Source organism: Streptomyces sp. NPDC030814 (genome assembly GCF_055572155.1).
This window is the reverse complement of the sequence record NZ_JBVIDX010000013.1, coordinates 56,624-137,524: the sequence shown is the minus strand read 5'-3', so window position 1 is coordinate 137,524 and position 80,901 is coordinate 56,624. Positions and strand designations below refer to the sequence as shown.

The window sequence follows — 80,901 nt, the reverse complement described above, 5'->3', positions numbered from 1 at the left end:
ACCCGGAGTACCCGGAGTACCCGGAGTACCCGGAGTACCCGGAGTACCCGGAGTACCCGGAGTACCCGGAGTACCCGGAGTACCCGGAGTACCCGGAGTACCCGGAGCAGACCATGCCCGACGGGCGGCCGCCAGGGGCCTGGACCAAGGCGCAGTTCCACGAGCGGGGGCCGCCCGGCCGCCCACCGACCCGCCCGCCGCCGCGTCACCACGCGACCGCCGCCCACCCGTCCCAGCCCGCCGCCGCCGGGTCACCACGCGACCGCCGCCCAGACCACCTTGCCGGTGTCCGTCCACCGCACGCCCCACCGGGTGGTGAGCCTGTGCACGACCTGCAGCCCACGACCGCCGTCGCCGAGGAGATCGTCGCGGTCCAGCCGCGGCCTGCCGTTGCCGGTGTCGCCCACCTCGCACAGCAGCCCCTGCCCGGTCCTGATCAGCCGTACCGTGATGGGCCCGCTCGCGAAGCGGACCGCGTTGGCGACCAGTTCGCTGACCACCAGCAGCGCGCTGTCCCGGGTGTCCTCCGTGGTGTGCCACCGCCGCAGCCTTTCGGAGACCAGCGCGCGGGCCCGGACGGCCGCGTCGTCGCGGGCGGGCAGACGCCAGGTCGCGGTGTCCCCCTTGCGATAACCGATCATGCGCGCGAGCAGCAGGGTCACGTCGTCGCGCCGTCGCCCGGGCGCCAGCGCGGAGACCACGCGCCGCGCGGCCTGCTGCAGGGCGTCCCAGGGATGCACCGTGGACACGGCGTCCGCGAGCCGGCCGATGCCCTCGTCGATCGACAGGGCCGGATCCTCCACCAGACCGTCGGTGTAGAGGGCGAGCAGGGAGCCCGGTGGCACGTCGAGCACGTGCACGTCGAACGGCTCCCGCAGTGCGAACTCGGCGCCCAGCCCGGGGTGGGGGCGGACCGTGACGGGGCCGGCGGGTCCGTCCCGGGGCACCAGGACCGGGGGGAGGTGCCCCGCACTGGACAGCGCCACGTGGTGGCTGACCGGGTCGTACACGGCGATGCAGCAGGTGGACCCGAGAGCGCTGTAACCGGCCGCCAGCCCGGACTCCGTGTCGTCCAGCAGCGTCACGGTCTCGTCCAGGTGCTCCAGCACCTCGTCGGGCCCGAGCCCCGCGGACAGCAGCGCGCGGGCCTCCATGCTCAGCTGTCCCATGGTCGCGGCGGCCCCCAGGCCGTGCCCGACGACATCACCGACCACCAGTGCGGTACGGCCGTCCGGCAGCGGAAAGCTGTTCACCCAGTCACCGCCGACGCCCGCGCTGTCGGGGGTGGCGGGCCGGTAGACGCTGGCGGTCTCGATGGTTCCGCCGCTGTCCCGGGGCAGCAGCCGACGCTGCAACGCCAGTACCTGCGTGTGCTCGCGCTGGTGCTGACGGGCCAGGTCGACGTGATGAGAGGTCCTGGCCACCAGTTCCTGCAGATCGAGCAGCTCGCTGTCGGCGAAGGGCCGGTCCGCCCGCCGCCAGACCTCCGCCACGCCCAGGACGACGGGCGGCGTGCCGTCCAGGACCAGCGGTATGAACGCGACACCCACCGTCCGGTCCCCGGGCACCAGGGCACGGACCAGCCTCGGACTGTCGAACGCCCGCTCGACAGCCTGCCGGTCGGGCATCACGATGGCCTGCGCGGGGTCGTCACGCCGTATCGCCTGCGACAGCAGGCGGCTCGCATCGCCGGGCAGATCGTCACCCGGTGTCAGGTAGCCGTCGGGCCACGCCCGGTCCGGTACCAGGGCCGCCCGCCGCAGCCGTATGCGTCCCTGGGGCTGCTCGGTGACCGTCTCGCCCGACCACACCGCGAAGTCGAGGTCGATGGCGGCCACGTCCCCCCAGGCCAGCAGCGACTCCGCCAGTGACTGCGCGGTCTCGCCGATGTCCAACGAGGTGCCGATCGCGGTCTCGGCGGCGTACAGGTGCAGCCTCCGGGCCATGGCGATCAGGGTGACGGTCAGGCCCTCCTGAGGCGCCGCGGCGGCCAGGATGCTCATCGAGACCACCAGCTCCGACCCGTCGCCGCGCCGCAGGCGCTGCACCCGGGCGACGTGCGGCTCACCGGTCTCGATGACCTGCCGCAAGCGCCGGACGACCGTCGGTACGTCCCCCGGAGGCAGGAGATCGACGAAGGGGCTCCCAAGCACGGCGTCAACGCCCGCGAAGACGGGGGCGTCCAGATTGCAGCGGGTGATCCTCAGCTCCCGGTCCAGGTTGACGGCGCCGAGAATCTGCTCCTGAGGGCCGGGTACCGGCTCGTCGTGTCCGCCGGGGCGGGCGGCGCGGTCGTCCTGCGAGTCGGCAGGACCGGGTGCCGTCGCCGCGCCCCGCGGGATGTACCGCCCCAGGGCGCTGCTGACCATGTCGAACGGCGACGAAGACGAGGGGGAGGATGTGGAGTTCATGCGGCTCTCTCAGCGCGCTCGCCCACCCCGGCACCACGCCGGGCGGACGGAGACCCGTGCGACGGGGTCTCGTCATTTCCTGACCACGACCGCACATTCATTCAATAACACCCAAGGCTGCTTCGCCTACATCAGCAGACCCCTCCGTGAACGTGAACGCCCGCAATGACGGGAGCGCCTCGTCGGTGACGGCAGCGCCGCGCGCCGGGACACGGTCCGGACCGGGAGGACCGGCCCCGGGGGTCGCGGAGCCCTCGCGCAGGAAAACCGTTTGGCGGGCCGGAGCCGCCCTGCTAGCTTTGCGGAGGCCGTGCGAGAGAACGAGGAGGTGGTACCCGTGAACGTATCGACGTGGGTGCTCTCCTCCGGGGTCACGGTCGGGCGATAGGGCGTCCGGGAGCGCCGTTGACGGCACTCCTGAAAGGCACGACCATGGCCCTTTCCTTCACTTCCGAACAGCGCCTCGACGACGGCGTCCTCGAACGTGAATTCACCCTCGGTGAGATTCCCGGCATCCTGTGGACGCCTGCGTCCGCGCCGGCGCCGGCACCACTGATTCTGCTCGGCCACCCGCCGCTCGGACTGCGCAAGATGTACCCGCGACTGGTGGCGCGGGCCCGGGGCGCCGCGGCGGACGGCTTCGCCTCGGCCACCATCGAACTCCCGGGGAGCGGTGACCGGCCCCGTTGGGCCGCCGCCGAGCAGGCCCGCGCCGACCTGCGCCGGACCATGGAAGCCGGCGAGCCGGTCAGCGACGAGATCATCGACGCCCTCGTCCTCCCGCTCGTCGACAGGGCGGTCCCGGAATGGCAGACCGCCCTTGACGCCCTCCTGTCGCTGCCCGAGATCGGCGGCCCGGTCGGATACTCGGGGGGAGTGATCTCCATCGGCGTTCGCCTCGCGGTGGTCGAGCCACGCATCGTGGCCGCCGGCCTGTTCGCCGGGAGTCTCGTGCCGCGCGCCATGTTCGAGGAGGCGCGCCGGGTCACCATTCCGCTGCACGTCCTGCTGCAGTGGGACGACGAGGGCAACGACCGGCAGGCGGCCCTGGACCTGTTCGACGCCTTCGGCTCCAAGGAGAAGTCCCTGCACGCCAATATGGGCGGGCACACCGGCGTCCCGCAGTTCGCGGGGGACGCGGCGGCCCAGTTCTTCGCCCGGCACCTGAAGTGAGGCCGGGTGAAGAACTGGGCCGCCAGGCCATGAGCTGTTCGTGTCCAGGAGGGCGGCCGAGACGGCACCGGGCCGTCTGCGCATCTCAGGACGGCGTCTCAGGCAGTGCTTGTCCGCGCAGGGGTGGGTGAGACGGGTGCGTCGTCGCGGGTTGGGCGGTGGAGGTTGCGGTGGGCCCGCGGCGCCTTCGAAGCTGTGGGTGTCGCACCGGCCGGGGGCCGATCTGAGGGCCCCGGCAGCAGCCTGGTGACGACTCCCGCCCTGTGCCCGCGTACCGGGCATCCGTGTGTCCGTGCGCCGGGCGCACTACGCACGGCGCACTACGCACGGTACTCGGCGTCCTGCGGCGCTCGCCGCCCCGCGACCCCCGCGGCGGGGACATCCGGCCTGCTCCTGCCCGCTCGGGCGGTCAGGCCGTCATGTCCTCGGATCGGACGCGAAGGACGCGAACGGGTGGCGAGACGACGGCGGGTCGCGTTCGGCGGGAGAGCCGGCGCGGGCCGGGAGCGACCCCGTACGGACCACGAGAAGAAGGAAGACACGACATGAGCAGGAACACCCACGCACGCCGCCGTCCGGGACGCCGCGCGGCCTTCGCCGCCGGTCTCGTCCTGGCCCTTGGGCTCGGAGCGTCGACGCAGACGGCACAGGCGGCCGTCCCCGCCGAGGCATCCGTGAAGGCGTCCGCCGCGCCACGGTCGGTCACTGGCTTCAACGGTGACCTGGTGACCCGGGTCGCCGACTTCTACGGCGCGTACGTCGACGCGAAGGACGACACCGGGGGCCCGGACACCGTGCTGGTCAAGGCGCTGCGCGCGCACTACCTGACGTCGGCCTTCGCCGGGCGGCTGGCGGCCTGGGAGAAGAAGAACAAGGTGGACGGTCTCCTGCGGGCCCGGGACGTCCCGGTGGAGTGGACGGTGAGCGAGGGCGGTACCGGCCTCGAGGTCGTCGTCGCCCTGACCTTCGGCGGCGGGGAGTCGCCGACGGTGAGGACCAACCTCGTCGTGGAAATGGAGCCGGTGTCCGGCGACGTCACCGACATCCGCACCACGAGCGTCGCAGCCCCCGCGAAGGCCCCCGCGAAGACATCCGCGACGGAGTCCCGCGCGGTGCGGTCGGTCAGTGGCAGGACCGGTGACTCGGTGACCCGGGTCGCCGACTTCTACGGCGCGTACGTCGACGCGAAGGACGACACCGGGGGCCCGGACACCGTGCTGGTCAAGGCGCTGCGCGCGCACTACCTGACGCCGGCCTTCGCCGGGCGGCTGGCGGCCTGGGAGAAGAAGAACAAGGTGGACGGTGTGCTGCGGGCCCGGAACGTCCCGGTGGACTGGACGGTGAGCGAGGGTCGGAACAGCCGTCAGATCGCCGTCACGCACGCATTCGGCGGCGGGGAGTCGCCGACGTTGAGGACCAACCTCGTCGTGGAACTGGAGCCGGTGTTCGGCGACGTCACCGACATCCGCACCACGAGCGTCCGCTGACGACGCAGCCGCTCCGCGCGAGGTGCGCGGCCCCTCCCCGGCCCCGCCCGGATCCCGTCGACGGGGGGGGCCGGGCAGGGCCCCGCTCGCGCCGGCGCGGGATCCGGGCGGGCTGCGGGGCCTGTCGCCTCGTCAGCCGCCGGTGGCCGCCATGTTCGCGGCGGGGATCGGAACCCAGCGGCCGGGGCGGTGATAGACGCGGTCGTACCGGTAGCCCGGGAGCCCTTTGGTACTGGTGCTGCGGAAGGGGCGGCCGTGATCGTCGATGCGGACCTTGCCGGTGCGGCCTTGTGAGGACCAGACGAGATCGAGGTACCAGTCGCAGGTGCAGGACTCGTTGAGCGCCGAGACCACCAGGACTTCCGGCTCCCGCAGGGACACCTGGTAGGGGAAGTCGATCGCCGGGATCGGTGTGCCCGCCGCGTTGTCGCCAGGCACCGAACGGGCCAGGGGCTGGGGCGCGTCGAGGTTCACGGAGAAGAAGCGGGGGATGACGCCGGCGCCGCAGCCTGGGCTCAAGGAGTAGACGACGCCCCGGCCGGCGCGGGGGGTGGCGCGGTTGACCACGCGCACGTACAGGGCGTCCAGCACGACGGCGGCCGAGCCACGCCCCTGGACGGTGATCCGCACATCGGCGGTGCCCCCGTGCACCGCCCGCTGGGAGGCGACCCACGCCGGGACGTCCTCCGGGTGCGGCGGCGGCGGGACCTGCCGTGGCGGCTTGGCGACGACGTAGTCCTCGCCGCAGCCGTTGAGACCGAGTGTGTGGGAGTTGGCGGTCCAGGCGAGAGGGGCCACCGGTGGGGCCGTGCCGGCGCTTGCCCGCTTCGCCTTGGGGCCGCCGTTGTGGGTGGCCGATGCGGAGGGGGGTCCGGCGGCGGATGCGGTGAGGCCGAGGAGCGCGGCGACGAGCGAGGCGGCCACTGCCATCGACCACACCGGTCCTCGTCGGGGGCGCCCGCCCTGCAGCCGCGGCGAGCGCGGTGACGCTGACTCGGGCCGCTGGCCGGCCGATGAGACTGGGCCGGACGCCTCCACGGCCGGCCCTCGACCGCTCGCCGAGACGGCCGGTGCGGCATCGCTTGCGGGGACGGTCGACGTCACTGCGCCGGCGGCGGTCCGGGGCGCCGGCGCCTGCCGGGTACCGGATGGGCGTGGCCGTTGCCGGGCGGCGTCGGCCATGATCCACCGGCGGTGCAGCTCCGTGCGTTCCTCGGGGGAGGCGCCGCAGAGCGCGGCGAACCGCTCGATTCCAGCGAAGTCCTGCGGGACCGCTTCTCCGGAGCAGTATCGGTGCAGGGTGGAGGCGTGCACGTCCAGTCGGCGGGCCAGTGCCGCGTAGCTGCGGTCGGTGCGCTCCTTCAGCCGTCTCAGCAGTAGCGCGAACTCCGCCACGTCATCGTGGATTGCACCCATGTGGTCAGTACCCGTACCCGTATCCGTCTGCCGGCCCGTGCAGGCCTGTCCGATGGGGCACGGCATCCCCGACGCTCCCCAAGTCAGCACGCCGGTAAGCCCGGGACGGTTCCAGGCTTGCGAAGGCCGGTCCCGTCGACGACCAGCCGGCGGGGGCATTGCTGTCGCCGTCGATCAGCCGGACGGAGAACCGGTTGTCGCCCTTGGCGGAACCTTCCTTCGTGGAGGCGAAGGGGTACTCGTCGCACTGAAGGAAGGTTCCCGGACAGTCGCCCCCTACCTTCCCGCATTCCGCGATCGAGCGGTTGCGGTTCTTCCTCTGCTTCTCCTTGCCGACCAACAGGTGCAGGGGCTCCCTCGCTCCCGGAACGCTCTTGCCGACCCCGGAGGGGAAGGTGCGCTCGGGCGGTTCACAGCGTCGTAGATGTGCAGGGCGCTTTCGTTCACCGCCGGGTCCTTCTGGCTCATCACGAGTTCCACACGGGCTTTGGTGAAGACGGTGCCCTTGGGCGGTCGAAGGAACGCGCTGCTGGTTGCCCTGGTCGAACAAGGCGCCCTCGCGGTCACCTTGGGGTCCGCATCGCTGTCGGATGCGTTGATGCTGTGGCGGAAGTGCCGGCCGAGCCCCCGACGGCAGCCGGCGCGTCGACTACGCAGCCGGCATCGAGAACATGTGGGTCAATCCCATACCCGCCGAAGGTGCCAAGAAGTGGTTGTCCGGGGACGTGTAGGAGAGGGTCCATTGGCGCCGGGTGTCCCACACGCCGAGCAATTCGTCACGGGCCTCGGTCTGCGGCCGGTGGGCGAAGCCGAGGACGGCGGCGTCTCGTCAGGCCTTCGACTCGTACGGAGCGATGGACCGAACTGCCCATTTCCACGGAGATGTTGCTCCTGGGCGGCGAAGCCGTCCGGGGCCTCCCCGATGACTTGTGGACGTTCCTGTCAGGTCGCTGTCGCCGACGTGTGAACTCTCAACAACAGCAGGCCTCCTGTGCAAAGCTGGCGATCATCCGGGTGGATGGCCCGGACCGCGGCGGTCGAAGGTGTTCGACCCGGCCGCCCATGCCCACGCTCCTTCCGCACAGGGATCACGCATGCCCCCCACCCCCCACCCTGCCCCGATACCGTGCGCGAGGCACACCGCCCGTATCGCCACCGCCGCCGGTCTCGTCGCTGCGCTCGCCGCGTCCGGCCCCACATCCGCGGCCTTTGCCGCGGACGGCCCCACCGTCACCGCGGCCGACCCCGGCGTCAAGTCCGCCCACAGCAAGCTCGGTTCGGACGACGCAGAACTCCTCGCGCAGGCCAAGGCTGATCGCGAGAAGAACGTCACGATGATGATCGCCACGGCGCCGGGACAGACCGAGCAGGTCGCCCGGGAGCCCGACGCGGTCAAGGGCGGCTCCGTGGGTCGTACGTACGTGGCGCGGTAGGGGCGGGTATCCGGTACTCCGGCCACCTCGGACACCCGCCCGGATACCGCGCCGGAGACCCCGTGCACACCGACCGGGACCCGGCAGTTGGCCTGCTTGCCCAACACACCGCGGGCTCCGGACAGCCGTACACGACATGACCGACCGCCGGACCCCGATTGGCGGCGACGTCGACCGACATCCTGCCGTTCTTGGGGAACGACACGTCATCGACCGCCCGGGCGTCCGGGCCGAGCCGCGGCACCGGCCGCTCGGCGACCCGCCGGCGCACCGGCACCGGATCCCCACGCAGGACGGCACTCCCAACGCCGTACACCTCCGCGCATCGATCCACAGTCACGCGCATCAGCTCGAACACATGGAAACGCACACAGGAGACCTGAGTGAGATACCGGAAGACCCTGCCCTGGCTTGCTGCCGTGGCCTGTTTCGCGACCGCCTGCAGCAGCACGTCCGACACGGACCCGGCCGCCCCGTCGACGGCGTCCGCCGCTGCCCGCTCCTCGTCAGCCTCCGAGGAGAAGAACAAGGAGCTCGTTCTGCGCCTGTACTCGGAGGCGTTCAACAAGAACAAGACCGACGTCGTGAAGGAGCTCGTCGGCACCGACTACGTGCAGCACGACAAGTCGGTGCCCGGCGGAGCCGACGGGCAGATCAAGCAGTTCAAGGACGTCAAGGCGAAGATTCCCGGTGCGGTGGCGACCGTCAAGCACGTGGCCGCCGACGGTGACCTGGTGGCCGTGCACTGGCACGCGTCGGCCACCCCGAAGAACGAGGCGACCGGCCAGGCCAAGGCCGACCTGTACCGGGTCGCCAACGGCAAGCTGGTCGAGCACTGGGGCATCACGCAGACCGTGCCGGCGAAGACGGCCAGCGGGAACTCCTTGTTCAGCGACGTGTACCGGTATCCGAACGGGGAACCGACCCTGTCCGAGGAACAGGAGGAGAAGAACCGGAAGTTCGCCGTCGACGCGTACCGCAAGCTCTCCGACGGTGACGCGACCGTGATCGACAAGAGCTGGGACCCCCGGTACTACCAGCACAACCCGATCGTCCGGAACGGAACGGCTCCGCTGAAGCAGTTCTTCCAGCAGAACGCGCAGGGCGCCCCCTCGCCCACCAACACCGGGGGCGGCGGGACCCGGTTCGGCAACACCCTCGCCGACGGGGACCTGGTGTGGGTCTTCAGCTCCGACTACGTGGTCGCGGACCTCTTCCGAGTCGTCGACGGAAAGATCATCGAGCACTGGGACGTCGCCGCCGACGGGCAGTAGCCCGGCCGGAGGAACCGACCGCCGGACCCCGTCGGGGTCCGGCAGCACCATCGGTTGTGCCGTCGGCTCGACGACCGGCCGGACCTCGCGGTACACGATGACAGCGTTCACGTACTCCAGCGAGCGGCAAATGTACGCTTGTCGTCTCCATGCCTGAACCCAGCAGCCGCCAGCCGTCTGGACCGCTACGCGCCGGGAGCCCGGTACTGGATTTGCCCGGCTTTGCGCAGGGCATCCATGGTTTCGTCGACGGTCAGGAGAACGGTCGTCTCGAACGAGCTGAGCGCGCCGCCTCCGCTGATCGCCAGGGCGACTGCGGCCATGGAGACGTTGTCGGGGGCCTCCCACAGGTTGTAGCCGTCGCGGGTGCCGAACGCATACCAGAAGCCGTGGAGCTTGCCGCCAACGGACTCGATGTACGACTGAGCGGCCTTTGCGCGGTCCTCGGGGTGGCCGATGAGTCTCGCCCAGGTCTCCGGCGTGTAGCTGAACCTCGATAGATAAAGCGGCATCATGTCTCCCTTTCGTCCCAGCAAGGGATGCCCCCGCAGGGTGGGATACGTCTCTGATGCCGCCCGCGTATCCCCCGAACGGCCGGGATGATGACCGGCATGGCCACTGCGGGAGCGACCCAACCGCCCCAGGGCTACAGCATCGAAGCCCTCCTGGCCCGGGCACCCTCTGGACCGTTGGTCGGCTCACCGGTGTTTCCCCTTGATTCCCCTCACGATCTGGCACGGGCCGATCGGCTCTGGTGGTTCACGAGGTCGTACCCCCATCAGTGCGGCCGAGCACCCTTGCGTGCGGTGATGGACGATCAGCCAGGCGCCACAACCCGTAGAGGAGGCCACCGCTGATCGAAGTCCTACTGTCACGACCAGCAGTACTGACGCACCGATCCTGTCCCTGAGGCATTCCGCTCGTCGAGGAGGAGAGGCATACGGGCAACACGCTGGCCTCGACTGCCGGGGCCAGTACGCGGGAGCTGACGACGCGGATGGGACACAGCAGCTCCCGGGCCGCGCTGACTACCAGCACATGACCAGCGACCGGGACCGGACCATCGCGGACCGGCTCGGGGCCGTGCTCCGGGGGGCGGGGGAGGGCCCTCCGGTTAGGAGATGTGGCGTCCGCGTGGCATCAGCCGGTCTCGGGTGTAGGTAATGGCCTTGCTGTGATGGCGGAAGCTGGTGATGCTGGGTCGATGCCAGGGCAGCGCAAAAGAAGACGTCGGCAGCAGGAAGAGGCGCAGCGGGCTGCTGCTCGTTACGCGTCCGACGCGGGCTGCTGGGAGGTCCTTTTCGAAACCCAGGATGAGTCGGAATGGCACGCTCACCTGCGCCGTCTCCGAGCGTCGGACACGCAGATCGACTGGACGGCGATGCGGGTGGACAGGCTCTGTGGGCGCCTGGCGCAAACGACCACCTTCCGGCTGAGCCTCTTCGTGCCGAAGGCCATGCCCGATCCGGGCCGCGGCTCCTCCACGTAGTGGCACGCGTGTGGCACGGCCTCGAACACGACGAAGGGCCGGCCTGGGAGGAAACCCTCCTGAGCCGGCCCTTTTGCTGTGCGCCCGGCAGGATTCGAACCTGCGACACCCGCTTTGGGAGTTCGATCACCAGGGCCTCACAGCACTCGGAATCGCGGGATGGGAGGCTGTCGTCGGCTGCTCGGGGCTGCTGTTGTCCACCGTCGTTGATGCTCCCTGGAGGGGTGCCAGTGGATATGTTGGAGCTGATGGAGTGGCTGGCGGAGCGGGGAGTCACGACCGTGTTCAAGGCCGACGGTGACCGCCTGACCGAGCATAGGAAGGCGTGGATGGTCATCGTCAGTGGGGGGCCGCTTGGTGACGACTCGTTCTTCCGCGCGGACCTGGGTACGGCCGACGCGTGCCTTGACTCGTTGCTCGCTCACCTGGAGAGCAAGGGCTTGTCGCCGTTCGCATGACCGCGTCTCCTAGTGGTCGACGCGGCCACTCGATGCGAACTACGGGCGGGGAGGTCGCTGAGGTCTTCTGGGCTGACCAGGAACTCTGTGAGGGCTATTCACAGTCGCCGCCGGTCGCGGCGGTTGCTGTACTCCGCTGCTGTACGGCCCCGGCCCACACGGTGCCTCGACCAGAGAGTTGCATGCTCGCCTGGGCGAGCCACAGGGCATTGAGAACGATCAAGGATGTGGCCAACTCTTGCACCTGGGGGACGACGCCCCACAGGATGCAGACGATCACCGTGATCACGATGACTGACTGTGGGCGAGTTGACAGATGCTGGGTCACCCGAGGGAGACTCAAGTCGGACCTCCAAGGTTCCATGCCCACCTCTGCCGCTCTCGTTTGGTAGCCAGCGCGGCCGTGGTGGGCTTTCTTCATGACAGGAACCATGATGGCCGGCAGCGAAGCTGGACGCTGCGAGCGTGAAAACCCGCAATGTTGCGCTTTACGCCGACGTCCATGTCCGCGCCGAAGGACACTCAGCCCCACCCTGATGCATCTTCGAGGGCTCTGAACTGCGCGTTCTTCTTACGAGTCCTGCTTATACAGCCACTGACTGACACGTGGGGGAGCACTAGCCCCCGAAGAAGCGGCGCATGTCGGACATGACGCTTTCATTCTTTGCGAATGCTTTCCAAAGTGACGTAGACCTCCTACGCCATAAATGGCATTGAAGGTCGTTGGTTGCCGCATCCGCCGCCTGTTCAAGATCGTGAAACCTTGCGTGAAACCTACGAGGGGGATCGCGTCGCGGTCCGGGTCGTTGCCTCCTGGATGAGGCGCCGGAGTTCACTGGGGGTGGGCCACGGCGCGGCGCGGTGGATCATCCGGTGGCAGTTGGCACAGATCAGCGCGAGATCGCTGAGCCTGGTCCGGCCCTCGCCGGCTTCGTGCAAAGGCACGACGTGATGGCACTCGATGTATCCGGCGCCCCGTGGGCCGTACGTCGTCTCGAAGTCGAAGCCGCATGCCTCACAGGAGAGGCCGCGGCCCTGACGCAGCACGGCATCGATCTTCCTTTTGCGCAATCCCTTGTCCCGCTCGCGGCTCTTGTGGCGGCGTATCAGCAACCTGCCCTCGGGTGCGCTGTAGTCGTCTTCCTCCTCGGTCTCCGGCGGGAGGGTCTGGAATTCACCTGTGGTGAGGCCGTCCCTGATGTGCTGGGCTACCTTCGCCATGTCGGTCGGCCGGGCAAGGAAGTCGTTTAGGACTTCGATGTCGAGCGCGTTGCCGTTCGTGGGCTTCCCGCGGTAGTCCGGGTGGCGGGACGTGATGTCGACTGTCTTGCGAGCCACGCCGTTGGGGTTCCTGAAACGCTCGGTACGTACTTCTTCCGGGTGGATCGGCATGGTCCTCAGCAGCACAGACAGCTCGATCACGCGTGGGTCGTTGTACTCCAGTCGCTTCCAGCCGTTGGCCATGGCCAGGTCGCAGGCAAGGATGATCTCGTCGCGCGTCCAGTCGGGATCTCGCGACGAACGGATCACGAAGCCGAGTCGGGCGAGCCACCTGGCGGCGTGCGACCTTCCGCCGCTCAACTCATCCGACTCCAGCGCTCGGCCTTGATCGAACTTGTGGGCCACTCCGGCAATGGCCTTCGAGTCGTACGTCCGGTCCTCGTGTATCAGGAGGTATCCCGTCGCCGGCTTGTAGCCGTACTCGTCCAGGAACCGCTCACGGCCCCAATCGTCGTACTCGGCTATGGCCTTGAGGACACCGTCTCGGCTGATCGCACCTTTGCGCATGTCGGAAGGGTAGGCGTCACCACTGACAGTCCGTTAGACGTCCGTTCTCCTCAACCACCCCTCTCCCCAGCTCCCATCCCGTCTGCCGTCGACCCACACACCGTGGAGCGGGCGTGGTTCAGGGCGTCAAGGTGGAGCGCGCCACTGTACGAACGACCTTGACGCCCTGGGCCGCGGCTGCTCGGCTCTGCCTGGGTCGACGGCAGACGGGATGGGAGCCCCCGCACCAGCCACTCACGGCCGGCACCCGCGCACCGGTCCCCCCGCCATCTCGGAGCCTGAGCGCCCCCGCCGGAGGCTTGCTCGTAGCGTGGCTGTTCTGCACGGTGATCAACCCATGGCCCTCGGCCCTATCCACCTGTGGGCGCGCGTCGGCGTCGGCGGCGCCGAGCGGGCCGAAGGCAGGAGCGCGGGCGCGGCCAGAGCCGGGAAGCGCGCCCGGCGGAGCGGAGCGCAGCCGGGGCTTGATGAGGTAGAGAAACCTGTAACAGGTCGGGACCGTCGGTCGCAGGTGGGGTGGTCTTCGGCTGGGTCAGTTGGCGGCCATGGCGTCTCTGGATGTGCGGCGCCTCGTGCATGGGCAAGGCATCCGTGATGCGGACCGCGTTGGGCTCTCCCGTCACCGGAACGTCTGCTGGTGCCAAGCAGCTAGACAGCAGGCTGGTCCGTGGGGACGAGTCGGCTCGTGAACCCTTCGGCGCATAGGCGCTCGTACGCCTCGAGCACGTCATCCGGTACCGGCTGACTGATCATGAACCCTCGCTCGGGATAGATCAGCAACCGCTGAAGCGCACCCACAAGCATGTCGATGACCAGGCGGGCATCCCCGATGGAATCAACGTATTCCTCAAGCGTCATCGGAGTGGAGGCACTGACGAACTCCACCTCAGGCCACTCCTTGCAGGCCGTGGCGTATGCGCGCCTCTCTTCATACGGCTTGCTGATCAGGAGTACGGAGGACACATCCACGTGGGCGTCTTCGAGGACGGCCTTGGAGAAGCGGATGTTCTCGGCGGTATTGCGGGCGTGCGGCTCGACGAGTACCGCCGAGCTGGGTACGCCGAGTTCAAGGGCCCGCTCGCGGTAGTGGACCGCCTCACCCCTCGGCATGTGTGCACGCGTAGTCGGGCTGGTGGCTCCCGTGAACACAAGCAGGGGGACCAGGCCACGCTTGTACAGCTCTACCGCCGTATCGGCCACACCCAGGTCGTGACTGCCCAGGCCGATGGCCACTGAGCACGGCCGCAGGGTGTGGCCCATCTGGTGGTAGCTCCACAGGCGTCGCGTGTCGTCCCATGCCTGTGTCGAGATCATCACTGCCCCTTCTGGTCCCTCGCGGAGTCCGGAACCTTGAAGTCGTACTCCCAAGCGAAGCGCGACGCCGCATGCACACCGATGGCGAACTCGACCACTGTGCCAGAGGCCGTGTACGTCGTCCGATGCAGTTCAACCACAGGCTCACCCGGCGGCAACTGCAAGAGCTTCGCTTCGTCAGGCGTGGGCGCCCGGGCGAAAAGCTCCTCCTTCATGTGGTCGATCTCGTACCCCGCGTCGTACAGCACACGGAATCCGCCGCCGCGGCCGGCCGGGCCGGGTGTCGGGTCCACCAGCCTCGTCCCCTCGACATGCTCGGGCCGGTAGTAGCTGGTGAGGGTGTGGGTCGGCTGGTCGCCTTCTTTCACCAGCCGCGCACGCGCATATACCTCTGAGCCTTCAGGCAGTCCATGCGCAGCCGCGACCGCCGGTGGCGCTTCCACGCGACTGACAGTCTGGGTCTGCTCGTTCCGCCGGTAGCTTCGCCCGGAGGCAACGCGGTCCGCGATGAAGGCGACCTCGTCGCCATCCCGCCACTTCGCCTTGTCGTACCTGGCAATGCCGAGCCGCTTGAGCGGGACGCGTTGCCGCACAACGGTGCCGTGGCCACGAGACGACGTCACCAGGCCCTCGGCTTCGAGCGCCTTGTAGGCCTGATGAACGGTGGACTTGGAGCCCTCACCTGCCGCAACAAGCTCCCTGATCTGCGGAAGCTGCTGGCCCGGCGCGTACTCACCCGACTTGATCTGTGCAGCCAGCTTGTCGGCCAGCTCGCGCCACTTGGGCGTCATCGTTGCGCTCCTCTCTACAAGACCAAGTCAAGCACAGTCCCAGGACTGTTGACAGTCCTGGGACTGCGTGCCAAAGTCATCTCAAGCCGCTCGCAGTCCTAGGACAGCGGGGCTTGGAGGGCCTTCTTTGGGCTGCCTCCTAAGCATCGACACAGGGAGTGCTTCATGCCGTCCTTCAAGATCGACACTTCGACCGCTGTGGTGTTCGTGGCGACCGCCCCGGTGCCGAAGCTCGCGAACGCCAAGACCGGTGAGCGGGCCATGGACCGGGAGACCGGTGCGGCGCTGTCGACCGTGGGCCTGCTGGTCTCGGACGACGGGGAGGGGAACCTGTACCAGGTGACCATCCCGGAGACGGGTTACCCGGAGGGCCTGGCGCCGGGCATGCCGGTCAAGGTCATCGGGCTCAAGGCGCGTGACTGGGAGAACGAGTTCAACGGCCAGAAGCGGCACGGGATCTCGTTCCGCGCGGTCGCGATCACTGCGGCGGCCTGACCATGACCGACCTGTCGCCCTGGGTGGAACTGGGGACCGTGGCCGCCGGCGCCGGCGGGATCGGCTACGCGAAGGTGCGTGCTCCGCGTGCGTACTGGTCGCTGGTCGGTCTGCCGGTCACCTGGGGCCGGTTCACCTGGACCTACAGCTCGACCATGGAGGTGTGCGGGCTGACGGTGCAGCCGTCTCGCTTCCGCGCCTTCGTGGCCCGAAACATCGCCCGTGGTGAGGTGCGGCCGGTGGCGCCGAAGGTCCGCCGGGTGAGCCCGACCTCGACCGGTCTGCGGGTGACGCTCCGTCTCCCGGCCGGCCTGGAGCCCGCCGACATCGCCGCGTCCTGCGAGCGCCTGCGTCACGCCTGGGGTGTGCGCTCGGTGACCGTGGTGGAGACCAAGCCCGGCTTTGTGGAGCTGCGGATGACGGGCTATGACGTCCTGGCGCGGGTCCGTCTGCCGCGCAAGGCCCGGCCTCATGACCTGGTCGTCCCGGTTGCGCTGCGCGAGGACGGCACGGTCTTCGAGCGGAACTACCACGAAGTCCCGATGGCGCTGACTCTCGGGGCGACGCTGTCAGGGAAGTCGGTGTACCAGCGGAACCTGATCAAGGGGCTCGCGCAGTTGCCGGTGGGGCTGATCGGTATCGACTGCAAGCGCGGTGTCGAGCAGTCCCGCTACGCGCCGCGTCTGTCGGCCCTGGTCACGACCCCGGATGATGCCGCTCGCCTGATAGACGCGCTGGTGGCCGAGATGGAGGAGCGCTTCGATCTCCTCGCTCTGCATGGGGTGTCGGATCTGTGGGAGCTGCCCGAGCATCTGCGTCCGGTGCCGCTGGTCGTGCTGATCGACGAGATCGCCGAGTTGTTCATGGTGATCTCGAAGAAGGACGAACCGGCTCGCGACCGCACGGTCATGCAACTGGTGCGGCTGGGGCAGATGGCCCGTGCGATCGGAATCTACCTGGAGGTGTGCGGGCAGCGCTTCGGCTCCGACCTCGGCAAGGGCGCCACCGCCCTGCGTGCCCAGCTCACGGGCCGTGTGGTGCACCGCGTCAACGACAAGGCCAGCGCGGAGATGGGCTTGGGGGACATCTCCCCGGAAGCGGTCCTTGCGGCTACCTCGATCGCGGCGAACCGTCCCGGTACGGCGGTGGCCGGTGACACCTCCGGTGGCTGGTCCCGCATCCGCACCCCCGAGATCAGCCCGGCCGATGCGGCGGCGGTCTGCCAGGAGTTCGCGCACCTCACCCCGGATCTGCCGTTCCTCGCGCCGTTCCGGCCGGTCAGTCAGATCGTCGTGCCGCCGATGCCGGCCGTCCCGCCGCGCGTGCAGCCCCGCCCGGTCACCGAGTAGCACCCCCTGAACCCGCCGGGGCCGGGTGGCCAACCACACGCTCCCGGCCCGGCCCGATCCCCCGAAAGCGAGGTGAAGACTCGTGCCGCTCAAGATCCGGGCCGTCGTGCTCGTCCTGGCCGTGATCGCCGGCGCCCTGTCCTTCGCCCACCTGCACGACCTCGCCCAAGCCGCCGGCCAGACCGGATGGAAAGCCTGGGCCTACCCCGTATCCGTCGACCTGCTGCTGGTCTGCGTCCTGCACCGGCTCCGCGCCGACCGGTCCGTGACGGCCTGGTTCTGGTTCCTGATCGCCCTGGTCGCCTCGCTCGGTGCGAACGTCGCCACCGCCGGTGTCCTCGACCTCGAACACGTCCCGGCCTGGCTGCGCATCCTCGTCGCCGGCTGGCCCGCGCTGGCCTTCCTCGGCGGCACCCTCCTCGTCCACTCACCCAGCCCGACCGCCGGCCCGGCACCGGTCCCGCCAGACACCACCCCGGCCCCGGACATCGCCCCCGAACCCGCTTCGGCTCCCGTACCGGAGCCCGAGCCGCTCGCCCCGGCCGAACCCGTTCCGGCGCTGCCCCAAGCCCCGGCTCCCGCGCTGCCCCCGGCCCTCGTCGATCACGCACGCAAGGTCGCCGACGACCACCGCACCCGAACCGGCAGCGCCATCGACACCGCCACGCTGCGCGCCCGCCTCGGTATCCCCGAAGACCTCGCCGGCGCCATCGTCGCCCAACTCGCCTGACAGAAAAGGAGGCTCACCCATGCCCCACCGTCCGAACACCTTCTACGACGTGATCCGCATCGGTCCCGTCAAGGTCGGCTCCTTCTACAACGGACGCGGCCAGACCAAGCACACCGCCGCGTGCACCGCTCCGAAGTGCGGCTTCTCCACCGAGCACGGCGACCGGTCGGCGGCCGAACTCGCCGCCCGTACCCACCGCTGCACCGCCTGAGAGGAGGTGCCCTGATGCGACTGCCGGACGAACAGCGCCGCGCCGGACACATCCCCGCCGACCTGTACCGGCAGATCCCGCCCGGCACCGACGTACGCCGCGTGGTGATCGTGCAGGAAGCCCCGCGCAACTACACCGGCCCGATCCTGCTCACCCTCGCCGTCACCGCCGGCTCGGTCGTCGTGCTGCTGGTGATCGCGTACGTCGTCCCGATCGTCGCCGCCTCGGCGGTCTCGGTCCTCTCGGCCACCTGCGGCATCACCTACACGATCAACCGCACATCCAAAACCAAGAAGGGAATCTGACATGGGCATCTTCAGCAGGCGTCCCCACCCCGACGAGGACAGGCACATCGAAGAGGGCAAGCGTCGCGGCGCGCAGATCAACCGCGAGATCTACAGCCGGATCAAGAACGGCACGGCCACGAAGGACGACAAGCGCATCTGGAACGCCGGCCGCAAGCGCTCCGGCCGCATCAAGTAACGCCCTCCGGGGCGGCCTCTACCGCCAAGTATCCGCCGCCCCGGACGGCTCCACCCATCCAGATCCAAGGACCCGAAAGGGAAGCCCCATCATGCCTCAGCACGCCTCGAACACGCCCGTCTGCCGTGTCTGCGACGGCTTCGCCACCGCCGCCATCACCACCGGCGCCCGCCACCGCGACGGAACCCGCGCCACCCTCACCGTCGCCTGCCCGGCCTGCAAGGGCACCGGCCACGCCCACCGCGCCGCCCTCACCCGCGCCGGGCGGTGACCACGTGAAGAGCCTGACCACCTCGGCCCACATCGAGCCGGACACCCGTTTCCGCGTCACGCCCTTCGCGGACCGCACCACACCCTTCGTCAGCCTCCGCATCGAGGGCGTCTGCGTCGAGATCGCCCTGATTGCCTCGCTCGGGACCTCCGAGGCCCTGCGCAACCTCGCCGCCGCAGCGATCGAAGCCGCCGGCGCCCTGGACACCATGACCACCGACGCGCCGGAGGTGACCGGCCGTGTCTGACCTGACTCCCACCCCGGACCGTCCCGGCCTGCACGTGGCCGCCGAACCGATCTACCGGCGCCACGACGACCCCGCCCGCTGGTGGAACACCACCGCCTCCGCCCCGTCCGGCTCCTACACCTGCGGCACCTGCGGCGAGTCCGACTCGGCCACCGGCGGCCGTGACGTGGCCGCCCTGGTCGACGACTACACCGCCAACCACGGCCCGGCCCACCGCAAAGGAGGCAAGTGATGACGACCTCGCTGCGGGTCCTGGACCTGTTCTCCTGCTCGGGCGGGGCCGGCTGGGGCTACCACCTCGCCGGGTTCACGGTCGACGGCTGCGACATCGCCGACCGCCCCCGCTACCCCTTCGCCTACCACCAGGGCGACGCGCTCGAATACCTCGCCCACCTGATCGACACGGGCGAGATCGAACGCTACGGCCTCGTGCACGCCTCCCCGCCCTGCCAGGCCGGCTGCGCCCTGACCGTGGGCACCAACACCTCTCAGGGCTGGGGCAGTGCACACACCGACCTCGTCGCGCCCACACGGGACCTGCTCGACAAGACCGGACTGCCCTACGTGATCGAACAACCCAACGGCCGGGCCCAGATCCGCAAAGACCTGTCCCTGTGCGGCGAGATGTTCGGCCTCGCCGTCCTGCGCCACCGCAACTTCGAACTCGGCCGCTGGTCCACCGCCCGACCGCCCCACCCCAAGCACCGCGGCTACGTCCGCGGCCACCGCCACGGCGTCCACCGCGACGGCCCCTACGTCGCCGCCTACGGCAACGGCGGCGGCAAGGCCACCGTCCCGGAGATGCAGCACGCCATGGGCATCACGTGGACCGACGTGCGCGAGGAACTCACCGAAGCGATCCCGCCCGCCTACACGCGGTGGATCGGCACCGCCTTCCTCACCGCCCGCCAGGAGGTGTTGGTGTGACCGACACCGCCACCCCGGCGGGACTCGACCCGGCCACCCTCGCCGACGTGCTCAGGGTGGCCGGCTCGGCCGACTTCGACCGCTGGCAGGAACAGATCCGCCGCACCGGCGGCTGCTCCGACCCCATCCGACTCACCGGCGGCACGAAGACCATCGACCCCGCCACGAAGACCGTCCTGCACTACTACAACACCGACGAGGAACCGGGCGGCATGCTCCGCGTCGCCTGCGGCAACCGCCGCGCCTCGCGCTGCCCGGCCTGCGCCTGGACCTACGCCGGCGACACCTACCACCTCATCCGCGCCGGCCTCACCGGCGACCCCGCCAAAGGCACCCCCCAGACCGTCCGTGACCACCCCCGCGTGTTCGCCACCCTCACCGCGCCCTCCTTCGGCCCCGTCCACAACCGCCCCGGCAACCGGCCCTGCCGCTGCGGTGTCCGTCACACGGAAGACGATCCCGCTCTCGGTACGGCCCTCGACCCCGCCTCGTACGACTACGCGGGCGCCGTGCTGTGGAACAACCACGCCTCCGAGCTGTGGCGCTACTTCACGATCTACCTCCGCCGCGAGATCGCCAAGCGGGCCGGCCTCACCCAGAAGGACGCCCGCGAACAGTCCCGCATCTCCTTCGGCAAGGTCGCCGAATACCAGAAACGCGGAGCCGTGCACTTCCACGCCGTGATCCGCTTCGACGGCCCCGACGGGCCCGACAGCCCACCCCCGCACTGGGCAAGTGTCGGCCTGCTCACCGCCGCGATCCACGCCGCTGCCGCTCGCGTCGCCGTCGACGTGCCCCCGGCCGGCGAACAGCCCGCCCGCACGCTGCGCTGGGGCACCCAACTCGACGTGCAGCCCATCGGAGCCTTCGGCAACGGCGAAGACATCACCGAACAGGCGGTGGCCTCCTACGTCGCCAAGTACGCCACCAAAGCGGCCGAGACCACCGGCACCATCGACCGCCGCATCGGCAACAAAGAAGCCCTCGCCCTGCTCGACGTGCCCGACCACCCACGCCGGCTCATCGCCGCCTGCCTCGACCTCCACCCGCTCTACCCGGACCGCAAGCTCCGCGACTGGGCACACATGCTCGGCTTCCGCGGCCACTTCTCCACCAAGTCCCGCCGCTACTCCACCACCCTCGGCGCCCTCCGCCAGACCCGCGCCGACTACCGCGCCGCACAACAACGCGCCGCCCTCGGCCTGCCCCACCCCGACGACACCCCGGAGGCAACCACGCTCACCCTCGCCCACTGGACCTACGCCGGCCACGGCCACACCCCCGGCGAATCCTGGCTCGCCGCCAACATCCACCGCGACATCCAACACAACCGCGAGATCGCTCGCGAAGAACGGCACAACCAACTCGCCCTGGAAGGAGCCGCCGTATGACCACCACTGTGATCGAACGGAAGTGGTACACCACGCAGGAGGTCGCCGAGATGCTCGGCTACGGCCTCTCCAAGACCAAGATGTTGGTGCTCACCGGCGAGATCCGTTCCATCAAGGACGGCCGCAACCGCCGCATTCTGCCTCGGTACGTAGACGAGTACGTCGAACGCCGTGCCCAGGAAGCGGAAGCGGGGTGGTCGGCTTGAGCGGCAAGCGTGGCAACGGTGAGGGCTCTATCTATCCGTACAAGAACGGCTTCGCCGCCTACGCCTGGGTGACCACGCCCGAGGGCAACCGCAAGCGGAAGTACGTCTACGGCAAGACCCGCGAAGATGTCCACGACAAGTGGATCAAGCTGCACGCCGAAGCCAAGCAAGGCCCGGTCGTCACGTCCTCGCCGACGCTCGCGCAGTACCTCGCCCGGTGGCTCAAGGAGGTCGTCACGCCCGACCTGAAGCCCAAGACCGCCGAGACGTACGCGATGCACGTCCGTCTCTACATCACCCCAGGGTTGGGCTCCAAGCGGCTCGACAAGCTCTCTGTGCGGGACGTGAGGAACTGGGTGAACAGCCTCCTGGAAGAGTGCCAGTGCTGTGCCCAGGGACTTGACGCCAAGCGGGACAAGCCCCGCTGCTGTGCTGCCGGTGACTGCTGCGAACGCGTGCCGTCCCGCCGTACTGTCCAGGATGCCCGCGCCGTCCTGCGGTCGGCCCTGACCAATGCCATGACCGAGGAACTGATCACGAAGAACGTGGCGGCCCTGGTCAAGGTGCGGTCGGCCCGGAAGAAGAAGCGGCATCCGTGGTCGGTCGAAGAAGCTCGGCAGTTCCTCGAAGCGGCCAGCGCTGCACATGACCCGCTGTACGCGGCGTACGTACTGATCCTGGTCCTCGGCTTCCGACGCGGCGAGGTGCTGGGGCTCACCTGGGAAAACGTCAACCTGGACGCGGGGGAGATCACAGTGCAGATGCAGCTTCAACGGATCAACCGGCGCTTGGTCCACGACGAGACCAAGACCGAAGCGTCCTCGGCCACACTGCCACTTCCAGAGATCTGCGTCGCCGCCCTTCAGCGCAGGCAGAAGGAACGGGAGTTGGCGAAGCAGTCGGCTGGCGAGCTGTGGGTGGACTCCGACTTCGTGTTCACAACGCGCTGTGGCACGCCCTTCGAACCACGCAACTTCAACCGCCGGTTCGTCGACCGTTCCGCCCGTGCCGGCGTCCGCCGAATCCGGCTCCACGACACCCGGCACACGTGCGGTTCGCTCCTGGCCGCCCTCGACGTGCACCCTCGGGTCGCGATGCAGATCCTTCGGCACAGCAAGATCGCGGTGACCATGGAGGTGTACACGCACGTCCCGTCGGAAGCCACCCGCCGGGCACTGCGTAAGCTCGGCAAGCACCTCGGGAAGCAAGATCCGGAGTAGTTGCTGTACTTCGCTGCTGTACGACATGCCAAAGCCCCGGTCGGGAGATCCCTACCGGGGCTTTGAGCTGCGTGGACCTGAGGGGATTTGAACCCCTGGCCCCCTCGATGCGAACGAGGTGCGCTACCGGACTGCGCCACAGGCCCTTGCAACGAGTGAAACTCTAGCATCCCCATCCGGCTGCTTGGAAATCCGTTCCCGGTGGGCCGCCGATCCACTCCCGGCCGCCTCGTGGCTGGTCAGGGAGCGGGAGGAGCGGGGTGCCCGCAGTCACTCGTTGGCCGCCCGGGGGCGGTCGCCGTCCTCGTACTGGTCGAAGAGCGGTGTGCGCCCCCGCTCGCGGGAGCGGCGTGCGGACGCCGCTCGGCGGGCGTCGGAGCGGCCGCCGTCGGGGGCATCCGCGGACTCGGCGGGCGCGGCGTCGGCCGGGTCCTCCTCGGCGGCGGGCTCCGACTCCGCCTCCCGTGCGCCCGTGTGCGGGTCGGCCGCGCTGGAGCGCGCGGAGCTCCACGCGTCCGGTGCGCCGAGGTCGACCCCGGAGGTGGCCCGGGGGGCGACCGGCGCGGTCACGTAGGTCGGGAGCGGCACGGGGACCGGGTCCCAGCTCTCGCCCTGGCCGGGCTTGCGCTGCCGTTCGCGCTGCTGGTCGATCCACTCGGCGTGGTCGGTCTGCTCGACGAGGGCGCGGCGGTCGGCCGCGAGGGCGTTCAGGTCCGGCCTGGTCTCCTCACTCTCTGGCCCGTCCTCCGGTTCGTCGGCGTCCACCGCTTCGGGCACCGGCCGCCGCCGGGGCTGCCGCTCTCGCAGCTGCTGTGCCGCCGCCTCGGCCCGCCGCCGGTCCATGACGTACGCGAACCGCTTCCGCTCCTGGCGGCGCAGATGCGCGATGTACGCGCTCAGCAGCACCGCGGGGACGGCGGGCGCCCACAGGAGGGCGAGTCCGCCGACCGCGGCGACCACCGCGCCGAGGGTGAAGGCGAGGAAGAGCAACATCGTCGTACGCCGCCGGCGCGCGAGCGCCTTCGAGCGCCGGGCCCGCGCCAGGGCCTCCGCCGAGCCCGCCCGGCGTGCGCCCGCCTTCCGCTTGCCCGACGGCGAAGGGGAGGGCGAGGACGACGCCGAGGACTTCGCGCGGGCGGCGCCCGGCGCCCCGGGCGACCCCTGGGGGGCCATCGGCCTGCCCGCGCCGCCCTGCTGCGGCACCGGCTTCCCCTGCGGCGCGGCCTTGCCCTGGGGTGCCGGTTTCCCCGGCTGCTGCTGCGCCTGCCGGGGGGGCTGCGGTGACTCACCCCGCTCCACCGGGAGTTGGGCCTTCGTGTGCGCCCGGTGCGGGGGCATGGCGAAGGCCCGGACGTCCACCGAGTCGGTGACGTCGTCCGGGTCGGCGTCGGGCTCCCCCTCCTCGGCGGAGCGCGCCCGCAGGTCCTTGGCGTATCGGCGCTCCATGCCCGCCCGTCCGGAAAGCAGCCGGATGGCGGTGCTGAAGCGTTCCGTCGGACGGGCTTCGTTCAGCTCGTCCTGCCTACGGAGCCACATCGGCACCAAGTAGGCGGCCCAGGCCCCGACGATGACTGCGTAGATGAGGCCGCTGCTGCTCACGCTCACACCGTAGAGGGGTTTGCATGGGGCCATCTGCCAATTGGGCCGGTGTGTCGCACGATCTGGCTGATATTTCGAGCTTTTTTTGTGACCGATCCGATCAGCTGGCCGCCGAGAGCGGCAATTTCATGCATCGAGAGCGAATCGAGTACGCACCGAGAAGGCGTCGACCCGTTCAACTCGATCGCCGACCGATCAACTTTCTTCGAACAAATATTTCATTTATGAGGGCTGTCCCGGCTGGCCCGCGTCCGATCCGGCGTTCCGCGTGTTCCGCGCCTCCCGCGCCCGTTCGCGCTGCCAGCGACCGAGCAGCCCCTCGGGGACCTCTTCGGCGGTGAGCGCGAAGACCAGATGGTCACGCCAGGCACCGTCGATGTGAAGATATCGTGGACGAAGCCCTTCCTCACGGAATCCGAGTTTCTCCACCACCCGTCGGCTGGGCCGGTTCTCGGGACGAATGCAGACCTCGATGCGGTGCAGCCCGACGGTTCTGAAGCAGTGGTCGACGACGAGCGCCACCGCTGTCGGCATCACCCCGCGCCCGGCCACCGACTCGTCGATCCAGTAGCCGACGTGCCCGGAACACATCGAGCCCCAGGTGATCCCCGCGACCGTCAACTGCCCGACGAGCCGCCCCCGGTACTCGATGACGAAGGGCAGCATCCGGCCCGCGTTCGCCTCCGCCCGCAGATGCCGGACCATCTGACGGTACGTCGGCCGGTGCGCGATGGGCCCGCTCGGGGTGGGCGGCGGGATCGTCGCCTCCCAGGGCCGCAGCCAGTCCCGGTTGCGCCGGTTGACCTCACGCCAGGCCCGCTGGTCGCGCATCCTTATGGGCCGGAGGACCACATCGCCGTCCACCAGCACTACGGGCCAGGATGGGCTGTTCAGCTCGCACCCCCATGGGGTCCGGAGGGTCGCTCGTGGTCCCCGGCGACGAAGGCGCCCCCGCCGCCGGCCGGCCTCGGGTGGTCCCCGCCGCGGATCTGGTCGACGGCATGGGTCAGCAGCGGTTCCAGGACGGCCAGACCGTCGCGGACGCCGCCGGTGGAGCCCGGCAGGTTGACGATCAGGGTCCGGCCGGCGACTCCGGCGAGGCCCCGCGAGAGCGCCGCCGTGGGTACCTTGTCCCGGCCGTACGCCCGGATCGCCTCGGGGATGCCGGGCACCTCGTGGTCGAGGACCGCACGGGTGGCCTCGGGGGTGCGGTCGGTGGGCGAGATGCCGGTACCGCCGGTGGTCACGATCACGTCGTACCCCGCGTCCACGCCCGCGCGCAGCGCCGCCTCCACGGGGTCGCCGTCGGGCACCACCTGGGGCCCCTCCACGGCGAATCCGAACCGCGCCAGCCCCTCGGCGATCAGGGGGCCGCCCTTGTCCTCGTAGATCCCGGCGGAGGCCCGGTTGGAGGCGGTCACCACCAGGGCGCGGTAGGCGGCGACGGCCTCTCCGAGGGAGGGGTGCGCGGCCGACCCGTGCACGGCAATGTCCGTCGGCGGGTGCGGGGCGCCGTCCGTCGCCGGGTGCGGGGTGTCGCTCATGACCGGATCCAGTCGCCCGACTTGCCGCCCGTCTTCTCCTCGACCCGTACGTCCGTGATGACCGCTCCCTTGTCCACGGCCTTGACCATGTCGATCACGGTGAGCGCGGCGACGGAGACGGCGGTGAGGGCCTCCATCTCGACGCCCGTGCGGTCCGTGGTCTTGACGGTGGCCAGGATCTCGACGGCGTCGTCCGCGACCGTCAGATCCAGCTTGACCCCCGACACGGACAGCGGATGACAGAGCGGGATGAGATCGGGGGTGCGCTTGGCACCCATGATCCCGGCGATGCGCGCGGTGGCGAGGGCATCACCCTTGGGAACGCCCTCGCCGCGCAGCAGTTCGACCACCTTCGGTGAGACCAGGACACGGCCGCTGGCGCGGGCGGTGCGCGCGGTCACGTCCTTCCCGGAGACGTCGACCATGCGCGCGGCGCCCGCCTCGTCGATGTGGGTCAGTCGGTCCTGCGGCGTACTCATCGTGGTGTGGCGCTCCCGGTCGGGGCCCGTCGCGGTGCGGCGCGCGGCTTGTTGTGCGCGACACGGTACGCCACCCTCGGCGGTTCGGCCGAGCAGGACCGCTGCGGCCGCGGATCACCTCCGCGAGACCTCAGCCCAGCAGGACGACCTCGACCTCCGTGCCGGGCTCCACGGACTCGGCGGCCTCCGGGATCACGATCAGCGCGTCGGCCCGCGCCAGGGCCGCGACCAGGTGCGATCCGGCGCCGCCCACGGGGGTGACCTGTCCGTCGGCGTACGTGCCCCGCAGGAACTGCCGACGCCCGGCGGGTGAGGTCAGCGCCTTCGGTGCCAGGAGGGTCGCCGTGGTCGTCGGACGGTGCACGTCCTCGAGACCCATCAGGGTGCGGATGGCGGGCCGGACGAACAGCTCGAAGGAGACGTACGACGACACCGGGTTGCCCGGAAGGGCGAGCAGCGGGGTGTGGTCGGGGCCGATGGTGCCGAACCCCTGGGGCTTGCCGGGCTGCATGGCGAGCTTGCGGAACTCGACGCCGGCGCCCTCCTCGTCCTCGTCGGCGACGGACTCCAGGGCCTCCTTGACGACGTCGTACGCCCCCACGCTGACCCCGCCGGTGGTGACCACGAGGTCGGCGCGGACCAGTTGGTCGTCGATGGTGGCGCGGAGGGTCTCGGCGTCGTCGGCGACGGCCCCCACACGGTAGGCGATGGCGCCGGCGTCGCGGGCGGCGGCGGTGAGGGCGAAGCTGTTGGAGTCGTAGATCTGGCCGCCGGCCAACTGCTCGCCCGGCGGGATCAGTTCACTGCCGGTGGAGAGCACCACCACACGGGGGCGCGGGCGGACGCGTACCGACGCCCGGCCGATGGCGGCGAGCAGCCCGATCTGCGGCGGGCCGAGGACCGTGCCCGCCGCGAGGGCGCGCTCTCCGGCCTTCACGTCGCTGCCCTTCGCGCGTACGTGCGCGCGGGCCTCGGCGGCGCGGTGGACGGCGACCTGGCCGGTGGCGTCGTCGGGGCTCGCGCTGCGGGCGCGCATCCCGGAGACGGGACCCTCACCGAGGCCGCCGTCGGTCCACTCCACGGGGACCACGGTCTCGGCGCCGGGCGGCAGGGGGGCGCCGGTCATGATGCGGGCGGCCTCGCCGGGGCCCACATGGGGCTGCTCGGCCGCGCCCGCCGCCACGTCCCCGACGACCGTGAGCACGGCCGGGAACTCCTCGCTCGCGCCCGCGATGTCCGCGACCCGCACCGCGTACCCGTCCATGGAGCTGTTGTCGAACGGCGGCAGCGACACCGGCACCGTGACGTCCTCGACCAGGACGCAGCCCTGGGCGTCGAGGAGCTGCAGCTCGATGGGTTCCAGGGGGCGGACGGCGGCGAGGACGTCCTCCAGGTGTTCGGTCACCGACCACAGGTGGTCCCGGCCGGTGGCGCGGGTCGCGGCGCTGCTCAAAGTGGCTACATCTCCTCGGCTACGAAACTGCGGAGCCAGGTCCGGAAGTCCGGGCCCAGGTCTTCACGTTCGCACGCGAGTCTGACAATGGCACGCAGGTAGTCGCCACGGTCCCCGGTGTCATAGCGGCGGCCCTTGAAGACGACTCCGTGCACGGGGCCGCCGACCTTCTCGTCCGCGGCGAGCTGCTGGAGGGCGTCGGTGAGCTGGATCTCGCCGCCGCGGCCCGGCTCGGTCTTGCGCAGGACCTCGAAGATCTGCGGGGCGAGGACGTAGCGGCCGATGATCGCGTAGTTCGACGGGGCGTCGGCGGGGTCGGGCTTCTCGACCATGCCCGTCACCTTGACGACGTCGCTGTCCGCTGTGCCCTCGACGGCGGCGCAGCCGTAGAGGTGGATCTGCTCGGGGGCGACCTCCATGAGTGCGATGACGCTGCCGCCGTGCTGTTCCTGGACCTCGACCATGCGCTGGAGGAGCGGGTCGCGGGGATCGATGAGGTCGTCGCCGAGGAGGACCGCGAAGGGCTCGTTCCCCACGTGGGGGGCGGCGCACAGGACGGCGTGACCGAGGCCCTTGGGGTCGCCCTGACGGACGTAGTGGATGGTGGCGAGGTCGCTGGACTCCTGGACCTTGGCGAGCCTGCTGCCGTCGCCCTTCTTCTGCAAGGCCGACTCGAGCTCGTGGTTGCGGTCGAAGTGGTCCTCGAGGGGGCGCTTGTTGCGTCCGGTGATCATCAGGACGTCGTCGAGCCCCGCCGCCGCGGCCTCTTCGACCACGTACTGGATCGCCGGCTTGTCCACGACCGGCAGCATCTCCTTCGGAGTGGCTTTGGTGGCCGGGAGAAAGCGAGTACCGAGACCCGCGGCGGGAATGACAGCCTTACTGATCCTGGGGTTCGCCTCAGTCATGTCCGCAACCATATCCGGTGCCTTTATGAAGATTCTGTGGCTCCGGTTAATTCGCTCTCATATGAGCAGATTAGAAGGGTACTGGGGCAACCTGTGAGTCAGATGGGTCGCGAAGCGGAGCCTCCCAAGCGAACGTTGCGCAGAGAGTTCCTCGCGGTGAGGAACGGGTTGACGGACGATGACGTCGGGAGGACGGCGCACGCCCTCGCCACCCGGGCCCTCGAGCTGCCCGAGCTGGCGCACGCGCGCACGGTGGCGGCGTATGTCTCCGTGGGGCGCGAACCCGGCACCCTCGCGCTCCTCGACGCGCTCCGCGCCCGCGGCGTGCGCGTCCTGCTGCCGGCGCTCCTGCCGGACAACGACCTCGACTGGGGCATGTACGAGGGGGAGGACTCCCTCACGCTCGTGCGGCACGGCGGCGGGCGTATGGCCCTCCTGGAGCCCGCCGGTGAGCACCTCGGCCCCGACGCCGTGACCACCGCCGACGCCGTTCTCCTCCCCGGGCTCGCCGTGGACGCGCGGGGGATGCGGCTGGGCAGGGGCGGCGGCTCGTACGACCGCGTCCTGGCGCGCCTGGAGCGCGCGGGCGCCGATCCGGCTCTGGTGGTGCTCCTGTACGACACGGAGGTCGTGGACCGGGTCCCCGAGGAACCGCACGACCGTCCGGTGCACGCGGCGGTGACACCTTCGGGGGTGCGCCGCTTCCGGTGACCGGGCATTCGCGGTGACCGGACATTCACGGTGACCGGACGCTCGCGCGGCCGGACGTGAAAGCGGCCCCCACGCGTGCGTGGGGGCCGCTTTCGTGATCAGTCGGTCACGGCTTCAGCAGCAGCGTGTCGCTCGTGTCCTCCTGGACCGCCTTGTCCGAGAAGGACCAGGCGAGCAGTTCGCCCTTGACCCACTTGTCGGTCTGGTCCGTGTAGTGCGCGTGGTACGCGTGCCCGGACGCACCGGTGAGGTTGATCCACTTGGACTTGTCGAGGTTCCCGAGGTTCACGATCATCCGCATCGACGGCACCCACACGACCTCGTAGCCGCCCGCCGCGTTCCAGCCGGTGGCGTTGACGGTGGCCTCGCCGCCGCCGAGTTTCCACGGGCCGCGGTTGAGCATGTACTTCAGGAAGCCGGGGCCCTCGGTGCCGAGCGTCTGGTTCTTCAGGAACAGGCGGTGCAGCCGGCCCCAGCTCCAGGTGTCGATGTCCTTGCCGAGCTTGGCGGTCAGCTCCCAGCGGGCGTCGCGCATGGCCCGCGCGAACAGCTCGTCACGGGTGTCCACGGCCTTCTGGGTGCGTGTCTTCGGGGTCGACCACCAGGCGTTGTCCTGGTCGTCGATGATCCGGCGGACCACCTCGAACCAGCGGTCGCCGCCGTCCGGCTGGGCCTGGTCGGCGTCGCGCCTGCCACATTCGCGCACCCGCCGGTCCTCGTCGGCGGGCCCGGTGCTGTCGACCGGCTCGACCGACAGGCACTGGCCCTTGACCCGCAGCTCCTTGGGCAGCTTGTTGCCGAAGGCGAGCTTGAGGACGTTGCGCCAGACGGAGTTGAAGTACGCGGCGGCCGCCGAGTCGGCGTCCTGGGTGTAGTCCCAGCCCTCCAGGAGCTTCTGCGCCTCGCGGACGTGCTTGTCCTCGACGTCGATCTTCAGCAGCAGCGGCACCAGCAGCTTGGCGATCTCGCTGCTGTTGTCCATCTGCATCTGGCGCATGTCCTCGGTGGAGATCTTCCCGCCGCCCTTGATCTTCGACTCGATCAGGCTGCTGATGCGCTGCGCGCGCGTGCCGTAGCCCCAGTCGGTGGTGAGCGTGTACGGGTACTTCTCGTCGACGACGGCCTGGTTGGCGGTGACGATGTAGCCGCGGTCCGGGTCGTACTCGAAGGGCAGTTCGTCCTGGTCGATGTAGCCGTTCCAGCGGTACCGGACGTCCCAGCCCGGCGCGGGCACCGAACCGTCGCCCTTGCCGCGGGTGGGGATCTTCCCGGGCAGCTGGTAGCCGATGTGGCCCTCGGTGTCGGCGTAGATCAGGTTCTGCGAGGGCACGTCGAACAGGGCGGCGGCCTTGCGGAAGCCGTTCCAGTCGGCGGCCCTGTTCATCGCGAAGACGGCGTCCATGGTGGTGCCGGGGTCGAGCGCGGTCCAGCGCAGGGCGATGCCGTAGCCGTCGCCGCGGTCGGGGGCGTCCCGGTCGACGGTGGCCTTCCTGCCGACCTGGACGAGTTCGCTGCTGCGGTCGGACAGCAGGGGCCCGTTGTTGGTGGTGCGGACGACGATCTTCTTGTCGGAGCCGCCCGCGACCTGGATGGTCTCCTCGCGGGTCTCGAACGGCAGTACCTTGCTGCCGAACTGGTAGCCGTCGCCGGTGAGCTTCTCCAGGTACAGGTCGGTGACGTCGACGCCGGAGTTGGTCATGCCCCAGGCGATGTTCCGGTTGTGCCCGATGACCACGCCGGGCATCCCGGCGAAGGTGTAGCCGGAGACGTCGTACTGGCACTTCTGGGAGACGGACTTGCAGTGCAGGCCCATCTGGTACCAGACGGAGGGCAGCGCGGCCGACAGGTGCGGGTCGTTGGCGAGCAGCGGCTTGCCGGTGATGGTGTGACTGCCGGCGACGACCCAGGAGTTGGAGCCGATGCCGTTGCCGTTCACGCCGACGGCCTCGGGCAGGTCCTCCAGGACGTCGTAGAGGCCCGTCAGCTGGGTCTGGACGGCCGAGGAGCCGGAGGAGGCGCCTGCGGTTCCCGTGCCCGTCCCGGTGCCGCCGGTGCCCGTCCCGGTCCCCGTGCCGCCGGTGCCGGTGCCGCCCGTGCCTGTTCCGCCCGTGCCCTGCGTGGAGCCGCCGGCGGTCTGCGAGGTCCCCGAGCCGTCCGTCCAGGTCTCGGTGAGCTCGTCGTACGCGCCCTCCTGGACGATCGCCTTGTTCCGGCCGTACGGGTACTGCGGGTACAGGTCGGCGATCTGCTTGGGGCCGAGGCGGCTGGTCATCAGGGCGCGGTCGATCTCGTCCTGCATGTTGCCGCGCAGGTCCCAGGCCATGGCCTTCAGCCAGGCCAGGGAGTCGACCGGGGTCCATTCCTCGGGCTGGTAGTCGTTGGCGAAGCCGAGCGCCGCGTACTCCAGGGAGATCTCCTCGCCGTCCTTGCCGGCGAGGTAGGCGTTGACCCCCTTGGCGTACGCGTCGAGGTACTTCTTGGCCTCGGCCGAGAGCTTGGACTTGTACTCCTCCTCGGCGACGCGGTGCCAGCCGAGGGTGCGCAGGAACTCGTCGTTGTCGACCTGGCCCTCGCCGAACATCTCCGCGAGGCGGCCGGCCGTCATGTGACGGCGCACGTCCATCTCGTAGAACCTGTCCTGCGCCTGGACGTAGCCCTGCGCCATGAACAGGTCCGCGTCGGAGGAGGCGTATATCTGCGGGATCCCGTAGCCGTCACGCTTGACGTCGACCGGGCCGGAGAGGCCCTGCAGGGTTATGGAGCCCTTGGTCTGCGGGAACGAGGCGCGGACGGTGCTGATGGACCAGAACGCCCCGAAGCCGAAGCCGCCGGTGAGGGCCAGAACCAGGACGATCAGGAGAAGGCGTACTTTGCGCCCCTTCTTCCTGCCGGACTTGCCGGACTGCTGGCCGGAGGAGGCGGTGGTGTTGGGGGGCATCGCTGTCCTTGCTGTCCTAACACGAGCGGCAGGTCGGGCTGTGCTTTGTACTGAACGCTGGAGCAACCATAGGCGCAGGGCCCGACACCACTTGACGCGGAGTCGGGAACTGGCACGGACGGACGCTCGATCATGCACTCGCAAGCGTCAAGAAATCGTCAAGAGTTAGGTAAGGTAACGAAGTACTTGCACTGAAGTAACCCCGCCAACACGGTTCCCGTGATCGGCTTCGCATGCCCTCACGCGCACGTGCCCACTTCAGGTGCTCGGCAGCACAGCACCTGGCACCACGTGCGGTTCGGCGAGAAAGGTACGACCCTCTGACTGTCCACGACCTCAACCAGCTCCTGCTCCTCTGCTCGCTCGTCCTCCTGGTCGCGGTGGCCGCGGTCCGCATCTCGTCGCGCAGCGGGCTCCCCAGCCTGCTCGTCTACCTGGGCATCGGCATCGCCATGGGTCAGGACGGCATCGGGGACATCCACTTCGACAACGCCGAACTGACCCAGGTCATCGGCTACGCGGCCCTCGTCGTGATCCTGGCGGAGGGCGGCCTCGGCACGAAGTGGAAGGAGATCAAGCCGGCCCTGCCGGCCGCCAGCACACTGGCGCTGGTCGGAGTCGCGGTGAGTGTCGGTGTCACGGCCGCGGGTGCGCACTACCTGGTCGGGCTGGAATGGCGGCAGTCGCTCATCATCGGCGCGGTGGTGTCCTCCACGGACGCGGCCGCGGTCTTCTCCGTGCTGCGCAAGATCCCCCTGCCCGCGCGGCTGACGGGCACCCTGGAGGCCGAGTCGGGCTTCAACGACGCCCCGGTGGTCATCCTCGTCGCCGCGCTCTCCACGGCCGGACCGGTCGAGCACTGGTACGTGCTGATCGGCGTGATAGCCCTGGAGCTGGCGATCGGCGCCGCCATCGGCATCGCGGTGGGCTGGCTGGGCTCCTGGGGCCTCAGGCACGTGGCCCTGCCCGCCTCCGGTCTCTACCCGATCGCCGTCATGGCGATCGCCGTCACCGCCTACGCGGCCGGCGCGCTCGCCCACGGCAGCGGCTTCCTCGCCGTCTACCTGGCCTCCATGGTGCTCGGCAACGCCAAGCTGCCGCACTGGCCGGCCACCCGGGGCTTCGCCGAGGGCGTCGGCTGGATCGCGCAGATCGGCATGTTCGTCCTGCTCGGCCTGCTCGTCACCCCCCACGAGATGGGCGACGACATCTGGCCGGCGCTCGTCATCGGCCTGGTGCTGACCATGGTGGCGCGACCGCTGAGCGTCGTCGTGGCCCTGGTGCCGTTCCGGATCCCGTGGCGCGAGCAGGCGCTGCTGTCGTGGGCCGGCCTGCGCGGCGCGGTGCCCATCATCCTGGCGACCATCCCCATGGTGAGCGGCGTCGAGGGCAGCCGCCGGATCTTCAACATCGTCTTCGTGCTGGTCGTGGTCTACACCCTGGTCCAGGGGCCGACCCTGCCCTGGCTGGCCCGCAAGCTGCGGCTGGGCGGCAGCGGCGACGAGGCCGCCGACCTCGGCATCGAATCGGCGCCCCTGGAGCGGCTGCGCGGCCATCTGCTGTCCGTCGCCATCCCGGAGAAGTCCCGGATGCACGGCGTCGAGGTCAACGAGCTGCGGCTGCCCGCGGGCGCGGCCGTCACCCTCGTGGTCCGTGACGGCACGTCCTTCGTGCCCCTGCCGACGACCGTGCTGCGCCGCGGCGACGAACTCCTCGTCGTCGCCACCGACCCCGTCCGCGACAGCGCGGAGCGCCGTCTGAGGGCCGTGGGCCAGGGCGGCAAGCTGGCCGGATGGCTGGGCACGGGCAACGGCAACGGCGGATCCGGCCGTTAAGAACAGATTTCGAACCGTTCACACCATCCGGATTCAGAGGCCCGGCCGCCGACAGTGCTCATTTTCACAGGTGAACCGCCGGTTCCCCCTGTACGATGAAGGCGCACTTGATCGGACCAACTCTGCCTGACGCAGAGCTGGCGCGACCGTATGGCGGCCGGATCGCCCCCTTCCGTGGGCGCCGGCATCTACCGCAGTAGCGCAAGAGGACAGCTCTCGGCGCCCGGCCCCCGCGACGGGGGACCGCGCTACCAGGCGGCGGAAAGGCACGGGCCGTGGCATCCACGGTCACCTCGAAGACGTCCCGCCCGGGATACGGGCAGCTGCTGCGCACCCGCGGCGCGTGGACGTTCCTCCTCCCCGGCTTCGCGGCACGCCAGCCGTTCGCGATGCTGACCCTCTCCCTCGTGCTGCTGGTGCAGCACACCACCGGCTCGTACGGGGCGGCCGGCGCCGTCGCCGCCGTCACCGGTGTGTCCATGGCGCTGTTCGCCCCGTACAGCGGCCGTCTCGCCGACCGCTACGGCCAGCGCGCGGTGCTGCTTCCGGGCATCCTCGTCCACGGCGCGGCGGCCCTCTCCCTGACGGCCCTGGCGCTCGCCCACGCCCCCCTGTGGGCGCTGTTCGCGGCCGCCGTGCCGACCGGCGCCTCGGTGCCGCAGATCGGGCCCATGGTGCGGGCCCGCTGGGGCGTCAGACTCAAGGACTCGCCCCTGATGTCCACCGCGGCGGCCTTCGAGTCCGTCACGGACGAGCTGACCTTCGTCCTCGGCCCGCTGCTGGCGACCGCCCTGTGCACGGCCGTGCACCCGGCCGCCGGTCTGCTCACCGAGGCCACGCTCACGCTGATCGGCGGGCTGCTCTTCGCCGCGCAGCGAGGCACCCAGCCCAAGGTCGTACCCGCGGCCCACGCACGCGTGGAGCGGGTCTCCGCGCTGTCGGTCCCCGGAGTGCGGGTCCTGATCGTCGCCTTCCTGGGCATCGGCTCCGTCTTCGGCGGCATGCAGGTCTCGCTCGCCGCCTTCAGCGAGTCGATCGGCGAACCCGGCATGAACGGCGTCCTGTACGGCGTCTTCGCCGCCGGCAACATGCTGTCCGGCATCGTCTGCGGCGCGATCGCCTGGAAGGCGACCCCCCGGCGGCGCCTGATCGCCGGGTACGCGGCGCTCGCGCTCGTGGCCTGCGCCCTGTGGACCGCCGACTCGGTGGTCGTGCTCGCCGGCCTGGGGCTCCTGGTCGGCATGTGCATCGCGCCCGCGCTGATCACCGGCTACACGCTGGTGGAGAGCCTCGTTCCGGCGGGTGCCCGCACGGAGGCGTTCACCTGGCTGACCGGCGCGGTCGCCCTCGGTCAGGCGGCCGCCGTCACGGCAGCCGGCCAGCTGGAGGACCGGCTGTGGGGCGGCGCCGGATTCCTGGTGCCGATGGCCGGTACGGCACTGGCGCTGGTGACCCTGGTGGCGCTGCGTTCACGGCTGGTGGGACGGCCCCGGAGCCGTACCGTCGCGCGTGTCGTCGGTCACCGAGTGCCGGTGACAGTGGACTGATGGCCAGGGAATAGGTCACTATGGATCGTCGTTAGCACTCATCGAGTGAGAGTGCCAGGAGGAAGACCAGTGCCGACGTACCAGTACCAGTGCACCGAATGCGGTGAGGGCCTCGAAGCGGTGCAGAAGTTCACCGACGACGCCCTGACCGAGTGCCCCAGCTGCAACGGCCGCCTCAAGAAGGTGTTCTCCGCGGTCGGCATCGTCTTCAAGGGCTCCGGCTTCTACCGCAACGACAGCCGCGGCTCGTCGTCGAGCAGCAGCCCGGCGTCGTCGAAGTCGTCGTCCTCCTCGGACTCGAAGGCCGCGTCCTCGACGTCGTCGTCCGACTCGAAGTCGTCGTCCTCGGGTACCTCCTCGACCAGCAGCAGCTCCGCCGCGTAGGCCTCCCGCAGCGTTTCCTTCCGGGCCCTGCCGTCGTACACCGACGGCAGGGTCTTCGGCGTCCCGCCGCCCGGTTAGGGTGCGGGCATGGCGAACAAGGAGCAGTTGGGTTACGCGGTGGCCACGTCGACGGGAGCGTCGCCGGCCGGCCCGGCAGAGATCGGCGTCATCGGGGGTTCGGGGTTCTACTCCTTCCTCGACGACGTGACCGAGATACAGGTGGACACCCCCTACGGGCCGCCGAGCGACTCGCTCTTCCTCGGCGAGATCGCCGGCCGCCGGGTCGCTTTCCTCCCGCGCCACGGTCGCGGCCACCATCTGCCGCCGCACCGCATCAACTACCGCGCCAACCTGTGGGCGCTGCGCTCGGTGGGGGCGCGCCAGATACTCGGCCCGTGCGCGGTGGGCGGGCTGCGCCCCGAGTACGGCCCCGGCACGCTTCTCGTGCCGGACCAGCTGGTGGACCGTACGAAGTCCCGGGAGCAGACCTACTTCGACGGCCTGCCCCGGCCCGACGGCACCATTCCCAACGTCGTCCATGTCTCGCTCGCCGACCCGTACTGCCCCGCGGGCCGCAAGGCCGCCCTCGAAGCCGCCCGCGGCCGTGACTGGGAGCCGGTGGACGGCGGCACCCTCGTCGTCGTGGAGGGCCCCCGCTTCTCCACCCGCGCCGAGTCCCTCTGGCACCAGGCCCAGGGCTGGTCCGTCGTCGGCATGACCGGCCACCCCGAGGCGATCCTCGCCCGTGAGCTCGAGCTCTGCTACACCTCCCTCACCCTCGTCACCGACCTCGACGCCGGCGCGGAGACCGGCGAGGGCGTCTCCCACGAGGAGGTCCTCGAGGTCTTCGCCGCGAACATCGACCGCCTCCGCGGCGTCCTCTTCGACACGATCACCGCACTGCCGTCCACCGACAGCCGCGACTGCCTGTGCACGAAGGCGCTGGGCGGGATGGATCCGGGGTTCGAGCTGCCGTGATCGGCGTGACTGGGGGCTGGGGCTGGCGGCTGGGGGCTGGGGCTGGGGCTGGGGGCTGAGGGTGAGGGTCGGGACGGCCGGGTGACGGGCTGACGAGGACTCGACGGGCGTCCCGGGATGGCCGGGGCGGGCGAGGCAGGCGGTGCCGCCGGGGCGCCGGGGCGGCGGGGCGGCCGGGGTTGCCCGGGGCCGCCGGGGGTTGCCGGGGCGGCGGAGCGCCTCGTTCGGGTGGTGGGGTTTTCCACAGTCGGTGGATGATCCACAGGCCGCAGCGGGCGCCGCCGCGAAGCCTCATCGTGGGACCGCAAGCCGATCTCACACACAGGTGGTGACCCCATGGCCCGTCCCTCGTCCCCGCACTCGCCCGGCTCCGCGCCCATGTCGACGAGCTCGTCCCCGCCCCCGTCGGCGGTCTCGACCGCGTCCCTGTCCACGGTCTCGCCCCCAGCCGGGGCCGCGGCCTCGTCGGCGGCCGGGCCTGCGGGCTCCTTGCCGTCGGTGACCTCGTTCTCACGAGCATCCGGATCCGCGTCCGCCCGCCTGCCCTCCTGGGCCGCCGGACCGCCCGGCACGGACGCGCCTCCCACCTGCGACGTCCCGCACTTCGCCCCACTGCGGGTGCGGGGCGGTGCACAGCGGTTGCGGCGCCTCGCCCGATGCCGGCGGCGAGCCGTGGCGGCCGGTCTGGCGGTGACCGCCGCCGCCCTGCTGGCCACGGGAGCGGGACCGAGGGAGGCGGAACGGGTCAGGGGGCACCCCGTCGCCGACCCCGTCCCCGAGCGGCGGTCCACCACCGCGACGGTGACCGCCCCGGTACGCATCGCCGACGGCGCGACGGTACGGCTGCTGCGCCCCGGCGACCGCGTCGATGTGATCGCGGCGGAGGAGTCCGCCACCCGTGGCGGCAGCGCGAGGGTGGTCGCGCGAGGCGCCCGCGTCGTCAGGGTGCCCACGGCGAGCGTCATGGAGAGCGGCGCCCTGGTCGTCCTGTCCGTGCCCCGCTCCACGGCGGCCCGCCTGGCCGGCGCGGGCGCCACGTCCCGGTTGGCGGTGACGCTGTGGTGAGCCTCCTGGCCCCGGCCCGCGCGTCAAGCCCCTCGTTGGCGGGACCCGATGGGACGGCCGGAGCGAGCCCTGTCGTAGGTTGCGGAGTCGTTTGTTCCACAACCAGCGCAGAGAGGCCCCGTGGTGAGCGAGAAGAAGGAGCCGAGCGTCTGGGAGGGCTTCAAGGCCTTCCTGATGCGGGGGAACGTCGTCGACCTGGCCGTCGCCGTGGTCATCGGCGCCGCCTTCACGAACATCGTCAACTCCGTGGTGAAGGGCGTCATCAATCCCCTGGTGGGGGCGTTCGGCACGAAGAACCTCGACAACTACACCAGCTGCCTGAAGGAGCCATGCGAGGTGGCCGCGGACGGCACGGTGACGAAGGGCATCCAGATCGCCTGGGGTTCGGTCCTCGGCGCCACGCTGACCTTCGTCGTCACCGCGACCGTCGTCTACTTCCTGATGGTCCTGCCCATGGCCAAGTACCTGGCCCGCCAGGAGGCCCGTCGGAAGGCGAAGGAGGGCGCCCACGAGGTGATCGAGGTGACGGAGCTGGAGGTCCTCAAGGAGATCCGCGACGCCCTGGTGGCACAGCGCGGCTCGGGCCACGACCGCGAGTAGACACCCGCACGGCGCAGGTCCGGCGATGTCAGAGGTGGTGGGGCGGCTTCTCGTCAAGGAAACGCCTGAGGTCGGCCGCGCTGTCGCCGCCGTCGCCGGGCCGCTCGCCCCAGCCGTCGTCCGTGTCGTCGGACGAGGGCCGGCTCAGCGGGTCGTCGAAGACCAGCGCGGCCTTGGGGTCACGCGGTTCGGGGGCAGGAGCGCTACTCATGCCTCCAGAGTACGGGCCCCGGCACGAACGGCCTTCGGGCCCGGCCCGGCCATGGAACTCCCCTCCGACCCAGGCCGCACGGACATCCCTCCCGAGCCGTCCCCGTCCCGCACCCCCTACCCCCCCGGCCGCCCATCCCCGCACCCCTCCACGCGCCCGCCGAGCCGGTCGGCGGACCCCTCCGCGCACTGCCCCGACCCGTACGCGCACTCATGAACACCTGAGCGAGAATTACCCGGGGTTTTCTGGTGTGCTTGGCGCCATGACGTCCAGTTCCACGCCCTCGACGCCCCCGGCGCGGGACCCCGGGCCGGTCCCTGCGTCGGCCAGGGCTTCCGTGTCCCCCTCCGGTGCCGGCCGGCCACCGTTGCGCCGGCTCGTGGCCCGGGGGCGGGGGGAGGCGCACCGCGTCGCGTCACCGCTCGAGCTCTTCTTCGACCTGTGCTTCGTCGTCGCCGTCGCCCAGGCGGGCGGCCAACTGGTGCACGCCGTCGCCGAGGCGCACGTGGCCGAGGGCATCGTCAACTACGCGATGGTCTTCTTCGCGATCTGGTGGGCCTGGATGAACTTCACCTGGTTCGCCTCGGCGTACGACAACGACGACGTGCTCTACCGGATCGTGACCCTGGTTCAGATATTCGGTGTGCTGGTGCTCGCCGCCGGGATCACCCGGGCTTTCGAGGACCACGAATTCCTGCTGGTCTGGCTCGGTTACGCGATCATGCGGCTGGCGATGACCGCGCAGTGGCTGCGGGTCGCCCGGTCGGCGGAGGGCGCCGAACGGGTCATGGCGCTGCGGTACGCGGTCGGCGTGGCGCTGTGCCAGGTCGGCTGGCTGGGCCTGCTGATCCTGCCGGAGCCGGCCAGACCGTGGCTGTTCTTGGGAATGGCGATCGTGGAACTGTGCGTCCCGGTGCTCGCGGAGAAGGACTTCGCCACGTCCTGGCATCCGCATCACATCGCCGAGCGGTACGGCCTGTTCACCATCATCGTGCTCGGCGAGACCATCCTGGCGGCCACGGTCGCCGTGAAGTCGGCCGCGGACGAGAACGACGCGCTGGGTGAGTTGCTGCCGATCGCGACCGGCGGGCTGTTGATCGTGTTCTCCGCGTGGTGGATCTACTTCACCGTGCCGATCCACGATCATCTGCGCTCCAACAGGGAGAGCTTCCTGTGGGGTTACGGCCACTACCTGATCTTCGCGTCGGCGGCCGCGATCGGCGCCGGACTGGAGGTCGCGGTGGAGGAGGCGGTGCACAAGGCGCACATCTCGACGCTGGCCGCGTCCGCCGCGGTGACCCTGCCGACGGCCCTGTACCTCCTCTCCGTGTGGGCACTGCACGCCCGGCACTACAAGGTGGGCACGGCGCAGCAGGCCGTGTTGCCGCTGTCCGCGCTGACGGTGGTGCTGTGCACCTTCCTGGGTCACTGGGCGGTCCTGGCGGCGGGCGTCCTGACAGCAGGGACGGTGGCGGTCGGAGTCACGCTCACCGCACGCGCGGCCGGGAGGAAGGGGGCGAAGACGGTCCCACTCGGTCACCGGTGAAGGCACCGAAGCCACCGTCCGGCGTTCTCGCACAACCCCGCCTGCAAAGAAGGACACGCATGACATCCGAGATCCCCGGTGCCCCCGAACCCCCCGGCACTCCCGAGATACCCGGCGCCCCCCAGGCCGCCGAGATCGCCGACGCCCCCCACTCCCCCCGGCGTCTCGAACCGGTGGACGCCCTGACCGACGTGCTCGGGCTGCGGGTCGGGCACGCCACCCGGACCGGCGGCGGTTGGCTGACCGGCACCACCGTCGTCCTGGCGCCGGAGGGCGGTGCGGTCGCGGCCGTGGACGTGCGCGGCGGCGGGCCCGGAACCAAGGAGACGGACGCGCTCGACCCGCGGAACCTGGTGCAGAAGGTGGAGGCGGTGGTGCTGACCGGCGGCAGCGCTTACGGGCTGGACTCCGCGTCGGGCGTGATGGCCTGGCTGGAGGAGCGCCGACGGGGGGTACGGGTCGGCCCCGATCCGGCGCATGTCGTGCCGGTCGTGCCCGCGGCCTGCGTCTTCGACCTGGGCCGGGGCGGCGACTTCCGGGCCAGACCGGACGCGGCCACCGGCAGGGCCGCGGTCGAGGCGGCGGCCGCGAGCGGGCTGGGCGCGCCGGTGGAGGAGGGCTGCGTGGGCGCCGGGACCGGGGCGACGGCCGGGGTGCTGAAGGGCGGGCTGGGCACCGCGAGCACCGTGCTCGGCTCGGGGACCACGGTGGCCGCGCTGGTGGTGGCCAACGCCGCCGGGTCGGTGATGGATCCGGAGACCGGGGTGTTGTACGGAGAGTTGTTCCAGGGGCGGGCGGCGTATCCGGCGGCAGAGGTCCACGAGGTCGCGCGTCGCAGGATCGCCGAGGCCACCGTGAAGAGCCCGCCTCCCCCGATGAACACCACGTTGGCGGTCGTCGCGACCGACGCCGATCTGACCCGCGCCCAGGCCCAGAAGCTCGCCGGCACGGCCCACGACGGCATCGCCCGCGCCGTGCGGCCCGTGCATCTGCTGAACGACGGCGACACGGTGTTCACTCTGGCCACAGGCGCCCGTCCGCTCGCCCCGAGCTCCGGTCCGCTCGCGCTGAACGAACTCCTCGCGGCGAGCGCCGACTTGGTGACGCGGGCGATCGTACGAGCGGTACGGGCCGCCGAGTCGGTGCACGGGCCGGGCGGGGCATGGCCGTCGTACGGGGAGTTGTACGGGAACGCCCACGGAGGCTCGTGACCCGCTCCCCCGCTCCGCGCGTACGGCTGGGGGCCGCCGGTCATCGGCGCAGCGGGAGCTGCGGGCCGTCCACGCCGGGGTGTTGCCGGGTTTCCTGTTCAAGGGAGGGGCGGGTGGGGGGGGGAGGGGGGAGGGGCCGGGTCGGAGTCCCACCGCGGACTCGGCGCGGTTGTCGTTCGCGACGTCACAGGCGTACCGGGACGAGGTGTTGGAGGGGGCGCCGGGGTCCCGGGGAGGCGATTGTCCCGGTTCTGTCACGTGATGCCGTATGGGGCGGAAGTCGGGAACCCGCTCGGCCGCCGGTCGCTCTTTCTCCACGTACGGGAGCGGATGACGTAGATCACGTGGACGCGTAGAAGGTGGAGCAGATCGTGACGAGGCCGAAGATTGCTGTGCGGCGTGTGATGGGGGCCTGTGCCGTGCTGGTGGCCGGCGCGCTGACCCTGACCGGCTGTGGCGGGGACGCCCAGGCCGACAACAAGGGCGGTGGGGACAACAAGACGTCGGTCAAGGACTCGGCGGCGCGGATCACGATCTCGGCGAAGGACGGCTCGACGGGCGCGTCGATCAACTCGACCGGTGTGAAGGTCAGCGGCGGCAAGCTGACCGAGGTGAAGATGACCGCGACGGAGGCCGGCACCGAGGTTCCGGGCGAGATCGCGGCGGACGGGCGTTCGTGGAAGCCGAAGGGGCAGCTGGAGCGGGGGACGAAGTACCAGATCTCCGTGACGGCGAAGAACGCGGCGGGGAAGACGTCGGCCGCCAACTCCATCTTCACGACGGTCTCGACCGCCAACAGCTTCATCGGGACGTACACGCCGGACAACGGCACCACGGTCGGCGTGGGCATGCCGGTGTCGTTCACCTTCGACAAGGCGATATCCGACAAGAAGGCCGTGCAGTCGCACATCAAGGTCACGTCCAGCAGCGGGCAGGAGGTCGTCGGGCACTGGTTCGGGGCGCAGCGGCTCGACTTCCGGCCCGAGGAGTACTGGAAGACCGGGTCCAAGGTCACGATGAAGATCGACCTGGACGGCGTCGAGGGGGCGAACGGGCTGTACGGGGTGCAGGACAAGACGGTGACCTTCACCGTCGGGCGCTCGCAGGTTTCCACGGTCGACGTCGGCAGCCAGACGATGAAGGTCGTACGGGACGGCAAGGCGATCAAGACGGTGCCGATCTCGGCGGGCAGCGCCCAGAACCCGACGTACAACGGGCAGATGGTGATCTCGGAGAAGTTCAAGCAGACCCGGATGAACGGCTCGACGGTCGGCTTCGGCGGGGAGTACGACATCCCGGACGTGCCGCACGCGATGCGGCTGACGTCGTCGGGCACCTTCCTCCACGGCAACTACTGGTACAACCGGGGCAACCCGCCCTTCGGCCGGCAGGGCACCAGCCACGGCTGCGTCGGCCTGGCGGACGTCCAGGGGGCGAACGGTGACACGATCGCCAAGTGGTTCTTCGACAACTCGCTCACCGGTGACGTGGTGATCGTCAAGAACTCCCCCGACGACACGGTCGCGCCGGACAACGGTCTCAACGGCTGGAACCTGTCCTGGAGTGACTGGAAGGCGGGAAGCGCCCTCTGACCCAGGGGCACTGGGCATCCGTCAGGGAGTTCGCCGGGCCGCGCGGGAACACACCGCGCGGCCCCGTCGTTTCACGAACGTACGTTTTCTCGGTTCCCGGACATGATGTCCGACCGAGGGGCTACGGTATGCACCCACAAGGTGACATGCAGCAACGCCGGGAGAAACCTTGAGCGTTCCGTACGAGACGACAGCGTACGAACCAGCCGAGTCGCCCGAGTCTCCGGAGGAGCACCTCGAGCGGCTCCTCGGTCGCGCCCTGAACTCCTTCGAGCTGCCCGACGAGACGATCCGGCATCTCGACGGCGCCCTCGCACACGACAGCTCACTGCACTCCGCGCACTACAGTTCGGGGCTGCACCGGGCGACGTACCGGCACACATGGCTGCTCGCCGACGGCTCCGCGGTCACCCTGTGGGAGCTGGTGCACAACACGGCTCCCGGCAGTGACACCCAGCACGAGCTGTACACGGACGACGAGGAGTTGCGGGCCGCCACCGCGCGGCTGCCGCTGCCCCCGGACGCCCCTGATTTCGAGCTGCCGGCGATGGTGGAGCTGACGGCGTTCCCCGAACCGCGCCACGCGTACACACCGGACGACTCCGCGGACCACGCCCGACGCCTGCTGCGGCGGGCGGAGAACCCGGATCCTCCCGGCGACGAGATCGCCACCCTGCTGCTGCGGACCGCGTTCGCGCACGAGATCACCCAGGCCTTCGGCCGCCCGAACCGGCCCCGCCGGGGCAGTCGGCCCGGGCTGAGCTTCTCGCTCTACGAGCATGCGTTCCTGCTCACGGACGGGCAGGAGATCTCCCTGTGGGAGGTCGAGCACACGGCCACCCCGGACGGTCGCCATATGTGCGAGGTCTATACGACGGAGGACGCGGCCCGGGACGCGATGGAGCGCCGGGCGGGGTTACTCGGCTAGGGCGTGCGGGCGGCACGGGCCATGACAGCTCGGACCCGCCGCTCAGGCCAGGCGGTCATCACTGAACTGACGGGCCAGGAACGCGAAGGCGTCCTGCTCGGCCGGAGTCAGCTCCACATGCTCGACGTGCGGGCCCTTGCGGCGCTGGTGGGGCAGGCCGCGAAGGTGCCCACCACGGCGCCGGGCCAACTCCATGAAGCGGGCGCGATGCGCCTCGCCGTCCCGGCGCAGAACGCGGACCAGCACGGCGACCCAGATGACCGCCGCGACGGCGAGGGTGGCCACGCCCACCAACTGGAGGACCGACACGTGCTCAGGCATGCCGTCCAGTAGACACCACCAGAGGGGACTTTGAGCCCGGATCGTGACGTATCTCGCAGGTACGGCGTACAAGTCACACGGGTCGTAAAGGCTCCCAAAGGGGGCGCAAGGGGCTCACTGTGAAAACGCGGTCGGCCGCAGCCCCCGTGAGAGGACTGCGGCCGACGTACCGTCACGGGGCTCAGGCCGCGACCGGCTCCTTCGTCTGCGCCCCGGTGGCGGGAGCGGCCTCCGCGGCCGTTCCCGGCTGCGTCTTGCGCATGCCCTTCAGGATGATGACCAGGCCGGCCGTGACCGCCGTACCGACCGCGATGGCCAGCAGGTACAGGAACGGCTTGCCGATCAGGAAGGTGACCCAGATACCTCCGTGGGGGGCCCGCAGGGTCGAGCCGAAGGCCATGGTCAGCGCGCCGGTGACCGCGCCGCCCGCCATGGAGGCGGGGATCACGCGCAGCGGGTCGGCCGCCGCGAACGGAATCGCGCCCTCGGAGATGAAGGACGCGCCGAGCACCCAGGCCGCCTTGCCGTTCTCCCGTTCGGCAGTGGTGAACAGCCTCTTGCGGATGGTGGTGGCGAGGGCCATGCCCAGCGGCGGGACCATTCCGGCGGCCATGACGGCTGCCATGATCTTCATCGCGGAGTCGCTGGGCGCCGCGACCGAGATACCGGCCGTCGCGAAGGTGTAGGCCACCTTGTTGACCGGGCCGCCGAGGTCGAAGCACATCATCAGGCCGAGCAGGACGCCGAGGAGGATGGCGTTGGTGCCGGAGAGGCCGTTCAGCCAGTCGGTCAGGCCCTTCTGTGCCTCGGAGATCGGCTTGCCGATCACGACGAACATCAGGAACCCGACCACCACCGTGGACACCAGCGGGATCACCACCACCGGCATGATGCCGCGCAGTACCGGCGGGATGTCGATCCGCTGGATGGCGAGGACCACACCACCGGCGATCAGACCGGCGACGAGACCGCCGAGGAAGCCCGCGCCGATCGTCACGGAGATCGCACCGCCGACGAAGCCGGGCACGAGTCCGGGCCGGTCGGCCATGCCGTAGGCGATGTAACCGGCGAGGACCGGGACGAGGAAGCCGAAGGCGGCGGCGCCGATCTGGAACAGCAGCGCGCCCCAGCTGTCGACCTGGCCCCAGTCGAAGTGCTCGGTGACCGACTTGGCCTCGTTGATCTGGTAGCCGCCGATCGCGAAACCGAGGGCGATCAGCAGACCGCCCGCCGCGACGAACGGAACCATGTAGCTCACGCCCGTCATCAGCCACTTGCGCAGCTTGGTGCCGTAGCCCTCGCCGGGCTCGCCCGCGCGCTCCACGGGGGTGCCAGGGCGGGCGGCGGCCGTGACCTCGCCGCGCTCGGCCTTGCCGCGGACCTCGGCGATCAGTTCGGCGGGGCGGTTGATGGCGGCCTTCACACCGGTGTCCACGGTGGGCTTCCCGGCGAAACGGTCCTTCTCCCGTACGGGGACGTCATGGGCGAAGATCACGCCATCGGCGGCGGCGATGACCGCCGGGTCGAGCCGGCTGAAACCGGCCGAGCCCTGCGTCTCGACGACGATCTCGACACCGTCGGCGTCCCGGCCCGCGTTCTCCAGCGACTCGGCGGCCATATAGGTGTGCGCGATGCCGGTGGGGCAGGAGGTGACGGCGACGATCCGGAAGGGGCGGCCGACGGGCTCGTCCTTCGCCTCGGGTACCGCGACGTCGGCCCCGGATTCGGCCGCTTCCGCCTTAGTGGTCGCGGTCGTCGTCTTAGTCGTCGGGGTCGTGGTCGGGGTCGCGGTCGTGGTCGCCGGCGCAGTGGCGCTGCCCGCGGCGGCGTCGGGGGAGGCCGTTCCGCCCGACGCCGCCGCGGAGTCATCGGTGCCCTCGGTCGCCGCGTCGCCCCGGATGAGAGCGGCGGCGCGGGCCGCGTCGTCCACCGCGCGGAGGGCGGCGGTGAACTCGGCGTTCATCAGCTGACGGGCGAGAGAGGAGAGGATCGTGAGGTGGGCGTCGTCCGCGCCCGCCGGGGCGGCGATCAGGAAGATCAGGTCGGCGGGGCCGTCGGCGGCACCGAAGTCGATGCCTGCGGCGCTGCGCCCGAAGGCCAGGGTCGGCTCGGTGACATGCTCACTGCGGCAGTGGGGGATGCCGATACCGCCGTCCAGACCGGTCGGCATCTGGGCCTCGCGGGCGGCCACGTCGGCGAGGAAGCCGTCCAGGTCGGTGACCCGGCCCTTCGCCACCATGCGCTCGGCGAGGGCACGCGCCGCCGCTTCCTTCGTCTCGGCGGACAGGTCGAGGTCGACCAGATCCGCGGTGATCATCTCGCTCATCGCGGGCTCCTTCGCACGCGTATCGCCCGGGGGGTGAAGTGGGCGGGGGTGGGGACGGAAGTGTGGGGGGCGCCGGCCGCGGGGGCCGAGGGGAAGGACCGGCCGGGGCCGACGGAGCCGGGGAGACTGCGCCTTCCCGGGGAGAGGGGAAGTAATGCAAAAGGAAGGTTCGTTCGCTGAGCCCGGACGATGCGGGCAACGGGCGCAAGCGCGGGGTGGGCCGCGGGGGAGGCGTCAAAGCGCGGGGAGGCACTAAAACGAGGGTTCGTTCGCGTACAGCCACCGGGACGTGCGGGCGCTGACCGCCCCACCCCGGAGCAACCGCCAAAACGAAGGTTCGTTCGCGGACCCTCCCCGCCTGCCGCACCGACCGCGTCCACGCCCGCCACCACCTCTCCGCAGCCAAAGCGAACGTTCGCTCGCCGTTGCCCGTTCATGACACCGGCTCCTTGAGAACCCGGTCGACCGGTACCTCCGCCGTCACGGTTACCGCGGACGGGTCGAGGTCGGCCGGGGTCGGCATGACGCTGCCGGGAAGCTGTACGGCGGCGGCGCCGTGGGCGACGGCGGAGGCGAGTGCGTCGGGGCCGTTGCCGCCTGCGATGAGGAAGCCGGCGAGGGACGAGTCGCCGGCGCCGACGTTGCTGCGGACGACGTCGACGCGGGCGCTGCCGAACCAGGCGCCGGAGGCGTTCACGAGGACCTGTCCGTCGGCGCCCAGACTGGCCAGGACCGCGCCCGCACCCATCTCTCGCAGCTCCTCCGCGGCCTTGACGGCATCGCCGACGGTGGCGAGGGGGCGGCCCACGGCTTCGGCGAGTTCCTCGGCGTTGGGCTTGACCACATCGGGGCGCTCACGGAGCGCGGCCAGCAGGGCCGGCCCGGAGGTGTCCAGCGCTATCCGGGCGCCCGCGGCATGCGCACGGGCCACGAGCGCGGCGTACCAGGAGGGGGCGAGGCCGCGCGGGAGGCTGCCGCAGCAGGCGATCCAGGAGGCGTGGACGGACTGGGCGCGCACGGTCTCCAGGAGGAGTTCCTCCTCGGCGGCGGAGAGTTCGGGCCCCGGTGCGTTGATCTTCGTCAGGACACCGTCCGCCTCGGCGAGGGCGATGTTGGAGCGGGTCGCCCCGGCCACCGGGACCCGCGCGACCTCGATGCCCTGCGTGTCGAGCAGGTCCGCGACCAGCGCGCCGGGTGCGCCGCCCAGCGGCAGTACGGCCACGGTGCGCTGTCCGGCGGCGGCGACCGCCCGGGAGACGTTGACGCCCTTGCCGCCCGGGTCCATGCGTTCGCCGGTGGCCCGGATGACCTCGCCGCGGTCGAGGGAGGGGACCTCGTAGGTGCGGTCGAGGGACGGGTTGGGGGTGACGGTGAGGATCATGCGCGGTTCTCCCTGCCGGAGGTCCGGCCCGCGGCGGCGCCGTTGACGGCCCCCGCGCCCGTGCCCTTGCTCGTGCCCTTGTCCGTGCCCTTGCCGGTGCTCTCGCTGGCGCCCGGGACTCGTAGCACTTCGGTGCCGTTGCGTTCGATGGCGTGGGCGTCCTCGGGACTCAGGCCGTTGTCGGTGATCAGCAGGTCGACGTCGCTCAGGGCGCCGAAGCGGGCGAAGTGCTCCTGGCCGTATTTGGAGGAGTCGGCGAGCAGCACCACACGGCGGGCGGCGGCGATGGCGGCCCGCTTCACCGCGGCCTCGGCGAGGTCGGGGGTGGTCAGACCACGGTCGACGGAGAACCCGTTGGCCGCCACGAAGAGCACGTCGGCGCGGATCTCGCCGTAGGCGCGGAGCGCCCAGGCGTCCACGGCGGCGCGTGTGCGGTGGCGGACCCGGCCGCCGACCAGATGGAGCTGGATGCCAGGGTGGTCGGCCAGGCGGGCCGCGATCGGCAGGCTGTGGGTGACCGCGGTGAGTGTGGCCTCCAGCGGGATGGCGGCTGCGAGGCGCGCGACGGTCGTACCGGCGTCGAGGACGACGGTGCCGTCGGCCGGCAGCTCGGCGAGGGCGGCCTGTGCGATGCGGTCCTTCTCGTCGGCGGCCGTGCCCTCGCGTTCGGCGAGGTCGGGCTCGAAGTCCAGTCGTCCCACGGGGATCGCGCCGCCGTGCACCCGCTGGACGAGGCCGGCGCGGTCCAGGGCCTTCAGGTCGCGCCGGATGGTCTCGGCCGTGACCTGGAACTCCTCCGCCAGCGACACCACGTCCACCCGGCCGCCGTCGCGGGCGAGCCGGAGGATCTCCTGCTGCCGCTCCGGTGCGTACATGTCCGTTCGCCTCCGACTGATGCCCGTTTTTGTGGGTTCGCTCGGAGGCTACGCCCGCATTTCCAAAAAGTAAACAGGTTCGGGCATGGATCGGACACAAACGGGGCCGCCCGGGGGGCGTCCTATGGGCCGGTGGGCCTGCCGTCAGTGGGCCGGTCGGCGGGCACAGGACGACGGCCCGGCACCCTCGGGTGCCGGGCCGGTCATCGCCGTCATCGGTCAGTGGGCCAACTGCGGTTCGCGCTCCGCCTCCTCGGTCCCGTTCCCGTCGGCCTCGGGGACCTCCAGGTCCCCGGTCACGGGGCGTCCGGGCATCGCGAACATCAGCAGGAAGATCGCGAAGAGCACCGCGGCCACCCAGCCGAGGGCGTGTTCGAAGGCGTCGACGAAGGCGGGGCCGATCTCAGTGGGGAGGAGGGGGTCGTCCATGGCGCCGAAGAAGACCACGGCCACCAGCCCGAGGCCGAGCGCGTTGCCCATCTGCTGCACCGTGCTGATCAGCCCGGACGCGGAGCCGGCGTGCTCACGCGGCACCCCGGAGAGGATCGCGTCGGTCAGCGGGGCGACGATGAGCCCCATGCCCGCGCCCATCACGATCAGCGGGAGCGCCATCTGCCACGGGGTGATGGCGAGGCCGTACCGCTCGGACTCCCACAGGTAGAGCAGCACACCGGCCGCCATCAGCAGCGCACCCGCCTGGAGGACCTTGCGGCCGAAGCGCGGGACGAGCTTCTGGACCGACAGCCCGGCCGCGACCGAGACGGAGACGGAGAACGGGACGCCGGTGAGGCCGGCCTTCAGGACGCTCCAGCCGAGGCCGGTCTGGAGATAGAGGGTCCACACGAGGAAGAACACTCCGAGGGCGATACCGAACACGGTCTGCACGGCGATACCGGCCGCGAAGCTCTTCACCCTGAACAGCGACAGTTCGATCAGCGGGGAGCCGTCGCGCGCCGTCTTGCGCCGCTCGTACGCCACCAGTGCCGCGAACACCGCCAGGGAGCCCGCCATCAGGGCGTACCCCCACAGCGGCCAGTCCAGCTCATGGCCGCGGGTGAGCGGGTAGAGCAGCATCAGCAGCCCGCCGGTGACGAGGGCGACGCCCACGAGGTCCAGCTTGAGGGCGTGCGGGGCCTTGGACTCGGTGATGAACCGGCGGCCCAGGACGAGGCCGGCGACACCGACCGGGAGGTTGATCAGGAAGATCGCCCGCCATTCGAGGCCGAGCGGGTTCCACTCGATGAGCAGGGCGCCGAGCAGCGGGCCGGAGACCGCGCCGAGACCGGCGATCGCGCCGAACAGGCCGAACACCTTGCCTCGTTCATGTGCCGGGAAGGTGGCATGGACGATCGACAGCACCTGCGGCACCATCAGCGCGGCCGTCGCGCCCTGCGCGATCCGTGCGGCGACGAGCATCTCCGGGTTCGCGGCGAGGCCGCACAGTGCGGAGGTGACGGTGAAGCCGCCGATGCCCAGGAGGAAGATCCGCCGACGGCCGTGGATGTCGCCGAGCCGGCCGCCGGTGACGAGTCCGGCGGCGAAGGCGAGGGCGTAGCCGGCGGTGATCCACTGGATCTGGCTGACCGTGGCCGCCTCACCGCGCTCGATGGAGGGAATCGCGATGTTGACGATCGTGACGTCCACGAGGTCCATGAAGGCGGCGGTCATGACGATGGCGAGGGCGATCCACCGCCTGCGGTCGGCGCCCTCGGCAGACGCGTCGAGCGCCGTACGGTTGTCGCGCCCCTTCAGGGCGTTCGTGGTTGAGGTCATGTCCCGAAGGTAGGACCCCAGTAGGTCAGATCGTGTCCTAGTCGTGCGGCATCCTCGGACTCATGACTACGGACACCCCGGCGCGGCTCCTTCAGCTTCTCTCCCTGCTCCAGACGCCCCGTGAGTGGCCCGGCGGCGAGCTGGCCGACCGGCTGGGGGTGTCGCGGCGGACGGTTCGGCGGGACATCGACCGGCTGCGGGAGCTGGGGTATCCGGTGCAGGCCACCATGGGGGCGGACGGCGGTTACCGCCTGGTGGCCGGGAAGGCCATGCCCCCGCTGGTGCTCGACGACGAGGAGGCCGTGGCGATCGCGGTGGGACTGCGGGCCGGGGCCGGGCACGCCGTGGAGGGCGTGGACGAGGCCTCCGTACGGGCGCTGGCCAAGCTGGAGCAGGTACTGCCCTCGCGGCTGCGGCACCGGGTGTCCACGCTCCAGGCCGCCACCACTCCCCTGACCAGCGGTGACGGCGCGACGGTGGCGCCCGAGACGCTGACCGTGATGGCGTCGGCCGTGGCGGGCCACGAGCGGCTCCGCTTCGCCTACCGTTCCGGCGACGGCACGGATTCGCGGCGCCACTGCGAGCCGTACCGGCTGGTCTCGACCGGCCGCCGCTGGTACCTGGTCGCCTACGACCTCGACCGCGCCGACTGGCGCACCTTCCGCGTCGACCGGGTCGAGGAGCCCTTCGCCACCGGCGCCCGGTTCGCGCCGCGCGAGCTGCCGACGGGGAACGCGGCGGAGTATCTGAAGCAGTCGATGCGCCGTCGGCATGAGTACACGTTCGAAGTCACGTTCGCCGCGCCTGTGGAGGTCGTCGCGGCCCGGCTGCCGGCCTGGATCGGCAGGCCCGACCCCGTCGACGAGCACAGCTGCCGGTTGCGGGCCTCGGCCGGGGACTCGGTGGAGTGGCTCGCGGTACGCCTCGCCGTGCTGGGCTGCGAGTTCACCGTGCATGAGCCGCCGGAACTGGTCGGGTACGTCCAGGAGTTGGGCGCGCGGCTGACAAGGGCGGCGGGCGGCGCGAAGGACTGAGGGTTGCAGGCTGAGGGTTGCAGGCTGAGGGCTGCACCTGGCCTTGAGGAGCCCGGGACGGATGAAAAGGAGCCGGGCTCCGGCGCCGGGGGGGGGAGGCGCCGAAGCCCGGCTCTGGGGAGTCCCGGCACTGGGGGGAGAGCGTCGGGACTCTGCTTCAGTTGGCTTCGGTGGTGCGGTGACCGCGACCTCGCCGGGCTGGTCGTGTGGCTGGGGGCGGGCTCGGTGCGCGGGCAGGACGACGGTCGGTCGGCGGGACGACGGTCGGTCGGCGGGTACGGACGACTGCACTGGCTGCGGTGCGGCACCCCCGGCTCCCCCGGAACATCTGACTCCGGGTCCCGGGCCGTTCGGCTCCGGGCCCGGTGGAGACGTGGGCTCGCAAGTCTTGTGCCCCGGGATCGGGGAGTTGAAGCGACACAGTACGGCCAAGGTGTGGCCGATGGCCGACGTACGACGGTACGCCGGGGCACCGGCCGCACGGCGGGCCGGACGAGCGCCGGGTCGTCGAACCCCGGCCGACTCGGGCCGCCGACTCGGGCCGCCGACTCGGGCTGGGGCGCGGCGGCCGGTCAGGCCGCCGCGTCGAATCCGGTGTCGCGGGCGAGCTTCTTCAGTTCGAGCAGCGCGTGCTTCTCGATCTGGCGGATCCGCTCACGGGTGAGTCCGTGCTCCTTGCCGACCTCGGTGAGCGTGCGCTCGCGGCCGTCCTCGATGCCGTACCGCATCTTGATGATGGAGGCCGTGCGCTGGTCGAGCCGCCCGATGAGGCTGTCGAGCTCCTCGCTGCGCAGCAGGGTCAGCACGGACTGCTCGGGCGACACGGCGGAGGTGTCCTCCAGCAGGTCCCCGAACTGGGTCTCGCCCTCGTCGTCCACCGACATGTTCAGCGAGACCGGGTCGCGGGCCCAGTCGAGGACGTCGCTGACGCGCTCCGGGGTGGAGCCCAGCTCGGCGGCGATCTCCTGGGGCTCGGGGTCGCGCCCGTGCTCCCGGTTGAACTCGCGCTGCACTCGGCGGACCCTGCCCAGCTCCTCGACGAGGTGGACGGGCAGCCGGATGGTGCGCGACTGGTCCGCTATGGAGCGGGTGATGGCCTGACGGATCCACCAGGTGGCGTACGTCGAGAACTTGAAGCCCTTGCGGTAGTCGAACTTCTCGACCGCGCGGACCAGGCCCGCGTTGCCCTCCTGGATGAGGTCGAGCAGGGGCAGACCGCTGCGCGGGTACCGCCGGGCGACGGCCACGACGAGTCGGAGGTTCGACCGTATGAAGATGTCCTTGGCCCGCTCGCTGTCGGCCACGAGTGCCTCGAGCTCCTCACGGGTCGCGTCCGCCTTCGCCTCCTCCTCACCGTCGAGGATCTGCTGCGCGAACACACCCGCCTCGATGATCTGGGACAGCTCGACTTCCTTGGCGGCGTCGAGCAGCGGTGTACGCGCGATCTCGTCGAGGTACATGCCGACCAGGTCGCGGTCGGCGATCTCGCCGCCAGAGGCGCGAACGCTGCTTGCCGCGTCGCTCCCGCCGGTGGCGGACGAACGACGAGCGGCGACGGCACGGGTTGCCATGCGTGCTCCCTTGCGATGGTGGGCTGGCAGGGTCGTGTCTGGTCCTACGTGTCTTGACAAGGCCGCTCGGACACTCTCCCGAGTGCCCGGCTTCCGAAGGAAACAACGACTGGAATCAGGACAGAATTCCCAACCCACCCCACTATTTTTCTGATCTTGCAGTACCCTGTGCCGCCACAGGAGGAGGTGTGATGTCGGCGGAGTCGGTAGAGGTGCAGGTCAGAGCAGGAGTCGAGGCCGACCTCGACGCCCTCACCGACATCTACAACCACTACGTCCGTGAGACGCCCATCACATTCGATACCGCCGTTTTCACTCCGGAAGAGCGCCGCCCTTGGCTGCTCTCCCACCTTGTAGACGGTCGGCATCGCCTCATAGTTGCCACCGCAGCACATTCACAGCGAATCCTCGGCTACGTCACGAGCAGCGCGTTCCGCGCCAAGGCGGCGTACGACACGTCCGTGGAGGTCTCCGTCTACCTCGCACCCGAGGCGGGGGGCCGGGGCGTCGGCACCCTGTTGTACGAGGCGCTGTTCGAAGCCCTCGCGGCCGAGGACGTCCACCGCGCGTACGCCGGCATCGCCCAGCCGAACGAGGCCTCCACCCGCCTCCATGAACGCTTCGGCTTCCGGTACGTGGGAACGTACCGCGAGGTCGGGCGGAAGTTCGGCCGCTACTGGGACGTGGCCTGGTACGAGAAGGAGCTCCGGGCCGGGTCCTGATCACGCGGGAGGCGGGGGAGCCTGGCCATGGCGGCGCGGATGGTGTCGGCGACGGCGCGGACGTCGATGCCGAGGCCTCGCAGGCGGGCGGCGACCTCGTGGAGGGGGATGCGCAGCCTGGCGGATGCGGCGCACAGGTGGCCGAGGGGCACCGGGTCTCCGGGGGTCAGCCACAGGGATCCACCATGGACGGAGGGAAACTCGCCTCGCAGCGGAGGTACATCCAGGTCCTTCCTGAGCAGCGTGAGGTCGTCCCAGAGGTCCTCCCGCCGTTCGGACACGTGCCGCCTGGAGAAGGCCGGCACGCGCAGCCCGTACGACTGCAGGCGGACACCGATCTCGGTGACTGATCTGCGCAGCTCGTACGCTGTCGCCAGGAGAACAGGCACCGGGACCACTGCGTCGGTGGTACGCAGCACCTGCCAGATGTAGAGGTCCCGGTCGAGCACGGACCGGTCGAGGTCGGTGGGCGCCTCGGGCAGGACCAGCGGGCAGTCGGCCCCCAGTTCACGCAATCTGTCCGCTGCGGCTGCTTGCGACACCCCCTCGTCGTGGGCCACGGCCCATACCCGGCTCCACCGCCGCGATCCCCGCAGAGGCCACCCCAGTTCGAACCCTCTGCCGAGCAGGGGGCCGAAAAGTCTCCGGTCCCGGTCCGTGGGCCGGACCGGCCCAGGAGGCATGGGGCGCAGGCCGTAGGCGGTGAGTACGGCGGCGGCATCGGTCACGGCCATGCGGCACGCCCGTGCGGCATCCACGAGGGTCTTGTGGAGCACGATCTGGCCCGCCTGGAGCCAGTCCGGTTTGCCGTCGTGATTGCGGCTGAGCAACCGCAGATCGTCGGAGGACTGCCGTCCCGGCGGTTCGGCCACTGTCAGTCCGTAGTTCCGCAGTCTCCGGCAGACCTCAGGTACCGGGATGCCTGTGAGCTCCGAGCTCCGCAGCACGTGCCCCGGCGGCACCGCACGGTCGTCGCTGAGCCAGTGGCCCTCACCACCGCCGTCCCGACTCAGCAGAATCATGTCGCTCTTGTCCGGGCGGTCCGGAATCGTCTCGGCCAAGGAGACGTCGAAGCCGTACGCCCTCATGCGGTCGGCCGTCTCCGCGACGCTCAGGCCCAGGTCCACATAGGCGTGGAGGAAGTGGCTCAGGGGGACCGGCCGGCTGGTGGACAGCCACATCAACGACCGGTCGGAGGGCAGGTACTCGGAGTCGATGGGGCCGTCCCTGAGCAGGTCGATGTCCACCGGGTCCGGCTCGCCGTCCGGATAGCAGGCGTCGTCCAGCGCCGCGATGCCCAGCTGCACGGCACGGGAGACAGCAGCCCGCGGGGTCCGGCCGATTCGCCCCGCGATCTCCAGCACCCATCCGGGACGGGTCGCCGAGCTCCCGGACATGAGCAGCAGCACGCCGTCCGACGGGAGTGCCGGAAGGAGCGGATCCGCCTTCCTCAGTTCCGGAACGAGGGCCACCAACCGGTCCGCCGCTTCGTGGGCGAGCAGCCGCCAGAGCAGGACGTGGTCGCTGACCTCCAGGGACGGGTAGTTCCGATAGCTCTCGTCGCGCCAGTGATCGCCGTAGCCGTCGGAGCTCCAGGCGAGGATCCCGTCGTCCGGCGGAAAGCATCCCACCTCGGATGGCCGGAAGGTCTGGCCGCCGGCCAGTCTCAGCCGCACGTCGGCAGCCATGGCCGCCTCGGCGATGACGTCGGCGATTCCGGGGTGGGTCTTCGCGACGTGGCACAGCCACGGATAGCTGAGCAGGCCCTCCGGTGAGGATGTCAGCTCGTCGGCGGCCGCGCGGAGCAGTTCCTCCACGTCCCCCGAGATGTCGCTGAGGATCTGAAGGCGGTCGATCGACAGTTTGGGCACCCGGTGCCCGGTCAGGTTCACCACGGCCCCGCGCAGCACGGCATCGTCGGCGTGGTCCACCGAGGGCTCCCCCGCGAGCACCCCTGTCAAGCGACTCGGCTCGGTCAGGATCCCGTCCACCAGCACCCCGCCCCCCGACTCGCACCACAGCACCTCGGGCGTGCCGCCCTCCCGCGTCGGCCCCGGCACCCGCACCCCACCGGCGTTGATCGCGTGCGTCCGTTCGCCGGACCTCATCGCGTACTCGCCCGCCGCCCACCTCGCCGACCGCATCCCGTGTTCGGCCGTCGTCTCGAACTCGGCGACGCCGAGGAGGCGGAGCAGCTCGGTGACACAGGAGGGGGCCCGCTCCCGCAGATAGAGCCGGACCGTCGTGCCCGGCTCCCTCCGCTCCGCGCTGCGTTCGATGCGGAAGAGGTGGTTGGGCCCGTGGATGGCCACCTTGAAGCACGGTTCCGACGTGGCCCCGTCCTCGCCCAGGCGCCGGGTGATCACCTCGATCTCGTCGGCGATCATGAAGTAGCTGAGCACGCCGATGCCGAACCGGCTGACGGGGTGCATCTCGATGCCCGCGTGTTCCCAGAGGGCGCGTTCGTTGCGTACGTCCGTCAGGTCGGTGAAGCGGGTGCCCGCTCGGGCGAAGACACGGCTCAGCTCGGACGCACCCATGCCGATGCCGTTGTCCTCGCAGAGCAGATACGGGCGGCCGTCGGGGCCGACCCCCTGCTCGAGGCGGATCCGGCCCGTCCAGTCGTCGTCCGGGGCGCCCCCGTGCGACCTCGTAGCCAGGAACTGGGTGCGGGCCTTGCGGTAGCGGCAGGCGTCCAGCGCGTTCTGGTACAGCTCGCGGATCGCGAGGCCGGGGCTGCGGTAGAGCTGGTCGCCCATGAGCAGTTCCTGGACCCGGCGGGGGTCGACCCGGAACTTGCCGTAGCTCTCGAACTTGGGCCGGTCGTCGTCGCCGAGGGCGGCCTCCACGCCCTCGGCGGACGCCCGTTGAGGCAGTGCCAGCAGCGGGGTGAGCGTGTCGTCGGCGCCCGCCGCGCGACGGACGTCGTAGAGGAGGAGGTCGACCTGGTCGACGTGGCGTCGCAGGGCCTCGACTACCGCCTCGTGGTGACAGTCGGCGGCCTGGAGGACCATACGCCCGTTGCCGGTGTGCCAGGCGGCCTGGTCCACAGTCTCCCGCAGGTCGGGCAGACCGACCGGGTGGGGGATGCCGAGGTTCTCCACCAGGTCGTCGGGGAGCGCGGGAACGTCCAGGGCACGGGCGCGGGCGACGGCCAGGAGGACGGCGAGCCGTCTCACCCGGAGCTGTTGCGGCACCCCCAGACCACCGGCACCACCCGTGCCACCAGTGGCGGACGCGACGGCCTCCAGCCGGTCCAGGCGCTCCTGGCGGCACATCTCTCCCAGCGACAGCCGCAGCCCGTACAGCAGTTGGCCGGTGCGGCGCCGGTGGAACAGCGTGCTCGGCACGGCGTCCGGCAGCGGCAGTCGGCCGAGCAGGTCCGTGTACGCCGTCCAGTGGTCCTCGGTCCCCCGCAGGCCGTGGTCAACCCACTGGTGGAACAGCCACCACCCGATGTCCGACTCGGCGCCCCGCCGCTCCGGCAGCTCCAACCGGGCCCGGCGGACGAGGCGTTCATGGCCGCGGTCGAAGAACCTCTCGAAGTCTCCCCGGTCTCCCCCGGTTCCCGTCAGACGGAGGTCAGCGGGGTCGACATGGGCCCGGTCGGCCGCCGTACGCGCCCACACCGTCTGCGACAAGTACGGCGCGAGCGTCAGGAGCAGGATCTCGGCGGGGTGGAAGTCCCAGTCGGGGGCGTCCTCCGCGCAGACCAGCTGACCGATCTGGCCGTGGAAGCGGGTGGGGAAGGAGCGGTCCCACCAGGGGTCGCCGGCCGTCTCCCATCCCGTCTTGTCGTGCAGGACGGCGAGCGCGGCGGCGATGTCGCGCGCGGCGGCCCGGAACGGTGCGGGGTTCCTCTGCGGCGGCAGGCAGCGCCAGAGCGGGGAGTTGACGACCTCCCCCGCCCAGCCGGGAAGCGTTTCGGCGGGGGCGTCTGCCGAGGGAGGTGCGGACGGCGCGTAGTGGTTGATCACCACCTGGTCCACGTCACGTGCCTGGAACGCCGTGCCGTGGACCGTGGTGTCGTTGATGCTGTTGTTCGCCCCGCCCTGATCCGTCACGCCGTCAAGCGTAGGAGCAACTGGCCCCGCCCTGAGGGGGAAAGCTCCTCGCGGGGCGGGGGTGCCGCGGTCAGCGGCCCTTCTTGACGGGCTGCGGTCAGCGGCCCTTCGTGACGGGCTGCGGTCAGCGGCCCTTCGTGACGGGCTGCGGTCAGCGGCCCTTCTCGGCGCAACGCGCCTCAGCCGAACTGCACCGACCGCTTCGCCAGGCCCATCCAGAACCCGTCGATCACCGACCGCTGGGCGTCCAGCTCACCGGCGGCCTCGGCCGCGCCCATGGTGACGAAGAGCGGCGCGAAGTGCTCGGTGCGGGGATGGGCGAGCCGGCCCGCCGGGGACTTGTGGAGGAAGTCGAGGAGGGAGTCCCAGTCGCGGGACTCCAGGGCCCGGTTGCCCCAGTCGTCGAACTCGGCGGACCAGGTGGGGATGCCGCCCTGGCGGAGCGCGGCGAGGTTGTGGGTGAAGAATCCGGAGCCGATGATCAGAACGCCCTCGTCCCGGAGGGGGGCGAGCTTGCGGCCGATGTCCATCAGCTTCACCGGGTCCAGGGTCGGCATGGAGATCTGCAGGACCGGGATGTCGGCCTCCGGGAACATCTCGACCAGCGGGACGTACGCGCCGTGGTCGAGTCCGCGGTCCGGGATGTCCTGGACGGGCGTGCCGGGGGCCTGGAGCAGCCTGCGCACGGAGGCGGCCAGCTCGGGGGCGCCGGGCGAGGGGTACTGGACCGTGTAGTAGTGCTCGGGGAAGCCCCAGAAGTCGTAGACCAGCGGGACGGGGTCGACCGCGCCGAGGGCGAGCGGGGCCTCCTCCCAGTGGGCGGAGACCATGAGGATCGCCTTGGGGCGGGGCAGCGTCTTCGACCAGGCGGCCAGTTCGCCGGGCCAGATCGGGTCGTCAGCGAGCGGTGGCGCGCCGTGGCTCAGATAGAGGGTCGGCATGCGCTCGGCGGTGGCGGCGGACATAGGGGTGACTCCCTCGGCAACGCGCGACTCGCGAGCGGGGCCACGCATCGGCACATACGGCTCATGGAGCTCGTAGGCCTCAAGCGGTCCACAGCGGTCGCTTCAGGCTCTTCCGGATACTTGAGACCTCGCCCCACTCCCCAGTAGTTGAAGTCTCAATATTTCTTGTTTCACCCTACATCTCTATAGTTCAAAATTCAAGAAGGGTACTCGTACAGTGGAGGTATGAAGACACCGTCCGCCGCCGAAAACCCCCGCTGGCTCACCGACGAGGAACAGCGCGTCTGGCTCGCCTACGTCCATGGCACGACCCTGCTCGACGACCACCTCGATCGCCAGCTGCAGCGGGACGCCGGCATGCCGCACCTCTACTACCACCTGCTCGTGGTGCTGTCCGGCGCGCCGCAGCGGCGGCTGCGGATGACCGAACTGGCGATGCACACGAAGATCACGCGCTCGCGCCTCTCGCACGCCATCGCCCGGCTGGAGAAGAACGGGTGGGTGCGGCGCGAGGACTGTCCGTCGGACAAACGGGGGCAGTTCGCCGTACTGACGGACGGCGGGTTCGAGACCCTGGAGAAGAGTGCGCCGGGGCATGTGGCCGCGGTGCGGCAGGCGCTGTTCGACCGGTTGTCGCCGGAACAGCAGAAAGCCCTCGGCGAGATCATGGAGATCATCGCCGAGGGGCTTCAGCCGAAGGACGCGGGGGCGGATGTGCCGTGGCTGCGATAGCGCTCCGCCGGGGGCGCCGCGGGAGGGGGGAGCCCTCCCGCGGCCACGAGTCGTACCCGGCCGGCCGCGCGGTTGCTCACGCCCCTCGCGTCGCCCCCGGCCACGGGGCGCGCTCGGTCAGTGGGCGATCACCGGGACCTTGACCTCGTCCGCCGCGTCCTCGGTCGAGCCGGCGGTGGCCGTCATGTCCGGCTTGCCGGTGGTGACGAAGGTGAAGGCGATGGCGGCCGACACGACCAGGATGCCGACGGCGAACCAGATCGCGTTGGTGTAGCCGTCGACCATGCCCTGGAGCTGGATCAGCTGCTGCTGGGGGCGGGAGGTCGCCGCGGCCATGTGGTCCTGGATGTAGGACGTGGTCGCGGAGGCGGCGATCGTGTTCAGCAGAGCCGTACCGATGGCGCCGCCGACCTGCTGGGAGGTGTTGACCATCGCGGAGGCGACACCCGCGTCACGCGGTTCGACGCCGTAGGTGGCGAGGGACATCGCCGGCATGAACGCCGTACCCATGCCGAGGCCGAGCAGCAGCTGCGCCGGCAGGAGCAGACCCGCGTACGAGGAGTCGATCTCCATCTGGGTCAGCAGCAGCATGCCGAGGCCCGCGACCAGGAAGCCCGGCGCCATCAGCAGGCGCGGCGCCACCCGGGTCATGAGGCGGGTGCCGATCTGGGTGGAACCGACGATCATGCCCGCGATCATGGGCAGGAAGGCGAAACCGGTCTTGACCGGGGAGTACCCCTTCACGATCTGCAGGTAGTAGGTCAGGAAGAGGAACAGACCGAACATCGCGATGATCGCGAGGCCGAGGGAGAGGTAGACACCGCCGCGGTTGCGCTCGGTGATCACACGCAGCGGCAGCAGCGGGGCCTTGACCTTGGACTCGACGAGGGCGAAGGCGGCGAGGAGCACGGCGGAGGCGATGAAGAGGCCGATGGTCACACCGTCGCCCCAGCCGTCGGACTCGGCGCGTGTGAAGCCGTAGACCAGCGAGACCAGGCCCAGGGTGGACAGGACCACACCGGGGATGTCCAGCGGCGAGCGGTTGCGGCCGCCCTCCGGCTCACGGATGACGAAGTACGCGCCGGCCGCGGCGATCACCGCGAACGGGATGTTGACGAAGAACGTCCAGCGCCAGTCCAGGTACTCGGTGAGGAAGCCGCCGAGGATCAGGCCCACGGCGCCGCCGCCACCGGCGATCGCGCCGTAGATGCCGAACGCCTTGGCGCGCTCCTTGGCGTCCGTGAACATCACGGCGAGCAACGAGAGCGCGGCGGGCGCGAGCAGCGCGCCGAAGGCACCCTGCAGGGCGCGGGCACCCAGCATCATGGCCTCACCGGTGGCCGCGCCGCCCAGGGCGGAGGCACCGGCGAAGCCGATCAGGCCGGTGACGAAGGTGCGCTTGCGCCCCCACAGGTCGGCGATACGGCCGCCGAAGAGCAGCAGACCGCCGAAGGCCAGGGCGTACGCCGTGATGACCCACTGGCGGTTGCCGTCGGATATCCCCAGGTCCTGCTGGGCGGACGGCAGGGCGATGTTCACGATGGTCGCGTCGAGGACGACCATCAGCTGGGCGAGCGCGATGAACACGAGCGCTTTCCAGCGGTTGGAGTGCGAATCGTCCACCGTGTCGGGGACATTCCGGGCTGTTGCAGACATGGGGATACCCACTTCGGGACTTCGTGACGGAAAAAGCCAGGTGAAAGAGCGTGGTGAAGCGATAGGGCGCCGGTGGCGGAAAGGGTCGGTTCGCGATGGTTCGTTCGCGACGGTCCATGACGGTTCGTTCGCGACGCTTCGCGACGAAAGGCGTAGAGGAAGGGAAGGGCGTCGACCGATCTCGGTCAGGTCAGGTCAGGTCAGGTCAGGCTCGGCGCAGGTCCTCCATCGTGACGGGAGTGCCGGGCAGTTCGGAGTGGGCCGGAGCCCGCAGACCGTCGAGCAACAGCTGCAGTTGACGGTGGAGGAAGCGGTCGACACCCGCACACTGGGTACCGGCCGGCGGGCGGCTGAGCTGGCTGACGGCAAGCATCAGATCACCGACGCTCACGTCGTCACGGAGCTGTCCGGCCCGCTGGGCCCGCTGCATGATCGCGGCCGTCAGTTCCTCCAGTCGTTCACGAGCCGCCTCCAGGTCCGGGTGGTTCTCGTCGAACGCGCTCTGGACCATCGGGCAGAGCGCGCTGATCCGTTCGTCGGCGGCGGCGTGCACGAAACGGGACAGCGCCTCGAACGCGTCACCGGTCTCCTCCAGCGCGACCTCCGCCGCCAGCGCCGTACGGTCCATGACCGAGCACACGACCTCCCGCACCAGTGCCTCGCGGTCCGGGAAGTTGCGGTACACCGTGGCGTTGCCCACGCCGGCCCGGCGGGCGATCTCGTCGAGCGGCACGTCGGGGCCGAACTCGACGAACATCTCCCGGGCGGCGGTGACGATCCGCTCCCGGTTGCGCAGGGCGTCCGCCCGGGGACGGGAGACCTTGCGCTCGGGGGTGGCGGTCTGCACGGCGTGCCTCCTGACGATCGATGACTGACGACTGACGACTTACGTCTCCGAATCCGGGGACCGTTTCCCCGTTTCGCTCGGACACCTGACTAAACGGGGAAACGATCCCCGGTTATTTCCCGACCGCGAAAAGATTTCCCGTGACCTGGGTCACACCTTCCTGGGGGGCGGATCACACAGTTACGGACGGAAACCCCACGTTCGGCCCATCCAGCGCGCGCCCCCGCCTGCCCCGACACAGGGTGATCGAAGGGTGCGGCCGTGGCCCGGGCGGCTGCCGTGGAGCGAAGGGCGCGTGCATGCAGCAGCCGTTCCGCCGAAGCGGGATACCCGAGCACCGGTCGCGCGCGCCCCACCGGGCACTGCCCCGGCGCGCGTGGCGGGCGCGCCGGACGGACGGCACACATACGACGACCGGGATGGGCGGCATGGGCGCGATACGCGCCCGCCGAGCCGTCGCGCTCGCCTCGGTCACCGCCCTCACCTTCGCGGTCAGCACCGCCGCCGGCACCGGGCACCTCGCGTCGAAGGCGGCACAGACGGCCGGGGGGGCGGTCGCCGTGGCCCCCGGTTCCGGGCTCGCCCCGTGCAGGATCCGCGGCCGGCCCGGCGTCCAGATGTCCGAGGGCATCCCCACCCCGCACGGCTACTCACGCTCCACCGGCACCGTCCGCGCCCTCAACCTGATGATCGACTTCTCCGACGCGCCCGGCGAGGGCAGCGCGATGGACCGCTTCGCCGAGTTCGCCCCGCAGACCCAGAAGTGGTTCCGGACGAGCAGCTACGGCCGTATCGACTACCGTCCCGAGACCCCGCTCACGGAGTGGCTGCGGATGCCGAGGACCTTCCGTTCGTACGGCATAGAGCGCGGCGTCCCCTTCGAGCCGGGGTACCGGCGGCTGGTCCAGGACCTGGTGCGCGTCGCCGACCCCGTCGTCGACTTCCGGACGTACGACCTGGTCAACGTCCTCGTCACCCCGAACGCGGGTCCCTCCGCCCTCGACACGGTCCTGTCGGTGACGTTCGCCGGGAACCGGGAGGCGCCGGTCGCGGACGGCATCCCCGTCGCCAACGCGTCGTTCGTCTACAGCCGCCAGGACGACGGCTCCGGCACGTACCAGGAGACCGGCTACCGCGTCCTGCCCCATGAGAACAGCCATGTCTTCGGCCTGCCCGACCTCTACACCCACGAGGGCGGGGGCGCGGTCGGGCACTGGGACATCATGAGCGAGGACTGGGGCGTCGACAACGACATGCTGGGCTGGCACAAGTGGAAGCTCGGCTGGCTCGACTCGTCGCAGGTCGGCTGTGTGTCCGCGCCCGGCGCGGCGCAGTACACGCTCACGCCGCTCGCCAAGGCCGGCGGGCCCAAGCTGGTGGTGGTGCCGCTCACGACCCGCACCGCGTACGCCGTCGAACTGCGGACGCGGGCGGGCAACGACGTCGCCGTCTGCCGTGCCGGTGTCCTCGTCTACAAGGTCGACGCGGACATCGACACCGGCAACGGGCCCATCAAGGTCTACGACGCGCACCGCGACAGCGGGGGGTGTACCCGTAGCCCCAACGTCCACGCGGAGCTGTCCGACGCGCCGTTCGTGCCCGGCGAGACGTTCAGGGACGCGAAGGCGGGGGTGGAGATCAGGGTGACGGGGAGGAACAGGGCAGGGAACCACCGGGTGGTGGTGAGCCGGCGGTGAGGAGATAGAGGCGGGGTGAGGGTGCCGGGGCGGGTGGGGCGTGGGCAGGGGGACGCGAGGGTTTCTGAGTGCGTGGACAGGGGGACGCGGGGGTTTCTGAGTGCGTGGACAGGGGGACGCGGGGGTTTCTGAGTGCGTGGACAGGGGGACGCGGGGGTTTCTGAGTGCGTGGACAAGCGCGGGCCGGTGGGGTGCCGGTGGGGGCCGTTCGCGCGGGGAACCACACGAACAACCACCGCGCCACCCGCAGCCGCCCCGCCACACGCACGCCCGAGGCATGGGCACCCGTCCCCGAGCTTCCGGGCGCCCCACCGAGCCGCGCGGCCCACCCGCATTACCGTGGGCCCATGCGCCCGAACGCCCCGAGTGACGCCGACTCCGGTTCCGCCTCCCCGGCCGCCCCCGCGACCGCGGCGCCCGTCGAGGCCGTCGCCCCCCTCATGCGAGGGATCACCGTGCTGCGGCGGCTCACGGAGGCGGACGGCGTGTTGAGTCTGAGCGCGCTGGAGAGGGCCACGGGCCTCGCGCGCTCCACGGTCGACCGCATCACCGCGACACTGGCCCGGATGGGCTACGTACGCCTGGACGGCCGCGACGCGGTCCTCGCCCCCCGGCTGATGGAGCTGGGCAACGCCTACCTCGCCTCGATCCGCCTCCCCCGCCTCCTCGACGCCCACGCGGACGCCCTCGCCGACGAGTTGGACGAGTCGGTGTCGCTGGCGGTCGCCGACCGGGACGGCGTCCGTTTCATCCACCAGGCGACCCGCCGCCGCGCGATGTCCCTCAGCTTCCGCATCGGTGACCTCCTCCCCGCCGAACGCACCGCCCCCGGCCCGCTGTTCGCCATCGAGTGGGAGTCCGCGGACTGGGCCCGCTGGCGCGCCCGCCGCGAGGCCGACCCCGAGGGCCGCGGCTTCCCCGCGGTGCCGCCGCGCGAGGGGGCGTACGACGACTTCGAGGCCCGTACGCAGTCGGCGGGCGCCCAGGGGTGGGCGCTGGACGACCAGTTGATCGAGCCGGGGCTGGTCGCGGTGTCCGTACCCGTCCGGGATCCCCGTACGGGCCGGGTCGCGTGTGTGGCGAGCGTCGTCAGCCACACCAGCCGGCACACCGCCGACTCACTGCGCTCGACGCTGCTGCCGCGGCTGCGGGCGACCGTGGCGCGGATGGAGGCGGAACTGGCACAGGAGCCGCGCGAGCCCGCCGCGCCGGAGGGCGGCTCCCCGGCCCCGTCCGGTCTCGCCGCCTGGACGGGCGCATCCAAGCAGGAACTGGGCCGGGAGTTCATCGAGTCGCTCGCCCGGGGACTGACGGTCATCACCTCGTTCGGCGAGGGCCGTGCCGACCTCACCCTCACCGATGTCGCAAGGGCCACCGGCCTCGCCCGCGCGACGGCCCGCCGGGCGCTGATCACGCTCGAACACCTCGGGTACGTCGAGTCGTACGACCGCGTCTTCCGCCTCACCCCGCGCGTCCTCGGCCTCGGCTTCCCGCCCCTGTCCATGCTGCCGCTCCCCCGGATCGCCGCCCCGCATCTGGCGGAACTGTCCGCGAGGGTCCACGACTCGGCGTCCCTCGCGGTCCTCACCGCGGCCGGGGACGAGGTGCAGTACACGGCGCGGGTCGCCACCAGCCGCATCATGAGCGTCAACATCACCCTCGGCACACGGCTTCCCGCGTACGCGACGTCCCTGGGCCGCGTGATGCTCGCCGGTCTCCTCCCGGAGGTCTCCCTCCCCGAACGCCTCATCCCGCTGACGCCCCGCTCCGTCACCGACCCCCAAGAACTCCTCACCGTCCTGGAACGCGTCCGCACCGACGGGTACGCCCTCGTCGACGGCGAACTGGAGGAGGGTCTGCGGTCCATCGCCGTCCCCGTCCACGACCGCGACGGCCGGGTCACGGCCGCCGTCAACGTGGCGATGCACAGCAGCAGGCGGTCGGTGGAGCAGTGCGTGGAGGAGGTCCTGCCGGAACTGCGCGCGACGGTGGAGCGGATCGAGGGCGAGCTGCGGGTGGCGGGAATGTTCCGGCGGGTACCGGGCGTCTGACCCCCCTCCATACAGATCGCGAGGGCACCCCGGCAGAGGATGCGAACACCGTACGCCCGCCTCACCGCCCGTACGCCCTGTGCGAATGCCGTGCGCTACGGTGACCGCCACCAGCCGTCGACGCGAGAGGAACCGGCGATGCCAGCCGAGCAGCAGGGCTTCCAGTCGGTGTGGACCCGCCCCCGGACCGCCCGGGAGCAGCCCGCGCTGAGCAGGGAACACATCGTGTCCGAGGCGCTGCGGCTGCTCGACGAGGAGGGCATCGACGCCCTCAGCATGCGCAAGCTCGGCGGCCGGCTGGGCGCGGGCGCCACCTCGCTCTACCGCCACGTCGCCAACAAGGACGAGCTGATCGAGCTCGCCGTCGACGAGGTGTACGGCGAGATCGAGGTCACCGCCTCCCCCGACCCGGCCACCTGGCGCACCGACACGGCCCGGTGCGCCCACAGCCTGCGGGCGACGATCCTGCGCCACCCGTGGCTCGCCTCCGTGCTCGGCGAGATGGGCATGTCCTACCTCGGCCCCAACTGGATGCGTGTCTCCGAGGCCATGCTGAAGCTGCTCACCACGGCAGGCTTCCCCGCCGGCGAGGCGGACCGGGTCCTCGGCACGCTCGTCGCGTACGTCACCGGCATGGCCACCAGCGAGGCCGCCTGGCTCACCGTCCTCGCCCGCAGCGGCCAGGACGAACAGACGCTGGTCGAGCGCCTGTGGCCGGCCGCCGAGCAGGCCGCCCAGGACTATCCGCTGCTGCGCGAGGGCTACGCCGAACAGCGCGGCGCGGACCCGCGGACCGCCCGGGAGGAGGGCTTCCGGTACGGGTTGGAGCGTGTGCTGGACGGGCTGGCGACGCGACTGACGTAGCCGCACCGCGGCCCCGTCCTCACCCCCGCCGGGCTCACCTGTCGGCTCACCCGTTGACGCCCGTGTACCGGCTCAGGCTCCAGTTCCACAGCAGCCGTGACAGCACGAAGGCGACGAGGCCGATGAACGGCGCGGCCACGGCGAGCACCTGCGGTACGCCCATGTCGTCGCCGTGCCCGGTCAGTACCCCGGCGGGGAAGTAGGCGATGAAGGCGAGCGGCACGACGAAGGTGAACGCGGCGGAGGCGGCCTTCGGCAGGATGCTCAGCGGATAACTGCCGAAGGTGCCCATCAGCTCCTCCAGCCACTGGGCCCAGTACGAGGTGGCCGGGAAGTGGAACGCGGCGGCGGCGAGCGCCGTGAACAGCGCGGCCTCGACGAGCATGCCGCCGAGGACCCCCGCCACCACGTACGCGATCCGCCCCGCCGTCCAGTCCAGCGAACTCCGCTGGAGCGCGGCGGCGAAGAGCCCGACCGCGACGACCAGGTCACCGATGGCGTTGACCGGGAAGAAGGCGAGCTGGACCTGCCGGTACACCGGCATGGGCCGGATCAGGCAAGGGTCGACGATCCCTTCCTGGACGAGGACGTTCATGTACTGGACCCGGCCGAGGAACAGCACGTACAGCCCGTGGGCGAGCATCCGCATGCTGGCGATCAGCAGCACGTCGGAGCTGGACCAGCCGCCGAGCCCGGGGAACCGGGTGAGCAGCACCGAGGCGAAGACGATGATGGAGACCTGCCAGATCGCCCCGATGGCGACCCCCATCAGGAACTCGCCCCGGTACTCCAGCCGGGCCTTGAAGTTGAGCTTGGTGATCCGCCAGACGACACGGGCGGAACGGGCGCCTCTGCCGAAGGGGTTGGTCGGCGTCGTCGGCGTCGTCGGCGTCGTGGGCGTCGGCGTGGGCGTCGTCGGCGTCGTGGACGGAGGGGTCATGGTCATCCTCCCTGGGCCACGACACGTCGGCCGGCCCGGCCCCACAGCCGACGGGTGAGCAGGGCGAGCAGCACGATCCACGCCCCTTGGACCGCCATCTGCCCGAACGCGTCCCCGACCTCGATACGGCCCACGTAGATGGAGAGCGGCACGCCGAGGGTGGCCTGGAACGGCAGGAACGCGCTGAGGGTGATGAACCAGTCCGGGAAGTACCAGAGCGGCGCGTACACACCGGAGAGCAGGTTCTGGGCGAAGACGAGGATGAGGAGGGCCGACTCGTTGCGCAGCGTCCAGAAGCACAGCAGGTCGACGAGCATCATCACGTAGTACAGGACGAGTTGGCCGAGCAGCATGCTCACCAGGAAGACCGCGGCCACCGCCGAGGAAGAGGGCGGGGCGACGACCCCGGCGGCGAGGCAGAGCACGTATCCGCCGAGCACCCATGCGAAGCCGTAGACCTGGTCGCCGAGGGCGCGCAGCGCGTAGTAGCGCTGGGGCCGCATGGGCCGCAGGTACCAGTAGACGATCGTGCCGAAGTGCAGATGCTGGATGACGGTGTCGCGACCGGCTCGCCGGTCCAGCCCGCGGATGCGGCCCGCCAGCACGGCGAGCACGGCGTAACCGACGGCCTGGGTCTCGTCGAGCCCGGCGCTCGACTCGGTGTTCGCGTACAGGCCCCGCCACAGGTAGACGACCAGACACACCTGCACGAGGAGCCGTACGGCGGTGGCGGTCATCCGGGGCGGGGCGAGGAACTCACCCCGGGGTGTGATCGAGGCGATGCGCCGGATGCGGGAGAGGGTGGGGGTGGGGGCGCCGCCGGTGATGGTGTTGTCGGTGAGGGTGCTGTCGGTCGGGGTGTTGTCGGTCGGGGTGTTGTCGGTGGGGGTGGAGGCTGAGGGCGCCATGGTCAGCCGCCCTGGGAGACGGAGGTGACGGCGGCCGGGGTGGACGAGTCCTCTGGCTCCCGGAGGCCCTGACCCTGTCCTGACACATCGCTGAGGTAGGCGGAGCGCATGACGTCCTCCAGGTCGTTCTCCTCCAGGGCGAGATCGGTGACCTGGAAGCGCCCGATGACGACCTTCAGGGCCTCGTGCACGGAGGGGGCGCCGTCCCCGAGGGGCCCGAACACGGCGCGGGGCCCTTCCCGGCGCAGGACGCCGATGCCGGCGAAGCCGGGCAGGGCGGAGAGGTCGCACTGGCCGCCGTCGGCGCCGTCGCCACTCCCGACCTGCTCCAGGCGCTCGATCTCCTGGACGTCGGCGGGGTCGGCGAGGGTCGCGCGTATCTGCCAGGTGCCGCCGAACCGCCGCCGGATCTCCTGGAGCGGCCCGTCGAGGACGATCCGGCCGTGGTTGATGAGGACGACCCGCTCGGCGAGCCGGGCGACCTCGGTCATGTCGTGAGTGGTGAGCAGCACGGTCCGCTCCCGCTCCTCGACCTGGTGCCGCAGGAACCGCCGGACCTGTTCCTTCACGACGACGTCCATGCCGATGGTGGGTTCGTCGAGGAAGACGACGGGGGGGTCGTGCAGCAGCGAGGCGGCGAGATCGCACCGGACGCGCTGCCCGAGCGACAGATGCCGGACGCGGGTGTCCCAGAACTCGGAGAGTTCGAGCAGCCCGTCGAACTCGTCGATGCGCTCCCGGTACCGGTCCTCGGGAACGCCGTAGATGTCGCGGAGGATCGCGAACGACTCCCTGGCGGGCAGATCCCACCACAACTGGGTCCGCTGCCCGAAGACGGCGCCGATGTTGTGGGCGTTGCGCTCCCGGTCCCGGTGCGGCACGACGCCGGCGACGAGCGCCTCACCGGAGGTAGGGGTGAGGATGCCGGTGAGCATCTTGATCGTGGTGGACTTCCCGGCCCCGTTGGGCCCGAGCAGTGCGAGCAACTCCCCTCTGCCCACACGGAAGTCGACGTCCCGCACCGCGACCTTGGCCACGCGCTCGGGACTGACGAGCGACCTGAGCGCCCCGCCGAGCCCGGGCCGGCGCACGGTCGTATGGAACACCTTGGACAGCCCGCGCGCCTCGATCACCGCAGTCAATGGCATCACATCCGTTCTGCTCGGCGCCCCGGCCGCAGGCGGTGCCGCACCGCGGGAACGCGTTCCCGACCACCTCACGACATCCGTCCGAAATACCGAACGCCGTTCGGCGCAACGGCACCGATGCTAGGCCCCTCACCCCGCCCGGGGAAACCCAATTACCGACCCGCAAACCGATCCGACCGCCCCACCACCACCCGCTACACTGGCCGCGGCGAAGCACCACACACGCCACCCCGCCTTCGTAGCTCAGGGGATAGAGCACCGCTCTCCTAAAGCGGGTGTCGCAGGTTCGAATCCTGCCGGGGGCACCAGCCAAAAGGCCCCGGACCGATCATGGTCCGGGGCCTTTGACATCCACTTCTGACATCAACGAGGGCGGTCACGCGCAACCGGCCGCCGCTTGAGCAGCCGATCCTTGTGGCTGATCGCCTCGCGCTGGGTGTCCTGCATGACGTGCGCGTACACGTCCATGGTGATGCCGATCCGACTGTGACCGAGGATCTCCATCACGACTCGGGGCGCGACTCCGGCCGCCGTAAGGAGGGTCGCCGTACCGTGGCGAGCGTCATGCAACCGGATCACGCGAAGGCCGGCGGACTCGGCGACGCGGGTGAAGGAACGGTAGACGTTCCGAGGCTCGACCTGGCGACCGGTACGGGTGGTGAAGACGTACCCCGACTCCTGCCACTGCTCGATGCCAGCGGCGAGCGGGACTGGGGCGGGATCGATGAGCTGCGACAGCTCGACGGCGTCTATCAGCTCGAAGGAGAGTGGGGAGCGATCGAGGTTGTGTCTCGGGAGCCGATCGTGCGGATCATCGGCAGCTGATCTGCGGTACAGCAGAGAAGTACAGCAACGGTGGCGACCGCGGGCGAACGTTCGTACTCTTGCCACCCCCTTAATCAGGTCGGGGGACCTCAGCGACCTTCCCGCCCGTAGTTCGCATCGAGGGGGCCAGGGGTTCAAATCCCCTCAGGTCCACGCAGCTCAGAGCCCCCAGTGGTATCACCACTGGGGGCTCTGACGTGTTGTCAGGCCGTCGCGGTGGGTTCGGCGGGCGGCGGGGCGGCGGTGATCGCGTCGAAGTAGGGCCAGCCGTCCAGTTCGACGCTGTGGGTGGACGGGCAGCGGTCCAGGGCGGGGGACGCGGCGTCCAGGAGGCGGCGGACCGTGCCGGGCTCATAGAGGTTGAGCCAGGTGTGGTCCGGGAGGCGGACCAGGTCGCCGGCGGCGAAGTAGCAGTTGGAGACGACCCGGTTCTCGGCCGGGGCGAAGAGCAGGACCAGGCGGCGGCGCCCCGGGCCCTCGGGGTAGAGGGTGAGCTTCAGGTGGCAGTGGCCGTGGGCGCGGTGGGACCGCCGGCGGACCGTCCAGTGCCAGGTGGTGTCACCCACGAGCATGCGGCGCAGGCGGCGGTTCTCTTTCACGGGGTCACGGTAGGGGCCGCCATGTCGCGGAGGCACGGGGATTTCCGGGGCCGCCGCGTCCGGTCGCGTCCCGCTCAGAGTGGCTTCGCGAAGCACAGGCTCAGTTCGTGGAAGCGGTAGTAGCCGAACTTGGCACAGGGTTCGTAGCCGCTGGAGGCGTAGAGGGCGACGGCCTCCGGCTGCTTGGTGCCGGTCTCCAGGACCATGCGCGTCCGGCCGGCCGCGCGGGCGTCTGCCTCCAGCTCGCCCAGGATGCGGCGGGCGAGGCCCAGGCCGCGGGCGGCGGGAGCGACGTACATGCGCTTGATCTCGGCGTCCCCGTCCAGGTAGCCCTCGTCGTTGGCGTCCTGGGAACGCCAGCCGCCCGTCGCCACCGGTCTGTCCTGGCCGTCGTAGGCGATCAGATACAGCCCGGCCGGCGGCATGAAGTGCGCGGGGTCGACATGGGTGGCGTCCCCGCCGTCGCCGTAGCGGACGGCGTACTCGGCCTGGACCTCGTCGTTCAGCTTGACGGCGTCGGGGTGGTCGAAGCGTACGGGGCGGATAATCATGTCGTGGATCGTACAACTATGCAGGCGGCGGGGATGGGTGAGCGATCCCGTCGGAAACTGGACCGAGTCCAATGTACGGGTATCGTGCCCCCGTGCTCACTGTGACCTCTGTGAATGTGAACGGGCTGCGGGCCGCCGCGAAGAAGGGCTTCGCGGAGTGGCTGGGCGGGACCTCCGCGGATGTGCTGTGTCTCCAGGAGGTGCGTGCCGAACCCGGCCAGCTGCCCGAGGCGGTGCGGCAACCCGACGGGTGGCACGTCGTGCACGCGCCGGCCGCCGCCAAGGGGCGCGCGGGAGTGTCGCTGTACAGCCGGCGTGAACCCGACCGGGTGCGGGTGGGGTTCGGATCGGCCGAGTTCGACGGCACCGGACGCTATGTCGAGGCCGACCTGCCCGGTGTCACCGTCGCCAGCCTCTACCTTCCCTCCGGTGAGGTCGGGACCGAGCGGCAGGACGAGAAGGTCCGGTTCATGGGGGAGTTCCTCGCTTACCTGAAGGAACTGCGCGAGCGGGCCGCCGCCGACGGCCGCGAGGTCGTCGTGTGCGGCGACTGGAACATCGCCCACCGCGAGGCCGACCTCAAGAACTGGCGCGGCAACGTCAAGAACTCCGGGTTCCTCCCGGAGGAGCGGGAGTGGCTCAGCCGCGTGTTCGACGAGACCGACGGCGGCTACGTCGACGTCGTGCGCGCCCTGCACCCGGACGTCGAGGGACCGTACACCTGGTGGTCGTACCGGGGGCGGGCCTTCGACAACGACAGCGGATGGCGCATCGACCTCCAGGTGGCCACCGCCCGTCTCGCGGGCAAGGCGGTCAAGGGACTCGTGGAACGGGCGGCCACCCACGCGGAGCGGTGGTCGGATCACGCGCCGGTGACCGTCGTCTACGACCTCTGACCCGCTCCGGGCGGCTTCCCGGCTGACTGCGGTGCCTCGTCCGCCGAGGCCGGGCGGGCCCGTCGCCGGTAACCGTCGGCCGGCTACGGCTTCTCGTCCGTCCGCCCTGCCTGCCGCAGGCGCCGGTCCAGGGCCATCGAGAGTTCCGCCTCCGCCACGCTCTTCGCCAGGGGGCGCAGGCGTTCCAGATCCTCGGGGGTGCGGTCCGGCTGGTTGAGGACGAGGTCGGTGAAGAGGGCGGCCAGGGCGTCGGCGTGGCTGCGGACCCGGCGGCCGGCGGTGAGGATGTCCGCCAGAGGGATGCCCTCGCGGACCAGGGCGGCGGAGACGTCGAGGAGACGGCGGCTGATGTGGACGATCTCGCCGCCGTCGGTGGCGAGGTAGCCGAGGTCGAGGGCGGCGGAGAGGTTCTCGGGGGTCGCCTGGTCGCCGAAGTGGTCGGCGAGGGCCTCGGGGGTGAGGCGGACCGGGGTCTCCTCGGTGGGGGCGCCGAGGCCCAGCAGCTCGCCCACGTCGCGGCCCTGGTCGAAGGCCTCGGCGAGTTCCGCGATGCCGTTCAGGGTGTGGCCGCGCTCCAGCAGCGCCGAGATCGTGCGCAGCCGGGCCAGGTGCGTGTCGTCGTACCAGGCGATACGGCCCTCGCGGCGGGGTGGCGGGATCAGTCTGCGCTCCCGGTAGAAGCGCAGGGTGCGTACGGTGATGCCGGCCTCCCTGGCCAGCTCCTCCATGCGGTACTCGCGTCGCTCGCCGTCTGCTGCCACGTGGGAAGCCTATGTTGTACCGCCGGTAACTCGGCAGCGTCCGACCCCTACCCATCGGTACGGTCCTGCCCTACTCTCGCCATTGCGCCAGTGATTACTGGCGTGAACATGAGGTGCGGACGCAAGGTGCGGACGCGGTGTGCGCACGCGATGAGCCGTGGAGGTACCGGATGGCCGAGCAGCGGCACGGACATGAGCAGGGGCACGAGGACGGCGGCGGGGGTGAGCCCTCGCTCTCGCACGTCCGGGTGGCGGTGATCGGGGCGGGGTTCGGCGGGCTCGGCGCCGCCGTACGGCTGCGCCGGGAGGGGATCACCGACTTCGTCGTGCTGGAGCGGGGCGGCTCGGTCGGCGGCACCTGGCGGGACAACGACTACCCGGGGTGCGCCTGCGACGTGCCGTCGCATCTGTACTCGTTCTCCTTCGCGCCCAACCCGGACTGGCCGCGCACCTTCTCCGGGCAGGAGCACATCCGGGCCTATCTGGAGCACGTCACCGATGTCTTCCGGCTCCGGCCGCACATCCGTCTGCACTCCGAGGTCAAGCGGATGAGCTGGGACACGGAGCGGCTGCGCTGGGAGATCGAGACCAGCGGCGGGCGGCTCTCCGCCGACGTCGTGGTCTCCGCCACCGGGCCGCTCTCCGACCCCAAGGTCCCCGACGTCCCAGGCATCGACTCCTTCCCCGGCAAGGTGTTCCACTCCGCGCGCTGGGACCACGGCTACGACCTGCGCGGCAAGCGGGTCGCGGTGGTCGGCACGGGCGCCTCGGCGATCCAGATCGTGCCGGCGATCCAGCCCGAGGTCGGCCGGCTGACCCTCTTCCAGCGGACCCCGCCGTGGGTGCTGCCCCGCGTCGACCGCGACATCAGCCCCGCCGAGCGGTGGCTGCACCGCCGGCTGCCCTTCACCACACAGGTCCGGCGCGGGCTGCTGTGGGGCATCCGCGAGCTCCAGGTGCAGGCCTTCACCAAGCGTCCCGAACAGCTGGGCCTGGTGGAGCGGATGGGCCGGCGGAACATGGCACGGGCGGTCAAGGACCCCGACCTGCGCGCCAAGCTCACGCCCGACTACCGCATCGGCTGCAAGCGGATCCTGCTGTCGAACACCTACTATCCGGCGCTCACCCGGCCGAACGTCGACGTGGTCGCCTCCGGGCTCGCCCGCGTCGAGGGCTCCACGCTCGTCGCGGCCGACGGCACCACCGCCGAGGTCGACGCCGTCGTCTTCGGCACCGGGTTCCATGTCACCGACATGCCCATCGCCGACCGGGTCGTGGGCGCCGACGGCCGTACCCTCGCGGAGGCCTGGGCGGACGGCGGGATGCGGGCGCTGCGCGGGGCGTCGGCCGCCGGGTTCCCGAACTGGATGACGATCATCGGGCCCAACACGGGCCTCGGGAACTCCAGCATGATCCTGATGATCGAGTCCCAGCTGAACTACATGGCGGACTACCTGCGGCAGTTGGACGTCCTCGGCGGCCGGGTCGCCCTCGACGCCAGGGCCGACGCCGTGGACGCCTGGAACCGGCGCGTCCACAAGCGCATGGAGCGCACCGTCTGGAACACCGGCGGCTGCACCAGCTGGTACCTCGACGCGCACGGCCGCAACACGACCATCTGGCCCGGCACCACCACGGAGTTCCGCGGCGCCACCCGGCGCGTGGATCTCGCCGAGTACGAGGTGCTGCGGGTGCCGCGGCCCGATGCGGGGAAGACCGGTGGGGCGACCGCGACCGAGGCGACGAAGGTGGAGGCCGGAGCGTGACCCGACTGACCCATGTGAAGCACGGTCCCTATGCCCCGCCCGTCGCCGTACGGGAGTTGACGGCCGTGTCCGCCGACGGTGCGCGGCTGCACGTCGAGACCCACGGGCCGGACGACGCGCCCCCGGTGGTGCTGGTGCACGGCTGGACCTGCTCGACCGCGTTCTGGGCGGCTCAGGTTCGTGACCTCGCCGTCGACCACCGGGTGATCGCCTACGACCAGCGCGGCCACGGACGCAGTCCCGCCTCCGCCCTGTGCAGTACGGACGTCCTCGCCGACGACCTGGAGGCGGTGCTCGCGGCGACGCTCGCGCCCGGCGAGAAGGCCGTGCTCGTCGGGCACTCCATGGGCGGGATGACGCTGATGGCGGCCGCGGCGCGGGCCGGCGTCCGGGAGCACGCGGCGGCGGTGCTGCTGTGCAGCACCGGCAGTTCGCAGCTGGTCTCCGAGGCGCTCGTCGTGCCCGGCCGCGCCGGACGCGTGCGCACCTGGCTCACCCGCAAGGTCCTCGGGTCGAGGGCGCCGCTCGGGCCGGTCACACCGATCGCCCGGCGGATCCTCAAGTACGCCACCATGGGCCCGGGGTCGTCACCGGCGATGGTCGAGGCGTGCGCGCGGATCGTGCACGCGTGTCCGGCGCGGGTGCGGCACGCCTGGTCCGAGGTGCTCGACACGCTCGACCTCGACCAGGGCGTAAGGGAGTTGACAGTGCCGGCCGCCGTCCTGGTGGGCACGGCGGACCGGATGACCCCGCCGGTGCACGCGCGGACGCTGGCCGCCGCGCTCCCGGACTGCGTGGGCGTGACCGAGCTGACCGGTGTCGGGCACATGTCGCCGGTGGAGGCACCGGAGGCGGTCACCGCCCGGATACGCGGGCTGGTGACGGCGTACACACCACGGACCGTGCGGGACGAGCTGGAGGAGGCAGGCGCATGAGCAGGGGCGGCAGCAGGGGCAATGCCCTGGAAGGGCGGGTCGCGGTGGTCACCGGGGCCGCGCGGGGCGTCGGGGAACTCCTCGCCCGCAAGCTCTCGGTGCGCGGCGTGAAGGTCGCGCTGGTCGGGCTGGAGCCGGACGAACTCAAGCGGGTCTGCGAACGGCTCTACGGGGACTGCGAGTTCTGGCACGCCGACGTCACCGACCACGAGGCCATGGCGCGGGTCGCCGCCGAGGTGAAGGAGCGCTTCGGCCGGGTGGACATCGTCGTCGCCAACGCGGGCGTCGCCAACGGCGGGCCCTTCGTCGACTCCGACCCCGATTCCTGGCGGCGGGTGATCGAGGTCAACCTGGTCGGATCGGCTGTCACCGGGCGGGTGTTCCTGCCCGCGCTCGTCGAGAGCCGGGGGTATCTGCTCCAGATCGCCTCCCTCGCCGCGATCACCCCGGCGCCGATGATGACGGCGTACTGCGCGTCCAAGGCGGGCGTCGAGGCGTACGCGCACAGTCTGCGGGCCGAGGTCGGCCACAAGGGCGTCGGTGTCGGGGTCGCCTATCTGTCGTGGACCGACACGGACATGGTGCGCGGGGCCGATCAGGAGCACGCCATGCGGGAGTTGCGTGAGCGGCTGCCGTGGCCGGCCGGCAAGACCTATCCGCTGGGTCCGGCCGTCGACCGGATCGTCGCCGGGATCGAGCGGCGGTCCGGGCATGTCTACGGGCAGTGGTGGCTGCGGGGGATGCAGGGCGTCCGGGGGTATCTGCCGGGGCTGATCGGGGCGTTCGGGCCGCGTGAGGTGCGGCGGTTCGAGGGGCGCATGCAGGGGGCGCCCACCGGGCTCGTGGGGGCGGGAGGGGCGGCCGACGAGCGGGAGCGCCGGGTGGTCGGTGACCGTGAGTGAGTGATCGAAATGCGTTGATTGTCCGCGCGTGTTTGTCTGGTCGAGGCCCGATCCCCTCACCCAGTACGGGAGTGAAACCACATGGGCATGAAGGACCAGTTCCAGGAGAAGAGCGAGCAGCTCAAGCACCAGGCGCGGCAGAAGGCCGGGCGGGCTCCGGAGGAGTCGCAGCGGATGTCGCCGGAGGAGCGTGCGCGCCGGCAGCGCGAGCGGGCTCAGCAGCAGCCTGGGCAGCGCGGGCGTCAGCCCGAGAGCGAGCGTGAGCGCGATCTGCGTGACGCCGACGACCGGTTCCAGCCGGAGCACGACATCTGAGTCGAGCGTCCGCTGAGGTCCTGAGTGGGGCGCCCTCTTCGCCGGGGGCGCCCCATTTCCGTGTCGGGCCCGTCGTCTTCTCTTGTCAGGGACCGTCGTTTCCTCGTGTCCGGATCCGGTCGTCGGCGGACCCTAGTCGCCGCTCCTCGGTGGCAGCTTCGGGCGGGACCTGTCCGGGACGTTGCTGTGATCCGGGGGGTTGGCCGCGGGCTGGGTTTTGAGGAGCTCCAGGGCGAGGTCCACGGCGGCGCCGAGCTGGGAGTGGCGGCCCTCGGCCCAGTCGAGGGGCGTGCGGTGGACCTCGACGTCGGGGAGGACGCCCCGGTTCTCGATGGACCAGCCGTACGCGTCGAACCAGGCGGCGTTCATGGGGACCGTGATGACGGTGCCGTCGCCGAGCTGGTGGCGGCCGGTCATACCGACGACCCCGCCCCAGGTGCGCAGACCGACCACCGGGCCGAGCTCCAGCAGTTTGAAGGCGGCCGTGATCATGTCGCCGTCGGACGAGGTCGCCTCGTCGGCCAGGGCGACCACCGGGCCGCGCGGCGCGTTGGAGGCGTACGACACCGGCTGCGCGCCTCGGGTGAGGTCCCAGCCGAGGATCCGGCGGGTGAGTTTCTCCACCACCAGTTCGCTGATGTGGCCGCCCGCGTTGCCGCGCACGTCGACGATCAGGGCCGGCCGGGAGACCTCCATGCGCAGGTCGCGGTTGAACTGGGCCCAGCCGGAGCCGCCCATGTCGGGGATGTGGAGGTAGCCGCAGTGGCCGCCGCTGAGTTCGTGGACGACCTCGCGGCGTTTGGCGACCCAGTCCTGATAGCGCAGGGGGCGCTCGTCGAGCAGCGGGACCACGGCCACACGGCGCGCGGGCCCCTCGCCCTCCGCGGGGCTGAACGTCAGCTCCACCGTCGTACCGCCCGCCCCGGCCAGCAGCGGGAACGGGCCCGCCGTCGGGTCCACCGGGCGGCCGTCGACATGGGTCAGGACGGCGCCCTCGCGGATGCCCGTACCGGCGAGCGGGGAGCGGGCCTTGGAGTCCGAGGAGTCGCCGGGCAGCACACGGCGGACCAGCCAACCGTCGTCCCGGCGGACGAAGTTGGCGCCGAGGAGGCCCTGGCGGCGCTGGTAGTGGGGCGGGCCCTCGTTGCGGCGGGCCGCGGACACATACGCGTGCGAGGTGCCCAGTTCGCCGAGGACCTCACGGAGGAGGTCGGCGAACTCGTCGGGGGAGGCGACCCGTTCGACCAGGGGCCGGTACTGGTCGAGGACGCCGTCCCAGTCGATGCCGCTCATCCGCGGGTCCCAGAAGTAGGCGCGGATCAGGCGTCCGGCCTCGGCGTAGGACTGGCGCCACTCGGCGGCCGGGTCGACCTCGTGCATGATGCGCCGCAGGTCGATCCAGACGGTGCTGTCGCTGTCGCCGGGCTCGGTGGAGGGGACGGCCCGCAGATCGCCCTCGTCGACGACCACGAGGCGGGTGCCGTCGCCGCTGACCGCGAACCAGTCGAGGTGGGAGACGAGTTCGGACTTCTTCGCCTTGCCGATGTTGAAGTATTCGAGGGTCGGGCGCCCGGTCATGTCGTCGGGGTTGGCGAAGGTCTCGCCGAGGGCACCCGAGATCGGCCAGCGCAGCCAGACCAGGCCGCCGCCGTTCACCGGGCAGAGCGCCGAGTACTTGGAGGCGATGACCGGGAACGGCGTGACGCGGTTCTCCAGACCCTCGGTCTCCACGGTGACCGTCCCGCCGGCCTCCTCGTCCTCGCCGGGGTCCATGCCCCCGGCGACCGGGCGGCCGTCGGGGTTCAGGGCGAACGGGGAGGGCGTGGCGGAGGAGAGCGGGACCAGGTAGGGACGGCAGCCGAGGGGGAAGGACAGGTCGCCCGTGTGGACGTCGTAGACCGGGTCGAAGCCGCGCCACGACAGGAAGGCCAGATAGCGGCCGTCGCCGGTGAACACCGGGTTCTCGTCCTCGAACCGGCCGCCCGTGACATCGACGATGAACCGGTCCTTCAGGCGGGCCATCTTGATCTGGCGCAGGGTGCGGCCGATACCCGGATGGGACCAGGCCAGCCAGCTGCCGTCGGGGGAGAACGCGAGGTCGCGGACGGGCCCGTTGAGTGACGTGATGATCTCGGTGGCCTCGCCGTCGGCCTCCTCCGTGGCGTCGAGCAGCAGGAGCCGTCCGTCGTGCGCGGCGAGGGCGAGGCGCTCGCCCGCCGGGTCCGCGACCATCTCCAGGACCCGGCCCAGCGCGCCGGAGGCGAGGCGGCGGCGTTCGCGGTCACCGGTCGCCCGGGGGAGATAGGCGATCTCGACGGCGTCCTCGCCGTCGGCGTCCGTCACGTACGCCACCCGGCCGCCGGAGCCCAGCATCTCGGGCAGCCGGACCCGGACGCCGGGCGTGTCGGTGATGGTCCGAGCGGGCCCGTCGCGGTGGGTCAGCCAGTACAGGCTGCCCCGGACGACGACCGCGCAGGCCCGGCCCGTCTCGTCGACCGAGAGACCGTCGACGTGCTGTGCGGCCGGCACCTGGTAGGGCCGCCGCCCGGTGAGCGATCCGCCGAGGCGGATGTCGAGCGGGCGCGGGACGGAGCCGGGGGAGAGGTCGTCGACGATCCACAGGTCGCCCGCGCACTGGTACACCACGCGGCTGCCGTCGCTCGCCGCGTGCCGGGCGTAGAAGGCGTCATGGTCGGTGTGACGCCGCAGGCCGGAGCCGTCGTACGCGCAGGAGTAGAGGTTGCCGATGCCCTCGTGGTCGGAGAGGAAGGCGATCCGGCCGCCGACGAACATGGGGGAGTGCAGGTGCCCTTCGATGTCGGGCAGCAGCCGCTCGCCGTGCAGCCAGAGGCGGCCCATGGCACCGCCCCGGTAGCGCTTCCACGAGGCGGGTTCGTGCGGGGGCGTGCCGGTGAGCAGCAGGGTGCGGCGCTCGCCGTCGATCTCGGCGACCTGGATGGCGGAGACGGGCCCCCAGGGCAGCTTGCGGCCCGGGTCGCCGTCGAGGCGGATCTTGTAGGCCCAGGTGTAGTACGAGAAGGGCTCGCCGTGCGAGGCGACGGCCAGGATGTCCGAGCGGCCCTCCGCGTCGGAGGCCGGGGGCGTCCAGCCGCAGACCTCCGTGTCGGGGCTGCCCCAGTGGGTGAGGCGGCGTGCGGGGCCGCCGCCGTCCACCGGCGTCAGATGGATCTCCGGGACGATGCTGCGCCAGCTCGTGTACGCGATGTGGTGGCCGTCGGGCGAGAAGCGCGGGGTGGCGACCTTCGTTCGGTCGACGGTGAGCCGCCAGGCGCGCTCGGAGCCGTCGAGCGGGGCCAGCCACAGGTCGTCCTCGGCGACGAAGCACACGCGGTCGCCGTGGATGTGGGGAAAGCGCAGGTAGC

At 70.9% G+C, this 80,901-nt stretch carries 71 protein-coding genes, 2 tRNA genes and 5 pseudogenes (1 of these 78 running past the window's edge); 42 read left to right on the top strand and 36 right to left on the bottom strand.

Going from position 1 to position 80,901, the window contains the following annotated elements; genetic code table 11:
* Positions 1 to 251: 251 nt before the first annotated feature.
* Positions 252 to 2,411 (bottom strand): ATP-binding SpoIIE family protein phosphatase, encoded by a 2,160-nt coding sequence (locus ACZ43N_RS26400; RefSeq protein WP_468100883.1) that lies wholly within the window; start codon positions 2,409 to 2,411, stop codon positions 252 to 254.
* A 432-nt stretch (positions 2,412 to 2,843) separates the two neighbouring features.
* Here ACZ43N_RS26400 and ACZ43N_RS26395 point away from each other — a divergent pair, with 432 nt between their 5' ends.
* Entirely contained in the window at positions 2,844 to 3,584 is a 741-nt protein-coding gene (locus ACZ43N_RS26395; protein ID WP_468100975.1) for an alpha/beta hydrolase, read from the top strand.
* Positions 3,585 to 4,129: 545 nt separating this feature from the next.
* A complete protein-coding gene (locus ACZ43N_RS26390; RefSeq protein WP_468100882.1) occupies positions 4,130 to 5,071 on the top strand; it encodes a hypothetical protein in 942 nt (313 codons plus the stop codon).
* A gap of 132 nt (positions 5,072 to 5,203) precedes the next feature.
* Here the strand turns inward: ACZ43N_RS26390 and ACZ43N_RS26385 are convergent, their stop codons facing one another.
* Together ACZ43N_RS26385 and ACZ43N_RS26380 are read right to left on the bottom strand one after the other, a co-directional pair.
* Positions 5,204 to 6,487 (bottom strand): helix-turn-helix domain-containing protein, encoded by a 1,284-nt coding sequence (locus ACZ43N_RS26385; protein ID WP_468100881.1) that lies wholly within the window; start codon positions 6,485 to 6,487, stop codon positions 5,204 to 5,206.
* 4 nt (positions 6,488 to 6,491) lie between these two features.
* The gene (locus ACZ43N_RS26380) at positions 6,492 to 6,827 is read right to left on the bottom strand and encodes a NucA/NucB deoxyribonuclease domain-containing protein (RefSeq protein WP_468100879.1); all 336 of its coding nucleotides are present in this window, start codon (positions 6,825 to 6,827) and stop codon (positions 6,492 to 6,494) included.
* A 754-nt stretch (positions 6,828 to 7,581) separates the two neighbouring features.
* Between ACZ43N_RS26380 and ACZ43N_RS26375 the strand changes: the two are divergent.
* A pseudogene (locus tag ACZ43N_RS26375) lies at positions 7,582 to 7,908 on the top strand (hypothetical protein); the annotation flags it as partial.
* Between the two features lie 53 nt (positions 7,909 to 7,961).
* On the opposite strand, the pseudogene ACZ43N_RS26370 reads toward ACZ43N_RS26375, so the two are convergent.
* Positions 7,962 to 8,203, bottom strand: a pseudogene (locus tag ACZ43N_RS26370) (transposase); the annotation flags it as partial.
* Between the two features lie 100 nt (positions 8,204 to 8,303).
* Here ACZ43N_RS26370 and ACZ43N_RS26365 point away from each other — a divergent pair.
* A complete protein-coding gene (locus tag ACZ43N_RS26365) occupies positions 8,304 to 9,194 on the top strand; it encodes a nuclear transport factor 2 family protein (RefSeq protein WP_468100877.1) in 891 nt (296 codons plus the stop codon).
* A 185-nt stretch (positions 9,195 to 9,379) separates the two neighbouring features.
* Here the strand turns inward: ACZ43N_RS26365 and ACZ43N_RS26360 are convergent, their stop codons facing one another.
* On the bottom strand, positions 9,380 to 9,706 hold the full coding sequence (locus ACZ43N_RS26360; protein WP_308185181.1) for a GYD domain-containing protein: 327 nt from the start codon (positions 9,704 to 9,706) through the stop codon (positions 9,380 to 9,382).
* Between the two features lie 422 nt (positions 9,707 to 10,128).
* Here ACZ43N_RS26360 and ACZ43N_RS26355 point away from each other — a divergent pair.
* Positions 10,129 to 10,358: pseudogene (locus ACZ43N_RS26355) on the top strand (hypothetical protein); the annotation flags it as partial.
* A gap of 573 nt (positions 10,359 to 10,931) precedes the next feature.
* Complete coding sequence (locus tag ACZ43N_RS26350; RefSeq protein ID WP_468100875.1) at positions 10,932 to 11,141, top strand: hypothetical protein; 210 nt, start codon at positions 10,932 to 10,934, stop codon at positions 11,139 to 11,141.
* A 94-nt stretch (positions 11,142 to 11,235) separates the two neighbouring features.
* Here ACZ43N_RS26350 and ACZ43N_RS26345 read toward each other — a convergent pair whose 3' ends face one another.
* The 4 genes from ACZ43N_RS26345 to ACZ43N_RS26330 form a co-directional block, all read right to left on the bottom strand.
* Entirely contained in the window at positions 11,236 to 11,430 is a 195-nt protein-coding gene (locus tag ACZ43N_RS26345) for a hypothetical protein (RefSeq protein ID WP_468100873.1), read from the bottom strand.
* 485 nt (positions 11,431 to 11,915) lie between these two features.
* Positions 11,916 to 12,929 carry an HNH endonuclease gene (locus ACZ43N_RS26340; protein WP_468100872.1) on the bottom strand — a complete coding sequence of 338 codons (1,014 nt, stop codon included), beginning with the start codon at positions 12,927 to 12,929 and terminating at the stop codon, positions 11,916 to 11,918.
* Positions 12,930 to 13,577: 648 nt separating this feature from the next.
* Positions 13,578 to 14,243, bottom strand: coding sequence for a YdcF family protein (locus ACZ43N_RS26335; RefSeq protein WP_468100870.1), 666 nt, complete (start codon positions 14,241 to 14,243; stop codon positions 13,578 to 13,580).
* The gene (locus ACZ43N_RS26330; protein WP_468100868.1) at positions 14,243 to 15,034 is read right to left on the bottom strand and encodes a GntR family transcriptional regulator; all 792 of its coding nucleotides are present in this window, start codon (positions 15,032 to 15,034) and stop codon (positions 14,243 to 14,245) included. The genes ACZ43N_RS26335 and ACZ43N_RS26330 overlap by 1 nt, the downstream gene beginning before the upstream one ends.
* A gap of 165 nt (positions 15,035 to 15,199) precedes the next feature.
* On the opposite strand from ACZ43N_RS26330, the gene ACZ43N_RS26325 reads away from it, so the two are divergent.
* From ACZ43N_RS26325 to ACZ43N_RS26265, 13 genes are all read left to right on the top strand, one after another.
* Positions 15,200 to 15,529 (top strand): SCO3933 family regulatory protein, encoded by a 330-nt coding sequence (locus ACZ43N_RS26325; RefSeq protein WP_055517977.1) that lies wholly within the window; start codon positions 15,200 to 15,202, stop codon positions 15,527 to 15,529.
* Positions 15,530 to 15,531: 2 nt separating this feature from the next.
* Complete coding sequence (locus ACZ43N_RS26320) at positions 15,532 to 16,878, top strand: FtsK/SpoIIIE domain-containing protein (protein WP_468100865.1); 1,347 nt, start codon at positions 15,532 to 15,534, stop codon at positions 16,876 to 16,878.
* Positions 16,879 to 16,960: 82 nt separating this feature from the next.
* A complete protein-coding gene (locus tag ACZ43N_RS26315; protein WP_468100863.1) occupies positions 16,961 to 17,608 on the top strand; it encodes a DUF2637 domain-containing protein in 648 nt (215 codons plus the stop codon).
* Positions 17,609 to 17,627: 19 nt separating this feature from the next.
* Positions 17,628 to 17,819 carry a mobile element transfer protein gene (locus ACZ43N_RS26310; RefSeq protein WP_468100862.1) on the top strand — a complete coding sequence of 64 codons (192 nt, stop codon included), beginning with the start codon at positions 17,628 to 17,630 and terminating at the stop codon, positions 17,817 to 17,819.
* 14 nt (positions 17,820 to 17,833) lie between these two features.
* On the top strand, positions 17,834 to 18,124 hold the full coding sequence (locus ACZ43N_RS26305) for a hypothetical protein (protein WP_468100860.1): 291 nt from the start codon (positions 17,834 to 17,836) through the stop codon (positions 18,122 to 18,124).
* A 1-nt stretch (position 18,125) separates the two neighbouring features.
* On the top strand, positions 18,126 to 18,302 hold the full coding sequence (locus ACZ43N_RS26300) for a hypothetical protein (RefSeq protein WP_468100857.1): 177 nt from the start codon (positions 18,126 to 18,128) through the stop codon (positions 18,300 to 18,302).
* 91 nt (positions 18,303 to 18,393) lie between these two features.
* Entirely contained in the window at positions 18,394 to 18,573 is a 180-nt protein-coding gene (locus ACZ43N_RS26295) for a hypothetical protein (RefSeq protein ID WP_468100855.1), read from the top strand.
* Positions 18,574 to 18,577: 4 nt separating this feature from the next.
* Positions 18,578 to 18,820: a hypothetical protein gene (locus ACZ43N_RS26290; protein WP_468100853.1), complete on the top strand. Its 243-nt coding sequence runs from the start codon at positions 18,578 to 18,580 to the stop codon at positions 18,818 to 18,820.
* A complete protein-coding gene (locus tag ACZ43N_RS26285) occupies positions 18,813 to 19,052 on the top strand; it encodes a hypothetical protein (protein ID WP_468100852.1) in 240 nt (79 codons plus the stop codon). Before ACZ43N_RS26290 ends, ACZ43N_RS26285 begins: the two co-directional genes overlap by 8 nt.
* Positions 19,052 to 19,747: a DNA methylase gene (locus ACZ43N_RS26280; RefSeq protein ID WP_468100851.1), complete on the top strand. Its 696-nt coding sequence runs from the start codon at positions 19,052 to 19,054 to the stop codon at positions 19,745 to 19,747. The genes ACZ43N_RS26285 and ACZ43N_RS26280 overlap by 1 nt, the downstream gene beginning before the upstream one ends.
* Positions 19,744 to 21,138, top strand: coding sequence for a replication initiator protein RepSA (gene repSA, locus ACZ43N_RS26275; RefSeq protein WP_468100849.1), 1,395 nt, complete (start codon positions 19,744 to 19,746; stop codon positions 21,136 to 21,138). The genes ACZ43N_RS26280 and repSA overlap by 4 nt, the downstream gene beginning before the upstream one ends.
* Positions 21,135 to 21,344, top strand: coding sequence for a helix-turn-helix domain-containing protein (locus tag ACZ43N_RS26270; protein ID WP_055519974.1), 210 nt, complete (start codon positions 21,135 to 21,137; stop codon positions 21,342 to 21,344). Before repSA ends, ACZ43N_RS26270 begins: the two co-directional genes overlap by 4 nt.
* Positions 21,332 to 22,564 carry a site-specific integrase gene (locus ACZ43N_RS26265; RefSeq protein ID WP_468100847.1) on the top strand — a complete coding sequence of 411 codons (1,233 nt, stop codon included), beginning with the start codon at positions 21,332 to 21,334 and terminating at the stop codon, positions 22,562 to 22,564. Before ACZ43N_RS26270 ends, ACZ43N_RS26265 begins: the two co-directional genes overlap by 13 nt.
* Before the next feature lie 72 nt (positions 22,565 to 22,636).
* Here ACZ43N_RS26265 and ACZ43N_RS26260 read toward each other — a convergent pair.
* The 7 genes from ACZ43N_RS26260 to galU all read right to left on the bottom strand — a co-directional run bounded on the left by ACZ43N_RS26260 (position 22,637) and on the right by galU (position 28,547).
* A tRNA-Ala gene (locus ACZ43N_RS26260) sits at positions 22,637 to 22,710 on the bottom strand.
* A gap of 124 nt (positions 22,711 to 22,834) precedes the next feature.
* Positions 22,835 to 24,163, bottom strand: coding sequence for a divisome protein SepX/GlpR (gene sepX, locus ACZ43N_RS26255; protein ID WP_468100845.1), 1,329 nt, complete (start codon positions 24,161 to 24,163; stop codon positions 22,835 to 22,837).
* A gap of 222 nt (positions 24,164 to 24,385) precedes the next feature.
* Positions 24,386 to 25,033, bottom strand: coding sequence for a GNAT family N-acetyltransferase (locus ACZ43N_RS26250; protein ID WP_468100844.1), 648 nt, complete (start codon positions 25,031 to 25,033; stop codon positions 24,386 to 24,388).
* 20 nt (positions 25,034 to 25,053) lie between these two features.
* Complete coding sequence (locus ACZ43N_RS26245; protein WP_468100974.1) at positions 25,054 to 25,647, bottom strand: MogA/MoaB family molybdenum cofactor biosynthesis protein; 594 nt, start codon at positions 25,645 to 25,647, stop codon at positions 25,054 to 25,056.
* A 56-nt stretch (positions 25,648 to 25,703) separates the two neighbouring features.
* The gene (moaC, locus tag ACZ43N_RS26240; protein WP_468100842.1) at positions 25,704 to 26,186 is read right to left on the bottom strand and encodes a cyclic pyranopterin monophosphate synthase MoaC; all 483 of its coding nucleotides are present in this window, start codon (positions 26,184 to 26,186) and stop codon (positions 25,704 to 25,706) included.
* Positions 26,187 to 26,316: 130 nt separating this feature from the next.
* Positions 26,317 to 27,639, bottom strand: a complete 1,323-nt coding sequence (gene glp / locus ACZ43N_RS26235; RefSeq protein WP_468100841.1) for a molybdotransferase-like divisome protein Glp — start codon at positions 27,637 to 27,639, stop codon at positions 26,317 to 26,319.
* A 5-nt stretch (positions 27,640 to 27,644) separates the two neighbouring features.
* Positions 27,645 to 28,547: a UTP--glucose-1-phosphate uridylyltransferase GalU gene (gene galU / locus ACZ43N_RS26230; protein WP_468100839.1), complete on the bottom strand. Its 903-nt coding sequence runs from the start codon at positions 28,545 to 28,547 to the stop codon at positions 27,645 to 27,647.
* Positions 28,548 to 28,649: 102 nt separating this feature from the next.
* Here galU and ACZ43N_RS26225 point away from each other — a divergent pair, with 102 nt between their 5' ends.
* Positions 28,650 to 29,258: a 5-formyltetrahydrofolate cyclo-ligase gene (locus ACZ43N_RS26225; protein WP_468100837.1), complete on the top strand. Its 609-nt coding sequence runs from the start codon at positions 28,650 to 28,652 to the stop codon at positions 29,256 to 29,258.
* Positions 29,259 to 29,364: 106 nt separating this feature from the next.
* On the opposite strand, the gene ACZ43N_RS26220 is transcribed toward ACZ43N_RS26225, so the two are convergent.
* On the bottom strand, positions 29,365 to 32,196 hold the full coding sequence (locus ACZ43N_RS26220; protein ID WP_468100836.1) for a penicillin acylase family protein: 2,832 nt from the start codon (positions 32,194 to 32,196) through the stop codon (positions 29,365 to 29,367).
* Positions 32,197 to 32,429: 233 nt separating this feature from the next.
* Here ACZ43N_RS26220 and ACZ43N_RS26215 point away from each other — a divergent pair, with 233 nt between their 5' ends.
* The 6 genes from ACZ43N_RS26215 to mscL all read left to right on the top strand — a co-directional run bounded on the left by ACZ43N_RS26215 (position 32,430) and on the right by mscL (position 38,605).
* Positions 32,430 to 34,031, top strand: a complete 1,602-nt coding sequence (locus ACZ43N_RS26215) for a potassium/proton antiporter (RefSeq protein ID WP_468100834.1) — start codon at positions 32,430 to 32,432, stop codon at positions 34,029 to 34,031.
* A 275-nt stretch (positions 34,032 to 34,306) separates the two neighbouring features.
* A complete protein-coding gene (locus ACZ43N_RS26210; RefSeq protein WP_468100832.1) occupies positions 34,307 to 35,578 on the top strand; it encodes an MFS transporter in 1,272 nt (423 codons plus the stop codon).
* Positions 35,579 to 35,647: 69 nt separating this feature from the next.
* Positions 35,648 to 35,962 carry an FmdB family zinc ribbon protein gene (locus ACZ43N_RS26205; protein WP_468100831.1) on the top strand — a complete coding sequence of 105 codons (315 nt, stop codon included), beginning with the start codon at positions 35,648 to 35,650 and terminating at the stop codon, positions 35,960 to 35,962.
* An 87-nt stretch (positions 35,963 to 36,049) separates the two neighbouring features.
* A complete protein-coding gene (locus ACZ43N_RS26200; RefSeq protein WP_468100830.1) occupies positions 36,050 to 36,940 on the top strand; it encodes an S-methyl-5'-thioadenosine phosphorylase in 891 nt (296 codons plus the stop codon).
* A gap of 498 nt (positions 36,941 to 37,438) precedes the next feature.
* A complete protein-coding gene (locus ACZ43N_RS26195) occupies positions 37,439 to 38,005 on the top strand; it encodes a hypothetical protein (RefSeq protein WP_468100973.1) in 567 nt (188 codons plus the stop codon).
* Positions 38,006 to 38,128: 123 nt separating this feature from the next.
* Positions 38,129 to 38,605, top strand: a complete 477-nt coding sequence (gene mscL, locus ACZ43N_RS26190) for a large conductance mechanosensitive channel protein MscL (protein ID WP_468100828.1) — start codon at positions 38,129 to 38,131, stop codon at positions 38,603 to 38,605.
* A 28-nt stretch (positions 38,606 to 38,633) separates the two neighbouring features.
* On the opposite strand, the gene ACZ43N_RS26185 is transcribed toward mscL, so the two are convergent.
* Positions 38,634 to 38,816 carry a hypothetical protein gene (locus ACZ43N_RS26185; RefSeq protein WP_468100827.1) on the bottom strand — a complete coding sequence of 61 codons (183 nt, stop codon included), beginning with the start codon at positions 38,814 to 38,816 and terminating at the stop codon, positions 38,634 to 38,636.
* A 262-nt stretch (positions 38,817 to 39,078) separates the two neighbouring features.
* On the opposite strand from ACZ43N_RS26185, the gene ACZ43N_RS26180 reads away from it, so the two are divergent.
* The 4 genes from ACZ43N_RS26180 (at position 39,079) to ACZ43N_RS26165 (ending at position 44,093) form a co-directional block, all read left to right on the top strand.
* A complete protein-coding gene (locus tag ACZ43N_RS26180) occupies positions 39,079 to 40,362 on the top strand; it encodes a low temperature requirement protein A (RefSeq protein ID WP_468100825.1) in 1,284 nt (427 codons plus the stop codon).
* 59 nt (positions 40,363 to 40,421) lie between these two features.
* Entirely contained in the window at positions 40,422 to 41,573 is a 1,152-nt protein-coding gene (locus tag ACZ43N_RS26175) for a P1 family peptidase (protein ID WP_468100824.1), read from the top strand.
* A gap of 371 nt (positions 41,574 to 41,944) precedes the next feature.
* Positions 41,945 to 43,165, top strand: a complete 1,221-nt coding sequence (locus tag ACZ43N_RS26170; protein ID WP_468100822.1) for a L,D-transpeptidase — start codon at positions 41,945 to 41,947, stop codon at positions 43,163 to 43,165.
* A 169-nt stretch (positions 43,166 to 43,334) separates the two neighbouring features.
* Positions 43,335 to 44,093, top strand: coding sequence for a DUF6227 family protein (locus ACZ43N_RS26165; RefSeq protein ID WP_468100821.1), 759 nt, complete (start codon positions 43,335 to 43,337; stop codon positions 44,091 to 44,093).
* 42 nt (positions 44,094 to 44,135) lie between these two features.
* On the opposite strand, the gene ACZ43N_RS26160 is transcribed toward ACZ43N_RS26165, so the two are convergent.
* The 5 genes and pseudogenes from ACZ43N_RS26160 to ACZ43N_RS26140 all read right to left on the bottom strand — a co-directional run bounded on the left by ACZ43N_RS26160 (position 44,136) and on the right by ACZ43N_RS26140 (position 50,769).
* On the bottom strand, positions 44,136 to 44,414 hold the full coding sequence (locus ACZ43N_RS26160; RefSeq protein WP_468100820.1) for a hypothetical protein: 279 nt from the start codon (positions 44,412 to 44,414) through the stop codon (positions 44,136 to 44,138).
* A 181-nt stretch (positions 44,415 to 44,595) separates the two neighbouring features.
* Positions 44,596 to 46,740 carry a PTS fructose transporter subunit IIABC gene (locus ACZ43N_RS26155; RefSeq protein ID WP_468100819.1) on the bottom strand — a complete coding sequence of 715 codons (2,145 nt, stop codon included), beginning with the start codon at positions 46,738 to 46,740 and terminating at the stop codon, positions 44,596 to 44,598.
* Between the two features lie 433 nt (positions 46,741 to 47,173).
* Positions 47,174 to 48,121 carry a 1-phosphofructokinase gene (gene pfkB, locus ACZ43N_RS26150; protein WP_468100817.1) on the bottom strand — a complete coding sequence of 316 codons (948 nt, stop codon included), beginning with the start codon at positions 48,119 to 48,121 and terminating at the stop codon, positions 47,174 to 47,176.
* Between the two features lie 119 nt (positions 48,122 to 48,240).
* A pseudogene (locus ACZ43N_RS26145) lies at positions 48,241 to 48,996 on the bottom strand (DeoR/GlpR family DNA-binding transcription regulator); the annotation flags it as partial.
* Between the two features lie 219 nt (positions 48,997 to 49,215).
* On the bottom strand, positions 49,216 to 50,769 hold the full coding sequence (locus ACZ43N_RS26140) for an MFS transporter (protein ID WP_468100815.1): 1,554 nt from the start codon (positions 50,767 to 50,769) through the stop codon (positions 49,216 to 49,218).
* Between the two features lie 62 nt (positions 50,770 to 50,831).
* On the opposite strand from ACZ43N_RS26140, the gene ACZ43N_RS26135 reads away from it, so the two are divergent.
* Positions 50,832 to 51,803 (top strand): helix-turn-helix transcriptional regulator, encoded by a 972-nt coding sequence (locus tag ACZ43N_RS26135; protein ID WP_468100814.1) that lies wholly within the window; start codon positions 50,832 to 50,834, stop codon positions 51,801 to 51,803.
* Between the two features lie 572 nt (positions 51,804 to 52,375).
* Here the strand turns inward: ACZ43N_RS26135 and ACZ43N_RS26130 are convergent.
* Positions 52,376 to 53,374 (bottom strand): sigma-70 family RNA polymerase sigma factor, encoded by a 999-nt coding sequence (locus ACZ43N_RS26130; protein WP_468100813.1) that lies wholly within the window; start codon positions 53,372 to 53,374, stop codon positions 52,376 to 52,378.
* A 191-nt stretch (positions 53,375 to 53,565) separates the two neighbouring features.
* Between ACZ43N_RS26130 and ACZ43N_RS26125 the strand changes: the two genes are divergently transcribed.
* Positions 53,566 to 54,096, top strand: a complete 531-nt coding sequence (locus ACZ43N_RS26125; RefSeq protein WP_468100812.1) for a GNAT family N-acetyltransferase — start codon at positions 53,566 to 53,568, stop codon at positions 54,094 to 54,096.
* On the opposite strand, the gene ACZ43N_RS26120 is transcribed toward ACZ43N_RS26125, so the two are convergent.
* Both ACZ43N_RS26120 and ACZ43N_RS26115 read right to left on the bottom strand, forming a co-directional pair.
* Positions 54,048 to 58,160 carry a wHTH domain-containing protein gene (locus ACZ43N_RS26120; protein WP_468100811.1) on the bottom strand — a complete coding sequence of 1,371 codons (4,113 nt, stop codon included), beginning with the start codon at positions 58,158 to 58,160 and terminating at the stop codon, positions 54,048 to 54,050. The genes ACZ43N_RS26125 and ACZ43N_RS26120 overlap by 49 nt on opposite strands.
* A 179-nt stretch (positions 58,161 to 58,339) precedes the next feature.
* A complete protein-coding gene (locus tag ACZ43N_RS26115) occupies positions 58,340 to 59,125 on the bottom strand; it encodes a dioxygenase family protein (protein WP_468100810.1) in 786 nt (261 codons plus the stop codon).
* A 225-nt stretch (positions 59,126 to 59,350) separates the two neighbouring features.
* Here ACZ43N_RS26115 and ACZ43N_RS26110 point away from each other — a divergent pair, with 225 nt between their 5' ends.
* A complete protein-coding gene (locus ACZ43N_RS26110) occupies positions 59,351 to 59,857 on the top strand; it encodes a MarR family winged helix-turn-helix transcriptional regulator (protein ID WP_468100809.1) in 507 nt (168 codons plus the stop codon).
* A 117-nt stretch (positions 59,858 to 59,974) separates the two neighbouring features.
* Here ACZ43N_RS26110 and ACZ43N_RS26105 read toward each other — a convergent pair whose 3' ends face one another.
* Together ACZ43N_RS26105 and ACZ43N_RS26100 are read right to left on the bottom strand one after the other, a co-directional pair.
* The gene (locus ACZ43N_RS26105; protein ID WP_468100808.1) at positions 59,975 to 61,513 is read right to left on the bottom strand and encodes an MFS transporter; all 1,539 of its coding nucleotides are present in this window, start codon (positions 61,511 to 61,513) and stop codon (positions 59,975 to 59,977) included.
* Positions 61,514 to 61,718: 205 nt separating this feature from the next.
* Positions 61,719 to 62,360: a TetR/AcrR family transcriptional regulator gene (locus ACZ43N_RS26100; protein ID WP_468100806.1), complete on the bottom strand. Its 642-nt coding sequence runs from the start codon at positions 62,358 to 62,360 to the stop codon at positions 61,719 to 61,721.
* Positions 62,361 to 62,779: 419 nt separating this feature from the next.
* Between ACZ43N_RS26100 and ACZ43N_RS26095 the strand changes: the two genes are divergently transcribed.
* The 3 genes from ACZ43N_RS26095 (at position 62,780) to ACZ43N_RS26085 (ending at position 66,972) form a co-directional block, all read left to right on the top strand.
* Positions 62,780 to 64,057, top strand: coding sequence for a M6 family metalloprotease domain-containing protein (locus ACZ43N_RS26095; protein WP_468100971.1), 1,278 nt, complete (start codon positions 62,780 to 62,782; stop codon positions 64,055 to 64,057).
* 347 nt (positions 64,058 to 64,404) lie between these two features.
* The gene (locus ACZ43N_RS26090; RefSeq protein ID WP_468100805.1) at positions 64,405 to 66,108 is read left to right on the top strand and encodes an IclR family transcriptional regulator domain-containing protein; all 1,704 of its coding nucleotides are present in this window, start codon (positions 64,405 to 64,407) and stop codon (positions 66,106 to 66,108) included.
* Between the two features lie 138 nt (positions 66,109 to 66,246).
* Positions 66,247 to 66,972 carry a TetR/AcrR family transcriptional regulator gene (locus ACZ43N_RS26085; RefSeq protein ID WP_468100803.1) on the top strand — a complete coding sequence of 242 codons (726 nt, stop codon included), beginning with the start codon at positions 66,247 to 66,249 and terminating at the stop codon, positions 66,970 to 66,972.
* Positions 66,973 to 67,018: 46 nt separating this feature from the next.
* Here ACZ43N_RS26085 and ACZ43N_RS26080 read toward each other — a convergent pair whose 3' ends face one another.
* The 3 genes from ACZ43N_RS26080 to ACZ43N_RS26070 all read right to left on the bottom strand — a co-directional run bounded on the left by ACZ43N_RS26080 (position 67,019) and on the right by ACZ43N_RS26070 (position 69,968).
* Complete coding sequence (locus tag ACZ43N_RS26080) at positions 67,019 to 67,912, bottom strand: ABC transporter permease (RefSeq protein WP_468100801.1); 894 nt, start codon at positions 67,910 to 67,912, stop codon at positions 67,019 to 67,021.
* Positions 67,913 to 67,914: 2 nt separating this feature from the next.
* Positions 67,915 to 68,649, bottom strand: coding sequence for an ABC transporter permease (locus tag ACZ43N_RS26075; RefSeq protein WP_468100969.1), 735 nt, complete (start codon positions 68,647 to 68,649; stop codon positions 67,915 to 67,917).
* A 173-nt stretch (positions 68,650 to 68,822) separates the two neighbouring features.
* Positions 68,823 to 69,968, bottom strand: coding sequence for an ABC transporter ATP-binding protein (locus ACZ43N_RS26070; protein ID WP_468100799.1), 1,146 nt, complete (start codon positions 69,966 to 69,968; stop codon positions 68,823 to 68,825).
* A 232-nt stretch (positions 69,969 to 70,200) separates the two neighbouring features.
* On the opposite strand from ACZ43N_RS26070, the gene ACZ43N_RS26065 reads away from it, so the two are divergent.
* Positions 70,201 to 70,276 (top strand) — tRNA-Arg (locus ACZ43N_RS26065).
* Positions 70,277 to 70,331: 55 nt separating this feature from the next.
* Here ACZ43N_RS26065 and ACZ43N_RS26060 read toward each other — a convergent pair.
* The 3 genes and pseudogenes from ACZ43N_RS26060 to ACZ43N_RS26050 all read right to left on the bottom strand — a co-directional run.
* Positions 70,332 to 70,658, bottom strand: a pseudogene (locus ACZ43N_RS26060) (tyrosine-type recombinase/integrase); the annotation flags it as partial.
* A gap of 338 nt (positions 70,659 to 70,996) precedes the next feature.
* Positions 70,997 to 71,392, bottom strand: a complete 396-nt coding sequence (locus ACZ43N_RS26055; protein ID WP_468100798.1) for a hypothetical protein — start codon at positions 71,390 to 71,392, stop codon at positions 70,997 to 70,999.
* A gap of 74 nt (positions 71,393 to 71,466) precedes the next feature.
* Positions 71,467 to 71,943, bottom strand: a complete 477-nt coding sequence (locus ACZ43N_RS26050) for a GNAT family N-acetyltransferase (RefSeq protein ID WP_468100797.1) — start codon at positions 71,941 to 71,943, stop codon at positions 71,467 to 71,469.
* A gap of 71 nt (positions 71,944 to 72,014) precedes the next feature.
* On the opposite strand from ACZ43N_RS26050, the gene ACZ43N_RS26045 reads away from it, so the two are divergent.
* Complete coding sequence (locus ACZ43N_RS26045; protein ID WP_468100795.1) at positions 72,015 to 72,839, top strand: exodeoxyribonuclease III; 825 nt, start codon at positions 72,015 to 72,017, stop codon at positions 72,837 to 72,839.
* Between the two features lie 83 nt (positions 72,840 to 72,922).
* Here ACZ43N_RS26045 and ACZ43N_RS26040 read toward each other — a convergent pair whose 3' ends face one another.
* A complete protein-coding gene (locus tag ACZ43N_RS26040; protein ID WP_468100793.1) occupies positions 72,923 to 73,600 on the bottom strand; it encodes a MerR family transcriptional regulator in 678 nt (225 codons plus the stop codon).
* A 170-nt stretch (positions 73,601 to 73,770) separates the two neighbouring features.
* On the opposite strand from ACZ43N_RS26040, the gene ACZ43N_RS26035 reads away from it, so the two are divergent.
* From ACZ43N_RS26035 to ACZ43N_RS26020, 4 genes are all read left to right on the top strand, one after another.
* Positions 73,771 to 75,366: a flavin-containing monooxygenase gene (locus ACZ43N_RS26035; protein WP_468100791.1), complete on the top strand. Its 1,596-nt coding sequence runs from the start codon at positions 73,771 to 73,773 to the stop codon at positions 75,364 to 75,366.
* A complete protein-coding gene (locus tag ACZ43N_RS26030; protein WP_468100790.1) occupies positions 75,363 to 76,301 on the top strand; it encodes an alpha/beta fold hydrolase in 939 nt (312 codons plus the stop codon). The genes ACZ43N_RS26035 and ACZ43N_RS26030 overlap by 4 nt, the downstream gene beginning before the upstream one ends.
* Positions 76,298 to 77,203 carry an SDR family oxidoreductase gene (locus tag ACZ43N_RS26025; RefSeq protein ID WP_468100789.1) on the top strand — a complete coding sequence of 302 codons (906 nt, stop codon included), beginning with the start codon at positions 76,298 to 76,300 and terminating at the stop codon, positions 77,201 to 77,203. Before ACZ43N_RS26030 ends, ACZ43N_RS26025 begins: the two co-directional genes overlap by 4 nt.
* Before the next feature lie 81 nt (positions 77,204 to 77,284).
* A complete protein-coding gene (locus ACZ43N_RS26020) occupies positions 77,285 to 77,518 on the top strand; it encodes a hypothetical protein (protein ID WP_468100787.1) in 234 nt (77 codons plus the stop codon).
* Between the two features lie 132 nt (positions 77,519 to 77,650).
* Here the strand turns inward: ACZ43N_RS26020 and ACZ43N_RS26015 are convergent, their stop codons facing one another.
* A protein-coding gene (locus tag ACZ43N_RS26015; RefSeq protein ID WP_468100786.1) for a S41 family peptidase crosses the window boundary here: on the bottom strand, positions 77,651 to 80,901 show its 3' portion. The gene runs 43 nt beyond the window's last position; 3,251 of the gene's 3,294 nt are visible here — the last part of the coding sequence; its start codon lies off the right edge, out of view; it ends in the stop codon at positions 77,651 to 77,653.

Coding starts and splice junctions, on each gene's coding strand:
- ACZ43N_RS26400 (WP_468100883.1), bottom strand. CDS start 2,411: ATGAACTCCACATCCTCCCCCTCGTCTTCGTCGCCGTTCGACATGGTC.
- ACZ43N_RS26395 (WP_468100975.1), top strand. CDS start 2,844: ATGGCCCTTTCCTTCACTTCCGAACAGCGCCTCGACGACGGCGTCCTC.
- ACZ43N_RS26390 (WP_468100882.1), top strand. CDS start 4,130: ATGAGCAGGAACACCCACGCACGCCGCCGTCCGGGACGCCGCGCGGCC.
- ACZ43N_RS26385 (WP_468100881.1), bottom strand. CDS start 6,487: ATGGGTGCAATCCACGATGACGTGGCGGAGTTCGCGCTACTGCTGAGA.
- ACZ43N_RS26360 (WP_308185181.1), bottom strand. CDS start 9,706: ATGCCGCTTTATCTATCGAGGTTCAGCTACACGCCGGAGACCTGGGCG.
- ACZ43N_RS26350 (WP_468100875.1), top strand. CDS start 10,932: ATGGAGTGGCTGGCGGAGCGGGGAGTCACGACCGTGTTCAAGGCCGAC.
- ACZ43N_RS26340 (WP_468100872.1), bottom strand. CDS start 12,929: ATGCGCAAAGGTGCGATCAGCCGAGACGGTGTCCTCAAGGCCATAGCC.
- ACZ43N_RS26335 (WP_468100870.1), bottom strand. CDS start 14,243: ATGATCTCGACACAGGCATGGGACGACACGCGACGCCTGTGGAGCTAC.
- ACZ43N_RS26330 (WP_468100868.1), bottom strand. CDS start 15,034: ATGACGCCCAAGTGGCGCGAGCTGGCCGACAAGCTGGCTGCACAGATC.
- ACZ43N_RS26325 (WP_055517977.1), top strand. CDS start 15,200: ATGCCGTCCTTCAAGATCGACACTTCGACCGCTGTGGTGTTCGTGGCG.
- ACZ43N_RS26320 (WP_468100865.1), top strand. CDS start 15,532: ATGACCGACCTGTCGCCCTGGGTGGAACTGGGGACCGTGGCCGCCGGC.
- ACZ43N_RS26310 (WP_468100862.1), top strand. CDS start 17,628: ATGCCCCACCGTCCGAACACCTTCTACGACGTGATCCGCATCGGTCCC.
- ACZ43N_RS26305 (WP_468100860.1), top strand. CDS start 17,834: ATGCGACTGCCGGACGAACAGCGCCGCGCCGGACACATCCCCGCCGAC.
- ACZ43N_RS26300 (WP_468100857.1), top strand. CDS start 18,126: ATGGGCATCTTCAGCAGGCGTCCCCACCCCGACGAGGACAGGCACATC.
- ACZ43N_RS26295 (WP_468100855.1), top strand. CDS start 18,394: ATGCCTCAGCACGCCTCGAACACGCCCGTCTGCCGTGTCTGCGACGGC.
- ACZ43N_RS26280 (WP_468100851.1), top strand. CDS start 19,052: ATGACGACCTCGCTGCGGGTCCTGGACCTGTTCTCCTGCTCGGGCGGG.
- ACZ43N_RS26270 (WP_055519974.1), top strand. CDS start 21,135: ATGACCACCACTGTGATCGAACGGAAGTGGTACACCACGCAGGAGGTC.
- moaC (WP_468100842.1), bottom strand. CDS start 26,186: ATGAGTACGCCGCAGGACCGACTGACCCACATCGACGAGGCGGGCGCC.
- galU (WP_468100839.1), bottom strand. CDS start 28,547: ATGACTGAGGCGAACCCCAGGATCAGTAAGGCTGTCATTCCCGCCGCG.
- ACZ43N_RS26225 (WP_468100837.1), top strand. CDS start 28,650: ATGGGTCGCGAAGCGGAGCCTCCCAAGCGAACGTTGCGCAGAGAGTTC.
- ACZ43N_RS26220 (WP_468100836.1), bottom strand. CDS start 32,196: ATGCCCCCCAACACCACCGCCTCCTCCGGCCAGCAGTCCGGCAAGTCC.
- ACZ43N_RS26215 (WP_468100834.1), top strand. CDS start 32,430: ATGCCCTCACGCGCACGTGCCCACTTCAGGTGCTCGGCAGCACAGCAC.
- ACZ43N_RS26200 (WP_468100830.1), top strand. CDS start 36,050: ATGGCGAACAAGGAGCAGTTGGGTTACGCGGTGGCCACGTCGACGGGA.
- ACZ43N_RS26185 (WP_468100827.1), bottom strand. CDS start 38,816: ATGAGTAGCGCTCCTGCCCCCGAACCGCGTGACCCCAAGGCCGCGCTG.
- ACZ43N_RS26180 (WP_468100825.1), top strand. CDS start 39,079: ATGACGTCCAGTTCCACGCCCTCGACGCCCCCGGCGCGGGACCCCGGG.
- ACZ43N_RS26175 (WP_468100824.1), top strand. CDS start 40,422: ATGACATCCGAGATCCCCGGTGCCCCCGAACCCCCCGGCACTCCCGAG.
- ACZ43N_RS26160 (WP_468100820.1), bottom strand. CDS start 44,414: ATGCCTGAGCACGTGTCGGTCCTCCAGTTGGTGGGCGTGGCCACCCTC.
- ACZ43N_RS26155 (WP_468100819.1), bottom strand. CDS start 46,740: ATGAGCGAGATGATCACCGCGGATCTGGTCGACCTCGACCTGTCCGCC.
- pfkB (WP_468100817.1), bottom strand. CDS start 48,121: ATGATCCTCACCGTCACCCCCAACCCGTCCCTCGACCGCACCTACGAG.
- ACZ43N_RS26140 (WP_468100815.1), bottom strand. CDS start 50,769: ATGACCTCAACCACGAACGCCCTGAAGGGGCGCGACAACCGTACGGCG.
- ACZ43N_RS26135 (WP_468100814.1), top strand. CDS start 50,832: ATGACTACGGACACCCCGGCGCGGCTCCTTCAGCTTCTCTCCCTGCTC.
- ACZ43N_RS26130 (WP_468100813.1), bottom strand. CDS start 53,374: ATGGCAACCCGTGCCGTCGCCGCTCGTCGTTCGTCCGCCACCGGCGGG.
- ACZ43N_RS26125 (WP_468100812.1), top strand. CDS start 53,566: ATGTCGGCGGAGTCGGTAGAGGTGCAGGTCAGAGCAGGAGTCGAGGCC.
- ACZ43N_RS26115 (WP_468100810.1), bottom strand. CDS start 59,125: ATGTCCGCCGCCACCGCCGAGCGCATGCCGACCCTCTATCTGAGCCAC.
- ACZ43N_RS26110 (WP_468100809.1), top strand. CDS start 59,351: ATGAAGACACCGTCCGCCGCCGAAAACCCCCGCTGGCTCACCGACGAG.
- ACZ43N_RS26105 (WP_468100808.1), bottom strand. CDS start 61,513: ATGTCTGCAACAGCCCGGAATGTCCCCGACACGGTGGACGATTCGCAC.
- ACZ43N_RS26095 (WP_468100971.1), top strand. CDS start 62,780: ATGGGCGGCATGGGCGCGATACGCGCCCGCCGAGCCGTCGCGCTCGCC.
- ACZ43N_RS26090 (WP_468100805.1), top strand. CDS start 64,405: ATGCGCCCGAACGCCCCGAGTGACGCCGACTCCGGTTCCGCCTCCCCG.
- ACZ43N_RS26085 (WP_468100803.1), top strand. CDS start 66,247: ATGCCAGCCGAGCAGCAGGGCTTCCAGTCGGTGTGGACCCGCCCCCGG.
- ACZ43N_RS26080 (WP_468100801.1), bottom strand. CDS start 67,912: ATGACCCCTCCGTCCACGACGCCGACGACGCCCACGCCGACGCCCACG.
- ACZ43N_RS26075 (WP_468100969.1), bottom strand. CDS start 68,649: ATGACCGCCACCGCCGTACGGCTCCTCGTGCAGGTGTGTCTGGTCGTC.
- ACZ43N_RS26070 (WP_468100799.1), bottom strand. CDS start 69,968: ATGCCATTGACTGCGGTGATCGAGGCGCGCGGGCTGTCCAAGGTGTTC.
- ACZ43N_RS26050 (WP_468100797.1), bottom strand. CDS start 71,943: ATGATTATCCGCCCCGTACGCTTCGACCACCCCGACGCCGTCAAGCTG.
- ACZ43N_RS26045 (WP_468100795.1), top strand. CDS start 72,015: ATGTACGGGTATCGTGCCCCCGTGCTCACTGTGACCTCTGTGAATGTG.
- ACZ43N_RS26035 (WP_468100791.1), top strand. CDS start 73,771: ATGGCCGAGCAGCGGCACGGACATGAGCAGGGGCACGAGGACGGCGGC.
- ACZ43N_RS26025 (WP_468100789.1), top strand. CDS start 76,298: ATGAGCAGGGGCGGCAGCAGGGGCAATGCCCTGGAAGGGCGGGTCGCG.
- ACZ43N_RS26020 (WP_468100787.1), top strand. CDS start 77,285: ATGGGCATGAAGGACCAGTTCCAGGAGAAGAGCGAGCAGCTCAAGCAC.